Origin of the sequence: Paenibacillus sp. MBLB1832, from assembly GCF_032271945.1 — a bacterium.
GTDB classification, from domain to species: domain Bacteria; phylum Bacillota; class Bacilli; order Paenibacillales; family NBRC-103111; genus Paenibacillus_E; species Paenibacillus_E roseopurpureus.
In genome coordinates this window covers 5,344,756-5,460,098 of the sequence record NZ_CP130319.1, presented here as the reverse complement: position 1 = coordinate 5,460,098, position 115,343 = coordinate 5,344,756, and the positions used below count along the sequence as shown (strand labels likewise).

Annotated in this window: 97 protein-coding genes, 13 tRNA genes, 3 rRNA genes and 2 riboswitches (2 of these 115 only partly in view); of the genes, 88 read left to right on the top strand and 25 right to left on the bottom strand. The window is 48.8% G+C overall.

What is annotated here, in order from left to right; genetic code table 11:
* From sigW to MJB10_RS24630, 9 genes are all read left to right on the top strand, one after another.
* Positions 1–500: the 3' portion of an RNA polymerase sigma factor SigW gene (gene sigW / locus MJB10_RS24670; RefSeq protein WP_314799711.1), read on the top strand. 91 nt of this gene lie to the left of the window's left edge; only the last 500 of its 591 coding nucleotides appear in the window; its start codon lies off the left edge, out of view; the stop codon is at positions 498–500.
* Between the two features lie 76 nt (positions 501–576).
* A complete protein-coding gene (locus tag MJB10_RS24665) occupies positions 577–1,182 on the top strand; it encodes a zf-HC2 domain-containing protein (RefSeq protein WP_314799709.1) in 606 nt (201 codons plus the stop codon).
* 168 nt (positions 1,183–1,350) lie between these two features.
* Entirely contained in the window at positions 1,351–2,169 is an 819-nt protein-coding gene (gene cdaA / locus MJB10_RS24660; protein WP_314799707.1) for a diadenylate cyclase CdaA, read from the top strand.
* Positions 2,162–3,406, top strand: a complete 1,245-nt coding sequence (locus MJB10_RS24655) for a CdaR family protein (protein ID WP_314799705.1) — start codon at positions 2,162–2,164, stop codon at positions 3,404–3,406. The genes cdaA and MJB10_RS24655 overlap by 8 nt, the downstream gene beginning before the upstream one ends.
* 30 nt (positions 3,407–3,436) lie before the next feature.
* Complete coding sequence (glmM, locus tag MJB10_RS24650; RefSeq protein WP_314799704.1) at positions 3,437–4,777, top strand: phosphoglucosamine mutase; 1,341 nt, start codon at positions 3,437–3,439, stop codon at positions 4,775–4,777.
* A 452-nt stretch (positions 4,778–5,229) separates the two neighbouring features.
* Positions 5,230–7,059: a glutamine--fructose-6-phosphate transaminase (isomerizing) gene (gene glmS, locus MJB10_RS24645; RefSeq protein WP_314799702.1), complete on the top strand. Its 1,830-nt coding sequence runs from the start codon at positions 5,230–5,232 to the stop codon at positions 7,057–7,059.
* 440 nt (positions 7,060–7,499) lie between these two features.
* The gene (locus MJB10_RS24640) at positions 7,500–7,769 is read left to right on the top strand and encodes a hypothetical protein (RefSeq protein ID WP_314799700.1); all 270 of its coding nucleotides are present in this window, start codon (positions 7,500–7,502) and stop codon (positions 7,767–7,769) included.
* 14 nt (positions 7,770–7,783) lie between these two features.
* The gene (locus MJB10_RS24635; RefSeq protein ID WP_314799699.1) at positions 7,784–8,083 is read left to right on the top strand and encodes a hypothetical protein; all 300 of its coding nucleotides are present in this window, start codon (positions 7,784–7,786) and stop codon (positions 8,081–8,083) included.
* A gap of 561 nt (positions 8,084–8,644) precedes the next feature.
* Positions 8,645–9,169, top strand: coding sequence for a DoxX family protein (locus tag MJB10_RS24630; RefSeq protein ID WP_314799697.1), 525 nt, complete (start codon positions 8,645–8,647; stop codon positions 9,167–9,169).
* 101 nt (positions 9,170–9,270) lie between these two features.
* On the opposite strand, the gene MJB10_RS24625 is transcribed toward MJB10_RS24630, so the two are convergent.
* Positions 9,271–10,545 carry an L-cysteine desulfidase family protein gene (locus MJB10_RS24625; RefSeq protein WP_314799695.1) on the bottom strand — a complete coding sequence of 425 codons (1,275 nt, stop codon included), beginning with the start codon at positions 10,543–10,545 and terminating at the stop codon, positions 9,271–9,273.
* A 206-nt stretch (positions 10,546–10,751) separates the two neighbouring features.
* Between MJB10_RS24625 and mobA the strand changes: the two genes are divergently transcribed.
* The 9 genes from mobA (at position 10,752) to MJB10_RS24580 (ending at position 20,917) form a co-directional block, all read left to right on the top strand.
* Positions 10,752–11,381: a molybdenum cofactor guanylyltransferase gene (mobA, locus tag MJB10_RS24620; RefSeq protein WP_314799693.1), complete on the top strand. Its 630-nt coding sequence runs from the start codon at positions 10,752–10,754 to the stop codon at positions 11,379–11,381.
* A gap of 111 nt (positions 11,382–11,492) precedes the next feature.
* Entirely contained in the window at positions 11,493–11,648 is a 156-nt protein-coding gene (locus MJB10_RS24615; protein ID WP_314799691.1) for a cytochrome c oxidase subunit 2A, read from the top strand.
* A gap of 22 nt (positions 11,649–11,670) precedes the next feature.
* A complete protein-coding gene (locus MJB10_RS24610; protein ID WP_314799690.1) occupies positions 11,671–12,141 on the top strand; it encodes a cytochrome c oxidase subunit II in 471 nt (156 codons plus the stop codon).
* A gap of 20 nt (positions 12,142–12,161) precedes the next feature.
* The gene (locus tag MJB10_RS24605; RefSeq protein ID WP_314799688.1) at positions 12,162–13,826 is read left to right on the top strand and encodes a cbb3-type cytochrome c oxidase subunit I; all 1,665 of its coding nucleotides are present in this window, start codon (positions 12,162–12,164) and stop codon (positions 13,824–13,826) included.
* Between the two features lie 211 nt (positions 13,827–14,037).
* Positions 14,038–16,647, top strand: a complete 2,610-nt coding sequence (gene adhE, locus MJB10_RS24600; protein ID WP_314799685.1) for a bifunctional acetaldehyde-CoA/alcohol dehydrogenase — start codon at positions 14,038–14,040, stop codon at positions 16,645–16,647.
* 21 nt (positions 16,648–16,668) lie between these two features.
* Positions 16,669–18,924, top strand: coding sequence for a formate C-acetyltransferase (pflB, locus tag MJB10_RS24595; RefSeq protein WP_314799684.1), 2,256 nt, complete (start codon positions 16,669–16,671; stop codon positions 18,922–18,924).
* 22 nt (positions 18,925–18,946) lie between these two features.
* On the top strand, positions 18,947–19,744 hold the full coding sequence (gene pflA / locus MJB10_RS24590; protein WP_314799682.1) for a pyruvate formate-lyase-activating protein: 798 nt from the start codon (positions 18,947–18,949) through the stop codon (positions 19,742–19,744).
* Positions 19,734–20,276 (top strand): hemerythrin domain-containing protein, encoded by a 543-nt coding sequence (locus MJB10_RS24585; protein WP_314799680.1) that lies wholly within the window; start codon positions 19,734–19,736, stop codon positions 20,274–20,276. The genes pflA and MJB10_RS24585 overlap by 11 nt, the downstream gene beginning before the upstream one ends.
* A gap of 38 nt (positions 20,277–20,314) precedes the next feature.
* Entirely contained in the window at positions 20,315–20,917 is a 603-nt protein-coding gene (locus MJB10_RS24580; RefSeq protein ID WP_314799678.1) for a hemerythrin domain-containing protein, read from the top strand.
* Here the strand turns inward: MJB10_RS24580 and MJB10_RS24575 are convergent.
* A complete protein-coding gene (locus MJB10_RS24575) occupies positions 20,847–21,536 on the bottom strand; it encodes a Crp/Fnr family transcriptional regulator (RefSeq protein WP_314799677.1) in 690 nt (229 codons plus the stop codon). The genes MJB10_RS24580 and MJB10_RS24575 overlap by 71 nt on opposite strands.
* A gap of 270 nt (positions 21,537–21,806) precedes the next feature.
* Between MJB10_RS24575 and MJB10_RS24570 the strand changes: the two genes are divergently transcribed.
* The 3 genes from MJB10_RS24570 (at position 21,807) to MJB10_RS24560 (ending at position 24,117) form a co-directional block, all read left to right on the top strand.
* Positions 21,807–22,268 carry a GAF domain-containing protein gene (locus tag MJB10_RS24570; protein ID WP_314799676.1) on the top strand — a complete coding sequence of 154 codons (462 nt, stop codon included), beginning with the start codon at positions 21,807–21,809 and terminating at the stop codon, positions 22,266–22,268.
* 90 nt (positions 22,269–22,358) lie between these two features.
* Positions 22,359–23,012: a response regulator transcription factor gene (locus MJB10_RS24565; protein WP_314799675.1), complete on the top strand. Its 654-nt coding sequence runs from the start codon at positions 22,359–22,361 to the stop codon at positions 23,010–23,012.
* Positions 23,005–24,117: a PAS domain-containing sensor histidine kinase gene (locus MJB10_RS24560; protein ID WP_314799673.1), complete on the top strand. Its 1,113-nt coding sequence runs from the start codon at positions 23,005–23,007 to the stop codon at positions 24,115–24,117. Before MJB10_RS24565 ends, MJB10_RS24560 begins: the two co-directional genes overlap by 8 nt.
* A gap of 73 nt (positions 24,118–24,190) precedes the next feature.
* On the opposite strand, the gene MJB10_RS24555 is transcribed toward MJB10_RS24560, so the two are convergent.
* Positions 24,191–25,405, bottom strand: a complete 1,215-nt coding sequence (locus MJB10_RS24555) for an acetate/propionate family kinase (RefSeq protein ID WP_314799672.1) — start codon at positions 25,403–25,405, stop codon at positions 24,191–24,193.
* Positions 25,406–25,692: 287 nt separating this feature from the next.
* Between MJB10_RS24555 and MJB10_RS24550 the strand changes: the two genes are divergently transcribed.
* From MJB10_RS24550 to MJB10_RS24535, 4 genes are all read left to right on the top strand, one after another.
* The gene (locus MJB10_RS24550) at positions 25,693–26,529 is read left to right on the top strand and encodes a copper amine oxidase N-terminal domain-containing protein (RefSeq protein WP_314799669.1); all 837 of its coding nucleotides are present in this window, start codon (positions 25,693–25,695) and stop codon (positions 26,527–26,529) included.
* A gap of 227 nt (positions 26,530–26,756) precedes the next feature.
* The gene (locus MJB10_RS24545; protein WP_314799668.1) at positions 26,757–28,385 is read left to right on the top strand and encodes an MDR family MFS transporter; all 1,629 of its coding nucleotides are present in this window, start codon (positions 26,757–26,759) and stop codon (positions 28,383–28,385) included.
* A gap of 6 nt (positions 28,386–28,391) precedes the next feature.
* Positions 28,392–29,009, top strand: a complete 618-nt coding sequence (locus MJB10_RS24540; protein ID WP_314799667.1) for a PadR family transcriptional regulator — start codon at positions 28,392–28,394, stop codon at positions 29,007–29,009.
* 154 nt (positions 29,010–29,163) lie between these two features.
* Positions 29,164–30,465 (top strand): voltage-gated chloride channel family protein, encoded by a 1,302-nt coding sequence (locus MJB10_RS24535; RefSeq protein ID WP_397386647.1) that lies wholly within the window; start codon positions 29,164–29,166, stop codon positions 30,463–30,465.
* Between the two features lie 125 nt (positions 30,466–30,590).
* Here MJB10_RS24535 and MJB10_RS24530 read toward each other — a convergent pair whose 3' ends face one another.
* Entirely contained in the window at positions 30,591–31,283 is a 693-nt protein-coding gene (locus MJB10_RS24530) for an MBL fold metallo-hydrolase (RefSeq protein ID WP_314799663.1), read from the bottom strand.
* Positions 31,284–31,413: 130 nt separating this feature from the next.
* A complete protein-coding gene (locus MJB10_RS24525; RefSeq protein ID WP_314799661.1) occupies positions 31,414–32,118 on the bottom strand; it encodes a response regulator transcription factor in 705 nt (234 codons plus the stop codon).
* A 265-nt stretch (positions 32,119–32,383) separates the two neighbouring features.
* On the opposite strand from MJB10_RS24525, the gene MJB10_RS24520 reads away from it, so the two are divergent.
* Genes MJB10_RS24520 through MJB10_RS24510 form a run of 3 tightly spaced genes read left to right on the top strand, consistent with a single transcriptional unit; the run spans position 32,384 to position 36,946 of the window.
* Positions 32,384–33,655 carry an EAL domain-containing protein gene (locus tag MJB10_RS24520; protein WP_314799659.1) on the top strand — a complete coding sequence of 424 codons (1,272 nt, stop codon included), beginning with the start codon at positions 32,384–32,386 and terminating at the stop codon, positions 33,653–33,655.
* 40 nt (positions 33,656–33,695) lie between these two features.
* Positions 33,696–34,115 (top strand): LytS/YhcK type 5TM receptor domain-containing protein, encoded by a 420-nt coding sequence (locus MJB10_RS24515; protein ID WP_314799657.1) that lies wholly within the window; start codon positions 33,696–33,698, stop codon positions 34,113–34,115.
* Positions 34,088–36,946, top strand: a complete 2,859-nt coding sequence (locus MJB10_RS24510) for a hybrid sensor histidine kinase/response regulator (protein WP_314799656.1) — start codon at positions 34,088–34,090, stop codon at positions 36,944–36,946. Before MJB10_RS24515 ends, MJB10_RS24510 begins: the two co-directional genes overlap by 28 nt.
* A gap of 39 nt (positions 36,947–36,985) precedes the next feature.
* On the opposite strand, the gene MJB10_RS24505 is transcribed toward MJB10_RS24510, so the two are convergent.
* The 4 genes from MJB10_RS24505 to MJB10_RS24490 all read right to left on the bottom strand — a co-directional run bounded on the left by MJB10_RS24505 (position 36,986) and on the right by MJB10_RS24490 (position 39,921).
* Positions 36,986–37,318, bottom strand: a complete 333-nt coding sequence (locus MJB10_RS24505; RefSeq protein WP_314799654.1) for a DUF5658 family protein — start codon at positions 37,316–37,318, stop codon at positions 36,986–36,988.
* A gap of 321 nt (positions 37,319–37,639) precedes the next feature.
* Complete coding sequence (locus MJB10_RS24500; RefSeq protein WP_314799652.1) at positions 37,640–37,963, bottom strand: type II toxin-antitoxin system RelE/ParE family toxin; 324 nt, start codon at positions 37,961–37,963, stop codon at positions 37,640–37,642.
* Positions 37,947–38,219 carry a type II toxin-antitoxin system Phd/YefM family antitoxin gene (locus MJB10_RS24495; RefSeq protein WP_314799650.1) on the bottom strand — a complete coding sequence of 91 codons (273 nt, stop codon included), beginning with the start codon at positions 38,217–38,219 and terminating at the stop codon, positions 37,947–37,949. Before MJB10_RS24495 ends, MJB10_RS24500 begins: the two co-directional genes overlap by 17 nt.
* Before the next feature lie 145 nt (positions 38,220–38,364).
* Entirely contained in the window at positions 38,365–39,921 is a 1,557-nt protein-coding gene (locus tag MJB10_RS24490; RefSeq protein ID WP_314799648.1) for an ABC-F family ATP-binding cassette domain-containing protein, read from the bottom strand.
* Between the two features lie 234 nt (positions 39,922–40,155).
* Here MJB10_RS24490 and MJB10_RS24485 point away from each other — a divergent pair, with 234 nt between their 5' ends.
* From MJB10_RS24485 to MJB10_RS24445, 9 genes are all read left to right on the top strand, one after another.
* On the top strand, positions 40,156–41,670 hold the full coding sequence (locus MJB10_RS24485) for an MDR family MFS transporter (RefSeq protein WP_314799646.1): 1,515 nt from the start codon (positions 40,156–40,158) through the stop codon (positions 41,668–41,670).
* A gap of 165 nt (positions 41,671–41,835) precedes the next feature.
* A complete protein-coding gene (locus tag MJB10_RS24480; protein WP_314799644.1) occupies positions 41,836–42,795 on the top strand; it encodes a carbohydrate ABC transporter permease in 960 nt (319 codons plus the stop codon).
* On the top strand, positions 42,792–43,637 hold the full coding sequence (locus MJB10_RS24475; protein ID WP_314799643.1) for a carbohydrate ABC transporter permease: 846 nt from the start codon (positions 42,792–42,794) through the stop codon (positions 43,635–43,637). Before MJB10_RS24480 ends, MJB10_RS24475 begins: the two co-directional genes overlap by 4 nt.
* 76 nt (positions 43,638–43,713) lie before the next feature.
* Entirely contained in the window at positions 43,714–45,477 is a 1,764-nt protein-coding gene (locus MJB10_RS24470; RefSeq protein WP_314799641.1) for a sensor histidine kinase, read from the top strand.
* Complete coding sequence (locus MJB10_RS24465; protein ID WP_314799639.1) at positions 45,455–47,065, top strand: response regulator transcription factor; 1,611 nt, start codon at positions 45,455–45,457, stop codon at positions 47,063–47,065. Before MJB10_RS24470 ends, MJB10_RS24465 begins: the two co-directional genes overlap by 23 nt.
* Before the next feature lie 170 nt (positions 47,066–47,235).
* Positions 47,236–48,546 (top strand): ABC transporter substrate-binding protein, encoded by a 1,311-nt coding sequence (locus MJB10_RS24460; protein ID WP_314799638.1) that lies wholly within the window; start codon positions 47,236–47,238, stop codon positions 48,544–48,546.
* A 166-nt stretch (positions 48,547–48,712) separates the two neighbouring features.
* Positions 48,713–49,510 (top strand): VOC family protein, encoded by a 798-nt coding sequence (locus MJB10_RS24455; RefSeq protein ID WP_314799636.1) that lies wholly within the window; start codon positions 48,713–48,715, stop codon positions 49,508–49,510.
* Between the two features lie 15 nt (positions 49,511–49,525).
* Complete coding sequence (locus MJB10_RS24450; RefSeq protein ID WP_314799634.1) at positions 49,526–50,110, top strand: HAD family hydrolase; 585 nt, start codon at positions 49,526–49,528, stop codon at positions 50,108–50,110.
* Positions 50,111–50,135: 25 nt separating this feature from the next.
* A complete protein-coding gene (locus MJB10_RS24445; protein WP_314799632.1) occupies positions 50,136–50,438 on the top strand; it encodes a Dabb family protein in 303 nt (100 codons plus the stop codon).
* 94 nt (positions 50,439–50,532) lie between these two features.
* Here the strand turns inward: MJB10_RS24445 and MJB10_RS24440 are convergent, their stop codons facing one another.
* The 3 genes from MJB10_RS24440 to MJB10_RS24430 form a co-directional block, all read right to left on the bottom strand.
* Positions 50,533–52,137, bottom strand: coding sequence for a glycosyl hydrolase family 18 protein (locus tag MJB10_RS24440; protein WP_314799630.1), 1,605 nt, complete (start codon positions 52,135–52,137; stop codon positions 50,533–50,535).
* Positions 52,134–52,739 (bottom strand): hypothetical protein, encoded by a 606-nt coding sequence (locus MJB10_RS24435; RefSeq protein WP_314799628.1) that lies wholly within the window; start codon positions 52,737–52,739, stop codon positions 52,134–52,136. Before MJB10_RS24435 ends, MJB10_RS24440 begins: the two co-directional genes overlap by 4 nt.
* Before the next feature lie 191 nt (positions 52,740–52,930).
* Complete coding sequence (locus MJB10_RS24430) at positions 52,931–53,803, bottom strand: AraC family transcriptional regulator (protein ID WP_314799626.1); 873 nt, start codon at positions 53,801–53,803, stop codon at positions 52,931–52,933.
* A 122-nt stretch (positions 53,804–53,925) separates the two neighbouring features.
* On the opposite strand from MJB10_RS24430, the gene MJB10_RS24425 reads away from it, so the two are divergent.
* From MJB10_RS24425 to MJB10_RS24415, 3 genes are all read left to right on the top strand, one after another.
* On the top strand, positions 53,926–54,999 hold the full coding sequence (locus MJB10_RS24425; RefSeq protein ID WP_314799624.1) for a Gfo/Idh/MocA family protein: 1,074 nt from the start codon (positions 53,926–53,928) through the stop codon (positions 54,997–54,999).
* Positions 55,000–55,047: 48 nt separating this feature from the next.
* On the top strand, positions 55,048–55,887 hold the full coding sequence (locus MJB10_RS24420) for a sugar phosphate isomerase/epimerase family protein (protein WP_314799622.1): 840 nt from the start codon (positions 55,048–55,050) through the stop codon (positions 55,885–55,887).
* A 172-nt stretch (positions 55,888–56,059) separates the two neighbouring features.
* Positions 56,060–56,356 carry a hypothetical protein gene (locus MJB10_RS24415; protein ID WP_314799621.1) on the top strand — a complete coding sequence of 99 codons (297 nt, stop codon included), beginning with the start codon at positions 56,060–56,062 and terminating at the stop codon, positions 56,354–56,356.
* Positions 56,357–56,495: 139 nt separating this feature from the next.
* Here the strand turns inward: MJB10_RS24415 and MJB10_RS24410 are convergent, their stop codons facing one another.
* Positions 56,496–58,781: a helix-turn-helix domain-containing protein gene (locus tag MJB10_RS24410; RefSeq protein ID WP_314799619.1), complete on the bottom strand. Its 2,286-nt coding sequence runs from the start codon at positions 58,779–58,781 to the stop codon at positions 56,496–56,498.
* Positions 58,782–58,962: 181 nt separating this feature from the next.
* Between MJB10_RS24410 and MJB10_RS24405 the strand changes: the two genes are divergently transcribed.
* On the top strand, positions 58,963–60,483 hold the full coding sequence (locus MJB10_RS24405) for an extracellular solute-binding protein (protein WP_314799617.1): 1,521 nt from the start codon (positions 58,963–58,965) through the stop codon (positions 60,481–60,483).
* 591 nt (positions 60,484–61,074) lie between these two features.
* Here MJB10_RS24405 and MJB10_RS24400 read toward each other — a convergent pair.
* Positions 61,075–61,578: a TetR family transcriptional regulator C-terminal domain-containing protein gene (locus MJB10_RS24400; protein ID WP_314799615.1), complete on the bottom strand. Its 504-nt coding sequence runs from the start codon at positions 61,576–61,578 to the stop codon at positions 61,075–61,077.
* Positions 61,579–61,863: 285 nt separating this feature from the next.
* Here MJB10_RS24400 and MJB10_RS24395 point away from each other — a divergent pair, with 285 nt between their 5' ends.
* The 9 genes from MJB10_RS24395 (at position 61,864) to MJB10_RS24355 (ending at position 76,233) form a co-directional block, all read left to right on the top strand.
* A complete protein-coding gene (locus MJB10_RS24395; RefSeq protein WP_314799614.1) occupies positions 61,864–63,402 on the top strand; it encodes an extracellular solute-binding protein in 1,539 nt (512 codons plus the stop codon).
* Positions 63,403–63,522: 120 nt separating this feature from the next.
* Positions 63,523–64,473, top strand: coding sequence for an ABC transporter permease (locus tag MJB10_RS24390; protein ID WP_314799612.1), 951 nt, complete (start codon positions 63,523–63,525; stop codon positions 64,471–64,473).
* 39 nt (positions 64,474–64,512) lie between these two features.
* Complete coding sequence (locus MJB10_RS24385; protein WP_314799610.1) at positions 64,513–65,388, top strand: carbohydrate ABC transporter permease; 876 nt, start codon at positions 64,513–64,515, stop codon at positions 65,386–65,388.
* Between the two features lie 2 nt (positions 65,389–65,390).
* Positions 65,391–66,524 carry a hypothetical protein gene (locus MJB10_RS24380; protein ID WP_314799609.1) on the top strand — a complete coding sequence of 378 codons (1,134 nt, stop codon included), beginning with the start codon at positions 65,391–65,393 and terminating at the stop codon, positions 66,522–66,524.
* 33 nt (positions 66,525–66,557) lie between these two features.
* Positions 66,558–67,652 (top strand): glycoside hydrolase family 88/105 protein, encoded by a 1,095-nt coding sequence (locus MJB10_RS24375; RefSeq protein WP_314799608.1) that lies wholly within the window; start codon positions 66,558–66,560, stop codon positions 67,650–67,652.
* Between the two features lie 162 nt (positions 67,653–67,814).
* Entirely contained in the window at positions 67,815–72,995 is a 5,181-nt protein-coding gene (locus tag MJB10_RS24370; RefSeq protein ID WP_314799607.1) for an S-layer homology domain-containing protein, read from the top strand.
* Positions 72,996–73,079: 84 nt separating this feature from the next.
* Positions 73,080–74,393 (top strand): methyl-accepting chemotaxis protein, encoded by a 1,314-nt coding sequence (locus tag MJB10_RS24365; protein WP_314799606.1) that lies wholly within the window; start codon positions 73,080–73,082, stop codon positions 74,391–74,393.
* Between the two features lie 145 nt (positions 74,394–74,538).
* Positions 74,539–75,249, top strand: a complete 711-nt coding sequence (locus tag MJB10_RS24360; protein WP_314799604.1) for a metallophosphoesterase family protein — start codon at positions 74,539–74,541, stop codon at positions 75,247–75,249.
* 78 nt (positions 75,250–75,327) lie between these two features.
* The gene (locus MJB10_RS24355) at positions 75,328–76,233 is read left to right on the top strand and encodes an AraC family transcriptional regulator (protein WP_314799602.1); all 906 of its coding nucleotides are present in this window, start codon (positions 75,328–75,330) and stop codon (positions 76,231–76,233) included.
* Positions 76,234–76,425: 192 nt separating this feature from the next.
* On the opposite strand, the gene MJB10_RS24350 is transcribed toward MJB10_RS24355, so the two are convergent.
* From MJB10_RS24350 to MJB10_RS24330, 5 genes are all read right to left on the bottom strand, one after another.
* Positions 76,426–76,821, bottom strand: coding sequence for a DoxX family protein (locus MJB10_RS24350; RefSeq protein WP_314799600.1), 396 nt, complete (start codon positions 76,819–76,821; stop codon positions 76,426–76,428).
* 63 nt (positions 76,822–76,884) lie between these two features.
* The gene (locus MJB10_RS24345) at positions 76,885–77,652 is read right to left on the bottom strand and encodes a DODA-type extradiol aromatic ring-opening family dioxygenase (protein WP_314799599.1); all 768 of its coding nucleotides are present in this window, start codon (positions 77,650–77,652) and stop codon (positions 76,885–76,887) included.
* 208 nt (positions 77,653–77,860) lie between these two features.
* On the bottom strand, positions 77,861–78,235 hold the full coding sequence (locus tag MJB10_RS24340; protein ID WP_314799597.1) for an ArsR/SmtB family transcription factor: 375 nt from the start codon (positions 78,233–78,235) through the stop codon (positions 77,861–77,863).
* 1 nt (position 78,236) lies between these two features.
* Entirely contained in the window at positions 78,237–78,659 is a 423-nt protein-coding gene (locus tag MJB10_RS24335; RefSeq protein WP_314799594.1) for an SRPBCC family protein, read from the bottom strand.
* Positions 78,660–78,713: 54 nt separating this feature from the next.
* Positions 78,714–79,094 carry a hypothetical protein gene (locus tag MJB10_RS24330; protein ID WP_314799592.1) on the bottom strand — a complete coding sequence of 127 codons (381 nt, stop codon included), beginning with the start codon at positions 79,092–79,094 and terminating at the stop codon, positions 78,714–78,716.
* Positions 79,095–79,295: 201 nt separating this feature from the next.
* Here MJB10_RS24330 and MJB10_RS24325 point away from each other — a divergent pair, with 201 nt between their 5' ends.
* From MJB10_RS24325 to MJB10_RS24310, 4 genes are all read left to right on the top strand, one after another.
* Positions 79,296–80,804: a spore germination protein gene (locus tag MJB10_RS24325; protein WP_314799590.1), complete on the top strand. Its 1,509-nt coding sequence runs from the start codon at positions 79,296–79,298 to the stop codon at positions 80,802–80,804.
* Between the two features lie 13 nt (positions 80,805–80,817).
* The gene (locus MJB10_RS24320) at positions 80,818–81,897 is read left to right on the top strand and encodes a GerAB/ArcD/ProY family transporter (protein WP_314799588.1); all 1,080 of its coding nucleotides are present in this window, start codon (positions 80,818–80,820) and stop codon (positions 81,895–81,897) included.
* Positions 81,890–82,996, top strand: coding sequence for a Ger(x)C family spore germination protein (locus tag MJB10_RS24315; protein ID WP_314799585.1), 1,107 nt, complete (start codon positions 81,890–81,892; stop codon positions 82,994–82,996). Before MJB10_RS24320 ends, MJB10_RS24315 begins: the two co-directional genes overlap by 8 nt.
* A 93-nt stretch (positions 82,997–83,089) precedes the next feature.
* Positions 83,090–84,076, top strand: coding sequence for a Gfo/Idh/MocA family protein (locus MJB10_RS24310; RefSeq protein ID WP_314799582.1), 987 nt, complete (start codon positions 83,090–83,092; stop codon positions 84,074–84,076).
* Between the two features lie 342 nt (positions 84,077–84,418).
* Here MJB10_RS24310 and MJB10_RS24305 read toward each other — a convergent pair whose 3' ends face one another.
* Positions 84,419–85,807, bottom strand: a complete 1,389-nt coding sequence (locus tag MJB10_RS24305) for an APC family permease (RefSeq protein WP_314799580.1) — start codon at positions 85,805–85,807, stop codon at positions 84,419–84,421.
* Between the two features lie 88 nt (positions 85,808–85,895).
* Positions 85,896–86,000: riboswitch (guanidine-I (ykkC/yxkD leader) on the bottom strand.
* A gap of 190 nt (positions 86,001–86,190) precedes the next feature.
* A riboswitch (guanidine-I (ykkC/yxkD leader) is annotated at positions 86,191–86,289 on the top strand.
* A gap of 71 nt (positions 86,290–86,360) precedes the next feature.
* Between MJB10_RS24305 and MJB10_RS24300 the strand changes: the two genes are divergently transcribed.
* From MJB10_RS24300 to MJB10_RS24170, 27 genes are all read left to right on the top strand, one after another.
* Positions 86,361–87,080: an urea amidolyase associated protein UAAP1 gene (locus MJB10_RS24300; RefSeq protein WP_314799576.1), complete on the top strand. Its 720-nt coding sequence runs from the start codon at positions 86,361–86,363 to the stop codon at positions 87,078–87,080.
* A 31-nt stretch (positions 87,081–87,111) separates the two neighbouring features.
* Positions 87,112–87,762 (top strand): urea amidolyase associated protein UAAP2, encoded by a 651-nt coding sequence (locus MJB10_RS24295; RefSeq protein WP_314799573.1) that lies wholly within the window; start codon positions 87,112–87,114, stop codon positions 87,760–87,762.
* A gap of 42 nt (positions 87,763–87,804) precedes the next feature.
* Positions 87,805–91,428, top strand: coding sequence for an urea carboxylase (uca, locus tag MJB10_RS24290; RefSeq protein ID WP_314799571.1), 3,624 nt, complete (start codon positions 87,805–87,807; stop codon positions 91,426–91,428).
* An 18-nt stretch (positions 91,429–91,446) separates the two neighbouring features.
* Positions 91,447–93,237 carry an allophanate hydrolase gene (gene atzF, locus MJB10_RS24285; RefSeq protein WP_314799569.1) on the top strand — a complete coding sequence of 597 codons (1,791 nt, stop codon included), beginning with the start codon at positions 91,447–91,449 and terminating at the stop codon, positions 93,235–93,237.
* Positions 93,238–93,384: 147 nt separating this feature from the next.
* On the top strand, positions 93,385–93,693 hold the full coding sequence (locus tag MJB10_RS24280; protein WP_314799568.1) for a hypothetical protein: 309 nt from the start codon (positions 93,385–93,387) through the stop codon (positions 93,691–93,693).
* A gap of 325 nt (positions 93,694–94,018) precedes the next feature.
* Positions 94,019–95,560 (top strand): 16S ribosomal RNA (locus tag MJB10_RS24275).
* Between the two features lie 267 nt (positions 95,561–95,827).
* Positions 95,828–98,741, top strand: a 23S ribosomal RNA gene (locus MJB10_RS24270).
* Positions 98,742–98,847: 106 nt separating this feature from the next.
* Positions 98,848–98,964: ribosomal RNA gene (gene rrf / locus MJB10_RS24265) — 5S ribosomal RNA — on the top strand.
* Together the 16S, 23S and 5S rRNA genes with 13 tRNA genes alongside form the textbook arrangement of a ribosomal RNA operon.
* Positions 98,965–99,039: 75 nt before the next feature.
* Positions 99,040–99,112: transfer RNA gene (locus tag MJB10_RS24260), tRNA-Ala, on the top strand.
* A 7-nt stretch (positions 99,113–99,119) separates the two neighbouring features.
* Positions 99,120–99,195, top strand: a tRNA-Asn gene (locus MJB10_RS24255).
* A 6-nt stretch (positions 99,196–99,201) separates the two neighbouring features.
* Positions 99,202–99,276: transfer RNA gene (locus tag MJB10_RS24250), tRNA-Glu, on the top strand.
* A 78-nt stretch (positions 99,277–99,354) separates the two neighbouring features.
* Positions 99,355–99,430 (top strand) — tRNA-Val (locus MJB10_RS24245).
* Positions 99,431–99,506: 76 nt separating this feature from the next.
* Positions 99,507–99,579, top strand: a tRNA-Thr gene (locus tag MJB10_RS24240).
* A gap of 9 nt (positions 99,580–99,588) precedes the next feature.
* Positions 99,589–99,663: transfer RNA gene (locus MJB10_RS24235), tRNA-Gln, on the top strand.
* Positions 99,664–99,676: 13 nt separating this feature from the next.
* Positions 99,677–99,749 (top strand) — tRNA-Lys (locus MJB10_RS24230).
* 62 nt (positions 99,750–99,811) lie between these two features.
* Positions 99,812–99,891, top strand: a tRNA-Leu gene (locus MJB10_RS24225).
* Between the two features lie 38 nt (positions 99,892–99,929).
* Positions 99,930–100,004: transfer RNA gene (locus MJB10_RS24220), tRNA-Gly, on the top strand.
* 10 nt (positions 100,005–100,014) lie between these two features.
* Positions 100,015–100,085, top strand: a tRNA-Cys gene (locus MJB10_RS24215).
* An 11-nt stretch (positions 100,086–100,096) separates the two neighbouring features.
* Positions 100,097–100,182: transfer RNA gene (locus MJB10_RS24210), tRNA-Leu, on the top strand.
* 16 nt (positions 100,183–100,198) lie between these two features.
* Positions 100,199–100,275, top strand: a tRNA-Arg gene (locus MJB10_RS24205).
* A 3-nt stretch (positions 100,276–100,278) separates the two neighbouring features.
* A tRNA-Gly gene (locus MJB10_RS24200) sits at positions 100,279–100,349 on the top strand.
* A 297-nt stretch (positions 100,350–100,646) separates the two neighbouring features.
* Complete coding sequence (locus MJB10_RS24195) at positions 100,647–101,603, top strand: MBL fold metallo-hydrolase (protein WP_314799567.1); 957 nt, start codon at positions 100,647–100,649, stop codon at positions 101,601–101,603.
* 310 nt (positions 101,604–101,913) lie between these two features.
* A complete protein-coding gene (locus tag MJB10_RS24190) occupies positions 101,914–102,117 on the top strand; it encodes a hypothetical protein (RefSeq protein ID WP_314799564.1) in 204 nt (67 codons plus the stop codon).
* A 38-nt stretch (positions 102,118–102,155) separates the two neighbouring features.
* Positions 102,156–102,569 (top strand): hypothetical protein, encoded by a 414-nt coding sequence (locus tag MJB10_RS24185; protein ID WP_314799561.1) that lies wholly within the window; start codon positions 102,156–102,158, stop codon positions 102,567–102,569.
* Between the two features lie 190 nt (positions 102,570–102,759).
* Entirely contained in the window at positions 102,760–103,383 is a 624-nt protein-coding gene (locus MJB10_RS24180; protein ID WP_314799559.1) for a hypothetical protein, read from the top strand.
* Positions 103,384–103,589: 206 nt separating this feature from the next.
* Positions 103,590–104,369, top strand: coding sequence for a phytoene/squalene synthase family protein (locus MJB10_RS24175; RefSeq protein WP_314799557.1), 780 nt, complete (start codon positions 103,590–103,592; stop codon positions 104,367–104,369).
* 124 nt (positions 104,370–104,493) lie between these two features.
* On the top strand, positions 104,494–105,117 hold the full coding sequence (locus MJB10_RS24170) for a hypothetical protein (protein WP_314799552.1): 624 nt from the start codon (positions 104,494–104,496) through the stop codon (positions 105,115–105,117).
* Positions 105,118–105,174: 57 nt separating this feature from the next.
* On the opposite strand, the gene MJB10_RS24165 is transcribed toward MJB10_RS24170, so the two are convergent.
* Complete coding sequence (locus MJB10_RS24165) at positions 105,175–107,160, bottom strand: SH3 domain-containing protein (RefSeq protein ID WP_314799549.1); 1,986 nt, start codon at positions 107,158–107,160, stop codon at positions 105,175–105,177.
* A 121-nt stretch (positions 107,161–107,281) separates the two neighbouring features.
* Here MJB10_RS24165 and MJB10_RS24160 point away from each other — a divergent pair, with 121 nt between their 5' ends.
* The 3 genes from MJB10_RS24160 to MJB10_RS24150 all read left to right on the top strand — a co-directional run bounded on the left by MJB10_RS24160 (position 107,282) and on the right by MJB10_RS24150 (position 110,428).
* Positions 107,282–108,106, top strand: a complete 825-nt coding sequence (locus MJB10_RS24160) for a hypothetical protein (protein WP_314799545.1) — start codon at positions 107,282–107,284, stop codon at positions 108,104–108,106.
* A gap of 469 nt (positions 108,107–108,575) precedes the next feature.
* A complete protein-coding gene (locus MJB10_RS24155) occupies positions 108,576–109,247 on the top strand; it encodes a phosphatase PAP2 family protein (protein ID WP_314799543.1) in 672 nt (223 codons plus the stop codon).
* Complete coding sequence (locus MJB10_RS24150) at positions 109,247–110,428, top strand: MGDG synthase family glycosyltransferase (RefSeq protein ID WP_314799539.1); 1,182 nt, start codon at positions 109,247–109,249, stop codon at positions 110,426–110,428. The genes MJB10_RS24155 and MJB10_RS24150 overlap by 1 nt, the downstream gene beginning before the upstream one ends.
* A 74-nt stretch (positions 110,429–110,502) precedes the next feature.
* Here the strand turns inward: MJB10_RS24150 and MJB10_RS24145 are convergent, their stop codons facing one another.
* Positions 110,503–111,411: an ArsR/SmtB family transcription factor gene (locus MJB10_RS24145; protein WP_314799536.1), complete on the bottom strand. Its 909-nt coding sequence runs from the start codon at positions 111,409–111,411 to the stop codon at positions 110,503–110,505.
* Positions 111,412–111,719: 308 nt separating this feature from the next.
* On the opposite strand from MJB10_RS24145, the gene MJB10_RS24140 reads away from it, so the two are divergent.
* Both MJB10_RS24140 and MJB10_RS24135 read left to right on the top strand, forming a co-directional pair.
* Complete coding sequence (locus MJB10_RS24140; RefSeq protein WP_314799533.1) at positions 111,720–112,013, top strand: hypothetical protein; 294 nt, start codon at positions 111,720–111,722, stop codon at positions 112,011–112,013.
* A gap of 33 nt (positions 112,014–112,046) precedes the next feature.
* Complete coding sequence (locus MJB10_RS24135; RefSeq protein WP_314799532.1) at positions 112,047–112,286, top strand: hypothetical protein; 240 nt, start codon at positions 112,047–112,049, stop codon at positions 112,284–112,286.
* A gap of 141 nt (positions 112,287–112,427) precedes the next feature.
* Here the strand turns inward: MJB10_RS24135 and MJB10_RS24130 are convergent, their stop codons facing one another.
* Complete coding sequence (locus tag MJB10_RS24130) at positions 112,428–113,012, bottom strand: AAA family ATPase (protein ID WP_314799529.1); 585 nt, start codon at positions 113,010–113,012, stop codon at positions 112,428–112,430.
* A 76-nt stretch (positions 113,013–113,088) separates the two neighbouring features.
* Positions 113,089–113,964 (bottom strand): AraC family transcriptional regulator, encoded by an 876-nt coding sequence (locus tag MJB10_RS24125; RefSeq protein ID WP_314799527.1) that lies wholly within the window; start codon positions 113,962–113,964, stop codon positions 113,089–113,091.
* Positions 113,965–114,131: 167 nt separating this feature from the next.
* Between MJB10_RS24125 and MJB10_RS24120 the strand changes: the two genes are divergently transcribed.
* The gene (locus tag MJB10_RS24120; RefSeq protein WP_314799524.1) at positions 114,132–114,551 is read left to right on the top strand and encodes a GNAT family N-acetyltransferase; all 420 of its coding nucleotides are present in this window, start codon (positions 114,132–114,134) and stop codon (positions 114,549–114,551) included.
* Between the two features lie 18 nt (positions 114,552–114,569).
* Positions 114,570–115,055 (top strand): GNAT family N-acetyltransferase, encoded by a 486-nt coding sequence (locus MJB10_RS24115; protein WP_314799522.1) that lies wholly within the window; start codon positions 114,570–114,572, stop codon positions 115,053–115,055.
* Between the two features lie 20 nt (positions 115,056–115,075).
* Here the strand turns inward: MJB10_RS24115 and MJB10_RS24110 are convergent, their stop codons facing one another.
* Positions 115,076–115,343, bottom strand: the 3' portion of a protein-coding gene (locus MJB10_RS24110; RefSeq protein ID WP_314799519.1) for a GerAB/ArcD/ProY family transporter. It continues 824 nt past the right edge of the window; only the last 268 of its 1,092 coding nucleotides appear in the window; its start codon lies off the right edge, out of view — the gene reads right to left on this strand; the stop codon is at positions 115,076–115,078.

The window sequence follows — 115,343 nt, the reverse complement described above, 5'->3', positions numbered from 1 at the left end:
TCTTTCATTTGGCTTACCGTATGCTGAATAACAAGCAAGAAGCTGAAGATGCCGTGCAAGAAACGTTTCTGCGTGTGTATACAAATTTGCATCGGTATGATGAGAATCAGAAGTTTTCTACATGGATTTTTCGGATTGGGACAAACCTGTGTATTGATAAACTGCGTAGGCGTAGGCATACATACTCGCTTGATGCGGAGATGTCGGACGGAGAGGGCAATGATTACTATGCTATGCTGCCTAGTGATGAGGATACGCCAGAGAAGCAGTTAATTATATCGGAGACACAAGCACAGATTCATAGAGCCATCGAGACGCTGCCTGAAAAATATAAGTCTGTTGTTGTGCTGAGGTACATGCATGATATGTCCCTGCAAGAGATTAGTGAAGTGCTTGATATGCCAGTGACGACGATCAAAACACGCGTACATCGGGGCCGCGAGTACCTGCGTAAGAAGTTGGAGCAAGAGGAACAAGTTGTTAGCACAAATCCTGTTTAGAAGTGAAACATATTTGCATTTCAAACGTATGGTATATCACAAAACGCAAAAGCTAAAGAAAGGGGTGGCTGCAAACGTGAATTGTAAAGAAGCCCTCCCGCTCATACATGAATATCTCGACGGTGATTTGCCTAAATCCGAGACGCTGCATTTGAAGGAGCACCTGATCGCTTGCCAAGTTTGTAACACAAGATTCAAGCAATTGGAGAAAACAGATGCTATGGTTCGAATGCTGCCATCTATCCAAGTACCTGATACACTAACTGCACAGATCATGAGCGGACTACCACCGATGAAGAAGAAAAATAGTTGGACTGAGTGGGTCCGCAGACATCCAGCGGTTTCGGTTTCTATCGTGTTCGGAGCGGTCATGTTTGGAAGTTACGTGTCGATGTGGGATGATGAGAAAAGTCTCATGGTGCAGGGAAGCAATTTGCAAGATGTCGTTATTCAAGGGGATACGGTTATTGTTCCACAAGGTCATACAGTTAACGGCGATCTTGTCGTCAAGCGCGGCGAACTGAAGGTGGAAGGCGATGTGACGGGTAATGTGGTTGTGATTGACGGCACGGTCAACCTTGCCTCGACGGCGCATATCTCTGGCGAAGTCAAACAAGTCGATGAGGCATTGGGCTGGGTATGGTACAAATTAGGTGAGTTCGTGGGGAAAATGACACATTAAAACAGCGTCCCTTATAGTGAAGCTATAGGGGACTTTTTTTCTAAAAATTGATATAGGAAAAATGAACCATTTCTTCTGCAGGAAGTCTAGATAAATAGAAGTATACCTAGGATTATGTTATGATTCTAATATAGAGAGAACTTTGTCAGTCGCCTGGGGGAGAAAATAATGGATTTGATCACGAGCATCTCGGCAAGAGATATCGTCGATATATTGATCGTAAGCTATGTGATATACAAATTAATCCTGTTGGTGCGAGGGACAAGGGCTATTCAACTGATGAAGGGCATCCTCGTTGTCGTCATTACTTGGGTGATTAGTATTTGGTTCCAGCTAAGCACACTGCAGTGGATGATGAATCAAACGTTCACCTTCGGTGTCCTGGGGGTCATTATTATTTTCCAACCCGAGCTTCGACGCGCCTTGGAGCAACTAGGTCGGGGTAAGCTGTTCAGTTCGAGATCGTCTTCGGAAGAGGATCAAGATGTGACGAAACGGATCAGCGAAGTGATACGGGCCGCTAACTATTTGGCCAAACGTAAAATTGGGGCTTTGATTGTTTTTGAGAAGGAAACAGGTCTGACCGACTACGTTGAATCTGGAATTGCGATAGAAAGTAAGATCAGCGGCGAGCTGTTAATTAATATTTTTATTCCGAATACACCCCTGCATGATGGAGCGGTGATTATTCGGCAAGGGCAGCTGATGGCGGCTGGTTGTTATTTGCCCTTATCTGAAAATCCTTTCATTTCAAAAGAATTAGGAACACGGCACCGCGCGGCGATCGGGATGAGTGAGGTATCCGATGCGATGTGTGTTATTGTGTCTGAAGAAACGGGGCAAATCTCCTTAACGATGAATGGACATATTGTGCGTGATATTAAAGAAGAATCGTTGATTTCCAAGCTTTTTGAAGAGCTGAAACCGAAGACAAAAACCAATGAGAAGAACCCTTTCTTGAAATGGAGGGGACGTTCGAATGGATAAATGGTTGCGCAATACGAATGTCGTACGGATCGTGGCTCTTGTGATCGGGATTCTTTTGTGGGTCGTTGTACATATGGAAGAGACGAATATTTCGGGGAATTCACCGCTTCGGGAACGCGAAGAGACGATCAATAATGTATCGATTACGGCAAAATATGATGAAACCCACTACCATATCTCGTCGATGGCTCCATCGAATGTACAGGTCATTCTGAGAGGGAAAGAATCGGCAGTTAAGAAGGTCACCACGAGCAACGCGTATCAAATTCAACTGGATTTAACCGAGGTAGGGAAGGGCGATCATCAGCTTCCGCTGAGAGCTGTCGGCATTTCATCTGATGTGGAAGTCGAAATTGTACCTAGATCGGTACATGTAATTATCGAAGAGCTGCAGATGAAGGAAGTGCCTGTTGTCATTAACGTCAAGGGTACGCCAGCAGCAGGACTGAAAGCGGGACAACCTATCGTGAAGCCGAGCAAAGTGTACATTACGGCGCAGACGAGCAAGCTGGATCAGATCGAAAATGTCCGCGGCGAAGTGTCGGTGGATAAAGCACAATCGGCTGTGACGAAGCAGGTGAGATTGCAGGCTTTTGACAAGGAAGGGAAAGAGGTTGTACTGGGCATTAATCCTTCGGTTGTCGATGTCGAAGTACCGATTACGAGTCCGTTTCAAACCATTCCGTTACAGATCAAAATCAGCGGTGAACCGCCAAAAGGCTATGCGATTGCGATGGTGACCCAAACACCCGATAAGGTAACGGTTTACGGTGCCCAGGATGTCGTAGATCGCCTGGAGTTTTATCAAGGGCCACAGCTGAATGTGCAGGATTTGAAGGATACAAAAGATTTCGCACTGGACATTCCGCTCAGGAATAAAGTAACTCAACTGGATCCTGCGAAGGTCACTGTGCATGTGGAAATCGTACCTTCAACGACGAAAGCCGTAGAAAATGTGCCGATCACGATCATTGGTCCCAATGAAAATTACTCGACTAAAGTGATACAGCCTGACACGGCTAAGCTGAATATTACAGTTGAAGGGGCGCCTGCCATTATTGATCAATTGAAAGTTGGGGACATTCAAGCGATACTAGATGTAAGTAATTTGCCTCCAGGCAAGCATGAGCTTACCGTGACATTGAATTTGCCAACCTTCGTGAAATTGGGATTGCCGCAAGAAGTGAAGGCTATGGTTGAAATAAGTGAGAAAAAAGTGCCGACAACGAATCCATAATGGGATATAGAGAAAGAGGAGAATACTAAAATGGGGAAATATTTTGGTACGGATGGTGTGCGCGGTGTCGCCAATGGCGAGCTTACACCAGAATTAGCTTATAAGGTTGGCCGCTGCGGCGGGTATGTGTTGACGAGACAGGCGAAGCATCCGAAAGTCGTGATTGGGAGAGATACGCGAATTTCGGGGCCAATGCTGGAAGCATCCCTTGTAGCAGGACTGTTGTCGATTGGCGTTGAGGTTATCCGGATTGGCGTGGTAAGTACACCAGCTGTTGCTTATTTGACAAAAAAGCTAGGCGCAGACGCCGGCGTTATGATCTCGGCTTCGCACAATCCAGTTGAGGATAACGGGATTAAGTTTTTTGGTGGCGACGGCTTCAAGCTATTGGATGAGACGGAGCTTGAAATTGAACAGCTGCTGGACGCAGCTGTGGATGAACTGCCTCGACCAGTTGGCGGCGAGATCGGCACGGTTTCGGATCAGCCAGATGCGAAGCTCGCTTATCTGGCGTTCTTGAAGGAGACGGTAAGTGCGTCATTCGCTGGCGTGAAGGTTGTTTTGGACTGCGCTCATGGCTCCGCCTATGAGCTTGCTCCTACTATCTTCCGCGAGCTGGGAGCGGAAGTGATCACCATCGGCGCGGAGCCGAATGGGCGCAACATCAACGATGATTGCGGCTCCACCCACCCCGAGAAGCTTCGCGCTGAGGTGGTTAAGCATGGCGCAGCCATCGGGTTGGCCTTTGACGGCGACGCGGATCGTCTGATCGCGATTGATGAGAGGGGCGATGAAGTCGACGGCGACTTCATCTTGAGCATTCTTGGCGATGCGCTGAATCGCCAAGGGAAGCTGAACCACGGCACCATTGTGACGACGGTGATGGCGAATATCGGCTTTTTCAAGGGGATTGAAAAAGCGGGCTTGAAGGCTCTGCAAACGGCTGTAGGCGATCGTTATGTGATGGAAGAGATGCGTAAAGGCGGTTACAACCTCGGCGGTGAGCAATCGGGTCATGTGATTTTCCTCGACTACATCTCCACAGGTGATGGCATTCTGACTGCGCTGCAATTGGTAAATACGCTAGTTCAATCCGGGCGCAAGCTGAGTGATTTGAAAGGCATTATGCGTAAATTCCCGCAGCTATTAGTTAATATCCGTGTAGCGGATAAGAGCAAGCTGAAGGATAATGCGGTGATTGAAGAAGCGATCCGTAAGGTAGAAGATGAGCTCGGCGATAACGGCCGCGTGCTCGTTCGTCCATCAGGGACGGAATCGTTGATTCGTGTTATGGCCGAAGGTCCTGATAAAGAGCAAGTGGAAGCGTATGTTCACGATATTGCCAAGGTGATTCAAGAGCAATTAGTGTAAATGAATAGGCGGCTAGTCCCTCATTTTGCCTGATTGGGGTGAAATGGGGGATGAGGTGTGCCAAATAAATGTTGCGTGCTTGAATGAAAATGCATATGATGTAGTTACTCTAGAAGGAAAGGCAGGGTAGAGGTTATACGTAATCAATAGCGCCAGAACTCGCAGGCGGGACGGAAATGCAGCCGAAAGGCTGTTACTACGCTGTGAGTTGACGAGGTGAAGGTGTTCGAAACATTCGGCGGGGACCTTCCGGTACGAGGAGTGCCGTTAAGTTGGAGTGCAAAATCGTTCGGGCGACCGAGCAGACAAGAATCCAACGTCTATTATTTTGCTTTGTACATGATGAAACGCTCTTATAGATGATTTATTTAGTTATGTTTAATTGTGATTTGAGATCCTTGACAAACAGCCCTTTACGATGCGGCTTATAAAAATTTGGAGGTTATTTAACTATGTGCGGAATTGTTGGTTATATTGGAAAGCGTAATTCTCAGGAGATTTTGTTGGAAGGTCTCAAAAAGCTGGAGTATCGCGGCTATGACTCTGCAGGTGTAGCGGTGTATACGGCGGATGGGTTGCAAATTAAGAAGGCCAAAGGACGTATTGCGAACCTGGAGTCGAAGCTGGATGAGACGCCTCTGAACGGCAGTGTAGGTATTGGACATACGCGTTGGGCGACACATGGTAAGCCATCTGACGTGAATTCACACCCACATACGGATAATTCCTTGAAATTCTCGGTTGTTCACAACGGGATCATCGAGAATTACATTACGCTGAAAGAAGAATTGATCGCGAAAGGGCACGTGTTTGTATCGGAGACAGATACGGAAGTTATTTCGCATTTGATCGCGAGTGTGTATGAAGGTGACATCCTCAAAGCGGTTCAACAAGCCGTGAAGCACATGACGGGGGCGTTTGCGTTGGGTGTTTTGACGGAGTTTGAACCAGACCGCCTCGTGGCTGTACGTCAAGCTAGTCCGCTTATTATCGGGATTGGCGAAGGCGAGAATTTCATTGGTTCTGACATCCCGGCGATTCTGGAATATACACGTAACGTGTTCATTCTAAATGACGGCGAAATGGCGCTATTGACGCGGGATTCTGTCGAATTAATGACTTTAGAGGGGAATTTTATTTCCAGGGAAATGTTCCATGTCGATTGGGATATTGTGACGGCAGAAAAAGCCGGATTCGATCATTTTATGTTGAAAGAAATTTATGACCAGCCGAAAGCTTACCGCGACACGATGGGTAGTCGCATTCTGCCTGATGGCAGCGGCGTTACGTTGAATGAGCTGACGATTACAGCGGAAGCGATTCGCAACATTAGTCGTGTGCACATCGTCGCATGCGGAACAGCGTTCCATGCCGGTATGGTTGGGAAATATGTCATTGAAAAAATGGCGCGTATTCCGGTTGAAACGGATGTAGCGTCTGAATATCGTTATCGTTCCCCGATTATCACGAAGGATACGCTTGTCATTGTTGTGAGCCAGTCCGGTGAAACGGCGGATACGTTGGCGGCACTGCGTGAAGCGAAGCGTTGCGGAGCACACGTGTTGGCGATCACAAACGTGGTAGGAAGCTCGGTTGCGCGTGAAGCGAACGATATTATTACAACATGGGCAGGACCGGAAATTGCGGTAGCGTCGACGAAAGCGTACACGTCGCAATTGATCGCGTTCTACTTGCTTGGCTTGCACTTGGCGCAAACACTAGGTACGCAAACGCAAGAGGAGATTGCGGAAGTGATTGCTGCGATGCGAGCGTTGCCTGAGCAGGTTGAGCAGATTTTGGAGCAAGCAGAAGCGTTGAAAGTTGTCGCTGAAGAGATGGCGAAGCACGATAACTTGTTCTTCATCGGCCGCGGCTTGGATTATGCGGTAGCGTTGGAAGGCTCTCTCAAGTTGAAAGAGATCTCCTATATTCACTCCGAGGCATATGCCGCGGGTGAGTTGAAGCATGGTACACTGGCGTTGATCGAGGATGATATCCCGGTTATTGCGTTGGGGACACAGCATGAGCTGTTGGAGAAAACGGTGAGCAATATCAAAGAAGTGAAGGCGCGCGGTGCGAACGTTCTGGGTATTGCGGTGGCAGGTGAAACCGAGCTGCAGAAGTCGGTGGACAGCACGTTTATCATCCCGAAAACACTGGACGTCTTGACGCCTGCGTTGTCGGTCGTGCCGTTGCAGTTGTTGTCTTACTACGCATCGTTGGCACGTGGGAATGATGTCGATAAGCCAAGAAATTTGGCGAAAAGTGTGACTGTTGAGTAGATTTGAAGCAGTGAAATAAAGTAGTAGCAGCACTACCCCTCGATCAAATGAAATGCGTCCGCCAGGAATGGTTGGGCGCTTTTTCTTTTTGACGCGGTATGGGTGATGTAATATAACCGTCTTATATTGCTTGTTTGAATAGTATGAATTGTGATGGAAAAGGGATTTTTTTCTAAGATATTAAATAAATAAACAACTAAAATAATCGGCTTGAGTTGACTTTTGCTGTACTATGCATATCCATCGGAAGATCCACGGTTTAAAATTCCGAAAAAATTGATTCACTGGACTATAAATACTTCCATAAAGCAATTTGCCAGATATGGTATACAAGAAAGAGGATTTGATGAAGACGGAGAAAAACTTGAAGCAGCATCATTGGATTTTGGTGAAGGGTAGCAGAATCCCTACATACAAGTGAAGCTGCATTTGCAGTCATAATGGACATTATCGTAAATCAAGCCATTAATAATGATTCATCATTAAAATGTGTGTGGTTTGATGGCAGCTGGGATATCGATGGAAAAGAATGGGCAGAATTTATTGTACATCATCGCCTCGAAAAGGATAGTTTATATTGTACAAATTCTTACTGTAATGGGCATCCCGATATAATGATAGGACCAGTTGCTGATGGAAATGCGATTTCACTTAATGCCGAGAAAGTCCGCGATGGTAAGATTTCAATCAAAGAGTTCTACGATAATTAAAGGTGGGGGTTTTTATGTCAAAGCACACTGATGAAGAAATTATAGGTATGCTTAGATTAACGGAGAAAAGCCTCGCTAAGTATCTTTCGAGAAAGTACGAAACAATAGCTGATCCCTCGGACACGGCAAGAGATTTAGTAGCATCATTTAAAAATATTTTTATCGATATTCTTGATAAACCTCATGGCGGCACATTCGCACCAGAGGAGCTGGCTCAAATTATTCTATCTCACAATAAGCATACGGGAAATGCAATTGGTCTTCCGATCGCACCTAACCAAACAAATGACCGAACCACGTTATTACAAATGTAAACTGAACGCTTCTCTACAAGGGAGCTTTGTCAAGCTGTTTGATAGCACGAAACAAAAGCCGCTTGTGGAGATGGTCAGCCAGATCAATGAGAATTACGTTAAGATTATGGACTAGTATGGAACCAACTTTATGTAAAAACAAGACAAGTCCCGACATATCACAATAGATATGTCGGGACTTGTCTTGTTTTACAAAGGGAGGATTATTATTGCGAAGGTATACGCCACTGCGAATCCTCACTAACGGGCTCCTGCCCAACGCGAGGATGTAAGGTCGTCCAGCTAGCCGCCGATACCGCTTGCAGCGATTAACCGATGATCACTAAGAAATAAAAATCAAGCGAGTTCGCGCTAGCCGTCGGGTACAGTGATATTCATACGTTCGGGAAAATGTTCAAAAAGAAAACCGGCACGAGCTTGAGTCATTTTTGCGCTACGCTATTTACGGAGGATTTTGGGCCAGAGGAAGGATAATCTGGGCGTTCATCTGTGATTTTTTTCACATCGAAATCTTTTCCTTGGCGTTACAATGAAACCATAAAGGAAAAGGAGATGGTTCACATGATGAACTGGTTAAGAGGCAATAATTACGCGGCTGTGGTGTTGACGATGATCCGATTGTATGTGGGATGGGAATGGCTGATCGCAGGCTGGCACAAAATTACAGGAGCAAAAGCGTTCGACGCTGCAGGCTTCTTGAAAGGTGCCATTGCGAAGCCGGTTCTTGAACCAGGGACAACAGACCTTGTGTATGGCAACTATGTCGCCTTCCTAAAAAATTTCGCGCTGCCGCATGTTGGGATTTTTAATGTAATTGTACCATGGGGTGAGCTCTTAGTGGGAATAGGCCTTCTAGTCGGAGCACTAACGACTACGGCAATCTTCTTCGGCCTTCTGATGAACTTTATGTATATGTTCGCTGGAACGGTAAGCACGAATCCTTGGCTCATGCTTTTTGGCGCTATCCTGATGGCAGCTGGAGCGAATGCGGGGAAATTCGGTGTTGACCATATCATCCTGCCTTACCTGCACAAAGGGTTCGATAAGCTCGTGGACCGGCTGCATCTAAAACCTAAGTTGAAATAAGTGAGGCTGCTAAATCCTATGAAAAATGCTGAATAACACCTGATCTTTCTGCTCATGTTTGAGGAGAAAGACAGGTGTTTTTTGTGTAAAAGGGGGTCCTGCTACTTATCTTTACTGAGCATCATTTCAAGGATGAGCTTGTCAATTTCAGACGTTGCTTCATTTCCGATCCGACAGAAGTTGTCGATCGTCTTCTCCGCATTATTCTCGATAAACCCATTCGTTGAAGAAATTGTCATTCCTTTGGATGCGAGAAGCGCGGATTGTACGGCTGCACTAGTGCAGGTCGCGACCTTCATGGCACACCCGCCTTTGGCTCCATCGCACATCATCCCAGTTACATTGCCGAGCATGTTTTGGATCGCTGCCTTAATCTCCGATTTCCCGCCGCCAAGCAAATACGTAATGCCACAGCTTGCACCTGTACCCGCAACAGTAACCCCGCAAAGGGCGGACAATCTGCCAAATTTAGATTTAATATAAATGGTCACTAAGTGGCTCAGCGCAACAGCACGTAGAAGTTGCTCCTCCGAGCTACCAAGCTTCTCAGCAGCCGCGATGACAGGGTTAGTCGCTGCAATCCCTTGGTTACCGCTGCCGGAATTGGCCATGACAGGCATACTGGATCCCGCCATACGAGCATCTGACCCAGCTGCTGCCAGAGCCATGGCATGAGAGATTAAATCGTCAGACAAAATCCCCTTTTGGACATTCTCTTTAATCGTTTTTCCTACTTCAAGACCGTATGCTTGTGATAAACCTTCTAGGCCTGCTTGACGGTTCAATGCGATGCTTTGTTTCACTAATTGGAGCTCAGTCAGATCAACGCTATTCACAAAGTCCACGATGCCGTCTAAGGTCAACTCGTCACGTTCTTCTTTGGAGCTCTTCAAGCTCGCGTTTGCGCAACCACCCGATTCAACAATGTTTCCATCAACCTCGACACTTGTAATATTCGTATGATTGTCCGTAATAACAACCCGCGCATATCCGTGGTCTGATTCGAGCAGTACCTCGATATATAGCTTCTTAGGGGTATCTGCTAGATGGACAACGGACATGCCTCGCTCAACCAGATTCTGCGCAGCCGTTATATCTTCAGCTTGAATATCGGCAAGCACTTCTAATTGTTTGTCCGCGTTACCAGCGATGGCGCCCAGCGCCGCAACGAAATCAATCCCTGTCCGTTTCGTACCCGGAATCCCTACGGCAAGTGCATTTTTGATAATACCTGCGCTTGCGTAAACGGTTATTTTCTCCACAGATCCTTTCACATAGATTCTGGCCTTCGCCGCAGCAAGGGCAATGGCAACGGGCTCTGTGCAGCCAAGCGCGACGACGAGTTCATGGTTAAGTATGTTAATGAATGTTTGCATGCTGTAAGATGTACCTCCCATAGCTTAGTTCAACTCCTACTATAACGTAAATGTATGTGGAGCGTATGTTGAAAATATATGGAAATATTTTAATATTCCCCATTAATGAATGTGTTTTGCTATGCCATGTTACTATGCCAACTTTCGGGAGTGTGACATTCTTCACTTACACGGCCTGTGAATGTGTCTAAAGTGAAGGTATACGAATGAGAAAAGGAGACGTGATGACGATGCTTTCGGGCGTTATTTTGGCAGGTGGAACGAATCGTAGAATGCATGGAGAACGGATGGCACTCCTTCCTTTTGGCGGAAAACCAATGATTGCAAGACAATTGGATCGGATGCAGGGGATCTGTGAGGAACTGATTGTTGTGACCCCTGATCCCAAGCCCTATTTACATATCGTTCATCGTTCGGTGCGCATTATTACGGACTTCTATGAAGGACACGGGCCGCTTGGGGGCATGCACGCCGCATTGTCATTGGCGAAGCACAGTTCGGTGTGGATAGTCGGATGCGATATGCCGTTCATTTCGAGTAAAGCAGCAGAATTGCTCTTGGAAAGGAAGAGGGACGGCTTGGAAGCCGTCGTACCTATGATTGCCGGGGAGATCTATCCGTTGCACGGCATTTATGATCGGGTGTGCGCACCCCATATTGTTCCACTTCTTCATCAGGGGGAAACGCAGCTCTCGTCTTTGCTAAAGCACGTCTTCTGGAGCGAATTGGGTGATCAGTTTTTGTACGAGAACGGTGTCGACCTTAATTTTGTATCTCGTATAAAGACGGTAGAGGATTATGAGGCGATGAAGCGGTTCGAAGCTTTACAATCGTAACAATTTGTTCAGTTTTCAAAAGGGATGAAGTGAGGTAAATCACAGATGGGCAAATCCGTTTCTTGTACAATGAGACACAGAATCGTTAACTCATCCTAGGAGGTGGCTGATATGGATGGTCGAAGCAAGCATTCCCGAGATTCTGAATTTGAAAATAATGAACAGGAGCCCTTATTGAACGGAACGTTCGCAGCGGTGCTGTTGTTAGGACTCTTCTTAGTCGTCAGCTGGGTAGCGGTATTTCTGTTATTTATGTCCAGACAGTAATGTCTTGGGGAGGTGGGGTTACATGCAGATTCATAAGCTTGAAAAAATTTGGTTAGCGATTGGGATTACGATGCTTTTTGTATTTTTGGGCGTACTGGGGGTATCCGCGTTTGCGATGGGGGTGAAGCCGCCTAGCGAACATCATCACCGCATCGACCCGTCAAAGGTGCAGGAAACAGCGCCGTTCAACAATCCCGGACTTCGTCCAATAGGCAACCTGGAATATGAGGCGGTCATGACGGCATTTACGTTCGGTTATGCGCCAGACAAAATGGAGATTCCAGTGGGGTCAACGGTTCATTTTACGGTGACGAGCCAAGATGTGGTGCACGGTTTCGCGATCCCAGGGACGAACGTGAACATGATGATTGTGCCTGGAGAAATAAGCCATGTAAGCCATACATTTACGAAGCCTGGGGAGTACCTGATTCTATGCAACGAATATTGCGGCGGGGCGCATGAGTTTATGAAAACGACGATAATCGTGAAATAAGAGAAAAGGGGGGAACTCCCGTGACGACCAAACAAAATATTACGCTTATCCAACGCTTCGATTCCAAGGATGGCAAGCTTGTCGTTGCCCACATTCTGGTGGCGTTCATCGCCTTGCTCATCGGCGGCATAGCGGGGCTTCTGCAAACGATGGTGAAAAGCGGTACGATCAAGCTGCCTTACAGTATCGGCTACTATGAGCTGTTGACCGCACATGGGGTGTTGATGGCAATCGTATTTACAACCTATTTTATCATCGGCTTCCTCTACTCGGGTGTGTCCTATACTTTAGGGGGTAAGCTGCTGCCGGTTGTCCATCGGATGGGCTGGACCGGATTCGGGCTGATGACAGCTGGGACGGTGCTGGGCGTTGCGATGGTTTTGACCGGAAAGGCAAGTGTCCTGTATACGTTCTATGCGCCTTTGAAAGCATCGCCTTACTTTTACATTGGATTAGCCTTGTTGGTGGTAGGGAGCTGGATCAGCGGGTGGGGTTTATTTTATCAGTATAAATATTGGAAAAAGACGAATCCCGGCAAGTTATCGCCTCTGTTCGCGTACATGGCGGTCGTGACCTTCCTCATGTGGCAAATTGCCACGATCGGTGTTGCGGCTGAAGTACTGATTCAGCTTATTCCGTGGTCGTTCGGTTGGGTTGAAACCATTAATGTAATGCTGAGCCGTACCCTGTTCTGGTATTTCGGTCACCCGCTTGTGTATTTCTGGCTGATGCCAGCGTATATATGCTGGTATGTCATCATACCGAAGATTATTGGCGGCAAAATCTACAGTGATGCGTTGGCCAGACTATCATTCATTCTCTTGCTGCTGTTCTCAATTCCGGTAGGCTTTCATCATCAATTAATGGAGCCGGGGATCAGTTCTTTTTGGAAATATGTGCAGGTCGTGTTAACGTTTATGGTCGTGATTCCTTCTTTAATGACCGCATTTTCACTGTTTGCTACGTTTGAAATCAACGGCCGGGCCAAGGGGGCGAAGGGACTTTTCGGTTGGGTAAAAGTACTGCCTTGGAAGGATGTCAGATTCTTCGCGCCATTCATGGGCATGCTGATCTTCATCCCGGCAGGAGCGGGGGGCCTAATTAATGCCAGTAACCAGATGAATGCCGTCGTACACAATACGCTATGGGTAACAGGTCACTTTCATCTAACGGTAGCCACAAGTGTTGCGCTAACATTCTTCGGTATTACGTACTGGCTGCTTCCTGTTGTAACAGGCCGGATCTTGACCCTGCGGATGAATAAATGGGGGATCATTCAGACCATCGTATGGTGTGTGGGCATGTTCTTTATGTCCGGCGCAATGCATCTGGTTGGCTTGTTCGGAGCACCTCGGAGAACGGCATTTACCACCTACGAAAACCAGGCAGATGCGGCCAACTGGATGCCCTACTATGTATTCATGGCAATTGGCGGAATGGTCTTATTTATCGGCGTCCTGATGATGGTCGTTAACGTGGTTGCGATGCTTCGCGCTCCGAAAGGCGTAGAGGCGTATCCGCTTGGTGAAGCGATGGAATCGGCGGAAGCGACTCCGGTGTATCTGGATCGTTGGCGCATCTGGATAGCACTTTCGGTATTGCTCATCTTGTTTGCGTATACGATTCCGCTTATAGATATGATATCGAGCTCTGTTCCGGGATCGAAAGGATTTATTACGTGGTAAGTGTAGGTTTGGATAAAAGCGGCGGCAGTGAGGGGAATTCCAAGCTGTCGCCTGCTTTATACTTTATATTGTGAAAAAATTCACAATACCTTCGCGAATGCCCAGTTCGGATTGTGACTTTTATCATAGTTGGCGATTTCAATTCCACTTATGCTAAAGGTACATCAAAACACGGCAGCAAAGTTTGAAACATATAAGGAGTGGATGGTCAATGGCAATGAAAGAAGCGAAGGTAACCGAACAGATGTCGGTGCAAGAAGAAGTGAATCAACTGGTGGCTCGAGCGAAACAAGCGCAGCAGCAATTTCTGAAACTGGATCAAACGCAAGTGGATCACATTGTGCAGCAAATGGCACTCGCTGGGGTTGACCAGCATATGGCTCTTGCCAAGCTGGCTGTTGAAGAAACGGGACGCGGAGTCTACGAAGACAAGATAACGAAGAATCTCTTCGCTACGGAGTACATTTACCACAGTATCAAAAACAATAAGACAGTAGGCGTTATTGAAGAGAACGCGTATGAAAACTATCGGATGGTTGCTGAACCGGTTGGGATTATCGCAGGGGTAACGCCAGTCACGAACCCGACATCAACAACCATGTTCAAGTCGTTAATCGCGACGAAAACTCGAAATCCGATCATCTTCGCTTTCCATCCGTCTGCGCAACAATCCAGTGCAGCGGCGGCAGCAACACTGCTTGATGCAGCTGTGAAAGCGGGAGCGCCTGAGCATTGCATCCAGTGGGTCGTACACCCATCTGTCGAGGCGACTCAGCTCCTGATGAACCACCCGGATGTCGCTCTGGTGCTAGCTACTGGAGGATCCTCCATGGTGAAGGCGGCCTACAGTACCGGCAAACCAGCGCTGGGTGTAGGGCCAGGCAATGTGCCGTGCTTCATTGAGAAATCGGCCAATTTGCCGCAGGCTGTGAATGATTTAATTCTTTCCAAAACGTTCGACAATGGCATGATTTGCGCCTCGGAGCAGGCTGTTATTATCGAAGAAGCCGTATTCGCGGATACACGCAAGCTGATGACGGAGCAAGGCTGCTATTTCTTGAACAAAGAAGAAACGGAAGCAGTCTCCAAGCTCGTGATCAACGCCGAGAAATGTGCGGTCAACGCTGTGATTGTCGGCCAATCCGCTATGATAATCGCTCAAATGGCGGGCATCAAGGTCCCTGCGGCGACCAAAATATTAGTGGCTGAATTGACGGGTGTTGGCGAGGATTTCCCTCTATCCGCTGAGAAGTTAAGCCCTGTTCTAGCCTGCTACAAAGTGAAGAATGCGGAGCAAGGCATTGACCGCGCCGTGGAGATTGTCAAGTTCGGCGGGATGGGACATTCCTCCGTCATTCATTCCGAGAATGAAGAGGTCATTCGGGCTTTCGCCAATAAGCTGCAAACAGGGCGCATTATTGTGAATTCGCCTTCCACACACGGGGCAATCGGCGATATTTATAACACGAACCTGCCATCGCTGACCCTTGGCTGCGGTTCTTATGGACATAACTCCACGACGTCTAACGTCAGTGCAGTGAATTTGATTAACGTGAAGCGGGTTGCGTACAGGGCCGTCAATATGCAGTGGTTTAAAATACCGCCAAAAATTTACTTCGAAAAGGGCGCAACGCAGTATTTGGAAAAAATGCCGGACATCACTCGCATCATGATTGTAACGGACCCGATGATGGTGAAACTCGGCTACGTCGAGCGGGTGGAGTATTACCTTCGTAAACGTCAGACACCTGTGTACATCGAGGTTTTCTCGGATGTGGAGCCCGATCCATCGGTAGAAACGGTTGAACGGGGTCGGGCGCAAATGGCCAGCTTCAACCCGGATTGCATTATTGCACTGGGTGGCGGGTCGCCGATGGATGCAGCCAAAGCGATGTGGCTGTTCTATGAATATCCGGATACCAGCTTCGATGCGCTCAAGCAGAAATTCATGGATATCCGCAAACGGGTTTACAAATATCCGCGGCTGGGGCGGAAGGCCAAGTTCGTGGCGATCCCAACGACTTCAGGAACCGGCTCAGAAGTGACTTCGTTCGCAGTCATCACGGATAAGGCCAAAGGGAATACGAAGTATCCACTTGCCGATTATGAACTTACGCCTGACGTCGCGATTATCGATCCGGACTATGTGTACAGCTTGCCGAAAACCGCGGTAGCCGACACAGGGATGGACGTCCTTACCCATGCAATTGAAGCGTACGTCTCGGTCATGGCGAACGATTACACCGATGGATTAGCCATGAAGGCGATTCAACTGGTGTTCCAGAACCTGGAGAAATCCTTTGCGACAGGCGACTCGATCGCCCGCGAGAAGATGCATAACGCATCGACAATTGCGGGTATGGCGTTTGCGAATGCTTTCCTTGGCATCAATCATAGCTTGGCGCATAAATGGGGCGGTGAGTATCATACGGCGCATGGACGTACGAATGCGATCCTGATGCCGCATGTTATTCGCTACAATGCGCAGAAGCCGACGAAATTTACGTCGTTCCCGAAATACGATCACTTTATCGCCGATCAGCGCTATGCGGAGATTGCCCGCATGCTAGGGCTGCCTGCGAAGACGACAGAAGAAGGCGTGAAAAGCCTGATCGAAGCGATTCGCAAGTTAAATCAGACGCTCGGTATTCCCGAGAAGTTTCAGGATCTGGGTTTCCAGGCTGAGCAGTTTGAATCGCGTGTAGATTACCTCGCGGATCGAGCTTTCGAGGATCAGTGTACAACCGCGAACCCGCGGATGCCATTAGTCACAGAATTGGCGGACGTCTATCGGAACGCTTTTTACGGGAAATTCGAGTAAGTTCATTCAGGAGGTGCCATCATGGCTATACAAGAATCTGATGTGCGAATGGGAAGCTGGAGAGGCTTTGTAGGCAGCAAATGGACCAAGAGCATTGATGTTAACGATTTTATCGATTCCAACATCACGGTGTATATGAGTGATCACGCCTTCCTGGCCGGACCGACGGAGGCAACGACAGAGCTGTGGCGCATGATCAGCATTCTGACGGCGAAGGAGCGGGAGAATGGCGGTGTGCTGGACGTCGATGTCGACACGATCTCCACGATTACTTCCCACGCTCCAGGGTATATTGCCAAAGAGAAGGAGAAGATCGTAGGCCTGCAAACGGATGCCCCGTTAAAGCGCTCGGTTCAGCCCTTCGGGGGAATTCGTATGGTGATCGATGCTTGCGAGGCGTATGGCTTCAAGCTTCCGCAAGAAATTGTAGACGTATTTACCGATATCCGCAAAACGCATAACCAAGGTGTATTCGATGCCTATACAACGGAGATGAAGACAGCGCGTAAAGCAGCTATCATCACAGGGCTGCCGGACGCATACGGACGCGGGCGCATCATCGGCGACTATCGACGTGTCGCCCTCTATGGGGTCAATCACCTGATCGAGGCGAAGAAGAAGGATCTCCTTCAGCTGGAGGTCGATTCGATTACCGAAGATGTCATTCGGCTGCGTGAAGAAATTTCGGAACAGATGCGCAGCTTGAATGAGCTAAAGAAGATGGCGAAGTCGTACGGCTTTGATATTTCGGGACCGGCTAGGAATGCCGCTGAAGCCGTGCAATGGTTATATTTTGCCTATCTGGCGGCGATTAAAGAACAAAACGGTGCAGCGATGAGTTTAGGACGCGTATCCAGCTTCCTCGATATTTACATCGAGCGGGATTTGCAGGAGTGCACGCTTACGGAAGAAGCGGCGCAGGAGTTGATTGACCATTTTGTCATGAAGCTTCGTATTGTTAAATTCTTGCGCACGCCTGACTATAATGAGCTTTTCAGTGGAGACCCGACCTGGGTGACGGAGTCTATTGGGGGCATGGGGCTGGACGGCCGGGCGCGTGTAACGAAGAATTCGTTCCGCTTCCTGCACACCTTGTATAATCTGGGACCTGCGCCAGAGCCGAATCTGACGGTGCTATGGTCGACGGCGCTGCCGGAAGGATTCAAAACGTACTGCGCCAAGGTGTCGGTAGAGACCAGTTCAATTCAGTATGAAAATGATGACCTAATGCGCCCGTACTACGGAGATGACTACGGCATCGCCTGCTGTGTATCCGCTATGCGGATCGGCAAGCAGATGCAATTCTTCGGTGCACGTGCCAATTTGGCTAAAGCGCTGCTCTATGCAATCAATGGCGGGGTCGATGAGAAGCTCGGCATCCAGGTTGGACCTGAACTTGCGCCCATTACGTCCGATGTGCTGCATTATGAAGAAGTAGCTGATAAGTTTGACACGATTATGGAATGGCTGGCGAAGCTATATGTCAACACTTTGAACGTTATTCACTACATGCATGATAAGTACTGTTATGAACGTCTGGAAATGGCGCTTCATGACCGTGACATTGTTCGTACGATGGCGACGGGCATTGCAGGGCTTTCAGTGGTCGCTGACTCGCTAAGTGCGATCAAGTATGCGAAGGTCCGTCCGATCCGTAATGAACAAGGCATCGCCGTCGATTTCCAAATCGAAGGTGACTATCCACAGTACGGCAACAATGATGAGCGTGTTGACGCGATCGCCGTGCAATTGGCCGAAACGTTCATGAATAAGATTCGCAAGCATCAGACGTATCGCGGGTCCGTGCCAACGATGTCGGTTTTAACGATTACTTCGAACGTGGTGTATGGCAAAAAGACAGGCAGCACGCCGGATGGCCGCAAAGCGGGCGAACCTTTTGCGCCTGGCGCAAATCCGATGCATGGACGCGATCGGAAAGGGGCACTGGCCTCACTCGCGACGGTCGCGAAGATTCCTTATGAGCATTGCCAGGATGGTATCTCCAATACGTTCTCGATTGTGCCTAAAGCACTGGGCCGCGAGGAAGAAGACCGACTCACGAATCTAGCAGCTCTGCTAGATGGCTATATGGCCAATCATGGTCATCATCTGAATGTGAATGTGTTCGACCGAGCGCAGCTGCTGGATGCCATGGAGCATCCGGAACAGTACCCGCAGCTTACGATTCGGGTATCGGGTTATGCCGTGAACTTTATCAAATTGACGCGAGAACAGCAGTTGGATGTGATCCATCGTACGTTCCACGGCACGATGTAAGAAAGAGAGAGGGTGCAGACCGATGAAAGGACGCATACATTCCTTCGATACGTTTGGGACCGTTGACGGTCCGGGCATCCGCTTCGTCCTTTTCATGCAGGGCTGCGCGCTGAAGTGCCATTACTGTCATAACCCGGATTCATGGGAAATGAATGCCGGCAGGCAGATGGACGTCGAGGAGATTCTCAACGAGATCGAACCGTTCCTGGCGTACTATCAACGTTCAGGCGGCGGCATTACGGTGACGGGAGGGGAACCCACGCTTCAGGCTCCCTTCGTGGCACGCCTGTTTGCTGCTTGCAAACAGCGCTGGGGACTCCATACCGTGCTGGATACGAACGGTTTTTGCGAACCTGGACATGCGGAGGAACTATTGAACGTAACCGATCTGGTGCTGCTGGATTTGAAACAGATCCATCCCGAGAAGCACATCGCGCTTACGGCGCAGCCTAATGACCGTATCAAGCAATTTGCTTCGTATTTGGATGAAAGGAAGATGCCTGTCTGGATTCGCCATGTGCTGGTACCAGGTTGGACGGATGCTTATCAAGATTTATTGGCGCTAGGGGAATTCATCGGGTCACTCAGCCATGTGCAGAAAGTGGAACTGCTCCCCTATCACCGGATGGGCGTTTACAAATGGGGGCAGATGGGGAAGGAATATCCGCTCGGTCAGTGCTCAGAACCCTCAGACCGAGAAGTGGCCAGAGCAAGCATGTGGATTGATCAGGGGATTGAGGCAGGGAAGAACACGATAGGCTTGGAGCAAAATCAGAGTTTGGAAAGGGATACTTGGGAGGGAATCGGACATGGAAGTTAATGTCTTAAACAGTTGTTCAGGACTTGCGTCATCCAACCCGGCTGTGCTTTCTTATGCAACGGAACGTCTGAAGGAAGAGCATCAGCATTTACGAAGTCAACTCAAGCTGCTTGAAGTGAATGCGAAGGAAGTTATCTTGATCGAAGATACAGAGAAAGGTCTGCACCTCCTTCAGCATCTCAGAAGCCAGACGGCACAATTGATGAATATGCTGGAGCGGCATGCCAAATGGGAGGATGAGGAATTATTCCCTTTCCTAATGGGCTACTTCCATCGCGAGTCTGTTCCTACGATTATGCCTTCCTTCTGGGTGCTGGAGAAGGATCATCAGTTGGGCGTTTCGTTTATCCAATCGTTCAATGAGACAGTGATTAACTTGACGCCGTTAGTCGTCAAAAAACAGCTAGTAGAAGCAGCCTCGCATTTGGTGCAGGCCTGTTTAATTCTGAATGACCATTTTACGATGGAAGAGCAACTGATTTTACCATTAACGGAGAAAGTGCTGATGGATTTAGAATCATTTTTCTCATAGGAAGATGAACGATAGTAAGGATGAGGAGGCATGAACACATGAGTACGGATTTGGGGTATTCGATTGACGAGGCAACGGCATCGCAGGTGGGGCGGTTACTGAAGCGCTTGAAGGACGAACATGGCACGTTAAAAAGCGAACTTGATCATATTCAAGAGCAAACAGGTCATATGGCGGACTTGCCAGGAACGGAAGCGTCGAAGAAGCTGCTGCAAGACATCCGTCAAGAGATGGAAGGCTTGCTGGAGAAGCTGGAAGCTTACGAACAGTGGGAAGAGGACGAAGTGTTTCCCATCCTCTACAAGTATACCGCTCAAGGGCCGGATCCTGCCTTTCTAACTTCAGCTTGGGTGTTGGAAGAGGATCATAAGCAAGTGGAACGTTTTGTTCGTTCTTTTATTGCCTATGCGAATGAGTGTGATCAGGGTGCAAATTCAAAAGTAAACGTAAATATTCAGTTGAAGAAAGCGATCTCTCTACTTCGGATGGCTTGCGCTGTGATGGCCGAGCAGCTTCTCACGGAAGAAGAAATGGTGTTCCCACTCGCAGATGAGATTTTAGGCAACTATCCTACATTCGGCATATTTCAACGGGGCAATTCTCACAATGACAAATATCGCGCAGATAGGCAGCATCTTTAATGACAATTTGGCCATTATGAAATTCGACCGCATCTTCTTTCCGCATATCGCTTAACATCCGATTGACGTTCTCGCGGGTCGAGCCGATCATATCGGCCATTTCCGAATTGTTGATTTTATAATCGATCAGCACATGCCCTCCCTTAGGAACGCCGTAGGAGTTGCTTAATCTGATCAATAAGGAACATAACGCGCCCGGTTTACCGTACATCATTAAATCGCGGAACTTCGTTTCGGTCATCCGATGAACGAGACCCATCCATCTCATGAATTCGATCGCGAGATCGCCGTGCTGCCATAGTAGAACTTCAAGATCTTTCCGCAAAATCACGCCTACTTCGCAATCTGCAGTGACTTCTGCGCTAAAGCTTTGTACCGAGTCTTGGAATGGATCGATTTGGCCGAACAAATCTCCTGCTTGATGGAGATACAAAATGAAACTTTTGCCCGTGTCCGACATTTTGGTGATGCGGACCCTGCCTTTAACGATATAGTATAATCGGTCCGCCGTGTCGCCCTCCCAAAATAGATGCTCACCTTTCTTTGCTTGTTTGTTATACATGATGCTCTTTAATTTATCAAAGTTCGTGTCTGAGAAAAAAGTCATCATTCCTTTCATGCGAACCAACTCCTCGTCATTTCTTGTTACTTACATCATATTGGTTTTGGATAATCCTGGTTATCGGGAGTTCCTCTGATCTTTTGCGGCAATTTTCCCTATATAGGTGTGAGGAAAATCACAGTTAAAACCCTTACGTTCCTGAGACGTCTGGTAATGAAAACCCTGATGAAGAAATCAGGGTTTTCCCTGACTTACAGGTCATAAAGAATCGTCTACAATGGGAAGTGAGGTAGTTCGTTATGCACAAAAGACTGGAAGTGGCCCAGTATGGCAAACAGTAGAATGCAGTTTATGGAAGACTTAGAAGAAATACGGAATCTTACATCAAGCGATTTTGCCGCATTAGCTTTATGCTTAGATAAAGCTAAATCTTACAGGTGGAAGTGCGCAGCAGGCAACAGTAACGATCGTTACCAGCACATGGTGATCAGGACGGGACAGGGATTGGCTGGAACTGCGCTGCGCCTGGGCAGATGGGTGAAGCTCGATGATAGTCATCCGCAATTCGGGCGAGAAAGACGCGATTGCCCCGTCATGTTGGCTGAACAATTGCAAGCTGCGGCTGTTTTTCCAATCAGGTTGGATACTGGTTGCCCTATGAGAGGGTTGCTTTTTATCGGAAAGCGGAAGGGAACCAGATATGAAGAAGATGAGATACGCACAGCCCAGGAAAATCTTCACAAGCTTGTATCCGACATGAAGGAATATCAAGAAGAAATGAGGATATGACATTGAATTCCGTTAACGGAATTCATTTTTTTTGCTATGATATTAGGTATGAATCCAGCGGCATAAGCCGTGTTGTAATGGGGGAAGGAAATGCCGAAAATTCTGGTAGTAGACGATCATGCTGTCGTAAGATCGGGTCTTATGATGCTGCTGAACGGCAAGCATAATATTGAAGTCGTTGGGGAAGCGGCTGATGGCGAAGAGGGCATCCAAGCTGCGCAACTGCTTAAGCCGGATGTTGTATTGATGGATCTGAACATGCCCCCTGGTATGGATGGCCTGACGGCTACAGAGAAATTACGGCAACTCATGCCCGATGTGGCCATTCTCATTCTTACGATGCATGATGATGACGAGTATTTATTTCGAGCCATACATGTGGGCGCCTCTGGCTATATTTTGAAAAGTGCACCGCATGACGAATTGCTGACCGCCATTCGCTCTGTTGCCGCTGGAAATGCGTATCTCTACCCTACAGCTACCAAGCGGCTGATGAATGAATATATGGATCGCATTAAGCACGGGGACAATGTCGATACGTATGGATCGCTTTCGGAGCGCGAGAAGGAAGCCTTAGCGCTCATTGCCAAAGGCTTTTCCAATAAAGAAATTGCCGAACAGCTGATTATCAGCGTCAAAACGGTGGAGTCCCACAAAAGTAACATTATGGAGAAATTAGGGTTGAGAACAAGGCCTGAACTGGTAAAGTACGCGGCCAAGAAGGGGTTGCTGAACTTTGAATAAGGATCAGGAGCACCATTATCCCGAAGTCATTGGTGAGAATGTGAACCAACTGTTAGCGCAGCTGGACGCATACATTTCGAAGCCTGAACTGCTGCAAGACCTGAAGCAATCCCTCAAACAGCTATCCGATGTGAAGTTTGCGTTAGATGAGTCTTCGATCGTGGCCGTCACGGACGCCAAAGGTAAAATTCAATACGTGAACGATAAATTTTGCGAAATTTCCAAGTATCCTCGTAAAGAGCTTCTAGGGAATGACCATCGCATCATTAATTCTGGTCATCATGATAAAGCATTTATGTCGGGCTTATGGAGCCGTATTTCATCTGGCAAGGTATGGCGTGGAGAGATCAAGAATAAGGCCAAAGATGGATCCTTCTATTGGGTGGATACAACGATTGTCCCTTTTATCGATGCGGACGGGAGCCCCTATCAATATTTAGCAATTCGGAATGAAGTGACGGAGTTGAAGCGGGTCGAAGAAGAACTGCAGATGATGATGTCACAAGTGTTGCAAATTCAGGAGGAGGAACGAAGAAAGTTCTCCCGCGAGCTGCATGATGGCATAGGGCAAAGCCTGTTCTCTTTATTGATTCAAATGGATAGATTGATCGGAGAGGAGCCTGAATCGGAAATTGCCCTTCTCCGGCAGCATGTGACCAGCATTATTGAAGAAGTACGGAGTCTGGCGTGGCAGATACGCCCTTCCGTATTGGATGATCTCGGCGTTATTCCTGCCATTCGAACATATATCGATAATTACACGAGTCATTTCGGGATCGGTGTTAAACTGGAAAGCAGCCTGCGCAAGCGGTTAGGCGCACTGGAAGAGACGATCATCTACCGCGTTATCCAGGAAGCGCTGACGAATATTGCGAAGTATGCAGATGTGTCCGAAGCTGCCGTGGCTGTTAGCGACAAGGAATCGTACATCGAGGTACGTATTGAGGATAAGGGGAAGGGCTTTGAGACGACTAGCCGATCTAAAGGTGTTGGCCTTTTCAGCATGGAGGAAAGGGCAAAAAGCATCGGCGGTAAGCTGGACATTTCCTCCGAGATAGGGAGGGGAACGATCGTTATTTTGACGATACCGAGTTATAAAAGGTAAAACAAGTGGAAAGGCTCATCGTCTCTAATTGGAGATGAGGGGTCTCTTTTTTTGGAGGCGTGCTGCAGCACATTCAGGTTATGCCTCCATCCCCCATTAGCACTGAAAATGTCTTCTGCGCGATGAGCAGCTCTTCGTTCGTCGGGATTACCAGAATGCTGACGGAGGAGGATGCCGTGGAAATGAGTCGTTCCCCTTGCGTGCGTTCCATGTTCTTTTCTACATCCAGTTTAAGGCCGAGATAGGTGAGCTGCTCACAAATTTTTTGCCTCAGATAGGCCGAGTTCTCTCCAACCCCTCCTGTGAAAACGACCGCGTCGATTCCGTTCATCGCCGCGCAGTATGCGCCGATATACTTCCGTATCCGATATTCATACATCTCAAGGGCCAAAACGGCTCGTGGCTCTCCTTCCAAAGCGGCCTGCTGAATCTCCCGTACATCGCTGCTCATTCCTGAAATGCCCAGCAGCCCGCTGTGTTTATTCAGCATCGAGTTGATTTCGTTCATCGTCAGGTCCTCTTTAGACAATAGATAAGGAATGATAGCGGCGTCAATGTCGCCGGAACGTGTCCCCATCATGAGCCCTTCTAGCGGGGTCATCCCCATGCTGGTATCGATCGATTGGCCGCCTTCAACGGCGGAGCAACTGGCACCATTGCCTAAGTGGCAGGTAATGATTTTCAAGTGCTCAATCGGTTTGCCGATGAATTGGGCGGCGCGCTTGCTGACATATTCATGCGAAGTGCCATGGAACCCATAGCGGCGTATGCCATATTTTTTATAGAGAGAGTAAGGGATCGGGTACAAATAGGCTTTCTGTGGAATCGACTGATGAAAGGCCGTATCGCATACGGCAATTTGAGGCACCTCCGGCAGATGTTCAAGAACAGCTTGAATGCCGACCATATGAGCGGGATTATGCAGCGGGGCCAAGTCGTAGAGTTGACGAATTTTGTGCTGCACATCGGGATTGATCAAGGTTGCAGAACGAAACCATTCTCCGCCATGCACAATGCGATGGCCCACCGCTTTAATCTCATTCATATCTTGAAGCACACCTACTTCCGTATGGGTTAGAAACTTTAGCATGGATCGAACAGCCTCCGAATGGTGTAAAATCTCCCTCGTCCATTTCACTTCATCCCGCCCGTCCCGTTTCAAGGTGATGATCCCTGTTTCCGAACCGATTCGTTCGATACAGCCTTTAAGGAGCAAACCTTCGGTAGTCATGTCAAAGAGTTGGAATTTTAAGGAAGAGCTTCCCGAATTCATCACTAGAATTTTCATAAGCGTTCGCCTCCTTTTTTCTTAATAGAACATTCGGCCTGTATTTGAGATCGCCTAATTATTTGAACACACCCTCCATCGAAGCCATTACGGCATCCAGTCCGACTCCTCTCTCAATCTCTCCTTTATTGAAACATGCGGGGGGATGATCGACTGTGATTATCCTCACAATGCGCAATTATTTTGAGAAAATATACCAAAAAATTGTCGTCAACCCCCACAAAAATTGTAGAATGGACGAAGATACTTTTAGTATTAATTCCATTAATCATTTAGGGGGAAATCAATTGAAAAGAAGTTGGATGGTTATCGCATCAGTTGTATTGGCAACGAATTTAATAGCAGGTGCGGCATTGGCCAAGTCGGAAAATGGGAATGCTGGCGAGGGCAAGCCGAGCAGTGTGAAAATCAACGTGGATAGCACGGTGAACGCGAATTCCGAAGAGACGGTTACAGGCAATACCTATGGCAAAGGCCATAATGGATATAAGGGGCTGCTCAACGCGATCAATAATGTAAAGGACAAGCCTGCAGGAGCTGTTATTGCCGAACTGCTTTTGACCAAATACGAGACACAACTTACTGCTGAGATGAAAGCTGAGCTTGAGGCGATTACAGCGCAGGATGAAGCTTTGACAGCGGCTGCGGATCTGTTAGAAAAAAGCGGAAGTGTAACGGACGCGGTTTACGTTCAACAAGAAGCGGTTTTGGCTAACGTTACGAATCTGACTTCTTACAAGAAACTCGGCAAATTGTATGAGAAGCTGGGTAAAAAAGGCGTAAAATTGTATGTAAACGGTGAAGAGCCTACGTTCGAGGTCAACCCGTTTATCCGTGAAGGCAACACGTTAGTTCCATTCCGTGCGATCGCCGAGGCGTTGAAAGCGACGGTCTCCTGGAATGCAGAAGAGCGCTCTGTTACCGTTACACGCGATGGGATCACAGTGAAACTCTTTATTGATAGCAAGACTGCAACAGTTAATGGGAATGAATTGACGCTTGAGGTTCCAGCTGCGATTGAAAACGGCAGCACGGTTGTGCCGGTTCGTTTTGTAAGCGAAGCCTTGAAAGCCGTTGTGAAATGGGAGTCAGAAACGCAATCCGTTGTTATTTACGAAGAATAATTGGAGATATCGTTCAAGGAGCCATCCACTAGTGGGTGGCTCTTTCTCATGTGGGGGCACCCCAGGCAGATTCACGTTGCGGCAAACCCAAACCTGTAAGGCATTCGGATAACTCTCATCGCACAGGAGATACTAAATTTTACAAAATCGCATCTTGCCAATAACTCAAATTTGAGTATAATTACAAATGAGTAATCAAATTTGAGTATACGTATGAGATGAAAGGAATGAACCCTATGGACGCTAATCGCAGTAATGTAAAGCTCGTCATAGCAGGTCTGATGCTAGGATTATTTATCGCCGCACTAGATCAAACGATCGTATCGACCGCGATGGGTACAATTATTAAACAACTTGGAGGACTCGACAAATTCATATGGGTCTACTCCGCTTATATGATCGCGATGGTTGTATCTACGCCGATTTTCGGTAAACTGTCAGATATGTTTGGCCGCAAATCTTTCTTTATGATCGGGCTCATCCTGTTCATGTTAGGATCCATTCTATGTGGAACAGCTCAAAACATGGAGCAGCTCATCATTTACCGCGCGATCCAAGGGATTGGCGGCGGCGCCTTGATGCCGATCGTCTTTACGATCATTTTCGACTTGTTCCCGGCTGAGAAACGCGGCAAAATGATGGGACTTTTCGGTGCAGTATTCGGGATTTCGAGCGTATTTGGCCCTATTCTGGGCGGTTTGATTACGGATAATATCAGCTGGCGCTGGATTTTCTATATTAACGTGCCGTTAGGCATTCTTTCCCTGCTGTTTATTGCCAATGCGTATCATGAGAACAAAAACTCCCGCAAACAATCTATCGACTGGATCGGTGCGATTACGCTCACGGCCTCTGTGCTCTTCTTGATGTTCGGTCTTGAACTGGGCGGAACAGACGGATGGGCGTGGGATTCCGCGAAAACTATTTCGCTCTTCGTCGCATGTGTTGTATTCTTTGCCGCTTTCTTGTTTGCAGAACGTTTTGCGAAAGATCCGATAATTAAGCTGAGTCTGTTTAAAAATAAAATCTTTACGAGCAGCATGGTGATCTCCATGCTATACGGCGGCATTATGATCGCGTCAGCCTCGTATATCCCGCTTTTCATTCAAGGTGTGTTCCACAAAACCGCTACGCAAACGAGCACGGTCATGATTCCAATGATGCTCGGTGTTGTAGCTAGCTCCCAAATCGGTGGACGTGTCGTCACCAAATTCCGCTATCGCGATGTGATGTTGGTGTCCGCGCTGACGCTGATTATCGGTCTATCGCTCCTCGGGTTCGTGATGGATACGACATCGAGCCGTCTAATCATTTCACTTTATATGATCATCGTGGGACTTGGTATCGGTGTGTCGTTCTCCTTGTTGAATATCTCAACCTTGAATGCCGTGCCGCCGCAATATAAAGGGACGTCATCTTCGTTGATCACCTTCTTCCGTACAATCGGTTCTGCGCTAGGGATCACGGTATTTGGCGCCATTCAGAAATCGGTGTTCCAATCCGATGTGAAGCAGCTGCCGAATATTAACCCGCATTTGGCTGAGCAAATTAAAGGCGGTCAAGCGCTTCTCGATCCAAGCGTGCAGAAGCAAATGGGCCTTGGCGCTGATGTCATCCAAGTGATGCTGCAGCAATTTGCTAACTCGGTCATTGCCATTTTCCAATGGTCGCTCATTCTCCCTCTGATTGCGCTGATCTTCGTATTCCTCATGGGCCGCGCACGTCTGGAATTGAACAAATCAGGTCAAACAGGCGGACCAGGTGCACATGGTGGTCAAGGAGGTTCGGGTGGTCCTGGTAAACCAGGTGCGCCAGGTGGCAGCGGAAAACCAGAGCCTTCGTATAACGGAGGATAATCGGTTATGTCGATGAGGCTTTTAATCTTGGGCTTGCTGATGGAGCGGGAGCGGCATCCCTATGAAATTCGACAAACGATCAAGCAACGCAATTGGAACGAGTGCTTTAAGCTGAGGGACGGGTCGCTCTACTATGCGGTCGATCAGCTGCGAGAAGATGGGCAAATTGAAGCGGCGGAAGTTGTGGCGATTCCAGGCGATAATCGGCCGGATAAGACCATTTACCGAATTACACCAAGCGGTCGTGCAGCCTTCACCAAGCTGCTCGAAGATCAGTTCAAGCTAACGTCCTATCCGCAGCATCCGCTCTTTCTCGCCATGCCGTTCATCCGCCACGGCGATCCGGGCAAGATCGAGGCGCTGATTGTGCAGCAGTTGGAAGCGTGCGAAACCCGTATTGCTCGCATGAAAGCGGTGTTGGAACTGAAGGCGGAGTTTCTCCCGCGCGGCAGCTCCTTGATGATTCAAGGCTTCATCCTCTTCGGTGAAACGGAGAAGGTGTGGCTGACAACCTTGCTGGAGGAAGCACGATCGGGGAAGCTGTTTGAAGCGTATCAATTGACGCCAGAACTACTCGAACGCTATGAGGCTCATATGAAAGAGTTCGACAATCAGCATAAATAGCAGAAAGGAGGAGCCGATGCGGCTTCTCCTTATTTTCGTAGCGGCTCTATTTGCGTCTAGAGGGATGATGAAATCTTAGGTATAATGGTACAAGTTGATCGCATCGGACCATTATCGTACGAAGCCTTCTAAGACAGGAGGGAGTACCTTGAGCATTTGGCTAAAAAGATGTACAGAGTTGGCTGGAAAATACTTGCACGTTGCACTTATCGGATATGTAGTTAAATGGCTCCTCTATGGCAGTCTCGTTGGTATATTGACAGGGTCAGCCTCGGCCTTATTTCTGGCAAGCTTAGATCTCGTGACGAACCAACGAATCAACCATCCCTGGTTGTTGTTCCTTCTACCTGTGGGCGGTGCGTTCATGAGCTATCTCTACGTCAAAATCGGCAAAAATGCCGGCAAAGGCACCAATCTGATCCTCGATCAGGTGCATGAAGGCAATGAAACGATCCCGCTGCGCATGGCGCCGCTGGTGCTCGCAGGCACCCTGCTGACACACCTGTTCGGCGGCTCTGCGGGTCGTGAAGGAACGGCCGTCCAGATGGGCGGCAGCTTGGCCGAAGGGATCGGACGCATCTTCAGAGTCGATGCGTCCGATCGCGCCATCCTGCTGATGTGCGGCATCAGCAGCGGGTTCGGCTCGGTGTTCGGCACGCCGCTGGCGGGAACTGTATTCGGCCTGGAGGTACTTGCCATCGGGATGGTGCGCTATCAAGCGCTGATCCCGTGTTTTATCGCTAGCGTCGTCGGCAATATGGTGACGACGGCGTGGGGGATTCATCACATCCACTATGTGATGGGGCCGGTCCCAGCCTTGAGCGCAGGTGTTGCGCTCAAGGTAGCGGGAGCTGCGATCCTTTTCGGACTCGCAAGCATCTTGTTCAGTGAATTAACGCACGGGATGAAGCGAGTCTATACGAAGCTGTTCCACAATCCTGTGCTTAGAGCTTTCGCGGGCGGGCTAGTCATCATCGCGCTCGTTTATATGTTCAACACAAGGGCATACCTGGGCCTTGGGATTCCACTGCTGCAGCAAGCGTTCGTGGAGCCTGTTGCCGACTTCGCCTTCTTGTGGAAAACCGTCTTTACCGCGCTAACGCTAGGTGCGGGCTATCTTGGCGGGGAAGTGACGCCCCTGTTCGTTGTCGGCGCCACCTTAGGAAACTCGCTTGGCGATCTTTTGGGGCTGTCCGCGCCATTCTTGGCGGGGCTGGGGTTGATCGCCGTATTCAGCGGTGCGACGAATACACCGCTTGCCTGCTTCATCATGGGCATCGAGCTGTTCGGCTCTGAGGGAAGCCTTTATATGTTTATGGCGTGCATCCTGGCCTATCTGTTCTCAGGCCACTCCAGCATTTACACGTCACAGCGCATCGGCTTGTCGAAATCGAGGCGTCACCCGTTGCCTGAGCAGGTTACGATTAGTTCGATCAAGGTGAAGAAGAGGGAGTAAGTCCCACACTTACGCTTCCCCGCTTATCAATAGTGATGTAAAACATCATGCCAGAAGCCATCTTTGGCTATGGAGTCTCTGAAATGATGAAAAATCACCTTTCAGCATGAAATGTTCGCTCCAAACTATGACCACTTCGCACGAAACTTCTGCGAAGCGTTCGCCAAGATCGGCTTCCCGTGGCCGAAGCACGCAACATTGAAATCCTCTCGCCCCAAGGCAATCAAATCCTGCTTCGCTTGTGCGAAATTTTCGTAGCCGATGCTGAAGCCCAGCCCCATTATATTAGCGGCTGCGTCCGCGGCGAACATCACGCCACCCTGTGTAGGCAGGTAGAAGGCGAGCTGCCCTGAGCTGTGCGCGGGCGCAGGAATCGTGCGTAAACCACCAGCGAAAGCAAGGGTGTCATTCGGTTTCAGATAGCCATCCACAGGGAAGGCTTCGATCGGTGTTTCTTTAATGAATAGGCGGAACAACAGCTTATTCATGACGCCAGGGGTCGGCTGCAGCGGTCGCTGCGGCACCCCCTTTTCCACGATGGGCGCATCTTGCTCGCTGATGTAAATACTCACGTGAGGAACAGCGTGCTTCAATGCAGCTGCGCCGCCAGCATGATCGGGATGTCCGTGCGTAAGGAGAATCGTTTTCAAATCGTAGGGCTTGTAACCGATAGCCTGAATACCTTCGAGAATCCGAGGGGCGCTGCCAGGATTGCCCGTGTCGATCAGCACGAGGCCGTCAACCGTCTTCACGACAAACACGTTGACGGTTCCTATCGGAAGCATATGTACCCCATCATGCAATTGTTGAATGCTCATAATCATTTCCTCCCCATATGTTTCGTGTAACTAATGACTGATCCCCTGTAATACGTGGTTAATTAAGAATTTAAAGAAAAGCCCGATCCTCAGCAGGATCGGGTTGTATGTTTATGTAACATGTATGTCACTAGATCACGAATTTATAACCTACTCCCCATACCGTTTTAATAAACTTAGGCTCCTTGGGGTTCACCTCGATCTTTCGGCGAAGGTTTGTAATATGTACGTCAATGGCACGTTCGTTGATATAGGAATCAAATCCGCGTAAGGCGTTGATCAAGTCTTCACGACGATAGACGCGCTCAGGATGCTCCACTAGCAGCCGAATGAGCTCGAACTCGGAGAAGGTCATCTCAATGGATTCGCCCCGTACGTGCAGTGTTCGTTTCTCTAAATTAATCTGAAGTTCCATGGCGGGGACAGTGACTTTCTCTCGTGCTGGGGCAGGCGGAGCCGCGATGGGTTGTTCCCTTTTAAATCGTCGCAAGAGGACTTGTATCCGAGCTTTCATTTCATGCATGCTAAACGGTTTGCATAGATAGTCGTCTGCACCCACGGTGAAGGCTTCGATTTTCTCACTTACTTTGGAGTTTGAAGAGATAATAATAATCGGGACGTTTGTTTTACTTCGCAGGGAATTACATAATTCCGTTCCTTCGAAGTCGGGGAGAATAAGATCAAGCAGAATCAGATCTGGTTGGAAATCATGCAAGGATGCTAGGCCTTCTTTACCGTTAAGGCACCTGTGAATGATGAAGCCTTCCTCTTTCAGATACATGCAGATCATCTCACCAATAATGTCATCGTCCTCAATTAATAAAACTCTGTCCATTAGAAGTTCCCCCTAACGCATAGTTTTCTAATTTTGAAATGGGTAAAAATGTGGTGAGTGACGTCGCTAATATTTTACTAATACTTGTATTATACGCTGTCGAATTTTAAGAGTAAAGCGGTTTCATATGTTTACTCAATTAAAATATTAGCGAAATATTAGCGAAAAAATAGCTTTAAATCTATCAGATGCAAGGAAGTAACCTAATAAGTGGAAAGTATAATGAACTTACTAAGTGAGAATGCCTTGTAGAGGTGGCGGAGGAATGGGTCAAACGGACAGGTACGGAGTACTATTAGTGAGCGATTCGAAGCGTTCGCGAGAGGTCATGAAGACTATTTTGCATACCGATTCACAGCTAGAACTGACAGGAATAGCTGAGGATGGTAATTCAGCATTGATTTGTATGTTAAGGGAGAAGCCCGATCTAGTTCTGATCGACATGTCCCTGCCAGAATTGATAGGACTAACGGCTCTGCAGCTCATTATGGAGCATAGCCCAACACCTGTTCTTGTGCTGAGCACACATACTTCGGACACGTCGATTGCTACGATTCAAGCGATGAGATTGGGAGCGGCGGATTATTTCCACAAGGACATGCTCGTCTCAGGTCCGAAGAACGATGAGATGGCGGCTTATTTCTTGCATCGCTGTAAGTTGGCTATATATAACGGAATCAAAGGCGTTTACCCTGCGATGGGTCTTAAAAATCAACAATTAGATGCGAATGGAAGTGGCTCTCAATTATTCAATGAATCCTTGCTCCGGAGACGAATGGACGTTGAGTTTCATTTACGCAAGGCTTTGAGCCAGAACGAATTCAAGTTGGTGTATCAGCCCGTTGTTGATATTTCGACGAGCCATGTCGTAGGACTTGAATGTCTGCTGCGTTGGAACAATCCTCATCTAGGCCAAGTGCCGCCGTCTGAATTCATTGCGATCGCCGAAGAAAGTGGTCTCATCCATCCCATTGGGGAGTGGGTGCTGCGCGAGGCGTGTACGCAGAATAAGAAGTGGCAGGAAGCGGGCCTTCCGCCGATGTTCGTCGCTGTGAATTTATCCAGGAAACAGTTTAATAATTACCTGCTTGGCCGAACGGTCGCCACGATTCTGATAGAAACAGGTTTAGCGCCTAAGTATCTGGAGCTCGAAATTACGGAGAGCTTGAGTGTGGATGCTAGATTAGCGACAAGTTCATTGGAAGAACTTAAGAAGCTCGGCGTGCGCATTGCTATGGATGATTTCGGGACGGGGTACAGCTCTTTAGGTTACTTGCGAGATTTCCCCATTGATAAAATGAAAATCGATAAATCCTTCATCAAAGGCATCCGTCATCGGGACGTGAATGCGGTCATTGTGAATGCGATGATTACGATGGCGAAGCAGCTCAATCTACTTCTTGTAGCGGAAGGCGTAGAGACGGAAGAAGAATTGCAAATTTTGCGTGAGTATGGATGCCGCTTCGTGCAAGGGTATTATTATAGCAAGCCTGTCGAATCGAAAGTGATTGAAGAGATGTTAGTTCATCTGATTTAATAGAGATGGATGTTAGAACATAGTCAGGAACAGATTGGTGATGACACTGATGAGAGAATTAATGATTAATTTTGCAGTGATAACGGTCTTCGTCGTATTCATTGAACAAATCTACCACCTCATGAAGTGGGATCAAAGACCGCCATGGATGTATAAGGTGTTCGCGGGACTTGTAAACGGCTTTCTTTGTATTGCCTTGCTCAACTTTAGTGTCCATATTGATACGAATGTCACGTTTAATTTTCGTGGGGTCGGTCTGATGCTTTCCGCGTATTCGGGAGGCTTTGTTTCCGTTATGATTTCGTTTATCCTTTCATGTATTGGCAGGAACATCGTTGAAGGAGGGATGCCCTTCCCACAGGTTATCATCGGTTTTTTGGCGCTCACTGGAGCAAGCATTATTTTCACGAAGGCGAAGACTTTTTGGGGAAAATGGTTATACGGGGTATCCTTCTTTTAATTTTTTATTTCACAGTCATTTATATGGTGTACGGGACTTCGATTAAGGTATTAGGACAATACATTGCGTATCAAATGGGATGCACGATGTTAATCGCGTTCTTGTTGCGCTATCTCATCCGAAATCGAGAATATGTGCAGCGCATTCGGAAGGTAGAAAGCGAACTGGTGGATATGCTGCGCTTCCAGCCAGGCTACACGTTTAAGGTGCATAAATATCGCGGTGAGTTCGTTTATTTATTTGTTGAGGGACAGCTGTTGGATGTACTCGGGTTACGTCCATTTGAATTTTCGGGAAGAACGATCGATGAAGCGAATCAGCTGAATAGCCAAGCCAGAGAACAGGTGAAGATGCACTATGAGAGGGCGTGGCAGGGAGAGCGTGTGACGTATGAGTTCGATCTCAATGGCTACACGGTGGTGGTTAGCTTGCAGCCGATTTATCGGAATGGGGCTGTCCACGAGTTAATTGGCTCGGCCTGCGATGTGACGGAGCACCGGGCCGCTTTGATGAAAGCGAAGACGCGGGATGAGCAGTATCGGACATTGATTGAGAATTCCGAGGATTTTATTTTTCGCTTCCATTTAGACGGCACAATCGCTTCCTCCAACAGTAAAATGTATCTCACCTTCAATTTGATTTCTGATCAAGTGAAGGGCAAGCATTTGGCAGATGTGGTTCAGATGGATGATTTCGATAATTGGGAACATGGCTTCGAACAGACGATCATTACGGGGAAAACGCATCAGTTCGGCATTCATCTCCTTCATCCAGACGGCTCGAAGCATGCGTATAATGTCACACTGTCACCGCTCTTTACGGATGAAGAATCGGAGATCAGCGGTGTTATGGGAACGGTACACGATATTACTGACCTGAAGAAACGCGAAGAAGCGGATCAATCGAATCGTGCGAAAAGTGAATTCCTAGCGAGAATGAGTCATGAAATTCGAACGCCGCTCAATGGCATTATCGGGTTATCGCTGCTCATGCAGCGTACAGAGCTTTCAACGATACAGCAGGATTATCTGAGCAAAATTGACGCCTCCTCCAACGTGCTGCTCGCTACGATCAACGATATTCTGGACTATTCGAAGCTAGAAGCAGGCAAAATGATCATCGAGAAGGTAATCTTCTCGCTGGAAGACTCCCTACAGAAGGTTGCCGATTTGACCAGTGTTTCCTTAGGGCCGAATCCAATCGAAGTCATGCTCGATACGTCGGATGATCTGCCAGAGCTCGTCAGCGGGGATCCGTTTCGAATCGAACAGGTATTAATTAACTTAACGAATAATGCGATTAAGTTTACGAAGCGAGGACATTTGAGGATTAAGGTTGCCTTGGAAGAAACGAGCGATGAAGGCGATATTATTCTATTCGCCATTGAGGATACGGGGATAGGCATTTCTAAAGAGCAGGTAGCGAAGCTATTCGTGCCTTTCTCTCAAGCCGATACGTCTACGAGCCGCCGATATGGGGGAACGGGCTTAGGTCTCGTTATTTGCCAGCATCTCGTTCAGTCAATGGGCGGCGTGCTGCAGGTAGATACACGACCAGGCGAGGGAAGCTGCTTCTATTTCCGCCTCCTGCTGGAGAAGGCTAACAAGGCCGAGGCCGCACTTGCGGAAAGGAGAGCGACGGAGATATCCTTCGCGGGACAGCGTATCCGGCTCGCTGAGGATTATGCGCTTGTCGCGGAGCATTTAAGCGAATTGCTCGGCAGTCTGCAAATGGAGGTCGAGACAGTTTCGACGGCCGCAGCACTGATCGATTCCCTTGAGCAGGATGCATGGAACGGGGAAGCGGTCCCGTATGTGATTCTGGATATGCAAATGGAAGCCTTCAAGGAGCAAGTCGGCCTAGAGCGTGTCATGGCGCCGATTGATCGTTCCCGGACGAAGGTCATCGCCTATACGACACTCGATGGCAGGGAACAGATTTCCGAGCTGCCATCGATCCTGCAGGCGGATGCCGTGCTCGTGAAGCCTGTGAGCAGAGGGATGCTGAAGATGACCTTGGACGGGCTGATTCAGCAAGAGACGCGAACGGTGAAGACCGATTCGCATCTTGCATCGCACACGGCTGAGAAGCAGCTCGTCGCATCCAAGGGAAGTATCCTGGTAGCGGAGGACAATGACATTAATCAGCTTGTCATCACTGAGTTGCTAGGGCAATTAGGCTATCACGTGGTCATTGCGAACAATGGTCGTGAAGCATTAGAGCTAGCGGACCAGGAGGCGTGGAAGCTGATTCTCATGGACATTCATATGCCTGAGATCGATGGTTATGAGGCTACGCAGAAGCTTCGTCAGCGCAAAAGCATGAATCAAGTGCCGATCATTGCACTGACAGCGAATGTTCTCATGCAAGATCGTATGCAAATGCTCAAGTTGGGCATCAACGATTTGCTGATCAAGCCCGTGACAGAGTGGCAGCTCGCCGCCATGCTGGCGAAATGGCAGGATATGAGCTGGCTTACAGCGATTCCAGGCATCGGCACCGAGCAATTGATGAAAAATATCGATCACAAGCTGCACATTTTTCAATATATCATCGAGAAATTCAGACTGGACTATCAACACTTCTATGATCAGGTAATGCCATTTGTACTCAGCGGGGAAAAGGTCGTCGTCAGCCGCAAAATCCACACGTTGAAAGGGATCGCAGCCAATTTCTACGGGGATGCTTTGGTCGCAGCGGTACTTGCGATGGAGAAAGAGCTGGAGACGGGCATGGACGTGACGAGTTGTTCGGCACACTTACAGCGTGTTCAGGATAACATCGATGTCATCCTGGGGACGAGCGAGGCTTTGTTAGTAAATGAGGCGTAATAAGTAGGGGGTGTCCTGGGCGGACACCCGCTTTTCATTTTAGGGGGAACCTGCCAATGTAAGCCCGTAGGTTAACCAGACAACGTGATACGCATTGATAGTTGCATATACGATGACAGTCAAGGTTAGACAGGGCTTCACCCATGTTTTTTGGCGGATATACGGATGCATCATCATTAATACAACCGGGAAAATGAGCTTCACGATATAATAGGTAATAAGATGCCATTCATAAAAACGGCGGATGATCGGATTCGCCTCTTGGATATAGTGGAGCCTCAACCCGATATCGGTGCATACAGCGTCGAGGAGACAGAGAATGAACAGCAAGATCAGCGTTTTGCTTCTGAATAACAATCGAAAGACAGGCATAAATACCCTCGCTCTCCGTCATTGAATTCTCTCTTCTGATACATAATGTATCATTTAGAAGGGGAGTTTGTCCAGTTGCCGTCATGTAGTTAAATTCAGGAGGAAACTTCCCCTAAATACGGTCTAATAGGTATAAATCGAAGCTTATCTGGAATTGCAAGCAGCGATGTAGGTCATCGTTTGCCCTCCTCATGTACCTACTATACCGACTAATGTTTGCGTCAACCATCGATTTTTCACGAAGTAAGGTGACATTTTTGTCATGTTGGGGATGGTGAGGATGGAAAATAAAAAAAGCTGCTCAGATTCGAGCGGCTGAATTCAAAATGAACCAAATAATTCGCGAAGATAATCCCTGCGCCCATGTAAAATACGATGGACTATTACAGTGTCTTGGATGACACGATAGAATACCAGATAGGGATTCACAACAATAAATCGGTAGCCTCGTTGTACAAGTGAATACGCATCTTCGGATATCACTGAACCCATTTCTGGGAAGGTTGCCAATCTCGAGATCTGAAGATCTAACTTTTCCAACAATTTTTCTGCAGCGGAAATATCATCCTTGGATATATACGAGAAGATTTCATCCATATCATCAACTGCTGCTGGAGAATATTTGACACTATTCTTTGGCTGCATCAATTTTTCTCCGTATTCTTGCCATTACTTGGTCATGGTCAAGAAGCTGCTCGCCTTCAGCTATCTGCTTTTCTGCAACCAATAGTTTAGATTGGAGCTTAATGCGAGCTTCCATTCTTCGAAAGGCTTCATGACTCATAACGACTAAATCGGCTTCACCGTTACGCGTTAAAACCACGGGCTCATCAATCTCATGGCAATACTTCGAGAATCCGTTATAATCTTGTCTGATTGTGGTGGAGGGCTTAATATTCATTTTCACGTCCCTTTCAAATAACATTATTCTGACTATATTATATCATTAAACTAGTACTTCGTGTATCTTCCGCATTACCTTCATCCCCAACCCAAAAACAAAGCCCACCCCATCGCCAAAAGCGATAGGGCAGGCTCACTTACACTTATAACACTTTCGTCGTCCAAGACTCACAGTTCCAAGTATCCGTCACGACATCGCGATAAAATTCAGGTTCGTGAGAAATGAGCAGGATGCTGCCTTTGTACGCTTTCAGCGCACGCTTCAACTCATCCTTCGCATCCACGTCCAAATGGTTGGTCGGCTCATCGAGCACGAGTAGGTTCGTGTCGCGGTTGATCAGTTTGCACAGGCGAACCTTCGCTTTTTCTCCACCGCTGAGCACGACGATTTTGCTCTCGATGTGCTTCGTCGTCAGTCCGCAACGAGCGAGCGCTGCGCGCACTTCGAATTGGTTCAAGGACGGGAACTCGTTCCACACTTCATCGATACACGTGTTGTTGTTGGCTTCTTTGACTTCCTGCTGGAAGTAGCCGATTTGCAGGTTTTCACCCTTCTGCACGTTACCAGAAATCGCGGGGATTTCGCCTAAGATACTACGAAGCAGCGTCGTTTTCCCGATTCCGTTGGCACCGACGAGGGCGATTTTCTGACCGCGTTCCATACGCAGGTTCAGCGGACGAGATAATGGCGTATCGTAACCGATGACCAGATCCGTTGCCTCAAAGATAAGCTTCCCAGACGTACGTCCTTCCTTGAAGTTGAACTGCGGCTTCGGTTTCTCCTTCGCCAATTCGATGACATCCATCTTGTCGAGCTTCTTCTGTCTGGACATCGCCATGTTCCGCGTGGCCACGCTCGCTTTATTACGAGCAACGAAGTCCTTCAAATCAGCAATCTCTTGCTGTTGACGCTTGTAAGCGGACTCGAGCTGGGATTTTCTCATTTCGTGAACTTCTAGGAAATGGTCGTAGTCGCCGACGTAGCGGTTCAACGCTTGATTTTCCATGTGGTAAATCAAGTTAATGACGCTGTTCAAGAATGGAATATCATGCGAAATGAGGATGAAGGCATTCTCATAATCGTTCAGGTAACGCTTCAACCATTCGATGTGCTGCTCGTCCAAGTAGTTCGTCGGCTCATCGAGGAGCAGAATGTCTGGCTTTTCGAGCAGGAGCTTTGCTAACAGAACCTTGGTCCGCTGCCCGCCGCTGAGGTCATGCACGTCTTTATCCAAGCCGACATCGGTCAGACCCAAGCCGCGAGCCGTTTCTTCGATTTTGGCATCGATCATATAGAAATCTTGATTCGTTAACGTATCTTGAATCGTTCCGACATCCTCAAGCAATCGCTCGAGCTCTTCAGGCGACACATCGCCCATGCGGCCGTACATATCGTTCATTTCTTGTTCCATGTCGAACAAATATTGGAAAGCGCCTTTCAGCACGTCGCGCATCGTCATGCCTTTGCTCAGCACCGCGTGTTGATCCAGGTAGCCAACGCGCATGCGCTTGGACCATTCGACTTTCCCGTCATCTGGTTGCAGCTTCCCGGTGATGATGTTCATGAAGGTTGACTTCCCTTCACCGTTTGCACCGATAAGTCCGATGTGCTCGCCTTTAAGCAGGCGGAACGATACATCGTTGAAGATAGCGCGGTCTCCAAAACCGTGACTCAGTCGTTCTACATTTAATATACTCATGAATGACACCTTTTCTATTGTACTTTTTTTGCTTCTTACATTTTATTATAAACGATAGGAAGCAAACAACTCCCCCAGGTGAATAAAAAATGGCAAACTACATCCGCAGACCGAGATGAGGTTAAAGCTCACGCCTGATGAGTGCAGGCCGGGAACGCTTTATGATAAAAGAGTCAAAACACACGTGAAGATCAGGCAGGCATTGCCTATTTGATGAAGGAGGTACCTAAGATTATGCAAGGAAGTAACAAGAAATTAGTAATGATCGGTCTCATGCTAGGGCTCATTTTCTCAGAGCTGGACCAAACGGTGGTGTCAACAGCGTTACCTACGATTATCCGTGATTTGCACGGGTTATCATTGTACGGCTGGGTGGCGGGCATTTATATGCTGTCGATTACGATGTTTATGCCGATTTTTGGGAAGCTGGCGGACATTTACGGACGTAAACGCATCTACATGAGCTGCGTCGGTCTATTCTTGGCGGGTTCGATTATTTGCGGACTGGCGGATTCCATGACCGTGCTGCTCATAGGCCGTGGCGTGCAAGGCATTGGTGCAGGCGGGCTGATGCCGCTAGCCATGATTATTATCGGGGATACGTTCGAGCTGGAACAGCGTGCGAAGCTGCAGAGCTTCATCGGACCGTTACTCATCCTGCCGCAGCTGCTTGGACCGACGGTCGGTGGTTATTTCGTTAGCCATGTGAATTGGCATTGGATTTTTCTGATTAACATACCGATTGGCGTTTTATCCGCGGTGATTATGTGGAAAGGGCTGCATGATTCGGGTCAAAAGGAAAAGAAATCCATCGACTGGGCAGGTGCATGTACCTTAGTGCTGTCGATGTTCTCGCTCTTGCTGGCGCCAGTGCTCATTGATGTCAAAGGATATACTTGGACCTCGACGCCGATCCTGGGCTTGTTGGGGATGTTCGCGGCGCTTACCGCACTGTTCATTCGGATTGAAATGAGGGCAGCGGAGCCCATTATTCCGTTGTCACTATTCAAGAATCGTTCCGTTGTTGTGCTGTCCTGTATCGTATTCCTGACAATGCTTGGGGTGATGGGTGGGATATCTGGATTTCCTTTCTTCGCTCAAAATGTCATGGGCATGACGCCGACAGCCTCCGGCTACTTGTCGCTAGCCTTCATGGCGGGTGCCATTCCAGCTAGTATTCTCTGCGGGAATTTGATTACCAAAGTGGCGTACAAACACTTGTTCATCCCTTCGTTCCTTTTCCCGATCGCCAGTTACATCATGCTGTCGCGGATTCATGTCGATACAACGGTGATGTATATTATCGTCGGGTTTTTCATCCTGGGACTTGGCATCGGTGTCCTGTTCGGTTCCGATAACCTGATCGTACAGGAGTCGGTTGCGAAGGAACACACGGGTGTCGGTGTGGCAACCGTGCAGTTGTTCCAGGCGATCGGTACGACGCTTGGATTCAGTATTTTCGGCAGCCTGCTGTCGCGGAATATAACGACAGGCTTATCCAGCCTATCGGATCAATTCCCAGCGGGCACGTCGGAGACGATCCTCAATGGCGGCATCCCGCAAGGACTTTCGCCAGATCTGCTGCTGCGGATCAAAACCGTCTTTGCTGAAAGCTTTCAGCATATGTTCGTGATCGGCATCGGGTTTGCCGTTGTGGCGCTCATCGCGTGCTTCTTCATGAAGCACGAGGTGCTGTCGAGCCACGAGGGAGAGGCTGCGGTGTCGGCTTCGACGGGTGCAAGCGCATAATGGGCTGGGAAAGAGAGGAGCTGCGGAGGCAGCTCCTCTTTCCATTTCCGTTAGACCCTTGTGTTCGATTGGGATGAAGTTGTGTTCAATCCTCTCATTTTCGCGGCGGTGAGGCTCTTTTATACTGAGAGTAACGAAATTACTTTTAGAAAGGGTGAGCCCGATATGCGTACACATCCTAGTACATCTTCCAAAAAGCAGGCTCAGCAGTGGGTCTCCGCTTTCAACTTGAAGGGCCGCTGGGAATCGCCTTTAGCAGGTTATTTGTTTATCTCTCCCTGGCTGCTTGGCTTCTTGCTCTTAACCTTATGGCCGATGATCCGTTCGGTTTACTATTCCTTTACCAAATTTACGTTGTTGGATGCACCTGATTGGGTAGGCATGCGAAACTATGAACGCATCTTTACGGATGATGAAACGTTCCGACAGTCTCTCTATGTCACGCTGATGTTCGTTGTCATCTCCGTGCCGCTGAAGCTATTGAGCGCCCTATTGGTCGCTATGCTGCTGAACAAAAACATCAAGGGTATCTCCATCTACCGTACATTCATTTATTTGCCATCTCTGATCGGAAGCAGTATTGCCGTCGCTGTTCTATGGAAAAACATCTTCGGAATCGACGGTTTTATTAATAAGTTTTTGAGCGTTTTTGGCGTGGATGGGATCAGTTGGATCAGTAGCCCTGGCACGGCGCTCGGTACGTTAATTATTTTGGTAGCGTGGCAGTTCGGTTCTTCGATGGTCATTTTCCTTGCAGGGCTGAAGCAAATTCCAGCAGAGCTATATGAGGCGTCCTCGGTTGATGGCGCGTCGAAGCTTAGACAATTTTTCAACATTACGTTACCCATGCTTTCTCCCGTGCTGCTGTTCAATCTAGTGCTGCAGACGATCGGCTCGTTCCAAATGTTCACCCAGGCTTTCGTTATTACTAAAGGCGGCCCGATCAACTCCACGTATATGTACGCACTGTATTTGTACGAGAGAGCTTTCGCCCGCTATGACATGGGCTATGCCTCTGCCTTAGCATGGATTCTACTCGTTATTATTGGCATCGCGACTGCCCTGATCTTCGCATCGTCCCGTTACTGGGTATTCTATGAGACAGAAGGAGGCCGTAAGAAATGACAATCATGCAACGCCGGACCCTCGGCTCTCATATCTTCTTGGTGGTATTCAGTATCCTGATGGTCTATCCGATCCTGTGGTGGGTTGGGGCTGCATTCAAATCTAATGATGAGATGAGCTCGCCTAATCTCTTCCCTAAGGACTGGCTGTGGAGCAACTTCACCGATGGTTGGGTCGCGCTTCCGAAATATACATTCACGCACTTTTATATCAATACCTTCGAGCTTATATTGGGCGTGTTGATTACATCGGTGCTTTCCTGCAGTCTCGTCGCTTTCGGCTTTGCCCGTCTTGATTTTCCACTTAAAAATGTCTGGTTTTCCATCCTAATGGTCACATTGATGCTACCTAGTCAGGTAACGATGGTTCCGCAGTACATCATGTTCAATACATTTGGTTGGGTGAATACGTACTTGCCCTTCTATGTTCCGCATGCATTAGCGGGCGGCATTGGCGGACCGTTCTTTATTTTCCTGCTTATTCAGTTCATTCGCGGACTTCCGAAGGATCTGGACGAGTCGGCCAAAATTGACGGTTGCAGTTGGTTTGGCATATACTGGCGCATCATCCTGCCACTAACGAAGCCTGCACTTGTAACAGTAGCTATCTACTGCTTCCTGTGGAATTGGGACGATTTCTTCGGTCACTTGCTGTATATCAACTCGGTGGATAAATACACGGTAGGACTTGCGCTCAAATTGTTTGTGGACAGTCAGTCTGCTCTGCCTTGGGGGCAATTGCTCGCGATGTCACTCCTATCGATCATTCCTTCGCTCATTATCTTCTTTATGGCTCAGCGCCATTTTGTTGATGGCATTGCTTCTGGTGCAGTGAAGGGGTAAAATTTCTAAGATGAGAAGCTGCGACATTGTGCAGCTTTTTTGCTTTTGGGGATGACTGTCGGAGGAGAGTGTCGGGATGAATTTATTCAAACGAGTACGAATTGATCGGTTGTTTTTCAGCAGTTTTGCTTCTTTCATTTCGATCTTATTGCTTATTTTTACATGGATCAGCTACAGTGTGACCTCTCGTGAGCTCGCAGATACGTCGTCGTACTACCAGCAGGATATGCTCAATGAGCTGAATAAACAGATAGATATCCAGCTCAAATCAATCGAGCAAATGTCGCTTGCTGCATCCCGAAACATTAATACGATTGGCTATGATCCATTTGAGAAGGATTACTTTGAGCTGTTCCATCGAAAGGACGATATGTTGCGGATGCTGGCAAGCATCACCTACAGCACGACGATGGTACAGTCGATCTACTTATACATGGATAATCCGTCACAGACGGACCCCCAAGCGCCTGTGCAAATTCTGGATATGGCGCATGTTCGAGATGAGGCATGGTATCCAGAGATTCAGAAATCAGACTTTTCCTGGATTGAGGAGCGTACGCTCCCAACGAACAATGGACCGCAACAGTTTATTAGTTTCGCTCGTAAGCTATATAACAATTCGGATAGATACTATGGGTTGCTGATGCTCAATGTGAAGGCGTCTGCGATTGAAAGTCTTGTTCGCGGAGAGACCGAGGGGAAGGAGAAGAATCGATTGCTGCTGGATGCTAGCGGTAGAACGATCGCTGCGATTGGTGAGCCGACTTTAAGTGATAGTGAGCTTCAGTTAATCAGCAGCAAGGACATCTCATCGAATTATATTCACCTGCCAGGCAATCGAGGTGAGGGATCTCTTCTCGTCTGGAGCAAAGTGCGATCGGAATGGACGCTGATTGAAATCACGCCATGGAAAAACATTGTACAACCGAGTATCCACTTGGCTTATATGTTAGTTTCCGTTGGCCTATCGGCGATATTCATCACCGCCTTCTTCACGCTGTTTCTGTCCAAGCAATTCACGAAGCCGATTCGTCTATTGCTTTCGCGAATGGGACGCGTGCCAGCCACAGGGGCTGCAATGGATTTACCTACGGATTATCAAAATGAGTTCGGGAGTTTATTCAACGGTTACCGCCGACAGATGGAGCGAATTGACGAACTTCTGCAATCGCTGCAATCCCAGCATAAGCGTCAGCGGGAAGCGGAGATATTGGCGTTGCAAGCAATGATTAATCCCCATTTTTTATACAATACATTGGATCAGTTGAATTGGATTGCTATCGATTCCGGGCAAGAAAAAATCAGTGCAATCGTCTCGTTAATGGGTAAAATGTTCCGAATCGGCCTATCCAACGGAGAGACGGTCATTCCGATTCGGGATGAGCTAACGCATGTGGATTGCTACCTGCAAATTCAAAAAATCCGATGGGGGGAACGTCTCGCCTACACCATTGATGCAGAGGAGGAGCTGAAGGAACTCTTCATTCCCCGTTTAACGATACAACCTTTTGTAGAGAATGCATTCATTCATGGTTTTCATGGCAGACGGGCGGGAGACATTCACATCACCTTAAGACGCAAGGACAATGATATAGAAATTATGATTACCGATAATGGCGTAGGGATGAAGCCAGGTTGGGATCTGTCGAAGCCGCGCAAAACTGGTGGCTACGGTGTTAAGAATGTCATGGAGCGAATCGCAGCTTATTTCGGTCAGCCTTACGGCGTCACGATGCGTGACCGACTGGGGGGCGGAACGGAAGTCGCCCTGCGGCTGCCCATTTTGCACAATAAAACAGAGGTGGAGGAGACATTTCATGTGGAGAGTACTGATTATTGATGATGATTTTCAAGTGCTGGAGGGGATGAAGAAATCCATCCCTTGGGAAAGGTTGGAGGCCGAATGGGTAGGAGAAGCGATGGATGGGCAGGAGGGACTCCAGAAAGTCAAGGAAACGAGCCCGGACATTGTCATTACCGATATTTATATGCCCGTGATGAACGGACTTGAGATGATTGAGCAATTGAAGCAGGACGGATTTTCGGGGGAAATCATCATTCTCAGCGGTTATTCGGACTTTCAATACGCTCGACAGGCGCTGAGGCTGCAGGTCAGTGATTACTTATCCAAACCTGTGACGATGGATGAGTTGGGTGGTGTGTTGGAACGAGTGATCCATGAGCTGGAGATGAAAGAAGCGGAAAGATTGGAGCAGGCGGAGACACGGCGCAGGCTGATGATGTACGAGCCCTTCGTGCAGAAGGAATGGCTGAAGACGGTCGTCACGGGTACGCAGGAGCGGGCCATAACGGAGGAAAGCATGACGCCTATGAAACAGGGGGCGTGGCTGAGTCAGAAGCATTTGATCATGGGCATCGAGCTGATGGGAACAAACCGTGTGATGAATGTAAGTTTAACGGATTGGAGCTTATACAGGTTCGCTGTGGCTAACATCATCCGTGAAGTGCTGGAGCAAGATTGGCCGCGATCGGAGTTCATCGAGTTGCACAGCCATCATGCTGCCATCGTGTTTCACATCCCGTTAGCGCAATCGGACGCTGATGCATGTGCGCGAATAAGGGAAATTGGCAAGCACATCACGGCATGTACCTTCACCTATTTGAAGCTGAGCATCCGTACTGGAATGGGAAGCGTTCAGACGGACTGGAAACAGCTTTCTGACTCCACGGAGGAGGCTTTCTTGGATCTGCTACAGCAAACACTGACCGAAGATCAGGGGACTCGCCTGACCAAACCAGACGTGGTAGAACCCGATTTCACGATTCGGCCCATCAAGTTTTATCAAGAGCTGGCTGAGGCGATTGTATATGCCAAAGAGGAGGAGACTTTGGCCATTGTTGACGCCTATTTGGAGCAGCTCCGCCAAATGCCTTCTGTCACGCCGGCTTATCTACAATACTTATGCTCGGAGCTGTGGACGATACTGGCCTACTCGTTATACAGCACGGGTGTCGTGCTCGACGATCTGTTCCCTGGAATGCGGGCAGGTCAGGAGATTGCCAAGATTCAATCGATCGGGGAGCTCCGCGAATGGCTCAAGAATAAAATCGTTGGCATCTCCTCACAACGCGGTTGGAGCGAACAATCCAAGCATAAGGAAGCCATTGATTTCATGATTCAGTACGCGCACGAGCATTATGCGGAGGATATTGTTTTGGAAGATTTGTCGAAGCAATTGTATCTATCCCGTAATTATTTGAATCGCATGTTCAAAAAAGCGATGGGGGAAACCTTCACGAACTATATGATCCGCGTGCGGTTGGAGAAAGCCAAAGTCCTGCTGGCGGAAGGCAAGTATATGATTTATGAGATCGCGGAAAAGATCGGCTACAAAAATGTAGCTTATTTCAGTGCCATTTTCAAAAAACAGTATGGTATGAATCCTAGCGAGCTCGGCAAGAAATAGTTTGTGCTCGATTGTGGTAGAAATGTGTTCATTACTCTTATTTTGAATGTCTCCTTCGATACCTATAATGAAGCTAGAAGCGTTGCTGATGAATGTAGCTATAGGGTACCTTCGTTATTCATCGGAGCAGCTTTAACACATGGACCTGAATATGGGAAGGGGTTAGCGGAATGTTGAACAAGCAGATAAAAAGATGGGGTGTACTTACAATTACAGCGCTTACGGCTGTAAGTCTTGCCGCTTGTGGCTCGAATGCCAAAACGGAGGAAACCGTCAAACCGAGCAGCAGTTCGGCACCAGCTAGCGATAAGCCAGTGAAGCTGCGCATTGTATGGTGGGGCTCACAAGCTCGACACGATGCTACCTTGAAAGCGCTGGATGCTTATACGAAAAAACATCCGAACGTTACCTTCGAACCAGAGTTTTCCGGTTTTGATGGCTATGCGGATAAGCTAGCTACTCAAGCAGCAGCGAAGAATGCGCCTGACATTATCCAGATGGACCCAGCTTGGTTAGCTGAATATAGCGGTAGAAACCAGCTTGTGGACTTGTCCAAAGGTATCAATACGGCGGATATCGATAAGTCTCTGGTCGATTCTGGTAAATATAAAGATAAGTTGTATGCAATTCCACTCGGAAATAACGCGACAGGCATGGTATTCAACAAGAATGCGGTCGATAAGCTCGGCATCACACCTCCGGCTAACGGCTGGACATGGGATCAGTATTTCCAATTCGGCCGAGACGCGAAAGCGAAGCTGGAGAAAGACAAGTACGCATTAATGGATGCCACGAGTGATTACACCGTGTATGCTTCTTATCAAAGCAGCCAAGGCAAGGGATATCCGGTTACAGTCGAAGGCAAATTCAATTTAGATAAAGATACGTACCTCACGTTCGTGAAGAAATATGCGGATCTGCGAAAAGAAGGCGTGGTTCCCCCGCCAGATATTGCAACAACAGATAAAGAATCCGATGCGAAGCTGGATCTGATGAACAACGACACCGTGTTGATGAAGCGCAGCTTTGCTGCCCTCTTCCCAGGCTATGAAGGTGTGAAGCCAGGAGCCTACAAATTGGTTACACAGCCTAAAGGTGCTCAAGCCAGCGGCTTCCTGAAGCCGTCCATGTTCTGGTCCATCAGTGCGGACTCCAAGAACATCGAGGCGTCCAAAGCGTTCATCGACTGGTTTGTAAATGATACGGAAGCAGCGGATATTCTAACGACAACACGAGGTGTACCCGTATCCAAAAAGGTTCTAGATTACTTGACGCCGAAGTTGACGCCTGCAGATAAGCAGCAAATTGAGCTGATTAAGAATGTAGCTCCGGATGCGCAACCATTTAATCCAGGCGCCAAAGGATGGAGTAACTATACGGCTAAGGATTTCAAAGACATTGGTGAAAAAGTCATGTTTGGCAAAATCACACCAGAAGCGGCGTATGATGAATTGGTGAAAAAAGCAAAGGACTATCAATAAACTAAAACAATTGGAAAACCCAGACTGTCGATAAGATATCGGCGGTTTGGGTTTTTCTCGTGAAACAGCCTTTCAGCTGACGCTTACAATGAAATTAGCTATTTCTTGCCCCAACAAGTAATTGGCATGGTAAAATAAACCATACAAATGAAGCGAGGGAGCGCCTATGATCACACATTTTGCTCATCTACAGCTACAAACGGTTTCCATTCAAGGTATTAAACATTTTTATCATGAACTGCTGCGCTTCCCCATTAGCTATGAGTCGGAACAAGAGATACATGTCCAGTCCACTGCGCATTGCACCATCTCTTTTATCGAGACCGCTGAGCCAATCGCTCCCGCGCATTTCGCTTTCGAAGTGCCTTACTCGGTCTTTGATGAGGTTGTAAATTGGGTGGAGCAGAAGCCTATTTTGCTTCTTCACTGGGATGATGGCAGGGTGATCGATCAGTTCAAAACGGGGAAAAATGTGTACTTCCGCGACGTTGACGGAAACTTACTGGAGATCATCGCGCATCCCTATATCCCAAAAGACATTCTCACTGCGAGTGGTCCGCTGCATATCCTTTATTTGCGAGAAGTCGGCTTCCCAGTTGAAAGCGTGATCAATTTCAGAGAAAATCTTGTTGAACTTCTAGACTTCAAACTCGACAAGGTGTCCGATCTCTTCACGTTTGCCATAGGTGGAACTGCTCATGCAGTTATCCCTTCTACGCGTAGGAAATGGATTCCGATTGCGATGGTTGCCTTACCGCCAGCGATGCACGTTACATTCGGCTCGTCTGATGTGACATTCATAGATGAAGTGGAGAGGCGCTTGCAACAGAAAGGGATCTCATACCAGCGTAAAGCGAAGGGGGATCTTCATTTTAAAATAGATGGATATCACTTAAGTGTATGTCTCACAACTTTTCCGAAAGAGGCGCTAGGCCGATTAGGATTGCCTTTTTCGATCGTGTAAAGGTGGCTGACCGCAATGGCAATGAAAGCTGTGCTATTTGATTTAGATGGAACTTTGCTGGACCGAGATACCTCGCTCGCAGCATTCGTGCGCGATCAATATGACCGATATGCCCAATTTCATCAGGTGGATAAGGGGACTTTTGTACAGCGATTTATCGATCTGGATGAGCATGGTTATGTGTGGAAAGATAAGGTGTACCAGCAACTACTGATGGAGTATGCGATCGAGGGCATTGGTTGGAACGAGCTGCTTGATGATTATCTGGTAGGTTTTCAAAAGCATTGCGTCGGCTATCCCCATCTCGTGAGCATGTTGACTGAGGTTAAGAAACATGGACTGAAGACCGCACTTATATCAAATGGATATGGACAATTTCAATATGATAATGCGATCTTTCTGAGAGGAGCTTCACGGTTAGATGTAGGAGCGAATGAGGCTATATTTGTAGGGGATCATCCTGAAAATGATATTAGAGCCAGTCAAGCAGTCGGTATGAAAGCGGTATGGAAGCGGAATAAGCTACACGAGAGCCTTGACTACGCGGATATCATAATTGACCAATTAGACGAGCTACTTCCATACGTCAAAAGTTTATGACGTTTATACCTGAGGAGGGTTACATATGATCGAACATCTCGTTATCTTCAAATTCAATAGCGCCATCACGCCCGCTAAGCAAAACAACCTGCTCGAGCAACTGCTCGCATTTCGCGGTAGAATTCCTGGCATTGTTGATCTCAGTGCGGGGATTAATGTGACGGAGGAAACGGAGAACGTACACGGATATACGTTGGGATTGCGGGTTACGTTCGAGGATCAGGCCGCTTTGCGAGCCTACGGACCTCATCCTGTGCATCAGGCTTTCGTGCAATCGTTAGACGGCATGTTGGACAATGTGGTGGTTGTTGATTATCCCAAGGTATAGTCGGCGTGTGTGACGGAGGTGCGCTCATCAGTGCATCCCCGTACATGCTTCATTTAAGATTAGTGGAATTTGCTCTAGTTCATGGGGAAAGTCCTCATGGAGCAGCAACTTTTTCATCAATTCGCGGCGCAAGTCTCGCCATCATAGCAGCCATTTGAGCGCGCGTTGAGGTCTTCGTCGGTCCAAACGTTGTAGGTGTGAGACCATCGATTAAACCGTTAGCATACAGCGAAATGATCGCACTGTACGACCAGCTTGCTTTGGGAACGTCGGTAAATGGTGAGTTCGTACTTGAATCTGAAATCTGAAGCGCACGTTTAAGCAGGGCGCTTAGCTGTTCACGCGTCAATGGATCGTTAGGTTTGAAATGAGAGGCATCCAAGCCGTCAACGATCCCATTGCTATACGCGTTGCGAATATCAGCTTCAGCCCAGTGGCCTTTCGTGTCAATGAAAGGATTTGTTGATCCTTTCGGAGTAAGCTCCAAGGCACGAACCAATATCGTAGCAGCTTGAGCGCGTGATAGGTTTTGTTCGGGTGAAAAGGTGGTCGAATTGCCAGTCATCCAATTTTTGCTGGAAACAAACATGATAGGGTCTAAAGCCCAATATGTACGTGAAACGTCGGCAAAATAGGTGCCATTTTGCCACCTTGCGAAGTAATCCCATGTAGCAGGCGTTTCCTGATACAAGCTCCAAGAGCCATTGCCTGCGACGCCATATTGGTTGGAGACAAGAATTTTTTGTTTAATGGAAGTTTCATTCTCATACCACAGCATATAGTTTCCTGCAGTTAACTCGGTGCTCGCTACAAAAGTGCTCTGTCCAGCAGGAATCGTGATATTGCAGTATGGCGACTGTTTGACCTTATCGTAAGATTCGGAAGCGCCGAATTTCTGTAAGATGCCAGCGACTTTATTATTTGAAACGCCAAGCCCCTGTACGTTGTCCCCGTTTAAAGTTGGGCCATCCAATTTCCATATTCGTCCGTAAAACGGAACTCCCATGACGATTTTACTTTTTGGAACACCTTGATTTATGGTATATGTTAGTGACTTCTCGAAGAAATCGATGGAAGCTACAGGACCTGAGGGACCCCCGTCGTATGATTCGTCATAAGACATGACCATCAAATAATTCGAAGTTTTTGCAAGTTCGTTATAATCATAGAAGCCTTGCCAGCCTGTCGTCCAACCCTGCGGGTTCGCGGCGACGGCAACGGAAACTTCTTTGCCTGCTGGTATTTTGGCTCGTATTTTCTGAACGAAGGTCGTAAATTTAGCGCGATAAGCGTCTCCGACACCTTCAATATCGACGTTGATTCCGTCAAATCCATACTTACTCACAGCAGCCGCGATGTCTGTTGTGATTTTTTCAGCATTTTGATCCACGGCGGCAATTCCATTCGGTTTGTCCCAGTGATTAGAGAGGAAGGGAACAACTTTAATACCTCTTCTATGCATTTCAGAAATAAAAGAAGTATCGAGCTTCCATGTAATTTCAAGTTCTCCGTTAGCCACAATGTCCAGATAGTTAGGCGATACCGCTGTCAGTGTATTTTTCGTTAAGTCGATTTGATTGAGATACGAGCTTGGCGATCCGAAATATAAATAGGAGATATTGATTTTTTTAGTTTCTGAACTGCTGACGGTTTCTACTATAAATAGCAGTAAGAGTGAAATCAGGATAAGGCGTCTCATTGGCTGGCCTCCCCTTGATAACGGAATTCGTAAACGTCGTTTATGAAATTGGCATCGTACGTTGCGCCTTGGATCGAGAATGGATCGTGATTATTGATGTCAGTTAAGTCCGCATCGGGGCGAACGCCGATCTCACGCAATACAATAGAAGTTGCAGATGGATCATCCAGCTTGGATAGCGTAGCAATGAGATGTGTCCAGCAGTCAATCATCATAAATCGTTCTTTTTTCGACGAGGGCGTACCTGTGATGGTGACGGAATCGATTTCATCCGCGGCGTTAACCGTGGCCGTCAGATGTACAAAAGGGGCAAGCTGCACGTTGAATGAAGGCACACTTTTAGGTATTTTTTTTACGACGACTGGGTCAATGGATTGCCCATACCCGACAGTATCATTCAAACCATTCCACACCTTGTGAAATCGATCTGATTTGAGACGCTTCGGCTTTGAAGCTTGGAGCATCTGCATATGTCGTTCATGAATCTGCATCCGTTCTACAGCCTGCGACTGGATGCCGTGCTCAGCATTGGGTTCCTGACTACAGCCAGTGACAATGAATAAACTGCACGTAAAACTTACCCAAACACTGCGGAAATTCATTGCGTACCACCTTCTACCGAAAATAAATGACAATACACTTCTTTCATTTTGTGTTGATTAGTAACATTTATGAAGGTAAATGTATCCATTTTTTAGGAGAAGCGAGGTATAAACAAAAACAGCCCTTCCTGAATTGGAAGAGCTGTTCATGATGTGCCACGAATGGCAATCAACTAGGTCGTCGATGTGGATCATTTCACTTTGCGATAATCCTTCGGCACGATACCCTTACTCTCTCGGAAAATTCGCGAGAACGTCTTGTACGAACCAAACCCAGACTCCAGTGCGATCTCCATGACACTCATGTCGGTGGATACGAGCAAGGAGCAGGCGTGGCGCAACCGCAGATCGTGCAAGAAATGCACGAAGGTTTGCCCTGTCGTCATCTTAATGACCTCGCTGATGCGGGATACGCTCATCGAGAAGCGCGAAGCTAGATCGGATAGCGCTAGGTCCTCCTGGTAATTTCGGTGGATATAATGAATGATCGGCCACACCGAGTGGCTGGCTTTCGATGAAGTTTTGGCCGCATCCAGCGTGGCCGCATCTTGAGCGCCGTGTTGGAATCGCCGCCGATCAAATCGGATCAGAATCTCCTTCAATTTGGCCTTCAGCAGGGTCTGTCTGTGACGCTCATCCCCCTGATACTCGCCATACATATCTTCAATAAGAGCAATCATCTGCTGATGATCCGTCCCATCGAATTGCACATAGGGAGGCCATTCATTCGTGTCGTTAAATAAATCGGACAACCCCTGATCATTCCCAGGCTCCATGAGCAAATCCATACTGAACATGCCGTTATAAAGCACGAGTTTTTGACCTGGATCCGTAAAAATTTCATGCACTTGATACGGCAGCACGAAGGTGAAAGTCCCTGGCGCCATGACATGTTTAATATCATTAATTGTCTCAGTGCCATGCCCCTCCACGACATAAGAGAACTCCAAAAAATCGTGACGGTGTGCTCGATAGCCGTTCGCGAGTGTGTTTCGACTAAGGTGAAAAGGGAAGGGGGAGTGCATATTGGGATACGTTTTCAAATAAGCTGGAAAATACGTCATGCGCGTTCAGGTCTCCTTCGAAGAAATGGGACGTTTTCCGAATATACGGTACGACTTCTAGGTGATCTTATTTTATCATAAATACAAGGTCAACAATGCCTACTTATGAGGAGGAACGTATTGTGGGAAGCGTTAACAAAATTAGAATTGGCATTATTGGAGCAGGAAATATTGGCGGTGTCCATATTCGGGAGTTTTCGAAGCTGGGCAGTCAATGTGAGATTACAGCGATTACAGATGCGTTTCTGCCACTAGCTGAAGCGAAGGCACAGGAGCATGGCATTGCTCACGTGTTAGCCACCCCAGAGGAGCTCATTCATCATACGAATGTGGATGCTGTCATTATTGGTGTTCCGAATCAATATCATGCTGCGCTTGCCGTACAGGCGATTGATGCGGGCAAACATGTGCTAATCGAGAAACCGATGGGCATCAATGCCGCAGCGGCAAAACTAATTTATGAAGCGAGCCAGAAGTCGAACGCGATCGTCATGATCGGGCATCAAATGCGCTGGGAATCCGTGCCGATGCAGATTAAGGAGCAGATCGATGCAGGTGAACTGGGCAAAATCTATACGGCCAAAACAGGCTGGTTCCGCCGCAAAGGTATCCCAGGCTGGGGAACATGGTTTACCAAAATGGACGAGTCCGGCGGCGGCCCGCTGATTGACATCGGTGTGCATATGCTGGATCTGGCCCTGTACCTGATGGGAAATCCGAAACCAGTTTCGGTCGTTGGCGCAACGTACGCGGAGTTCGGACCACGTCGCAAAGGGATCGGCACCTGGGGGAAACCGAATTGGGATGGTTACTACGATGTAGAAGATTTGGCTACCGCGCTGATTCGGATGGAAGATGGCAGCACGTTAACGCTTGAAGTGAGCTGGGCTGTGCATATGGATACGGATAATACGCCGTTCGTGCACCTCATGGGCTCGGATGGCGGGGCTAGCTATAAGGGAGCCAAGGGTAAATTATTAACAGAGAAGTTCAATCGTGCAATCGAGACGGAGCTGACCAAACCGGACAACGACGAGGGCGAACGCCAGCGGCTCAGCGCACATTTCTTGGCGTGCATCCGTGAAGGCAAACAGCCGATCACATCGGCGCTGTCTGGCTATACGAACAATTTGATCTTGGACGCGATCTATGAGTCCTCACGGACAGGCAGTGAAGTGAAGCTGAACTGGGATTAGAAGGCTGGGCATGTAACCAATCGCAGGTACCAAGTGGAGGGATATTCGATGCTAAGAGGATTAACAAGAGCAGGTTTAGGTCAGATCGAGAGCGACGTGCAATTCATAGAGTTAGCGGCAAAATATGGCTTCCAAGCGGTTGATCTCGACGCTTTGAGCCTTGTGGAAGCGCACACCCTTGATGGTGCGCGAGTATTATTAGAGCGTAATGGACTCGTCATCGGGTCCATTGGATTGCCCGTGGAATGGCGGACCACGGAGGAAGCGTTTCGCGCGGGCCTGCCGAAGCTGGCGCAGGCCGCAGAAGCGGCTGCAGCGCTCGGTTGCACGAGCTGCTGCACGTATGTGCTGCCCTCGACGGACCTCGGGGCAGCGCACTTCATGGCGCTCGCGACGCGCAGATTGCGCACGTGCGCCCAAATCCTAGGCGCCTACGGCATCCGCCTAGGATTGGAGTTCGTCGGTCCGCATCATTTGCGGACCCGGTGGAAGCATCCGTTCATCTGGACACTGGATGAAACGCTGGATTGGATCGATGCCATCGGCGAGCCGGGCGTGGGCTTGCTATTCGACGCGTACCATTGGTACACGACGGGCGGGACGATCGCGGATATCGAGAAGCTTCGCCCCGATCAAATCGTGCACGTGCACATCAATGACGCACCGGACGTGCCGGTCGCAGATGTGCTCGACAACGGACGCCTGTACCCAGGGGAAGGCGTCATTGATCTGGCAGGCTTCCTGCAAAGCCTGCAGCGGATTGGCTACGCCGGCGTCGTGGCGCAGGAAATTTTGACCGCAACGCCGCCGACGGATTCACCGGAGAGCTTGGCGGAGCGCTCCAAAGCGGGCTTCGATAAGGTCTACGCCGCGGCGGGTATGAAGTAGTTGAGAGATGGAGAGCGGATCCTTGGGGGTCCGCTCTTTATTTAGAATAAGCAGGGGTGGCCCCCATATCTCTCAACGTCGACAAAAATTCCTAGGATTCGACCCCATCGTGTGACAAACTTTTTATGAAATCTCAGTTACGATTTTAAAAAAGCGAAAAGGAGATAAGATCATGCAAATTAAGAATAAACAGGACCTCAGCTTGATTTTGGACAACTTTTCTAACTTCGCAGAGTGGGACGCAGCAGGAAAGAAGTATTATTTGGTCTTTGCCGACAAGAAACGTGGGGGTCAATGGACCTTGATGCAGTATGAAGACGATCGTTTGAGCATACATGGGTTGGGGACGGAGTACGAGGATGCCGAAGAGTTGTTCTTCGAAGACCGTAACCAAGTGCTATCATTCCTGTGGGACAACCGTGCCGCTCTGAAAGCGGCGGTTCAAACGAGCCAAGTCGTATCCGCATAACGGCACGACGCACAACCGCTGGATGGACAAGCCTCGCGGCCGTCCCGACAACAACAGCCTGCAAAACCACCAACCATTCGTTGGTGGCTTCGCAGGCTGTTTGCTTTGCCTTGATGCCTTTTCCAGCTGGCCCCTACACCTAAGCCATACCCTCCTTCTGCTTATCCCGGTACTGGCCAGGCGTGAGCCCTTCCTGCTTGCGGAAGGAGCGGATGAAGTTCTGCGAGTTGTTATACCGCAGCTTCGAGGAGATGTCCTTGATCGGCATGTCCGTCTCGGAAAGCCATTTCTTCGCCATGTTGAAGCGGTAGTTGGACAGGTAGTCGCTGAAGGAGCAGTTCGTCTCCTTGCGGAAAATGCTGCTCAAGTAATTCGCATTGTAATGCAGACGCGACGCACATTCCTCGAGCGTGAGGTCAGTGTCGTAGTAATGCTGCACGAGATCAATAATTTTCTCAGAAATGTTGTGATACTGCGCATCCTGTCTGTCGCGGTAAATGCGAATGAGCGGATGTACAACCTCCGTCCAGAACCAGTCCTCGATTTCGACGGTGCTATGCAGGTCGAGCAGCTCTTCGAACAGCGAGCCTTGATTCGGATGAATCTGGCTCAACGCAATGCCCGACTCCTGCATCATCATGAGCAGGTTGTTCAGCAGACGCGCCAGCGGAATCTGATATTCCTGCGGGGAGAGCTGCGCCGCGAATACAGCCTGAAGCAGCTGCTTCAGCCCCTCGCGGGATTTATCTTTTTCAGCAAGTTTAATGCTGTCAATTAATTCGTTCTCGATCGGCTTCGGATAGTTGAGATTCAAATAATGCTTGCCTGAGTTGATATTCTCATACTGGATAATGATGCCTTCGCCGAGCTTGATTCGATGTTTCAGGGCCTCGAGGCCTTCCTTGTACGCCAGCGCCATTTGGGAGAACGTATGGAACGGCAGGGAGATCCCGATCGAAATGTGCAGCTTCAAGAAGTTGTATATATGTTGCTGTACCTGCTCCGTCAAGCCGTAGACCATGGTGCGGAAGTCGCTATCCACCGAGTCAGGACTGCCGATCATAGTGACGACGGTTTGATCAATCAGAATCGGCGCAAGGCGCTGCTCCGAGGGGATCAGCTCCTCCAGCATGTTGTGCACGGCGAAGAGCAGCAGTTCCATATCTTTTTTCTCATACCGCGTCTGGTCGATGGCATCAATTTGGATCGTAATGACCGACATCGTTTTCCACGCGGCTATATGCTCGGAGTACCCGAACTGGGCCAATTTCTCCAACAGATCGCCAGATTTGATATGTCCTTGGAATGCTTTGATCAAGAAGAAGGTGCGGACTTGTCCGATGTGCTGGTGCACTTCTTTTTCAAGCTGCGACTTCGACTGGAACAAGGTGTGAACGTGCTCGCTGATCATCTGGAATTCATTGGCCTTCCGCTGCTGATTCACGGTGACGAGGCCGCCAATCTGGTTCAGCAGGAGCTGGATTGGTGAGTACATTTTGCGTGAGCCTACCCAAGCCAAGAACATCGACAGCAGGAGCATAAAGACGCAGATGTAGATCGTATACGTTCCGATTTTGCTGGATTCCTTCGTCAAACTATCGATGGAAGTGAGGGACAAGTACGTCCAGTTATTCAAGTTTGAGCGCAGAAATGATACTGAGTAGGGCTTATCGTGAATGTTCGCGCGGAACTGCCCGCTTGGGGCATCAAGCGCTTTAAGCTCGGTCAAGCCAGCTGCTGTGATCGTTTTCCCTATCAATCCCGGATCGCGGTTCATCAGAATCCGCTGCTCTTCATCGATAATGACAATATCATCCGGGTGCGCGGAGTCACTTTGAATCATATCCTGCAGGGAACAAGCGGGAATATTGGCTAAGGCCATGCCGAATTGATCGAGACCGGTGGTTGGCAGCTTTTTGATAAGCGAAATACTGTACTCACACGGCACACTTCTCGCATTCTCTTCGGTGTAGAACCACTTAGAAGGGCTTAGAGTCCACTTGCTGTTCTCTTGTGTGTTCATCATGAGAGTTAGTTTATCAGCAAAAGGATAGCTGTCAAAACGATATAAGCCGGAATTTTTGATCATCCAATTCTGCTTCGCGTTAATCAAGAGCACATCTTCCAACCGTGTGTCAAAAGATTGCATGTAGCGAATCTCGCTGCGGAGATCGTCATACATCATGAAATCGGTTACAGTGAGCGGCATATCCATGGCTTTCTTGAGTACGGTCGAGTTAATGACTTGATTGAGTGTATGGTTGACAGTCGTTAATTTCTGCTCTACATTGGAATTGATTTGCGTGATTAACTGCATTTTTCCTTCGTTGACATTTTTTTGGATCTCACTGGAAGACGTGACGAAGGCAAAAGCGCCGATGAAAATCACCGGCAATGTGCTCAGCAGGAAGCTGAAAATTGTCATTTTGCTAAGAAAACTTAAAGAGCGCATCGCATCCAACACCTTATCTATTCGAAGATTCATTTGTCAGACTATCTATGTATTGTAGACAGAAGCGCGAGCTAGATCAATAATCATCTGCAAAATGGATAATCATTATCTCAGATTGGCGGTCAAAAGCCCGCTGTATCAAGGGGGAATTCGTATGAGAAATAAGTTGCATGGCCGGGAACTCCGGTGGTTGGGACGATGTTTAATTGGGTTAACGATTCTAGCGGTGTTGAGTGCTTGTCAAAACAGCGGCTCATCTCTAACGAACAGCAATCAAGATACGAAGCCTATCATTTCTATTATGGCACCGCTTCATTTTCCGCATCCGCCAATTGATGAGTTGGTTAAAGAGATCGAGAAGCGCACCCAAACGAAGCTAGATGTGAACTGGGTGCCAGATGGCATTTATACGGATAAAATGAACACAGCCCTCACAACGAATTCGCTCAAAAAGGCGACCTACGTGAAATATACGGATTATATGTTGATGAAAAATTCAATCCGCTCTGGCGCGTTCTGGGATATTGGACCGTACTTGTCGGCGTATCCGAATTTGAAGCAGTTGAATAAGGAAATTCTTGGACAGACGGCTGTGGATGGCAAAATCTACGGTTTATACACCGAGCGACCGTCCTCTCGGCAGGGGATTATTATTCGGGAGGATTGGCTGAAGAAACTGAAGCTGAGCAAACCGACGAATTTGGATCAGCTGCATGATGTGCTCAAAGCGTTCACCTATGGCGACCCCGACGGGGATGGAAAGGATGACACGGTGGGCTTGACGGACCGCAATGATCTGGTGTTCGGTGCCTTCAAAACGATCAGCTCCTATTTCGGAGCACCGAATAATTGGGACGCAACTAATGGGAAGTTCGTACCGGAGTTCGAAGCGCAAGCCTATATGGATGCGATGAATTTCATGAAGAAGCTGTATGAGGAGAAGTTGATTAATTCAGATTTTGCTGTAACCAGTAAAGAAGTGCAACGGGATAAGCTGATCCATGGGAATGCTGGGGTGTATATCGGGAGTATGCAAGATGTGCAGCGGCTGTCGGATGAGGCGCAAATGGTGAATCCGGAGGCTCGTTTTACACTGGTGAATCATATTGAGGGTCCGAAAGGGTTCCAGATCTGGTCGATTCCGAATTACAGTGCCTTATATTTGTTCTCCAAAAAAGCGATTCGTACGGAGGTGGAGCTGAAGCAGATGCTGCAATTTTTTGATCGGTCGATGGATAAGGATGTCGCGAATCTCATGAAATATGGGCTGGAAGGGCGTCATTACACGGCGAAAAATGGGCAGGTCCAGCTCTCCGAAGAAACGTCGAAAATTCGTGTGAATGAAGTGAATGCGCTCTACGCGCTGATGATTGCGGATTTGAAGAATCCGAATGTCATGCCGATCGCGCAAAGTGAATCGCTGTCCGAGCTGGCGGATACGCTGAGCTTGGATAACGAGAAGTACGCCGTGAAGGACCCGTCGCTCGGCATCGAATCGAAGACCTATGACGAGCGTGGCGTCGAATTGTACAAAATCATCTCCGATGCCACCTACAACTACATGCTGGGCAAGCTGGATAAGGCTGGTTTCCAGCAGGAGGTTGAGCGTTGGCGGCGCAGTGGCGGCAATCAGATGATTAGCGAGTATAACGAGGCGTATGCGAAGCGGAAGTAAGTTGGACGTGAAGTAGGTGCTCAAACGCCACTTTAGCGGTGGTTAACCACCCTTAATTCGAGAAGCCCCGCCACTATGCCCACAAAAGAAACTTTAGGAGTGGTCAACCACCGCTAATTCGCGAAGATCTGGCTAGTTTTTGGATTTAAGAGTGGTTGACCACCCTTAAATGCTCAAACACCCCGCCACTCGGCGCTCAAACGCCACTTTAGCAGTGGTTAACCACCGCTAATTCGCGAAGATCTGGCTAGTTTTTGGATTTAGAGGTGGTTGACCACCCTTAAATGCTCGAACACCCCGCCACTCGGCGCTCAAACGCCACTTTAGCAGTGGTCAACCACCGCTATTTCGCGAAGATCTGGCTAGTTTTTGGATTTAGAGGTGGTTGACCACCCTTAAATGCGCGCCTCCCCGCCACTCGGCGCTCAAACGCCAGTTTAGCAGTGGTCAACCACCGCTATTTCGCGAAGATCTGGCTAGTTTTTGGATTTAAAGGTGGTTGACCACCCTTAAATGCGCCTCCCCGTCACTCGGCGCTCAAAGAAAAAGAGGCGGTTGACCATTCGGTCCACCGTCTCTTTTTTTTGCATTCTAACAGCAGTACTGCCGCAAATGGGCAGCTAAGCTGGCCATATTCATCGTCATATGGCGATTGCTACCCTCGAGATTGCAGAGCAGGATGCCACCTTCTAGCAAAGACAAGGTGAAGGTTGCTAAGGCATCGGAGTCGATCCCAGCCTTGAACTCCCCTTGTCTAATGCCTTCCTCAATAATACGCTTCATCATCTCAAGCGTATTATGAAGGCTTTGTTGCGCGCTCTGGCGCAAGGCGGGGTGCGTGTCATCGCTTTCCACAGCCGTATTCTGCAGGGGGCACCCGCCGATGAAAGGCGGGTTGTTCACCACATCGGCGTAGACGTGGAAGAAGGCGAGCAACTGGCCCGCGGCCGTCGCCTCTTGCTCGATCGCAGCGGCGAATTTCTTGCCAACGGAGTCGGCCGCGTATTGGTAAGCTTCCAATGCAATTTCGTTCAGAAGCGCCAGTATAAACGTACCGAACGCGAGCATAACGATTATCGTTTGGAAAGTTTCCATGGCATCAACCTCCTTTCCAGAGGGAGCCGCACACAAGTTGAGTTTGTACCAGTTAAATATATTATAAAGAGTCTGCCATTTGGTAGACTCTTTCTTTTTTTCCTTTTTATGTGTGTGAGTGAAAGCGACAAAAAATCCCGTAATCATCTCCCCATCCGATAATCATCTTCTCACATCCCGCGCCACATCAGGGCTACATGAGTAAATGATTATTTCGGTACCGATCTCCCTGCCTGTAATGTGTGAGTTGTAGCACAACACATTATCGCGGAGGTCTAAACCGAAATGAAGAAAAAATTAGTTACGATTCCACTTAGCGTTATGCTTGTTTCCAGCTTCGCGTTAGCAGCTTGCGGAGATAAAGGAACGCCTGCTTCCACGACCGCAGCAACGGCAGCGGCAACAACGGCAGCAACGCCGAAAGCAACCGACAATACACCGACAGCGATTACGATCATGGCGCCGCTCAATACGGCACAAACACCGCCAGATACGATTATTAAAGAACTTGAAAAACTAACGAACACGAAATTGACGTACCAGTTCTTCCCAGCAGACACGTATGAAGAGAAGCTGAATACGACGTTCGCGACAGGGGCACTGCCGCAAGCTACGTATTTGAAAAACCAAGCGACCTTCATTCAAATGAAATCCGCAATCCGCGACGGCCAATTCTGGGAGATCGGTCCCCTTCTGAAAGACTTCCCGAACCTCAGCAAGCTGAAATCCACAACGAATGATAATACGAAAGTCGATGGCAAATTGTACTCTCTTTACCGCGGTGTAGACATCGCTCGTCAAGGTCTTATCTATCGGAAAGATTGGGCAGATAAACTCGGCTTGAAACCACCTGCAAATCTAGATGAATTGTTCGCGATGGCGAAAGCATTCACAGAAAATGACCCTGATGGCAATGGTAAAAAAGATACAATCGGTCTTACTGACCGTAACGATCTTATTTATGGAGCATTCAAAACCATTGCGGCTTGGGAAGGAACACCGAATAACTGGGGCGTTAAGGATGGCAAGCTAGCGCCAGAATTCATGTTCCCGCAATATGTAGCGACGATGGATTATTTTAAAAAAATGCGTGACGGCGGCTACATCAACAAGGATTTCGCAGCAACAAGCAAAACCGATCAACAAAAGTTGTTCACTGCGGGTACAGCTGGAATGTACATCGGAGCGATGACGGATGTGACGACACTCAATAAGGATTTGATCAAAAACGTACCCAATGCGGTAGTTGACGTACACAGCATGGTTGCTGGTCCTGACGGCAAATTCGCAGCTTGGGCACTTCCAGGGTTCGCGAATGTGGTCCTGTTCCCTAAATCCTCTATCAAAACAGAAGCTGATCTGCGTAAAGTGTTAGCATTCTTCGACAAAATGATGACACCAGAAGTAGCAAACATGGCAAACTGGGGTATCAAAGATGTCAATTACAGCCTAACGGATAACAAAGCGAAGAAGCTGGATGATGAGAAATGGACGCGTGAGGTAAAACCATTCACAGATTTAGCAATCGGAGATGAAGATACATCGGGCAGATACTTAGGTATTCCTACGATCCCTGCACAAGGAAAAGCAGACGAGTTAAAAATTGCGAACCTGAAGTTCGCTGTTCAAGACCCGACAGCTGCGTTAGATTCCAAAACAAACCTTGAAAAAGGTGTGCAAGCGCAAGCCGTTATCACGGATGCAACGAACAAATACATTTACGGAACAATTGATAAAGCAGGCTTTGATAAAGCGATTGAAGATTGGAAAGCGCGTGGCGGCAGCAAAATCATGGAAGAGTACAACGCGCAATACAAAAAATAAGCCAGTAACAACACGTTATCCAAACGGAGTTGAAGGTGAGGAGGCTGCTCGAACCGCGGCAGTCTTCTCATTCTAAACGCAAGAAGGTTATCTTGGATCGCCCGGAAAGGAAGAAGTCCTATGCAAGAAGTGAATGTAGCCCAAAGTGTGGTTGCTAGAAAACAAAGCAGTGAACTGAGTAGACGTCTTTGGAAAAATAAATGGATTTATGTCATGCTGCTGCCAGGGATTTTATATTTTATCGTGTTTAAGTATATCCCTATGTATGGACTAATCATTTCCTTCCAGAACTACAAGCCTTTCAAGGGCGTTACCGGAAGTGAATGGGTTGGCTTGGAGCATTTTAAAAGGTTGTTTACGGAACCCGATTTTCTCAATATTTTAAGCAATACGTTAATCTTGTTCGTCATGAATCTCTTGTTTTATTTTCCGATTCCGATTATTTTGGCGCTCATGCTGAATGAGGTCAGAGGGGATCTGTTTAAGAAAGTGTTTCAAACGATCGTTTACCTGCCCCACTTTATGTCATGGGTTATTATCGTGTCCATCAGCTTCGTGATGCTGACTATGGACGGCGGGATTATTAATGAGATCATTTCATATTTCGGCTTTGAAAAGGTTAACTTCTTACTGGCACCAGAGTGGTTCAGACCGATTTATATTTTGCAGGTGATTTGGCGCGAAGCAGGTTGGGGAACGATTATTTATTTGGCGGCGATTGCTTCCATCGATCCTGGCTTGTATGAAGCTGCTCGTATGGATGGTGCAGGAAGACTTAGACAGGTGTGGCACATTACGCTGCCCGCGATACGAAGTGTCATTATTGTTTTGTTAATTTTGAAAATTGGTGCGGTTCTCGAGCTCGGTTTCGAACATGTGTACTTGCTTCTTAACTCCATGAACCGAGAAGTTGCTGAGATCATTGATACTTATGTATATACAGCAGGTCTGAAACAAGGGCAATTCAGTTACAGCGCAGCGATTGGTTTATTCAAATCGTTCATCGGCCTTGTATTGGTGATGATTGTGAATCGTATTGCGAAAAAGATGGGCGAAGAGGGCGTTTACTAAGTTCGGTAAGCGCCTAGCAGCAGCTAGGAGGTAGTAGTCGTGGTCGAAGATAAAACATTAGCCGGCAGAATGTTCGGTATGATCAACTATTTGTTATTAACCATCATCGGATTGATTACAATCATCCCGTTCATCCACGTGGTGGCGGGTTCGTTCACGACGAGCGCGGAAATGGCGTCTAAGAAATTCGTCCTCATTCCGACAGTTTGGAGTATCGAGGCATACCGATTTATTTTTTCGACAAATACGATATTTAAAGCAATGGCGGTCTCCATTGGGACGACTGTGATTGGCACGGTGATCAGTATGTTCATCACAGCGCTGATGGCTTACGGGTTGGCGCGCAGAGATGTGGATGGACGTAAAGTGATTATGTTCCTCGTTGTGTTCACGATGTTGTTTCATGGCGGCTTGATTCCGACGTTTCTCGTTGTGAAGGAGCTTGGCATGATCGACACCTATGCGGCGTTGATTCTGCCAACGGCAGTTAGTGCGTTTAATTTAATTATTTTGAAAAATTTCTTCCAAAACATCCCTGAGGGGCTGGAGGAGTCGGCGAAAATCGACGGCTGCAGCGACTTTGGCATTCTATTCCGTATCGTCCTGCCGTTATCGATGCCTGCGATCGCGACGATCTCGTTGTTCTACGCGGTAACCTATTGGAACACTTACCTGAGTGCGATTCTTTATATTAATGAAGCCGCCAAATGGCCAATTCAAGTATTGCTTCGCCAAATTGTCGTCCTAGCCAGCGGATTGGACGTGAGTTCGAGCTTGGACAACACGACACCGCCACCGGCGCAGTCGATCAAAATGGCTGTTATCGTCGTAGCGACTGTTCCGATTCTGATTGTGTATCCGTTCTTGCAAAAGCATTTTGCTAAGGGTGCGATGATTGGATCGATTAAGGGGTAATGATGAGAAATAGACATGGGTGCGATTTAAGCGGGGAAATCAGTAATCTTTTAACCGAGATGGATAGTTTGTTTGATGGGGTTGGAGGATGGCTCGGCGGACAATTGGATGCGAATAGCGGCGGGTTTTATTACGCTGCAAGCTCCAGGCGGATGCCAGGCGGTGTTCCAGACATTGAATCGACAGCGCAAGCATTGAATATTCTTGAACGCTGTGGTTGGCTGGATGCCATGTCAGCGGAGATGAAGCTAGCATGTATTCGCTTCTTTCAGGGTAACCAAGAGGCAGCTTCAGGCTACTTCTATGACCAGAACCCGCTGATGCGTGAGGATGAGGTCATGGTGGCACGCGCGATCAGCTATAGCTTGAATGCCTTGCGAAAGCTTGGCGGAAAGCCGCTTTATGCGCTTCCTTATGAGGCGCAGCAAGCACCTGCGTATATGGCTTCGCCAGAAGACTATCTCGATTGGTTAGAGTCGGTTGAGCTGACGAACAGCTGGCGAGGCTGCGATCGTCTCTCAACTTCAAGCGTCTACGTAAGACAAGTGGAGCCAGAGAGCCGCAGAGCGGCATTTGCACAAACAGCGTTCAATTTCTTTGCCAATAGGCAGGATACACTTACCGGCTTATGGGGAGAGGGCTCCTACTATGTGCGAATCTCAGGTACGTTCAAGTTGCACATTTTTTACGATCATTTCGATGTGCCATTGCCGAGAGAGGAACAGATTTACCAAAGTATCCTCTATGCTTTGCGGCACGAGGAAGCGGTCGATATGTGCTATATACGCAATCCGATCCACTTATTGTCGTATATGAAGTTATCTATCTCAGCAGAAGAATTGCGAGAGATCATGGCCATAACGCTTGCGAATATGAAACGCCTTCTTCGTGTGGATGGCGGGTTTTCCCGTGAGCTTGCGCATTCACCAACAGCGCCGAATGTGGCGCAGGTTAAGCCAGGCGAGTTTTACCCCGGTATGCCAAAGGCTGTTCACATTGGGGGAGGGGAAGTGGAAGGCGATATGAATGCTGGCACACAAGCTTTGTTGATTCGCTCTGTGTGCTACCAACTAGCTGGTTTGCAGGCACCGCTGCTTACGAAACGGCCCGTATTCACCATGATTGATGGAAAATAAATCGCAGTTTCATAAAGGAAGGGGAAACTTACAATGACATCAACTCAAACGAAAACACCACTAGCGTGGGCACAAGCTTCTTGCGATTCAATCATAGCCACATATACACCGATGGAGCTTCCGCCAGCAGGGCGTTGGCATTACCATCAGGGGGTATTCCTTTGCGGCATGGAAATGCTATGGGCAGCAGGCGGCGATGACCGCTATGACGCTTACATCAAAGCGTACGTCGACGGTCTCGTCGACGAGTATGGCAACCTTATGTTTGCGCGCGACGAGCTCGACGCGATGCAAGCAGGACTGCTCTTGTTCCGTTTGGAACAGCGTACCGGCGAGCGCAAATACCGCGTAGCCGCAGAAAAGCTGCGCCATCTGCTGAACACCTTGAACCTCACCTCCGAAGGCGGGTTCTGGCACAAAGATAAATACGCCAACCAAATGTGGTTGGACGGCTTATACATGGGCGGCGTATTCGCGCTGAAATACGCGAATGCCTTCGGCGAAACCGGCTTGCGCCAAACTGTGCTGCACCAAGAGCAGCTCATGCGCAAGTACATGAAAGACGAGCGCACGGGGCTGCTGTACCATGCGTGGGACGAAAGCCGCTGTATGCCGTGGGCGAACCCTGAAACCGGCTGCTCGCCGGAATTCTGGGGACGTTCGCTGGGCTGGTACGGCCTTGCCGTATCGCAATTCCTCGACGAATTGCCGGCGGAAGAGCCAGGGCGCGAAGCGCTGGTGAGCTCGCTGTGCGACTTCGTACATACGATCATCCACTATCAGGACGCGGACAGCGGACTGTGGTACCAGGTGGTCGACAAGGGCGATCAGCCAGACAACTGGCTGGAAAGCTCATGCACAAGCCTGTTCGTGTACACGATTGCCAAAGCCGTCAATCTCGGCGTCGTTGGTCCTGAATGTGCAGCCGCAGCTGTGAAAGGCTACGAAGGGCTGCTGCGCACGTTGAAATTCGACGAGCAAGGTAAGTTGATTTTGCCGCTCATCTGTATTGGAACGTCCGCAGGGGATTATGAGAACTATATTACGCGCCCAACGAGTGAGAATGATTTGCATGGTGTGGGAGCATTCGTCATGGCGTGCGTTGAAGTGGCGTCGTTAGTGAAGTAAGTGAAGACATAACGATGTTCGGTGCTGTCGGGGACGGCGCGTGTGCTGGAATAATGGAGAAAAGGGCGCTAGATGGCGTCCTTCTATCCGAGTTGGCGCGCTGAGCGCCTCGCTTTATATTAAATGTAAACGCATACAATTCTTGTTAAGGGGATATGTGGTTTGGAAAAAATAAAACGTTTCATTACCCTAATCATGGCAATTTGTTTAGTGGCGGCGATGCTGCCGACGGCTGCACGGGCTGCAAACCCAACGTGGGTCTCCATACCGGATACAAGTCCATGGAAGGGGAGTGTTTTTGGCGATGTCGGCGGTGCAGGCAATCTTACAACGACCAACTTTGGAATTACAGAGAACGCTAACGGAAGTGTGGATCTTCGGGTAGAAAAGGATAAAGGGAAAATCTCCACTGGATCCAGTGCCATAGAAGGGATGGCCTACTATTTTAGAGACATTCAGCCTGGGGATAATTTCGAGTTTTCGGCCAAAGCCAAAGTAAATGCATGGGCTGTAAGTACGACAAGCAGTTTAACTCAAATTTCATTCGGTATTATGCTGCGGCAAAATATCCTGGATAATGCCTACCAAAGTGGGTTTACAGGCGATTATGTGGCCGTAGGTGCGCTGGATCAGAAGATGGAGGCCTTCTATAAACAAGGGACCTTCAACGCAACCACCAATCCCGTTAAGAAAATCACAACCTTTACAGCGCCCCTGCCTGCAAAGGATAACGAGTATCAGTTGAGCATTAAGAAATCAGGTAGTGTGTATAAGGTGCAAATCGGCAACGAAACGGCGATCATCGACAATTTCACTGGCTCCCTCGCCTACGCGGGGCTCTACGCCGCTAGAAATACAGTCGTAACGTTCTCCGACATCTCCTTCCATAAAGATGAAAGAGTACCTAGCCAGTTAAGACTAGACACCTCCTCCGTGAAAAACGACTATTTCGTCAGTGAGAGCATGGATCTAACAGGTTTAAAAGTTACGGCGGTGTACCAGGATGGTCATGAGGATGAGCTTACTCCCAATGACTATATTGTTTCTGGATTTGATAACAAAACAGCAGTAGATCGTACGTTAACGGTTAATTTTAACGGGAAAACGGCTTCGTTTCCTATTCATTTCAAGCCTTTAGTTGTAACGGGGATGGGCATTACCTATTTACCTGCCAAAATGGACTATTATCTTGGGGAGTATTTTGATCCGCAAGGGCTGACCGTGCGCGGCCAATACAATGGTATTGGTGATTGGTCGACGCTGGAGAGCAGTCAGTATATGACTTCTATCCCCTCAGGTGATGCAACGGTAACCAATGCTGCCTATAAGCTGATCACACCAGGAACGAAAACGGTAACGGTCTGGTCTACGGTTACTGCCACAACGTACACAACCTTCGACATTAATGTTAAAAATGCGCAAATGACCGACTTAATTATTAAGGCAAATCCCGCGAAGACGTCTTATTTTATAGGGGACACATTTGATCAAGCAGGAATTGCGGTGTATGCGCATTTTAGTGATAACTCGGAAGTGAAACTGCTGCGCAACGAATTTAACATCAATGTGACTCCCGCTGATATGAGCACGACAGGTACTAAGACACTTACGGTATCCACCTATAAAGGTGCGGCAACGAAATCTTTCACCATAACTGTTAATCAGCCTGTTGTGACCGGAGTCGAAGTCACGGACTATCCGAGAACAACGTATGTGAAAGGGCAAGACTTGGATATGACAGGCTTGAGCGTGTCGAAGGTCTATGATAATGGCAAAAGAGAGCTGCTAGCGTCCCGTCAATATGAAGTCATTGCCACAGCATACGATAAAACGCAGGCGGGTGTGTATGCCCTTCAGATCAAGCCATTAGACACGTCCATCCCGCCAACTGTTCTTCTCGTTACGGTAACGGAGCCTAGAAATGTGGTGTGGAAATCGATTCGATTCGGTCAGTCCACATCGGCTGCATCGAATAAAATCAATGTCAGTGAAGATGGCAGCGTTGTTCAGCTTACTGCTTTAGAAGGCGGAGGCAAGGTGACGGGTGATCAGGACGGCCTCATGTTCTATTATACGGAACTGGATCCGACGATGGATAATTTCGAATTATCCGCTCATATCAAAGTTACTGCTTACGCAAAGGATCCTCATGACGGTCAGGAGTCCTTCGGGATTATGGCTAGAGACTCGATTGGTACTGCTGGTGATTCCAGTGTGTCGGGCTCCAATTTTGCAGCCATTGGCGGCTATAGCGGTGCGACAACGAAGCAGAACGGAACCCAATTGTTCATGAGAACAGGGGTTACATCGCCAAGTGGGGCGGGCAGCTTGGGTGTTCAAAGCAAGATGCTGGAGCCCGTTAAACCAACAGAAAGCACGACCTACCCAACTGTCGATTATAAACTTACGCTGAGCAAAACAAATAATGGCTTCTCTGGTCGTTTAGATCGTGGAGCGAGTGGGGTGGCGGCGAGCTTCTATGCTCCTGACATCCTAAAGGTTCAAGATCAAGATAACATGTACGTGGGCTTCTATGTAGCTCGTCTAGCAACGATTGAAGTCAGTGATATCAACATGAAGTTGAGTGCAGCGCAAACAGATAAACCGATGACAGTACCTGATCCGACACCGTTGACGCCAGATGTAAGCTTAACTGGACTTACACAGACTTCAGATTCTGCTTACTCGTTGGGGCTAAAATCGAATGTGAACGGTACGGTTACGATTAAGCAAGGAAACAGTTATTTATTGCAAAATGCAGCAGTGGTGAAAGGTGTCCCGCTCACCTTGAACACGACGGTAACAGCGAATACGTATACCAATTTTAGCGCAGCTTTCGTGCCAGACGATACGCAATATCTCACGTCCTATAATCAAATTGTTTTAAATCACAACGTTGATATGAAAATCTACGTGGATGGCGGGGACATCTATGTGTCTCCGAGAGCGAAGAAGAATGATGGCGGTGATGGGACGATCGACCATCCGTTAGATCTGGATACGGCTGTGGCTTATGTCAGACCAGGCCAAAAAGTCATTCTACTCGATGGTCGATACATACGTGAGGCCAAAATTAACATACCAAAAGGCCACGACGGTACGGCGTCCGCCAGAAAGTACCTGGTCGCAGCACCGGGTGCGAAGCCCATTATCGATTTTGACAAGAAATCGGAAGGTGTTGTATTAAGCGGCAGCTACTGGCATTTGAAAGGCATCGACTTTACTCGGACAGCTGGAAACACGAAAGGCTTTACGATTGGTGGCAGCAACAATATCGTAGAGGGCAGCCGATTCTATGCAAATGGCGACACCGGGCTGCAAATCAGCCGTACGGATGAAACAGCAAGCCGAGAGCTGTGGCCTTCGAACAATCTCATTCTCAATTGTGAATCCTATGATAATGCAGATCCTGCGAACAATAACGCGGATGGCTTTGCAGCAAAGCTGACCTCAGGTACAGGGAATATCTTCCGAGGCGATATTGCGCATAACAATATCGATGACGGCTGGGATCTTTATACGAAGGTAGGCACAGGCGCGATCGGGCCTGTCATTATCGAAGACAGTATTGCGTATAACAATGGTACATTGACTTCAGGAGCTGTAGGTGCCGGGGATAAAAATGGTTTTAAACTTGGCGGTGAAGGTATTCACGTGCCTCATATTATCCGAAACAGCATCGCTTTCGGCAATGGTGCGTATGGCTTCGCCAGCAATAGTAATCCAGGCGTTCGAGCGGAGAGCACGAATATTGCGTATAACAATGCGAAAGGGAATCTGAATTTCACCTCGTATACGGGAGTTTCATTGAATTTTCGCATCGACGGATTCATCTCGTATCAAACGAGCGTCACAGCCAAAGATAACTATCCAGCGGAATTGAACTCGACATCGAATTATTTTTGGGACGGTTCCAAATCTATCAATATATTAGGTATGCGGCTGACTGATGGGAACTTTGGAAGCCTAGTGCCTGTGTTACCTTTTCAGCGTGATGCAGCAGGAGATATCGTGAAAGGGAATTTCCTTTCCTTTATTGCTCCAGTTGTGCCGAGTAACCCTGTTGTCATTCTGCCCTCTGATCCAGTGAAATTGATCCAACATGGTGTGGAAATCATAAGTAATCCGACGAATGAGACCGTCGACGGGAAGCTGTTTTCTACCGTGACGATTTCAGAAGAGGATTTAGAAAAGGCGTTGAGCTTGCTCAGATCTCAAAGCGCCGATAAGCAGACCATTGTTATTGACGTGAAAAGCACGGAGACGGCAGCTCAGTTCGTACTTCCTGCGGGTGCACTGCAAACAGACACAGCTAATCAATCCAATGCTGCGCTGTCCATGAGAGCGAACGGTGTGGCCTATAACCTGCCGATTTCGGTGTTGAACTTGCCTGATTTGGCCCAATCCTTGGCGACAGATGTGTCCGATATGACGCTACGGATTATCATCGAACAAGGCTCCGTCGAGAGTGAGACGGCTATACGCGCGAATCTCGGAGAAAGAGGCATGACATTGCTAGGCCACACCCTAGAATTTACAGTCGTTGCTGAAGGAAATGGCAAGCAAATTGCGGTGAATGATTTTGGAAGTACGTATGTAACTCGCAGCGTTACAGTGGATGGTTTGCTGGATGCCGCTCAGTTTACTGCTGTGTGGATTCATCCAGATACGGGCGAAATTATCTTTGTGCCAGCGACTTTCAGTACCAATCAGGGGCAGACGACAGTAACGATGATGCGCCCAGGGAACAGTCTGTATGCGGTAGTCCAATCTGCTAGGACTTTCGCTGATGTGAAGACACACTGGTCCAAGTCAGATGTGGAATTGCTTGCTTCCAAAGGGGTTATTCAAGGAACCTCAGCGGATGCTTTCTCACCAGACGCATCGATCACGCGCGCGGAATTCGCGGCGCTGCTGATCAGAGCGCTGGGATTGAATGTAGATGGTGCTTCTGCCACAGCCAAGTTTACCGACGTAGCTGCAGGCAGCTGGTACGCGGGAAGTGTGGGTGCGGCTGCGAAAGCTGGCCTTATTAACGGCTATGAGGATGCCACATTTAGGCCGAATGCGCAGATTACACGTGAACAGATGGCTGTGATGATGATGAGAGCGATGACGTTTGCAGGCACATCCGTGGAAAGTGATCTGAAAGGCTTAGTTTCATTTGCAGATGCAGATCAAGTGAGCACATGGTCACGAGAAGCGGTATCCCAAGCGATTCACGCTGGCATTGTGAAGGGTGTAACCGACACGACCTTCCATCCTGCGGCAGATGCCACAAGAGCGGAAGCGGCGGTCATGCTGAAACGCTTCCTGCAAGCAGTCCATTTTATCAATGAATAGATAATCTTTGTTCGTGAAAGGACGCCGTTAGGGGCGTCCTTTTTGCTGTGATTTATATCATAGTCAGCTCCAGATGCGTTGTTTATGATGAATACAAAATACAACAAGAGAAGCGAAGGTGAAGTCATGAAATTCGGACTCGTTAAGAAAATCGTCATAGGCATGACCGCAGTTTCCATCGTCACGTATGGATGCAGTGCTTTATTTATTTTTTATTTAAAAGATTTCATAGCCCCAGGAATGTCTGAGTGGACATTTCTTTCCATAGTTCTGTTGCTCGGCATCGTATGGACAGGCGTACTAGGTTGGTTAGGGGCGGCATGGCTGATTAAGCCCCTGCGCCGATTAACCGAAGCTGCGAACGAAGCCGCTACTGGCAATTTGAAAATTCAAATACCGACGTATTCGTCTGATGATGAAATCCAGCAACTCAGCTTATCGTTTGAGCGAATGATTATAGGCTTACGGCAAATCATCAAGGACATTTCGGAAAATGTTACGTTTACCTACAACCATGCCAGTTCGCTCAGTGAAGGGATGGACCAAGCGGCACGGCAAATTGAGCGGATTTCGGGTGCCACGGAAACCATATCCCGAGGGACTGCGGAACAAGAAGATTTGCACGTCGATATTTTATCAGCGGCGACGAGAATGAAATCTTCCGCAGCTGAGATCAGCGTGAAATCGGGAGAGTCGCGCATGGTTTCCATGGAGATGCTCAAAACAATTTCGGAAAGCGGGAACATCGTCCGATCTCTGGTGGATGGGATGTTGAGCTTGGCTGCGTCCAACCGGGAGTCGATGGCCATCGTGGATGACCTGCATGAGGATGCCAAGCAGATCCGGAGTATCTCCCAAGTCGTTGGGGGGATCGCCGATCAGACTAATCTGCTCGCCTTAAATGCCTCGATCGAAGCGGCTAGGGCGGGCGAGTCGGGATTGGGTTTTGCGATCGTAGCAGATGAGATCCGCAAGCTGGCTGATGCGAGTACCAAGGCAGTTAAACACATCGATCAACTGATTACGAGGATGGAATCGGGTGTTGCGGCAGTCGTCGACAAGACTAAGGTGCAAGAACAGCTTGCCAGCCGTGAATCCGTGAAAGGTGATGCCGCTAAGGCTGCCTTGGACCGCATCAATCATGCGTTTGAACAAACGGCGCATGCCGTGGAACAGATCGCCCTCAGCCTTAATGAACAGATGAAACAAGAAGAGAATGTACACAAGAAAACCCGAGAAGTGGGGGACATCGCAGGTCACATTTCCGAAGACATCCGACAAGTATCTGCTTCTGTTCAAGAACAGATGTCTGTGATGCAAGAACTGGCATCGTCCTCTGAGCTGCTGACGCGCCAAGCCGATGATCTTCACGCGAGGATCAAGGTGTTCCAGGTTTGAATTCAATCAAAGTCGTTGTATGGTTGCTTTGAGCAGCAGTGCAACGGCTTTTTTTAATTCTGGAGTCAACACTCCGCCTAATTATGATAAAATAAGCTTCATGTACACGGGAGATGGACAAGACCACATACGGGGGAAGCTTTTTATGAAACGAATACTCGTCATTAGTGATATACATGGTTGTGTGACTGAATTGAAGGAATTACTGCATAAAGCGAAGTTTCAGGCGGATGAGGATCAGCTTATTTTGCTGGGCGATTACGTGGATCGTGGGCCGAATAGCCTTGAAACTGTTGAGCACGTCATGTTTCTGGTGCGTGAGCAGGGGGCGATTGCGCTCCGTGGGAACCATGATCAGCGTTTTATCGAAGTGATGAACGGGACCGATGATCTAACCGAAATGAAATTTTTCGAGCATGGTGGCATCCAAACGTTTCAGAGCTTTAGCGGCTCCAAGACCCTTGATTTGAAAACGTCCAAAGAGCGCATCCGCGCGAATTGCAGTGAGCATTTGGCGTTTTTGCGAGAGCTGCCGCTGTATTATGAGAATGAGACGCATATTTTCGTGCATGCAGGTTTGAATCCAGCTTATAAAGACTGGAAAACGCAGCCAGAGCGAGACTTTATCTGGATTCGGGCGCCATTTGTCCAGCATCGAACGGTCGTGAAGAAGCCAGTGGTGTTTGGGCATACGACGACACATGATATTCATGGAAAGCCAGATGTCTGGTTCGACACGGATAAAATCGGGATTGATGGGGGATGCGCTTACGGGATGCAGCTGAATCTTTTGGAGATTAAAGGGAAGCATCAATATAAGACGTACTCGGTTCCTTCGAAAGGGAGCTGGAAGTAGGCTCAGATAGCAAGAAAAATCAAGAAGGCTAAGCTCGCATCGCGTACACTGAGGTTACCAAGCTGGAGGGGGCATACGATGGAGACCGATTATGAGACGCGGATTCAGCTGACGCTGGATCATATAGAGGAGCATCTGTCGGAACCGCTGTCTGTTGCGTGTTTGGCTGACGTCGCCTGTTTCTCGGACTTCCATTTTCATCGGGTCTTTCAAACCATGGTGGGAGACAATGTGATGGACTATGTCCGCAAAAGAAGACTGGCTCGAGCCGCTTATGACATTGCACACACGGATCAGAAGCTGATCGACATCGCCCTCGACAATGGGTTCCAGTCTCCAGAGAACTTCACTCGGGCGTTCAAAAAGGTATTCGAACGTACGCCGCTTGCCTATCGCAAGGAAGGCATCCGAACGCCGCTTTATCCCAAAGTGAATGTGCTGGATCGGAAATTTAACCCTTATCTAGGAGGTATACGGATGGAGTATGTGATACAAACGAAGCCAGCGTTTAAATTGATTGGGTATGAACTGCGTACATCTTGTGTGGATGGGCAGAATCATCGGGATATTCCTGCTTTTTGGCAGACGTATCTGAAGGAAGGCAAAGGGGCGCTCATCCCTAATCGTGTTCACGCGGACTCGCAGGTTGAGCTTGGGATTTGTGCGGATTTTGATCTGGAAAGCGGTGGGTTGAGCTACATCATCGGCATGGAAGCAACGGACTTCGAGAACGTGCCAGAGGATCTCGTGTGCCGCGAGTTTCCGGAGGCTCGCTATGCCGTGTTTACGACACCACTCGTGCCGATTGATCAGTTCGTTGCTTCGATTCAGAGTACGTGGCAGACGATTTTCACGGAATGGTTCCCGCATTCGGGGTACGAGCACGCGGGCAGCGCGGAGTTCGAGCTCTACGATGAGCGCTGCAATCCGCAGCGGCATGATCGTGTGCAGATGGATATTTACATCCCGATTCGGGAGAAATAGGCTGTTGTAACATAGCGGAATCATTTGTCATACAAATGACATCTGAAATTCATCTCGCTTTAAGGTTCGAATCCTATAATAAAAGTCGACCCCCTTTTAAATATATATACTTAAGACCCGCAGCCCGTTGCTGTGGGTCTCTTTTTTTGTTTGGGCCTGGCCGAGGCCGCTCCCATAGCGAATTAATCGATTTTATCGATTAATTCGGCACTTATTGCTGCGGCCGCGGGTGATTATAGCCTGTTGTACTCTCACAACTACGAAGATCGCCATCCCGAGGAAAATAAGCGGCAACACGGACGTTCGCATCCCCTCGTGAGAGCGGATATGTGTGAGCATGGCACAGGCCATGATAACAGCGATGACGCCCCCCGAGATCAGGGCTAACCTAGGGCGCCATAGTCCGACGATGAGCCCGAGGCCAGCTGCCAATTCGACAGCCCCCACGAGGTACATGAAGCTGACGCTATACCCGTACGTGGAGGTGAATATCTCGACTTGCAGATCATGCGTAAATAGCTTCAGAATCCCGAACATCACGTACGCCGCGGCTAACAAGGTTTGAATGATGCGAGTCGTCCATATCATGGCCAGAGCACCTCTGTCTGTAGAAAGTGGTTGTAGTAGCTTGTGCAAGCTGGCCAAGTTTTATTAAAAGGAAACAGCCAAATAGCTGAGCGAACCGACTTCGTAGCTGCGATGAATAACCTCAGCAGGACGCTGCGGATCGCCGCTGCCCATCGTAATGTAAAGCGGAATGAAATGCTCGGGACGCGGCACCGCCATTTTTGCATTTGGGGCTTCAGTGGCGTAGTTGAACAGAGCCTCAAGGTTTTGGTCTTGCGTGTTCTTCACAAGCCAATCGTCAAAAGCAACCGCCCAAGCATCCGGCTCGGTCGCATGCCAGTTCAGCGCGCGCAGGTTGTGCACCGTAGCACCGCTGCCGACGATCAGGATGTCCTCTTGATCGAGTCCGCGCAGCGCTTCGCCGATGCGATACTGCTCCGCAGGCGGCAGGTAAGGATTCACAGACACCTGAATGACGGGGCATTCAGGTGTCGGGAACATACGAGACAGCGGCACCCAGGAGCCGTGGTCTAACCCGCGCTCGCTATCCAGCGCGACAGGGATCCCCTGCGCTTGAAATCGCTCCGCAAGCGACTGAGCCAGTGCAATGTCCCCTTTAGCAGGATATTTTATTTGAAACAACTCATCCGGAAAACCACGGAAATCATAAATTGTCTCATAGACGTCGTTCGTCGCCGAGATCGTGAGTACTTCTGTCTCCCAGTGTGCAGTGAAGATCACAATCGCTTTCGGTTTAAGCTTTTGCCCATACGCAAGCAAAAACTCCGTACAAGGTGTATCCTGTATCGCCATCATCGGTGAGCCGTGCCCTACAAAAATCGGTGATATCATAACGGTCATCTCCTTTTAGTCCTTAAATTGCTTTCGATTTACTTTCGTATATTAAGTTACTTTATGTAATTAATCTTACTCCTAGCGCACGTTGCTGTCAAGTTAAAAGTAAGTTAATTACTTTTAGTAAGTCATATATTTGCAGTTGTAATTATAATCTCCAACTCAAACGCAACAAGCCCCCCAATCAGGGAGGCTTATACGCTTTCTATGAGTTTGGATTCACAACATCGAGACGAGGATACACAAGTCCCTCAGCGTTATCTTCTTGTTCAACAAACCGTTTGAGCACATTGAGCTTGTTTTCCCAATAGCGCTCGTAATACGACAGCCAACGTTTGAGTTCCATCAGTGGCTCTGGCTCCAATCGGTAGCGGGTCTCGCGGCCAACCTTGCGTTCTGTCACGAGGCCAGCTTCGGCCAGAATGCGCAGGTGCTTGGATACAGCTGTGCGGCTCATCGGGAAATTGCTTGAGATGACCGTAACAGGAAGCTCCTGATCACCGAGAAGCTGAAGTACTTGGCGCCGCGTAGGATCGGCAATGGCCTGGAAGACGTCATGCTTCTGCGACGGGATAGCCATGTTAAGCCTCGACGTAAGCGGTAAGTCTTTGGACAATGCCCGCCCAGCCTTGTGCCATAGTTTCACGAACGGTATCATGCGGTTGACCGAATTCAGTAACCTTGTTGATATCCCAGCCACCGTGGATGAGGGTGAACTCTGTTTTGCCATCCAGATCAGTTAGCTCAAAAGAAAGAAACCAATCTTTACCCCACGAGAAGCTCAAGCGCTTAGGTGGATCCAACTCCGTTACTTTACAAGGAGATTTCCCGAATGGTCCAGCCTCCAGATGAAATTCATAGCCGATTTCCGGCATGAAATTGTTCGGCATGAACCATACAGCGATGCCTTCGGACGTCGCGACGGCGTTCCAAACCTTTTGAATAGGTGCGTTAAAAATGAGGGTTTGTTTAATATCGGATAACGATTGCGTTTGATTTTCCATAAGTAAAACCTCCTGATTTCATTTTATTTATTCAGTTGCAGCTACTCTACTTGTTTATCCCTTGCTCTTCACCTTTGACTTATGGCGAAAGCGCAGGGCTGACCATTTATCATCCACAGCGACATTGCTCACAGCGCGATAATCCGTCAAATCGCCGACCAGTGTGAACAGACTGTCGCGGTTAATATCGGTTTTGATCTTCGAACTTTGTTTCGGATACGTAATCCAGAAAATGGCGTCGTCTTCCAAGAACGCGATCGCCTTACCAACCCAAGCTTCCACCTCTGCGGCGTTATTAACGAATAGCTGAACGAATTCATAGCTTCCGCTAGGTGCTGCGCTGTCCTCGATACCTAATGTATACCCGGCTGGTGCTTGCATGACGAGCGCTCGTCCTTGTTTATAGCGCAGCTTTTTTAGTAAATCATCCTGCATACCTGATCTCCCTTTCCTGTAGCGACCTACGTAGTTTTCCCGCAAAATTCGTTTTCCAACGATTCGATTATTGTGAAACCTTTGGGTTACATGTTCCATTATATGAAACCAAAAGGTTTCATGTCAAGTTTGGGTTACTTGGAATATTTTAAGAGCATCTGCTCAGAATAAAGGAAAGCTCTATGGGAGAGGGGATTATATATGGCGATATGGGATCGATTACTATTCTCCTTTTCGCGGAGAGCAGAGAAGGGGCTGAGACAGTTTGAACTGCCAAGCTCACTTGAAACAGCCAAGTCGGACGAGCCTGTATCCCTTGCCCATATCATGGAGCAATTCGAGGATTGCATTGATGTATTTCAACGTTCGATCCCTAGCGCTGGCATCGATATTGTGTATATACCTCATCTCATTGACCCCATGCGGTTTACAAAGGAAATCGTTGATCCATTATCCAAAGCTCAAGATGCCCAGGATGTGCGGGATGTTTTAGCACAATCGAATTTCTGGCATGCGTCAGATTCCAAGAAAGTCGTAAAAGGCATCTTGTCTGGGAAAGCTGCTATTTTTCATGAGGGAAACGTTTATCTCGTAATTGTTTATGGTCCGAAATCAAGGGGAGTGGAACAGTCCGAGACGGAATCGGTCATTACGGGACCGCATGATTCCTTCACAGAGTCTGCGAATACGAATCTCTCCTTGGTGCGAAGACGGGTAAAAAGCTCTCATTTGAAAGTGGTGAAGCTGGAAGTTGGCGAAATCACCAAAACGATCGTCTATGTGCTGTACATCAAAGATATTGTAAATATGGAGCTCGTGGATGAGTTTGTGCGCCGAATCACGAATATCGAGATCGATGCCGTCTATGATGGCAATATGTTTACGCAATATATCGATGATTTTCCGAATTCCTTATTTCCGCAATTTTTAATCACCGAACGGCCTGATACCGCTGTTTCCAAATTAGTTTCAGGCCGCATCCTGGCTATCGTTGACGGAAGTCCGACCGTAGTGAGTGGGCCTACGGGATTTTTCGACTTCTTCTCCTCGGCGGATGACTATTATCAGCGCTGGTCGATTGGGACCGCAACGAGAGTGCTGCGATTTATCGCCTTCGTGATCACGATATCGTTCACAGCTATCTATGTGGCCGTAACAACGTATCATTATGAAATGATACCAGAGGCGCTGATTTTGACGCTAAGAGAATCGCGAAGCAAAGTGCCCTTTCCTCCCGTCATTGAGGCTATGTTGATGGAAGTCACGATTGAGCTTTTACGCGAGGCGGGAGCGCGATTGCCGACCAAGATCGGTCAAACCATCGGTATCGTCGGCGGTATCGTTATCGGCCAAGCGGCTGTGCAAGCCGGTCTGACGAGTAATATTTTGATTATCGCTGTTGCCTCCTCTGCTATCTCGTCCTTCGTTATTCCTAGCTACGTGATGAGTGCGTCCATTCGTCTAATACGCTTCGGATTAATTGTATTAGCAGGCATTTGGGGGAATTTCGGACTTATGCTGGGGATTGGCTTTATTGTGGTCCATTTATGCGGGTTAACCAGCTTGGGAACGTCCTATCTTTCACCTTTTGCCCCTACGAAATGGAGTGATTGGAAGGATGTGTTCATTCGCGGTCCGTTCTCCATCCTCACTTCGCGGCCGAATCAAGTGAGAACGAACAATGAAGAGAAGGCAAAAATGAGAAAATAAGGATGATTCATGCGTGAAAGAGAAGCTGGGTGGTTTCCATGTCTTCATTTTGATACATATGACCCAAGTCGGTGTGGGAATCTTTGCGCTTCCACGAGTAGCTGCTGAATATTTTGGCTATAACGGTTGGCTGATGTTAGTCGTTATCGCGGCGATTGTTGCCTTCAATCTGTATCTCATATGGCTTGTATGGAAGATGGGGAAGGGCGAAAGTATTTTCGTGATTTTCGAAAACTGTCTACCGAAGTGGATGGTGTATCCGTTCTATATGATTATAGCGTTGGCGTGGTCCTTATCGGGCAGCTTGGTAGCCAAAGAGTATGTGCTCATTTTCCAAGTGACCGCTTTCCCAACGGCGAACCCAATGATTTTTATGTTTGTTTTAAGCTTGCTTGCGTATCTATTAATAATTAAAGGGATCTACGCGATTGTAAAGGCAAGCACGGTATTTATCTTCTTAGTGTTGTGGATGGCGCCTTTGGGGGCGACATTTATTAATGATTTGAAATTATCTCGTTACACGCATTATTTCTTACAGGAGGGGAAGGAGCATGGGATGGGCTTATTTAACCTTTATAGTTCCTTCTTGGGATATGAGCTCCTCTTACTCTTATTTCCCTATATACAAGCCAAAACCCGGTTATTTACAAGTGCGCATCTCGCGAATATCTTCAGTTTTCTGATGTACTTGAGTGTTACACTCATCTGCTTTGGGTTCTATAGCTTGCAGCAACTGAAATTAATTATGTTTCCATGCATCGATTTGCTTGCCTATATCCGATTTCCATTTATTGAGAGGGCGGAGAATGGGTTATTTAGCTTTCTTGTCTTTCGTGTTCTCATTACGATCGTGATGTATCATTGGGCGGCAAGTTTGACGGTACAGCGGATTTTTAAAAATAAGAAGTTCGCGCAAGTTACGCTTTATACCATGGCTGTTACCTTTGTAGTCTCGTTCATGCCAGGGGTGTTGGATGAAGTCGGAAAATGGTTGTCCATCGTGACGTATTTTGATTTTGCATTTGCGTTCGGACTGCCGATCTTCTTAATTGGCATTCTTTCCTTGCAAAGGTGGCGACAACAGCATGTTTAAGACACAGTATCGATGTCTGCTCATTGGTTTGCTGGCGGTGCTGACAGGGTGCGGCAGCGACCAACGCATTCTAGAGAAGATTGGACTCACGCATACGACTTGCTTTGATTTAATGCCAGAGGGGAAACTGAGAGTAACCAATAGCATACCTCTCTCAACGGGTGAAGGGAGACGACCCAGAGAAGTGCTGACGACCATTTCGGATAGCAGTAAGGGTGCGAAGGTGGATCTCTCCAGACAGACTCAGTTGACACTAGTCAGCGGGCAGATGCGCAATATCTTGTTCGGGTGGACGTTGGCTGAACGAGGTTTCTGGGACGATATCGACACATTAGTGAGAGATCCGTCCGTCTCGCCGCGGGTTAAAGTGACTGTAGTGAACGGAGAAGCCCACTCTTTAATTATCCGAAACTACAGCAATTATTTGCGGACCGCCAAGTACATTGACCATCTGTTAGAATCCGAGATCAAGATCCAAACTATTCCGAAGGTAACGCTATATGATTTTACAAGAGATTATTATGATGATGGGATTGATCCCGTTGCTCCAATTATCAACGAATTGACCGATCATGTTAAGGTAGATGGTATCGCCTTATTTCAGGATGATCGCCTTCGGATGAAGGTGGATGTGAATGAGTCGGTTTATTTTGCTATGATGCGCGATGATTTCAAAATGGCTTCGTTGCCTATTGTGCTTAGTGGAGAGAAAGAAAAGAAAGAACTTGTTCTGTTTGATTCCTTGATCAATAAGCGGCGTATCCGTGTTGCTCGTGCAGGCTCGCATTCCTTTCGGGTGGACATTCAATTGAAAGTAAGCGGCGTCATTCTGGAGTATATGGGAGACTTGAAGATCAGTAAGGAAGAGGATAAACATAAGTTGGAAGAAAAGATTGCGGCTAAAATCACACAGCATGCAGAAGCGATCCTGAAGAGAATGCAGCAGAAAAATGTGGATAGTCTCGGGCTTGGCAATGTCGTGAAATCGAGTGTTCCCTATAAGGAATGGAAAAATATGAACTGGCGTGAGGTGTATCCTGACATCGAGATTCATTGTGCAACCCAAGTAAAGATCAAGCATTATGGGAAACAGAAATGAGTTGTCTAGGATGGAAGCACTCGTTGTAATTCGTCTTTGATTTTGATAGGGTAAAGGGATGGACATCGTTAAGAAGAAGGAGACATGGGGAAAATGAACCGTTTAGCTATCATTGGTACGAACTGGATCACAGAGGAATTCATTCATGCTGCGCTAGAAACGGGAGAGTTCGAAGTCACCGCAGTCTACTCTCGTACCGAGGAGAAAGCCGCTGAATTCGCGGCTAAATTCGACATTTCGCATCGTTATGCGGATTTGAATGCTTTTGCACAAAGCGATGCGTTCGACGCTGTTTATATTGCAAGTCCGAACTCCCTGCATGCGCAGTATGCCGTTCTCTGTATGGAGCACGGGAAGCACGTCATTTGCGAAAAGCCTGCGGCGTCCAACAGCTCAGAGCTGGCGGCGATGATCGCCGCGGCACGCAATAACAAAGTCGTGTTCATGGAAGCGTTGAAATCAACGCTCATGCCAAATTTTAAAGCCGTACAAGCGAATATACATAAACTGGGTCCCATTCGCCGTTACTTCGCGAGCTACTGTCAGTACTCGTCTAGATATGACGCGTACAAGCAAGGGACCGTGCTGAATGCGTTCAATCCTGCTTTCTCGAACGGCTCAATGATGGATCTAGGCGTGTACTGCATCTACCCGCTGGCCGTGTTGTTCGGTGCGCCAAACCGCGTTCAAGCGAGCGCCGTTATGTTGGAATCTGGTGTCGATGGCGAAGGCAGCCTCTTGCTCAGCTATGACGGCATGGATGCGGTCATCCAGCATTCCAAAATCGCCAGCTCCTACCTGCCCGCTGAAATTCAAGGCGAGCTTGCGACTATGGTCATTGATACGATCAATCAGCCGAGCCGCGTGCAAATTCGTTACCGCGACGGCTCCGTCGAGGACCTGACGCAGGAGCAAAGCGCAAGAACCATGCGCTACGAGGCGGAAGAATTCAGCCGTTTGATCCGCGAAGGCGTGCTCGAGTCGGCGACGAACTCGCATGCGACGTCCAGCATCGCCATGGCTATCATGGATGAGGCGCGTCGGCAGATCGGGCTGGTGTTCCCAGCGGATCGGGTGTAGGGCGCTGATAGCGAAGGAGCTGTCTCCTGTGGTAGATGTATCTACCGGGGGACAGCTCCTTTTTTGCGCCCTAAGGCTCCCTAACCGCTTATCCAGTCCAATTGCTCAGAAACAGCCGAATTAAGGCACTTTCAGAGGATTGGAGTGGATTTGTCCAAACAAATTCAACATTTAGCTAGTTAAAAGGCCATTCCAGTGGATTTATCCAATGAGTTCCCCTGCTAATCTCCAGCCACCAGCCACTAGTCCACCGACCGCCAGCCACCTGTCCACCAACTGTTCCTTAACTTGATCTTCCATGGCCCCTGCAACATATGCGCCACCAGTCGACCAGCCGCCCCCCTACTTGATCGTCCCCACCGTTCCAGTAGTCCCAGCAGTCCCCGCCGCCCGCGCGCCGCCAGCCGTACGCACAGGTACAACAGCTGTGCCCTGCAACCGAGCGGATCGTTTTCCCATCAGAAGATGGTACACGATCCCGATGACGAGCCAGGTCATGCCCATCCAGAGGGCATCCTGATCCAGCAGCGACAGCAGGTAGCCGATGAAGCCAGCTCCCAGCAAAGGCAATGCCAGATAAAGAACCGTTTGCTTCGCAGAGCGTCTGCGTTCTTTCGCATACTTTTGCGCGATGACAGAAACATTGACGAAGAAGAAGGCGGTCAGCGCGCCAAAATTTACGAACTTCACAGCGTTGTCGAGTGAGATCGCGAGTGCGAGTAGGGACACTACACTAACAATCACAATGTTGATAACAGGCGTCCCCAGCTTCGGATGAAGATAAGCGAAGGCGCGCTTCGGAAGTACTTCATCCCGACCCAATACAAAAAGCAGGCGAGACACGCTCGTTACGGAAGATAAACCCTGGGTGAAAATAGCTAATACCAAAACCGTAAGGAATACGGAGCTCAAAGCCGCTCCCCCAACCATTTTGACAATCTCGAAGCCTGCGGAGTCAACGTTGACGAATGTTAGATGCGGATAAACGAGCTGTGTCAGGAAAGATGGCACCAAGTAAAGAACGCTAGCCGCAATGATGATAATCATGATGGCGCGCGGGATCGTTTTCTCCGAGTTAACCGTTTCTTCAGCCATCGTAGTGACCGTATCGAAGCCCAAGAACGAGAAGCAAATAATCGAAGCGCCAGCTAGAATCGTGGTAAATGGCACATCCGTTTGTAAGAAAGGCTGAAGCGGATGAATCTCCTGGGCGCCGGCTAAGTTGCGAAAGAGGAAGAAGCAGAAGGTGGCGATGAAAATAATTTGAATCCAAACGAACAACTTACTTATATTTGCGGAAAATTTTATGCCGATGATGTTAATGATACCGAGGACGATATTAAGTCCGATGATCCACACATAAGCTGGAATGGAAGGGAATTGTGCATGCAAGTAAATGCCGAAGGTGAGGCAAGCGATGATGGGAGAGAAGAAGTAGTCCAGAAGCAGCGCCCAACCGACGAGGAAGCCGAGGTAAGGGTGAAGGCTTTTTTTGGTGTACGTATACGCGGAGCCGGATGTCGGAAACACCTTGGACATGACACCATAGCTATAGGCCGTGAAAAAAATAGCGACGAATGCGAGCAGATACGCTTGTGTGAGCATTCCATGAGAGTTCTCATACGCGATGCCATAAATAGAGAAGTAAATCATCGGGGTCATCCAGGCGAGTCCCATATAGACGACTTGGTAGAGACTTAACGATCTACGTAGTGTGACTTGATTGGACATAGAATAACACTCCTCATTCTTAATTACTTAGAACACCTCAAAGGGCGATGTATACAAAAAAGCCAGAGTGATATCTATAAAGCAAGATATCTCCCGGGCTTTTATCCCTCCGTGAACACAGTCTTTAGCTGTGCGTTTCCTCTTGGACCAGACCAGGTGAACATGCCCCTGCGGAACCCTAGAAAACTAATATGTGATGTTTCGTTACTTAATCAATGAAATAAAAGTAAATATACAACTGTGTGTTAGATATTATTCGTTCGTGTAAGTTAATATAACACACAAACCAATTCATGAGAAGTATTTTATACCATTCACCCAAAATCATCAAAAGTCATTGACACCATCCATTCTCGATGTTATGTTTAATAACACAAACGAATACGATTGTTTACTAGGGTTCCGCTGGTATCAACCAGGCTGGTCCGAGAGTAAACCACTCTCGCAAGAGAGTGCCACGGAAGGATAAAAACCTGGGAGATATCACCAAGACCGCTGCGTCTTGTGATGTCTCCCTTTTTGTTTAGATAAAACCGCGAAGGAGATGGCTAGCATGGCTAACATTTGGAGCAAGGACATTGGGCCAGGGGGCAAATGGTCAGGGACCATTGGCAAAGGGAAGTTGATTCGATTGACAGCGCTGGAAGCGGGGGCGAATGTTTCGTTCCAGCTGTACCACGCGAAGGATCTGACGGAGCGCTACAATATGCCGGATACGCTGAAAGCACAGTATACCGCTCACTTGACACGAGGCAACGTGTTGATGAGTGATAACGGTCGAGCAATGGTGAGCATCGTAGAAGATAGCCTAGGCTGGCATGATCCATTGAGCGGCTACACAAGCCGCGCAAAAACCGATGCCAAATACGGAGTGACGAACTATCAAGAGCTGCGCAATGAGTGGCTGCGGAGCGGGCAAGAAAATTTCGCCGTGGAGCTGGTTCGCAATGGCCTAAGTATGCGGGATATGATGCCGGTCGTGAACTTCTTTTCCAAAATCGTTGTAGAAAACAATGGGGATATGAAGTTCGTTCAAGGACACTGCCCAGCAGGTGCGACGGTCACACTAAGAACTGAACTTGATCTATTAGTAGTTCTATCTAATACGCCGAACCCTCTAGATCCCAGCGAGAGCTACCCGTCGGTGCCTGTCAGGATCGAGGTGCTCCCAGCACCGCCCCTCCATGAAGACGATTATTGCTTGAATTATCGCTCGGAGAATCGTAGAGCTTTTGAAAATACATGGGAATATCACACCTTATTAAACGCTTAATCACATTAACCATAAAGAGGAGGCATGTCGTATGGCGGTATTTAATCGAGTTGAAAGCCCTCGTCTTGTCGAAGAGGCTATATATAGTGAAGTGGTTCAAGCAGGGGATGGCTGGATGAGGGAGCTGAAGCCAGGGCAAGTGCTCAGAATCGTGGATTTGGAAGGCAATCAAGCGGCGGATACTTTATTTTTCGATGCGGAAAATCCAGAAGATCACTACAGCGCTGTGGCGACAATCACAGGTCAGAGCAACATTTACCTAAGCACAGGATCCGTGCTGCGTGCAGAGTCCGGGAAGGCGCTGCTCACCATTGTCGCTGACACCTGCGGTCGTCATGATACCGTTGGCGGTTCATGCTCAGCACAGAGCAACACCGTGCGATACGCACACGAGAAGTTGTCGATGCACAACTGTCGCGATACGTTCATGCTGCAGCTTGCCGGGCAAGACGGTGTTTATACGAAGCGGGATTTGGCGCCTAACATTAATTTCTTCATGAATGTGCCAGTTACACCTGAAGGCGGGCTAAAGTTCGATGATGGTGTTTCTGCGCCAGGCTGTTATGTCGAAATGCAGTCTCACGGCAGGACGATGGTACTCATCAGCAACTGTCCGCAGCTTAACAATCCATGTAATGCGTACAATCCGACACCGATTCAGGTGCTCATTTGGGATAACTAATAGATAAATAAAAGAGGGATAACGTGAAGGAGTGTGGTTACGATGTTTACCAAAGTGCTAATTGCGAATCGCGGAGCGATTGCTGTACGAATCGAGCGTACCTTACGTAAACTGGGGGTTCAATCCGTTGCTGTGTATACGGCGGCAGATCAAGATAGCTTGCATGTAGATGGAGCGGATGAGGCAGTTCTGATCGGGGAGGGGCCTGCCAAATCAAGTTATTTGAATACGGAGCTGATCCTCCAAACTGCACTCGCAACAGGCGCGCAAGCGATTCATCCAGGCTATGGCTTCTTGAGTGAAAATGCGGAGTTTGCCCGCGCTTGCCGCGAGCATGGGATTGTCTTCATCGGGCCGACGCCAGAGCAGATGGAAATGTTTGGACTAAAGCATTCCGCACGTGAAATTGCGCAGCGCGCGGGAGTGCCGATGCTGCCAGGTACACCGCTCATCACCGAGCTGGACGAAGCTTTATTAGAAGCTGCACGCATTGGTTACCCTGTTATTCTAAAAAGCACAGCAGGCGGCGGCGGTATTGGCATGCGCGTATGTGGGGATGAAGCGACGCTGAGATCCGCTTACGACGGCGTGCGTCATTTGGCCGAAACCAACTTCAAGAACGGGGGCATGTTCCTCGAGAAATATATTGCCCGTGCTCGTCACGTGGAGGTTCAAATTTTCGGTAACGCCTTAGGTGAAGTCGTGGCTCTCGGTGAGCGCGATTGCTCGATCCAACGACGCAACCAGAAGGTTATTGAAGAAAGTCCAGCTCCGAACCTGTCCGATGAAGTGCGTGAGCGTATGTTTGCTTCGGCGAAACGTTTGGCGGCTGAAGTTGGTTATCGCAGTGCAGGGACAGTTGAGTTTTTATACGATCCAGAAACATGTGAGTTTTACTTCTTGGAAGTTAACACACGCCTTCAAGTTGAGCATGGCGTTACAGAAGAAGTGTTGGGAATTGATCTCGTGGAGTGGATGGTGCGTGAAGCAGCGCTGGAGTTGAATGATCTGCAATCGCTCATTCGCAAGCCGCAAGGTCACAGCATTCAAGCGAGAATTTATGCTGAGGATTGCCTCCAGCAGTTCCGTCCGAGTGCAGGGCAATTGGATCGCGCTGTTTTCTCAAGCGAGGCGCGTAACGAGACGTGGGTCCGTGACGGCCTGACCGTGACAACCCTGTATGATCCGATGCTGGCTAAAATTATTGTGCACGGCAAGGATCGCCTGGATGCGATCCATAAACTTGTAGGGGCGCTGGCTCAAACGCGATTGTACGGATTAACGACGAACCTGCAGTACGTGCGGGCACTTCTGCAAGAAGAAGCTTGCCTTAGCGGGAATGTGTATACGCAGTTATTGAATACATTTGAACCTGAAGAGCGTGCGCTTGAGGTTGTTGATGGCGGTATTCAAACGACCGTCCAAGACTTCCCTGGCCGTATTCGCCATTGGGATGTAGGCGTACCGCCTTGCGGGCCGATGGATCCGTTGTCCTTCCGAATCGGGAACAAGCTCCTTGGCAATGCGGATGACGCGCCAGGCCTGGAAATGACGCTGCGTGGCGGCTCCTATAAATTCCGCAGTGCGATGTGGTTCTGTGTAACGGGTGCTGATATGCAAGCGGAGCTTGATGGAGAGGCAGTCGCTACGTACCGACCGATCAAGGCAGCCAAAGGGCAAGTGCTAAGCTTCGGCGAAGCTAAAGAAGGCATGCGCGCCTATTTGCTAATCGGCGGCGGGCTTGATATGCCGAAGATTCTGGGGAGTTCGGCTACCTTCACGTTAGGCGGCTTCGGTGGTCATGGCGGTCGTGCGCTGCGCACGGGCGACGTGCTTGGGGTAAACGAAAATGAACAAGTTAGCGTTCAACCGATAGATCTCGCCGCATCATATCGCCCTGCGATGACGCGCGAGTGGACGATTGGTGTTGTGCCTGGACCGCATTGTACAGGTGAGTTTTTGCGTACGGAGTACCTGGATCAGCTGACAGAGACGCGTTGGGAAGTACATTTTAACTCCTCCAGGACGGGGGTTCGCTTGAAAGGGCCTGCTCCGCTGTGGACCCGTGAAGACGGTGGTGAAGCAGGACTTCATCCGTCCAATATTCACGATAATGCCTACGCAATTGGCACGCTGGATTTAACGGGGGATATGCCGATCCTGCTTGGGCCGGATGGACCGAGTCTTGGAGGGTTCGTGTGCCCCGTGACGACGGCCTCCGCCGAGTTCTGGAAGCTGGGTCAGCTGCACCCTGGCGATAGCGTTCGTTTCCATCTGCTTACGCTGCAGGAAGCAGAAGCGCTGCGCGATTTGCAGGAGAGCAATCTGCGTGCGATTGGTGAGGGCGATTTTGACCAAGTAAAGCTGGTGTCGCTGCCTTCGGTTAATGAGGAAATTACACCAGAATATCCGCGTCTCTACCATGAAATGGCGAATCGCCGCTTTCCGATCACGATCCGCTGCTGCGGAGACCAAAATCTGCTTGTCGAATACGGCGAGCTTGAGTTGGACCTCTTGCTTCGTTTTCAAGTGCAGGCTTTGATGCAGGCCATTTCAGAAAGCGGCGCTATTCCTGTCCTAGATCTAACGCCAGGAATTCGTTCCCTGCAAATTCATATCGATCCTGCGCAAATTACAGTCATGGAAGCTTGCCGCAAAGTTGTGGAGATCGATGCTGCTCTCCCTCCTTTGGAACAATTCCGTGTACCGTCGCGTATCGTGCGCTTGCCATTGTCATGGGATGACCCAGCTACGCAATTGGCGATTGAGCGCTATCAACAAGGGGTTCGTCCAGATGCGCCTTGGTGCCCTAGTAACCTCGAGTTCATTCAACGCATTAACGGTCTGGACAGCATCGATGATGTGAAAAAAATCGTTTATGACGCTAACTATCTCGTACTTGGCTTAGGGGATGTGTACCTTGGAGCCCCAGTGGCAACGCCAACCGACCCTCGTCATCGTCTAGTAACAACGAAATATAACCCAGCCCGTACATGGACACCGGAAAATGCCGTCGGCATCGGCGGAGCCTACATGTGTGTCTATGGTATGGAAGGTCCTGGGGGTTATCAATTCGTGGGTCGGACGATCCAAATGTGGAATCGCCTGCGCTCAACAGAAAGCTTCCAAGCGGGTAAGCCGTGGTTGCTGCGGTTTTTTGACCAAATTCAATTCTATGAAGTGAGTGCAGAGGAGCTCTTGCAGCTTCGCGAGGATTTCCCGCGCGGCCGTTATGAGGCGGACATTCAAGAAACCACGTTCGATCTTGGGGAGTATCTGCAATTTTTGCAATCTATAGAAGAAAGCGCGGATACATTCCGTACTCAGCAACGTGTTGCGTTCAACGAGGAGCGCGAGAGTTGGAAGGCCAAAGGCCTTGCGGAGTATGTCTCCGAGGGGGAGACAGTTGATGCTGCCCCAGAGGATGAGTTGCCTGAAGGCACAATTGCTGTTCGAGGCATCATGCCTGGCAGTGTGTGGAAAGTTCTAGTTTCGCCTGGTGAAAAAGTGAAAAAGGGTGACCAACTGGCCATTCTCGAAAGTATGAAAATGGAGTTCCCGCAGCATGCCCCTTGTGATGGCTACGTGTCCATGGTCGGCGTGAAGCCGGGCGATCAAGTTCATGCGGGTCAGCTTATTTTGGGGATTTCACAACAATCGGCATAGGGAAAGGTGTGAGAGATCATGGGAGATCACTTAGACAAAGAATTAACGATTTCGTATCTGCGTGAGGGCTACATGGCGGGAACCTTTTCTCCGCAAGAGGTGATCTCGGTCATCGTGGATCGCGCTGCCGTGGATGCAGATATGAATATTTGGATTTCACAGCCAACGATGGAGATTATTCAGCCCTATGTGGATCGGTTATCCACGCTTTCTATGGCGGATGCGCCGCTTTGGGGAATTCCTTTTGCGATCAAAGATAACATTGACCTTGCAGGCGTTCCGACAACAGCAGGCTGTGCGGAATTTGCTTATACACCGAGTGAACATGCGGGTGTGGTGGAGCGTTTAATTGCGGCAGGCGCCATTCCTGTTGGCAAAACGAATCTAGATCAGTTCGCGACTGGTCTAGTCGGTGCTAGGAGTCCTTATGGCGAGGCGCACAATGCGCTTCGTCCCGAACTGATCAGCGGCGGCTCGAGCTCTGGCTCAGCCGTCAGCGTGGCTCGTGGCCAAGTGGTTTTCTCCCTTGGCACGGACACAGCTGGCTCCGGCCGTGTGCCAGCCGCGTTGAACCGCTTAGTCGGCTACAAGCCAAGCCTCGGCGCTTGGCCGACCAAAGGTGTCGTGCCCGCTTGTGCGAGCCTCGACTGTGTCACAGTCTTTGCGCATACCCTTGCGGATGCGCTTATCGTTGACAGCGTGGCGCGCGGTGTGCACGCTGATGATCCATGGTCGCGCAGCGTGGTTCGGGAACCGTCCGCGCTTCCTGCTCGATTCTGCCTGCCGCAAGGCGAGCTAGGCTTCTACGGACCATACGCCGCGGAGTATCGCGCGGCGTGGGAAACAGCGATTAATCTTATTCGCGAAGTTAGTCGCCTCGAGGGAATTCCAATCGTCGAAGTGGACGTAACGCTGTTCGCGCAAGCGGCTGCAATATTATATGAAGGGCCATGGGTGGCAGAGCGATGGGCTGATTTGGGACCTTTTATTGAAGCAAACCCTGGCGTGACATTCCCTGTGACGGAGAAGGTGCTGCGCTCTGGTTCAGCGGCAGAGTACGATGCGGCTTCGGTGTTTATTGCGATCCACCGTTTGCAACAGCTGAAGCTTGAAGCACGGAAGTTGCTGCAAGACGCTGTGCTCGTGATGCCGACTTGCGGCGGCACGTGGACGCGCGAGCAAGTGCTCGCCGATCCAATCAGTACGAATCGGGACATGGGCCGCTACACCAATCATTGCAATCTGCTGGATCTATGCGCGGTGGCAGTGCCTGCGGGCAATGCGGCGCCAGAGACGCCGTTCGGAATCACACTCTTCGCGTTGGCGGAAGAGGAAGGATTGATCTGCGGCTCTGCGGAGCTGCTGTTGGGCGGCGGTGAGAAGGCAGCAGCTGAGGTTGCTGCAATTGCGGACGGCGCCGTGGCTGCGCAGACGACGCTGGTGGCGGTTTGCGGGCTACACATGCGTGGCTACCCGCTTGAGCAACAAATGCTAGGCTGTGGCGCCCGTTTCATCCGTGAGGATGAAACGGCTGCGAAGTACAGCCTCGTGAAACTGCCAACCACGCCTGCGAAGCCAGGCTTGGTCAAACAGCAGCAGGGTGGCGCCGCCATCCAGCTGGAGGTTTGGGAGATGCCGCTGGCGGCCTTCGGCGGCTTCGCTGCTGCGATCCCGGCTCCGCTCGGGATCGGCAAGGTTGAGCTCCGGGACGGCACGGAGGTCCCGGGCTTTATTTGTGAGGCTTACGCGGCTGCGGGCGCGGAAGACGTGACGCCGCAGCGGAGTTGGCGCAGCGTGGCTCCTTTATAAAAGCTAGGCGCGGCACTGCACTTCCTTGGGGAGGGTAGTGCCGTTTTCGTATGCCTATGTTGCTTGAGTTTGACGTCAGAGAATCAAGTTGGTATAACGAATAAGATAACTCATTTATTAAGTAGAATAAGTTTTGGAGGATACACCATGAGCCAACGCTATCGAATTACAAGAACCATGCAGGGTGACGATGCAGCCTTATTAGCGATTACCTTGGAAGAGTGTAAGCAGTACTTTGCCGAAAAACCAGATTTCACGTATACCTCGGTATTCACGGTGAAAGGAACGACGAGCATGTCCATTGATGGTGATTTTTTCATGTGGAGCTTGGGTGATGTCCAGATTCCTTTTAGGCACTATCAAGGGGATATTTATGTATCAGGCACCAATGAAGCGGTCATTCCTAAATTAATGGAAGTCGCCAGCGAGCTTAGAGCAGATATAGTTGAGGGTTAAAATGTAATAAAATCCCATATTGAAAAAGGTTGTAATCGGATCAACCACGTGGTATATTACAAATCCGCCATTCATTACAAGGAATCTCTTGTAAAGTGCGAAGAGTATATCGGCTTCGAGAATGGTTGAAAAAGAAATTCAAAAAAACACTTGCATTTCAAAAATCTACATGGTATATTATCTCTCGCTGCTTCGGTAACACGGCAGTGAACGAAAGAAATTGATCTTTGAAAACTGAACAACGAGTGAGTAAGCACAGTCACGCAAGTGACTTTAAATGAGATTAATAATCTCGCTAGCATCAAAATGAGCAAGTCATCTTTCTTTTATGGAGAGTTTGATCCTGGCTCAGGACGAACGCTGGCGGCGTGCCTAATACATGCAAGTCGAGCGGATCACACCTTCGGGTGTGGTTAGCGGCGGACGGGTGAGTAACACGTAGGCAACCTGCCTTCAAGATCGGGATAACTATCGGAAACGATAGCTAAGACCGGATAGCTGGTTTTCTCGCATGAGAGAATCATGAAACACGGAGCAATCTGTGGCTTGAAGATGGGCCTGCGGCGCATTAGCTAGTTGGTGAGGTAACGGCTCACCAAGGCGACGATGCGTAGCCGACCTGAGAGGGTGAACGGCCACACTGGGACTGAGACACGGCCCAGACTCCTACGGGAGGCAGCAGTAGGGAATCTTCCGCAATGGACGCAAGTCTGACGGAGCAACGCCGCGTGAGTGATGAAGGTTTTCGGATCGTAAAGCTCTGTTGCCCTAGACGAACAGCAGGGAGAGTAACTGCTCTCTGTGTGACGGTATAGGAGAAGAAAGCCCCGGCTAACTACGTGCCAGCAGCCGCGGTAATACGTAGGGGGCAAGCGTTGTCCGGAATTATTGGGCGTAAAGCGCGCGCAGGCGGTCATTTAAGTCTGGTGTTTAATCCCGGGGCTCAACCCCGGTTCGCATTGGAAACTGGATGACTTGAGTGTAGGAGAGGAAAGTGGAATTCCACGTGTAGCGGTGAAATGCGTAGAGATGTGGAGGAACACCAGTGGCGAAGGCGACTTTCTGGCCTATAACTGACGCTGAGGCGCGAAAGCGTGGGGAGCAAACAGGATTAGATACCCTGGTAGTCCACGCCGTAAACGATGCATACTAGGTGTCGGGGATTCGATTTCTCGGTGCCGAAGTTAACACAGTAAGTATGCCGCCTGGGGAGTACGCTCGCAAGAGTGAAACTCAAAGGAATTGACGGGGACCCGCACAAGCAGTGGAGTATGTGGTTTAATTCGAAGCAACGCGAAGAACCTTACCAGGTCTTGACATCCCTCTGACCGTCCTAGAGATAGGGCTTCCCTTCGGGGCAGAGGAGACAGGTGGTGCATGGTTGTCGTCAGCTCGTGTCGTGAGATGTTGGGTTAAGTCCCGCAACGAGCGCAACCCTTGATCTTAGTTGCCAGCACTTTGGGTGGGCACTCTAGGATGACTGCCGGTGACAAACCGGAGGAAGGTGGGGATGACGTCAAATCATCATGCCCCTTATGACCTGGGCTACACACGTACTACAATGGTCGGTACAACGGGAAGCGAAGCCGCGAGGTGGAGCCAATCCTTATAAGCCGATCTCAGTTCGGATTGCAGGCTGCAACTCGCCTGCATGAAGTCGGAATTGCTAGTAATCGCGGATCAGCATGCCGCGGTGAATACGTTCCCGGGTCTTGTACACACCGCCCGTCACACCACGAGAGTTTACAACACCCGAAGTCGGTGGGGTAACCCGCAAGGGAGCCAGCCGCCGAAGGTGGGGTAGATGATTGGGGTGAAGTCGTAACAAGGTAGCCGTATCGGAAGGTGCGGCTGGATCACCTCCTTTCTATGGAGACTCGGATCTGATAGACCCAGTCAAGTATCTTCGGATACAAATCGCTTACTCACTCGTGTTCAGTTTTGAAGGATGAATTAACCCTTCAAACCCGTTGATAACCGACATCGCTTCGCGCATGTAACGGTTACAACATTGTTGACGAATCTACGATTCGCAACTTGTTCCTTGAAAACTAGATAACGAAACGAAATGTAAAGTAAGAACTTAGGTTGTGTTAACCTTAGGGTTACACAAAATCTTTAAATGTAATTTCTAGGTTAAGCTAGAAAGAGCACACGGAGGATGCCTAGGCACTAGGAGCCGAAGAAGGACGTGGCGAACGACGAAATGCCTCGGGGAGCCGTAAGCAGGCTTTGATCCGGGGATGTCCGAATGGGGGAACCCAGCTGTGGTAATGCGCAGTTACTCAGTAGTGAATACATAGCTACTGTAGAGGCAGACCCAGGGAACTGAAACATCTAAGTACCTGGAGGAAAAGAAAACAAAAGTGATTCCGTCAGTAGCGGCGAGCGAAAGCGGAATAGCCCAAACCAAGGAGCTTGCTCCTTGGGGTTGTAGGACCTCATTGTGGCAAAAGTTCGGTAGGCGAAGTGATCTGGAAAGGTCCGGCATAGAAGGTAAAAGCCCTGTAGCCAAAATCGAACGTATGCCTAGAGGTATCCTGAGTACGGCGGGTCACGTGAAACCCCGTCGGAATCCGGCAGGACCATCTGCCAAGGCTAAATACTCCCTAGTGACCGATAGTGAAGCAGTACCGTGAGGGAAAGGTGAAAAGCACCGCGGAAGCGGAGTGAAAAAGAACCTGAAACCGTGTGCTTACAAGAAGTCAGAGCCCTCTATACGGGTGATGGCGTGCCTTTTGTAGAATGAACCGGCGAGTTACGTTCCCGTGCGAGGTTAAGTTGAAAAGACGGAGCCGCAGCGAAAGCGAGTCTGAATAGGGCGCTTTAGTACGTGGACGTAGACCCGAAACCGTGTGATCTACCCCTGTCCAGGGTGAAGGTGAGGTAACACTCACTGGAGGCCCGAACCCACGAATGTTGAAAAATTCGGGGATGAGGTGGGGGTAGCGGAGAAATTCCAATCGAACTCGGAGATAGCTGGTTCTCCCCGAAATAGCTTTAGGGCTAGCCTCGGATGTTGAGTTGTGGAGGTAAAGCACTGATTGGGTGCGGGGCCCGCCAAGGGTTACCAAGTCCAGTCAAACTCTGAATGCCACAAACTTAAATCCGGGAGTCAGACAGTGAGTGCTAAGATCCATTGTCAAAAGGGAAACAGCCCAGACCATCAGCTAAGGTCCCCAAGTGTGTGTTAAGTGGGAAAGGATGTGGAGTTGCACAGACAACCAGGATGTTGGCTTAGAAGCAGCCACCATTGAAAGAGTGCGTAATAGCTCACTGGTCGAGTGACTCTGCGCCGAAAATGTAACGGGGCTAAACACGCCACCGAAGCTATGGCTTGCACGTATGTGCATGGGTAGGGGAGCGTTGTGTATACATTGAATTCTGACCGTAAGGACAGGTGGAGCGTACACAAGTGAGAATGCCGGTATAAGTAACGAAAAGATCAGTGAGAATCTGATCCGCCGAAAACCTAAGGGTTCCTGAGGAAGGCTCGTCCGCTCAGGGTAAGTCGGGACCTAAGGCGAGGCCGAAAGGCGTAGTCGATGGACAACAGGTGGAAATTCCTGTACCACCGTAGCCGTTATGAGCAATGGAGTGACGCAGAAGGAAAGTGACGCGAGCTGATGGATGCTCGTCCAAGCAGTGAGGCTGATGTGTAGGCAAATCCGCACATCGTAAGGCTGGGCTGTGATGGGGAGGGAAACTTAAGTACCGAAGGTCATGATTTCACACTGCCAAGAAAAGCTTCTAGCCAGGCGAAGGTGCCCGTACCGCAAACCGACACAGGTGGGTGAGAAGAGAATTCTAAGGCGCGCGGAAGAACTCTCGTTAAGGAACTCGGCAAAATGACCCCGTAACTTCGGGAGAAGGGGTGCCTCGGTAGGGTGAATAGCCCGAGGGGGCCGCAGTGAAAAGGCCCAAGCGACTGTTTAGCAAAAACACAGGTCTGTGCGAAGCCGCAAGGCGAAGTATACGGGCTGACGCCTGCCCGGTGCTGGAAGGTTAAGAGGAGTGGTTAGGGGCAACCCGAAGCTATGAATTGAAGCCCCAGTAAACGGCGGCCGTAACTATAACGGTCCTAAGGTAGCGAAATTCCTTGTCAGGTAAATTCTGACCCGCACGAATGGCGTAACGACTTGGGCGCTGTCTCAACGAGAGATCCGGTGAAATTTTAATACCTGTGAAGATGCAGGTTACCCGCGACAAGACGGAAAGACCCCATGGAGCTTTACTGCAGCTTGATATTGGACTTTGGTACGATCTGTACAGGATAGGTGGGAGCCTTTGAAGCCTGAGCGCCAGCTTGGGTGGAGGCGCCGTTGGGATACCACCCTGATCGTATCGGAGTTCTAACCTGGTACCGTGAACCGGTATGGGGACAGTGTCAGGTGGGCAGTTTGACTGGGGCGGTCGCCTCCTAAAATGTAACGGAGGCGTTTAAAGGTTCCCTCAGAATGGTTGGAAATCATTCGCAGAGTGCAAAGGCATAAGGGAGCTTGACTGCGAGACCTACAAGTCGAGCAGGGACGAAAGTCGGACTTAGTGATCCGGTGGTACCGAATGGAAGGGCCATCGCTCAACGGATAAAAGCTACCCTGGGGATAACAGGCTTATCTCCCCCAAGAGTCCACATCGACGGGGAGGTTTGGCACCTCGATGTCGGCTCATCGCATCCTGGGGCTGAAGTAGGTCCCAAGGGTTGGGCTGTTCGCCCATTAAAGCGGTACGCGAGCTGGGTTCAGAACGTCGTGAGACAGTTCGGTCCCTATCTGTCGCGGGCGTAGGAAATTTGAGAGGAGCTGTCCTTAGTACGAGAGGACCGGGATGGACGTACCGCTGGTGTACCAGTTGTCTCGCCAGAGGCATCGCTGGGTAGCTATGTACGGAGGGGATAAGCGCTGAAAGCATCTAAGCGCGAAGCCCCCCTCAAGATGAGATTTCCCAGTATGTAAGACCCCTTGTAGACGACGAGGTTGATAGGTTCGAGGTGGAAGTGCGGTAACGTATGCAGCTGACGAATACTAATCGGTCGAGGGCTTAACCTAATATAGGGATCTTTTAGCGGAGCTAAAAGTCTCTCAGCTTTCCTAAGTAGCATACTTTACTTCAGTTTCGTATCTAGTTTTCAAGGCGCAAATCACGCTTTGACTGTTTGGTGATGATGGCGGAAGGGATCCACGCGTTCCCATCTCGAACACGACCGTTAAGCCTTCCAGCGTCGATGGTACTTGAACCGCAGGGTTCTGGGAGAGTAGAACGTTGCCAAACAGTTAACCTAATATAGGGATCTTTTAGCTGAGCTAAAAGTCTCTCTGCATTGGGTGTTTTTTTATTAGATTTCTTGGGGCCATAGCTCAGCTGGGAGAGCGCCTGCCTTGCAAGCAGGAGGTCAGCGGTTCGATCCCGCTTGGCTCCATCATTATTCCCTGATAGCTCAGTTGGTAGAGCACTCGACTGTTAATCGAGTTGTCACAGGTTCGAGTCCTGTTCGGGGAGCCATTGTAAGGCCCGTTGGTCAAGTGGTTAAGACACCTCCCTTTCACGGAGGTAACAGGGGTTCGAGTCCCCTACGGGTCACCATAAATCCCCACAAAGTGACGTATTGCTGTCGAAGCGTATTCCGATTACTTTGCGTGGGCCCCAAACATATCTTCCTATGGAGGCTTAGCTCAGCTGGGAGAGCATCTGCCTTACAAGCAGAGGGTCGGCGGTTCGATCCCGTCAGCCTCCACCATAACTTCACCCCAAAAAGTGAAGCGAATTCTAGAATGGAGTTTCCGATTACTTTTCGGGGGCCCCAGAAACAATTTGCCGTTGTAGCTCAACTGGTAGAGCAACTGACTTGTAATCAGTAGGTTGGGGGTTCAAGTCCTCTCGACGGCATGCTTTTATTGGGGATTAGCCAAGCGGTAAGGCAACGGACTTTGACTCCGTCATGCCAAGGTTCAAATCCTTGATCCCCAGCCATTTTTCTTACTATGAGTCATTAGCTCAGTTGGTAGAGCACCTGACTTTTAATCAGGGTGTCGTAGGTTCGAATCCTACATGACTCACTTTTTCATTCATAGGGATCTTTAGGCGTAGGCTAAAGTCTCTCAGATTTAATTTACAGCATGCGCGTATGGCGGAATTGGCAGACGCACTAGACTTAGGATCTAGCGGGTGACCGTGGGGGTTCAAGTCCCTCTACGCGCATTAAATCCTCATCTATATTCATATACATGAGGTACCCTGCGGAAGTGGCTCAGCGGTAGAGCATCGCCTTGCCAAGGCGAGGGTCGCGGGTTCGATCCCCGTCTTCCGCTCCATTACACTTTCGGCGCTATAGCCAAGTGGTAAGGCAGAGCTCTGCAAAAGCTTTACCCCCAGTTCGAATCTGGGTAGCGCCTTTCTACAATAAGCCGGAGTGGCGGAATCGGCAGACGCACAGGACTTAAAATCCTGCGGTAGGTGACTACCGTACCAGTTCAAGTCTGGTCTTCGGCATGTACTAACTTCATATGCGCCCTTAGCTCAGCTGGATAGAGTATTTGACTACGAATCAAAAGGTCGGGAGTTCGAATCTCTCAGGGCGCGCCATTTGCGGGCGTAGTTTAATGGTAGAACTTCAGCCTTCCAAGCTGATCGCGTGGGTTCGATTCCCATCGCCCGCTTACCAAGAATGGACCACCATCGGGTGGTCTTTTTTCATGTATGGGAATTGAACCATCTGGGTTCGACCGTCCGTGACTACTTCTATGAATCAACACGAACAGGACGAGCGTCCAAATATTCCGCTAACCGCTTCCGTAGGAAGCAACTTCAATCCGAATTTGGAGTATTCCCATCGCCCGCTTTAAGAATGGACCACCTTCGGGTGGTCTTTTCTGCATTTTAGGACATTTCTTGTTTCCTTAGGACAACCGCCTTATAGTACATATAGAGGCTTGTACATGATTGGAGATAAAAATATGACGCGAAAGCGATATAGCAATATAGATCCCACAGCCACAACGAAAACATGGAAGGAAGTACGCCGCTGGCAGAAGGAGCGTAAAGGTAAGACCAAAGATTTGAGCTACCAGATCGGCCAGTCGGATTATAAGAAACCAGAGTTGCTACGGACGAACCGTGAAAAGGTGACGATTACGTGGATTGGTCATTCGACTTTTGTTCTGCAGATGGGTGGATTGACGATTGTGACGGATCCTGTCTGGGCGACGCGAATGGGCTTCTCCCCAAGACTGGAGGCCCCTGGGCTAGCAATCGAGGAGATACCTTCTGTAGATGTGATTTTGCTGTCCCATGCGCATTATGATCACATGCATATCGGGTCGTTGAAAAAGCTGAAAGGATCGCCAATCGTGCTTGTGCCAGAGGGACTTGGGGATAAAGTGAGAAGGCTCCGCATCGGAACGGTCTTTGAATTGCCTTGGTGGGGGAGCCAGGTCGTTGGCTCGGTGGAGTTCCATTTTGTGCCGGCGCAGCACTGGACAAGGCGTACGCTAACCGATACGAACACCTCGCTGTGGGGTGGTTGGGTAATCCGCCAGACGGCTAAGCAGGGGCTGGATGGTGAATCCAATCAACAGACGATTTATTTCGCGGGCGATAGCGGGTACTTCGAGGGTTTCCGGGAGATTGGCGCGAGATTCCCAGGAATACGCTACGCGTTAATGCCAATCGGCGCTTACGAACCCGAGTGGTTTATGGGCATGCAGCATGTGACGCCAGAGGAGGCTGTACAGGCTTTTCTGGACGTCGGAGCACGTACTTTTATCCCTATGCATTATGGAGCATTTAGGCTCGCCGATGATACGCCGAAGGAGGCGCTGGATCGACTGCTCAAGGATTGGGAGCGGCGAGGATTGGATCAGAACCATTTGCGATTGTTCAAACACGGAGAAACCTTGGTGGCAGAGAGGTAGTCGTATGTTGCATGTTGTGCAACATTTTAGACCGTTTTCAGCTCGAATGGGGGTTGAAGTTGCACCAGCTACAGCAATATCGTGCAATTTTGCCGCAAATCGGCTGACAGCTGAGATATTGTTGTACTTTTTGCAACATGGGCTGGGATAAGTGAGAGTTAGGTGTCTTAATGTTGTATGCTATTCAGGGAAAATAGCGGGATTGCTGATCAAATAAAGGTTCGAGTACTAACTTTTCCTAGTACCGCGCGTCTAATCAAATAACGATATAACATCGTCCTAACAACAGCATGAGAGGGTAGCAAACTATATGAATGAAACGATTAGTCTAAGTCTCGGAGGCTCTTACATTGTGGCTCCAGACAACCCAAGAAAGACGAAAAACCGCGGAAGGAAATGCATGATTCTTGCTTTTGAGATGACGGAAGATGATGTCGACATCCGGGTGATCTATCTCGATACCCAGCGAGAGGTATTGCTGAAGTTCAGTGATTTGAAGCCGATCACGGAGTGAAATCTGGGTGTTTTCTTTTGCCAAGAGAGGGGCATACCATGGGAATTCGAGGGGTTCTTGGAGCGTTGGCCGCGTTAATCCTTATTGTTTGCGTAGGGTGCGGCAAGGAGAATACGCCAGTAAAGCCGAAGCTGACGACGAAGCAACTGGAGGCGTTTTATCCAGGGGATATTTCAAAGGTCGATCATATTGAGATCAGAAGCGGTTCAACAGGGGAGCTGCGCGTGTATACGGATCAAAAGGTAGTCCAGGACTGGATCGAGAAGGTACGCCATATTCCGATGATCCCTGATCCCAATCAAGAGGGGAAAGTGGGCTATTTATTCGCCGTCGGACTGTTTGAAGGCAAAGAGAAGAAACTTGGCTTTAGCTCAACGGATATTGCAGATCATTATTATTTGCATTCTAAGGAGTTGGCGAAGCAAATTAGTGACCTTTTCACAAGTAAGTAGGAGAAAGAGATAGTTGGCAAGGAGGAGGGCTACGTAGAGGTAGCCTTTTTTCGGCTTTAAAGCAACTTTTGGTCAGTTCTCTGCGTATGAACAACATGGAAATTAATGGGAGGTGCAGCAACTGAGCAAGCAATTGAATAAAAAGATATCCCGCGCAATCATCTTGTGTTTATGTGCTGTTTTTATGTGGATGCTCGTAAAACAAATCCTATTTGAGCGTGAACGGGAGGTTCGCGTAGATCTCACATCATTGAATGCGCATGACTTCACAAGTCAATGGCAAGAGTTGAATACAAAGCTGGAACTAGATCCAGGGGCGAAGCTAATTAATTTTGATTTATTTTATGATCGAAAAGGAGAAGTCCAGAAGCTTTCTTACGAGTTAGTCGAGCGGAATAAGGATGGTTTCTTGTACGATTATATAGACTATGATCTTCAGAAGAGTAAAGTAAAAGTGAACCGTCATCAGCTTGACGCTCCATGGATGCGGTATGATGAAACTATTGCGGCTAGGTATTTTTTTGAACGATTGAATGAGACGGAGTTGACGCTGCTACATCCTAATAATGACGATCCAATACGACATTTGCAATTAAACGAGGACGGGACACGTGTGGTTTACGCGATGAAAGATATAAAGAAATACCGGATAGATCGAAATCAACTCCATGAAATCTTGGACAGTCAGCTTCCCATTGAAGGTTATTGGTTATTGGTATGTGGGATGTCGGAGAAAGCTGGGCCAGATTTCGTATCCTCGTGTGAGGATCGAATTGATTATTTCTTGGATGCACGTATGGGAGAGGGCACGTAATTTCATTAATAAAATGGATATAATATCCAGTATCTACTAAAAAAATGACACTTTTGTGTAATGGAGCTCAGAATGGTAAACAATCGGCTGCTGGGCTTGGATTAACGCGAATAAAATATGGTATCATGAGATATTAGCATACAAGCTACTAGGCAAGTACATAGTTGGAGGTAATCACCATTAAGACGGATACCCTGCATGATGCGATGACGATGTTGAAACAGACCAGCCGAACTTTTTATATACCAATTAGTAATTTGGATACAGGTTTGAAAGAAGCAGTAGCCTCGGCTTATTTGTGCATGAGAGCTATCGATGAAATAGAGGATCATGAAGATCTCGCGGATACTATAAAAATAAAGCTGCTAGCCGGCGTGCACGGTGCTTTCCAGGCTCCGGATATTACTCAAGCGATTAGGCAGTTACTCATGCCGTATCAAGCGGTTTTGCCTGATGTGTCGATGCGGTTGGACGAGTGGCTCGTGATTTGTCCGCCGACGGCAATGCCGATTGTAAAGCAATATATTGCCAAAATGTCGCTGGAAATGTCCGAATGGGTCCAGAACGGATGGAAGATCCATACGGAAGAGGATTTGGACCGTTATACGTATAGTGTGGCGGGTATGGTTGGCGAAATGCTCTCTGAGCTGTGGATGTGGAATGACGGCACGGTGACGGATCGCGAGAAGGCGATTGCTTTCGGAAGAGGCTTGCAGGCGGTTAATATTCTTCGAAATAAAGAGGAAGACGCGCAGCGTGGGGTTAGCTTTTATCCAGACGGTTGGGGATTCAAGGAAATGCAGCAGTACACACGCCGCAATTTGCAGCTAGCTGATGAGTACATCGCTGATTTGAAAAAAGGGCCAGCCTTGAAATTCTGCAAGGTGCCGTTGGCGTTAGCGCATGCCACTGTGAATCTATTAGGGGCTGGTGGCAACAAATTGACGCGTGATATGGTGTTGAAGATTGTGAGTAAGGTGACGTAAAGCGTTAATCAGTGAAATGTGGCGAGGTCCCGCAGGTATGCGGGGCTTCTTTCGTTTGTTGAAACAATATCTGGAAATTCACGTCTAAGAAGTAAGAATGGATGGAATAGAAGGATGTGTTGATATGAAAAAGTGGACGCTAGCACTTGTTCTTATGCTCTTGTTTGGCTTCTTCGGCACAGTTATGCCACTAAAAACATATGCCTGTAGCTGCGCACTGCAACCAGATCCCATGAAAGCATTGGAGCAATCGAAGGTGGTATTCTCAGGCAAAGTACTGGAGATCCAGGATAAGACCTTAAACATCGAGGGGATTATGGATCGCAAGCGAGCTGTTCTCTTCGATGTGGAGCAAACGTGGAAAGGGATTTCACAGTCTCAAGCGATCGTGCTCACTAATTTAGGGGGAGGCTCATGCGGGTATGATTTTCAAGTAGGAGAGACCTATCTCGTCTATGCGTTTTCCTACACACATCAACCAACTATGTTGGAGACAGGCATCTGCTCATTAACCAAGGAGCTATCTGCTGCGGATCCCGATATAGCAAAAATCGGGGCAGGGACCTCACCGACAGAGAAGATCAGTTTGCAAGGTACGATGGATCGAATGACGTTCACGAATAAATGGGCGTTCGTGGAGGCGGTGTATCATCGCATGTCCAGATATCATGTCACCGAAGTGATGGGGGCGATATTGCTTGTTGGTATAGGGGTTCTTGTGGTTAGAAAAAGAAGGAAGGAGCGCTAAGAGCGCTCCATATAAAAAGGAAGAAGCCTTGCAAGAGGCTTCTTCTTTGCTAATTCTTTACTCCACCACCACGTGCCAAGGCTGCTTCCACACAATTCGTTCGCCTACGCGGTAGACGATGCTCAGATCGTGTGGACCAGGCGCAAGCGTAAGGGAGGCGCTCATGTGATATAAGGTGGCGACGGTGTCAGCTGTAACGGTAATGCCAGAGGGTGCAATTTCGATTGTGGATGCCGCTGGATTCGCACTGTGACTGGTGCCTTCTTCAATGGTCAATTGAGGTAGCAGCGTGTCTTTGAGATTTTTCTGTGTCCAAGGAAGCTGATAATCGTACAGGAACGCGCTTAATTGTGCGCGGTCTCCTGTCAGATGGGAAGGCAACTCGCCGAGATCGAACGTATACGCCCTGTCATACAGGGTGTGATTGTCGGACCACGGGATTGGCGATGCCCCTAGCAATAACCGCATGTCAACTTGCTCCAAGTACCAAGCGTCCTGTTGACGATGAGGAGAGTTGCTAAGAGTGACCGATTTCTGTAATACGTCTTTCCAATAGATGTCGGCGATCGGTTTCCCTTCATGCAAAACGAAAGCATAATCGTCCCTCTGATAGCGGACGCTGCTCGCCTCCCCGTTGGCGGCTGTCTCTGCATAGCCGAGTTGCTCGGTAACTGTCTTCAGTTTGAGAACGTCAACGCCATTTTTCACGTAGCCAGCATTGATCTCGTCGTTCATACGCAGGATGCCCTGCTGATCAGGAGAGAGGGTAAGGTATTGCGGATACTTGGCATCGATTTGTAAAGCTGTTCCTGTGTCCAGATCCCATAATCGATCGTTACTCCAGATGAAGAAAGGGACCCATCCTTCGCGCTCATCATGGCTAACCTTTAACCAAATGGATCCGTCAGGTCTAGTCCATGCGGCGGTAGCCTCCACATCCTGATTGCGTAAAAGCAAGACGGATGACGCGTAGTTCACACCCGGATAGCGCATTAATTCGCGATCGCCATGGATGGACATTTTCCAATGAACCTTCACAGCATCGGACGGCTCTCCGTAGAGAAGGTTGATCCAACCAGTTCCTTTGGATGTCTTCACATGATACCAAGTGCTGAAATGCCACATATCGTAAGGGCCTCTGCCTTGCCAAAGGGGCTGGGTTATTTTTTCGAAAACAGTGACTTTCTCCCCAGAGATTACGGCTATTTCTTTATCAGATGGCTCTGAAAATAACGGTATCTCCGTTGTGAGTTGAAGTGTCTCATCTGCAGGCAGGATTTCGACGCCAGCATCCCGCGTCCAGTAAGGTCCCTTATCGGTATCGATGAGGAAAAAACGGTCATAGAGTGTCGTATACGTTTGGCTGATATGCGTGCTGCGTCGTTCGATCGATGTATACTGGTCGTAGTTAGCGTGAATGAGATCATTCAATTCTTTGGCCCCTGAAGCATAGGGATAAAAGACGGTTTTGTCGGCAGACTGAACGCTGCCAATGTCTTTCACAGGAATGTGCGCCCATAAATCGCCCATCCAGGTCGTATGGATTTGAATCCATGCGGGACTAGAGGGATCATTGGTATAGAACCATTGTTTCTCAGCGCTGACCACGTCCACTTCCTGAGGGGAAAGCGAGGCAACGGAGCCGCTTTTTTCATTCGTTCGCTTGTAAAGCGGTGTTTCTTCCTTCAACATCAGCCGCTTAGGCGGTGCGATGTCGATGTTCCATGGCTTGGGATGAATCCACCGAGGTCCGAACATGGTTTCGATTTTCCAGGCGGCTTCGCCGATGGACCAAGCGCCATAGGTTGCCAGCACCTTCACCGTTTGGGGGGCAAACCATCCCTCAGGCTCGTCAAGTGGTGTATTTTCTGCAGGATAGTATGCTGTATCAGACAGTAGTTCGATGGAGCCGGGAATACGAATTCCGTCGGGAACATAGGGGCCTTGCGCCATGAATTCGGCGGAAGAGCCATCAGGCTTGGCTAACAAGCCCACTGTTGTTGCAACGATTACTGCCGCGATCAAACGCGTTCGCCATGTCATGCGATCACCTATCCAATTCCTGTATTTGGTAAACATTTCTAAGCATTAGACGTGCTAGGCGTCGAAAAGTTTCATTGAGTATTACATCTAATTGGAAGTTAGTGGTAAAATAAAATATTAAATGAACACATTGAGAGGAGCAAGTGCTGTGAAGGTGCTATATGTAACGGTGGCTGTGAGCCTGATGATCGGATTGTCAGGGTGTCGGCCGGCAGAGCCTACACTTGTTGTGGAGGAGAATAAGGTGGAAAAGGCGACGGTGACACCCGTGGCAGTGAAGACCAGCAAAGGGAGCGTGGCACCGTCTCCTGCTGTAAGCCCTAAGCCGATACTTAGCGGCGCTAAGGAGTTGGGTGACCTTGTTCCTGCGGGGTGGCAGCCTCTAGTTCGGAACGATCGTCCAGAGAAGGCAGAAGGGGATTTGAACAAAGATGGAATACCAGATGTCGCTATGGTTATTGAACAAAAGGGATCCAAGCAAGGCGAAGCGCCGCAGCGGGCTTTGTTGATTGCTTTTGGGAATGGGGAGGGTACGTATACACCATCTATTATAGCGAAACAAGCGATTTTGAGAGCGGATGAAGGTGGGATCTGGGGCGACCCGTTAACGGAAATTGGGATAGATCGAGGCTCGGTCGTGGTGAGTTTCTATGGCGGGAGCAATGAAAGATGGTATGCCAATTATCGGTTTCGTTTTCAAAATGATGATTGGTATCTGATCGGCGCCACGTTGGGCTCCTTCTTCACAGGAACGATGACCGAGGAAACGGGGAACGAAGAAGACTATAACCTGCTGACAGGCGATTATGTCAAACGCATCGTGGATGATCCCAATGCAGACAAGCCGACGACTCATACGGTGAAAGGGAACATGGGGAAAAGGGAGCTTTTGAAGCTAGGCGATTTTGTGGCAACGGAGTCGAAATATCAATTTTTATCGCCGTGAAAAATAGATGGATTTCTTGTATCTGCATGAAATCCATCTATTACTTTTATTCATAAAGGAATCATCCTCAATTAAAGACATAAAATCCATTTAGTTTTCATAGCTATCTGCCTCCCACCTTCTCCCTCTTTTTGCCCCCTCATTTTCGCGGTTCACACCATGCTTATTCCACTTATCCCCAGACTTACCCACACTATCAACATGTCCACAGATCGCGCTGTGCATAAGAATATAAATCCTTTATACACATATCCACATATTGATTTATCCACAGATTTTTATGGAAGATCAGATCGATCATCAATAGCGAAAATAAGCCTGTATATGCCCACTTGCAGTTGGACAACTCCGACTTAAGTCTAGGATTTATCACGACCTTTGGCTAACGAAAATCACTACCTTGGTGCATTTAGCCGCAGATGAATCTCGCTTATGATTAAGGTAACGTAAGGGAGAGCGAGGATGTGGCATGAGGCAGAAAGCGTGGATGTCGTATTTATTAGCATGCAGCGGCTTACTTTTGATCCCCTTGGTAGGGCTCATTTATATACATCTCAATCAAGATACAGGGAAAGCGTACAGCTTGATGACGAATTTGGATCGGCAGATCCCTTTTATTCAAGGCTTCGTGGTGCCGTATTTATTCTGGTATGCATTTCTAGCAGGGGGCTTCTTGTATCTCGTGTATCGCGACAGGGCGAATTACGTGAGAACACTGATTGAATTTATCCTAGGTTTACTCTTGTGTTATGGCGTCTATGCTATATATCAGACAACGGTTCCGCGACCGGCTTTAGTAGGCAGTGATTGGCTCACTCAGACTATGCAGTGGGTGTATAACTCGGATGAACCGTTTAATTGTTTTCCAAGTACACATGTGCTGACCGCCTATTTGATGATGAGAGCCTATCTTCGATCGAAGAGGATTGCTAGGGGATACCAGTTTGTGACGGCAGCGATCGCGATGTTGATTATTGTGTCGACGTTATTCGTGAAGCAACATGTGATTCTGGATCTGGTAGGTGCAGTGCTAGTGGCAGAAAGTGTCGTCTATCTCATAGAGAGAAGTAGAAGAGCGTGGTTGACTGGATGGAAGGCTGAGGGTGTGCCGTCAGATAAGCTCGAAAGGGGAATGAAGTAATGAGAAGAAGAGGTAAGCTCCTAATACTAACGGGCAGTCTGGGAGATGGACACAATAAAGCCGCACAAGCCATTTTGGAAGCCGCACGTACGTATAAGCCAGAAATGGATGTGAAAGTGGTCGATTATTTGGCGTGGACGCATCCGTATCTGCATGAGGTGGGGAAATTTTGTTATATGCAGTGGGTGAAGAGCTTACCCTCCTTATATGGCTACCTCTATCGTAAGACGAGACATGAGACGACCCTTTCCCATATGTTCAAAAGAATGAAATCCTTCAGCACCGATCGGATGCTCGACTTGCTAGCTGAAGAAGCGCCCACGGAAGTCGTGTGCACGTTCCCAGGAGCAGCCGCGGCGATGTCTTATCTCAAATGCAACGGCTTGACCACCGTTCCGACGGTGACGGTTATAACGGATTACACCGATCATAGCTACTGGATTCATCCGGGGACCGATCGGTATTTGGTGGGGGCAGAGCATGTGAAACAGGCTCTCCTGCTGTATGCGATTCCGGAGCAGCGAATCATCGTCACGGGCATTCCGATCCGCGAAGCGTTCACGCAGAGCTATGATCGGGACGTGCTGCGAGATCAGCATGGACTAATGCGGGATATGCCAACCGTGCTCGTCATGGGCGGCGGCCATGGCTTGATCGGCAAATCGTTCAAGTCCGCGCTCCAATCGGATGAATTGACGTCGCCGGTGCAATTTGTTTTCGTGTGTGGACGCAACGAGAAGCTCAAGCAGCAGTTGCAGGAGGAGCTGGGCGGATCGAACACGCGTCATCGCGTTGTGGTGACGGGCTTCGTCGATCACGTTCACGAACTGATGGCGCTCTCCGATCTCATCGTCACGAAGCCTGGCGGGCTGACAGTTTCGGAGGCACTTGCGCTTGAGCTGCCGATGATGCTTTACAAGCCGATTCCTGGCCAAGAGCAGGCAAATGCCGCTTACTTAGTAGGGATTGGCGCAGCGGTTGAAGTGAAGAACGCCGCGGAGCTTACGAGCCGATTGCTTGAGGTCATCGCCAATAAATCCGTCCTCCAACAATTGAAACGGAATGCGCAAGAACGGCATCGGCAACCTGACGTACTACGCATGTTGGATGCCATTCTCGCAACGGAGCATCATTATTTGCCGGTCCAGGATGGTTTGCAATTTTCATATGCAAATGTGTAGTAAGGAAAAAGGGCAATTCCTCAGCCAGAGTGGTTGAGGGATTGCCCTTTTTTGGTTAGAAGCGAGCCGCGTAGTTATTTATCCTCGTGCATTGTCACAACGATATCCTGTGCATAGTTGCCGAAAGACTTGCCGAACAGGGTTACGCCGCCGCAATTCGCTGCGGTTTCTAAGGAAGCAATGCGGAAGTGAATATCTTGCGAGAAGGCAATTTGCAGATCATGGATCGTGGTTGCTGAGATTTGTGTTCCATCCAGGAAAGAGCCCTGCGGACTGACGGTGATGATTTTCAGCAGGCCATGCTGCGTGTTCCCATTCCCCCACCAATCCGGGGATAATACGCCGCGCTGCTTGCCAAAGTCACCGGGACATGTCCATTGTCCGATCGGTTTGCCGTTGATGGAGAATGAAATATCCGAAGGCCAATTCTCGTTGAACCCCGGAGCTTCGGAGCAAATTTCGAACGAAATTTCCAAGGTGCGGAGCTTTTGGTTGCTGTGCAAGAAGTTCGGTATCCGGTACTCAACGTAGCCGCTGCCGAACCAAAGAATGCCTGCTTGTACGTGCTGCGGATCGGCAAAATACCGCGGATCATCCAGCACCCCAATCAGCTGTGTCGGCGACGCCAATCCACAGGTGGGGTTCACTTCGTACGCGGAGTACTGGCCAATCGGAATGGCAATGGTCGTTGTCGGATGCTCGTACGGCTTTTTGGATCGAAATTGCAGCGTAGCTTGGTCGAGCTGCAAGTAGCAGATCTTCTGCGTACCGCGTACGCCTGTGACGCTCTCCGAGCGTACAATCCCAGCTTGCTCCAGCTTCTGGATATGCTTCGTCACAATCGCTGACGAAATCTCCAGCTGCTGAGACAGCTGCTTAATATTTAACGGCGCTTCGCCGAGCAGTTCAATCATCTTCACCCGCGTCTCCGAGGAGAAGCATTCTAGGAAGGGCATGTTCTTGGTGGAAACCTCAATCTGCATAGGGGAACCTCGATTTTTTTTCGTTATTTCCCTATATTGTATAACCTGTAGGTTATTTAAACAACTTTTTTGTTGAGGTGGGGCCCCCCAGTACCTAGTGAGCTAATTGATACAAATATGTAGAGTGACGGCTGAGTAATGGTGCAATTGTAGTATTCGGAGTGGGGAAAAGTAGATAAAGCTAGTTGGAAACATTTTAGAAGTAGCTGATTTGGAATGTGGAAGATGGTGGAGTGGGAGTAATCTCCGCCTCTTTGTGGCAAAATGTTGCATGGAGTGCAACATGCTGCTGCCAAAGGTGGAAGTCCTTGCCTTCCCGCCGCTCGGCTCACCAACCCCTCACAACAACCGCTGCCAAGAGCCTCACTCAGTTCGAAGTGGCGAGCGTAGGCGCCGTTGGTTGCTTTTTTGTGCAGGGCGCCATTCGCAACCAAGCTAAGAAGCCATTTCCGTGCGGTGCGAAAGTTAACTTCGCAGCCGCGAATGATGTCTACAGGACGGATCGGTCTGCCGAGGTTGATCGCGAGGCGGAGGACTTCTTTTTCTTCCAGCGACAAGTTGGAATTGGAAGGTTGACGCATGAGATGAGGACCGATCGCTAGCTGCAGCAGCATGCGGCACACTTCGGGACGGCTTTGAATATCGTCGAAGGAGAAGTGGAGCATCCGCCACCCCATCCCCGTGAGAAAGGTATCACGGTTCAGAGCGTAGATGAACTTCTCTCGATCCATCTCTTTGATGTGACTTTGGAATCCGTCACACTCGATTCCAAATCGTCCGTATGGCGTCAGGTAGGCGAAGTCAAGAAACTGAGATTTGCGATTCCAGTCGTAGATCTCATACTCGGGATGCAGGTTGTCCAAACTCCCGAATAAAGGCCACCATACCTGTTGTAGAAACAACTTCTCCGCAAAGTTATGCTCCCACAGCAAACGTCCTTTGCGTTCTCCCGCTCGACGAGCGAGATGATCTTCCATAAAAGCCTCATGAGCAAGTTCAAATAAGATGTGCGTGTATCACAGCCCAATCATTCGTTCCAACTCCGCCCACCGCTCATCCGTCAAGGGCTCCGAATTATCCCAGTACAGCAGAGCGCAAGCAGGCATCCGCCAGGTTACCTCTCTGCGCTGCAGGGAAGGGCGGAACTGATCCCAATTGTCCAGCTTCCACACATCCAAAGCCGATCCCCTCAAGCGAATCCGCTCCTGATACGCAGCCTCACTGGGCAAATACACATAAATCACCCGCACACATACGTCATCTACAGTTGCACCAATCCGAGCCAGCTCAGCCTCCAGCCACAGCGGATCCCCCTGCTCCTTGGTAAAAGGTCCGATCACGATAGCATCCTGATTCACAGCGAGCTGCTCTAAGGCAGCATCCATCGTGATACGATAGCCCAAATCACGGCAATGTGCCTTATAAAAAGGGGAATCTCGATCGCTCGGATCTTGCCCCGCTAATGTCATAATCGCTTCTGCGGCAGGGCGCAGCAGCGTATCCATGTCCAAGAAGGCTCCGCCGTGCTGGCGGACCCAGGTTTTAGCCAGCGTTGTTTTGCCTGCACCCGCAGGGCCAATGAAAAACAATAATTTTCGCATCGTGAGCCTCCGATCATCAAGTCCCAAAGGGACTATTCCAATCGATTGTACCACAAAAGCCACTTAACGATTCCGCTTACGCCCTCTTCCTCACAGGAATCCAAATCTCACTCCGAAACGTAGGCGAGGTAGTTTCCTTGTCCGCGTTCCAGAGCATTTCGGGGCCTTCTGTTTGTTCGTAGCTGGAAGAGGAGAACCATTCGGAGTAGATACGACCCCAGATGTTTTGCAAGGTCTCTGGGAAGGGGCCGATGGACTCAAACACGGCCCATGTAGACGCGGACACAGCGAGCTGTGTCAGGTTGTCCGGACACGGATGCGTGGTGGCGACGCCGATATAGTGGTCGAGTTCGCCTTTTTCCTCCATGCGGCCTTCGGAGAAGTTGGTGGATGCGCTCAAAAGGCCAAGCGGTTCGACATTGGAAAGTTGTTTAAGGGCAGTAATAGTTTCCATCGTTAAGCTTTGCCACATGGCAGCAATATCAGGGTTTACGCCGTTAAAGACGATCGGTACCCTTTTGGAGATACCGACAAGGTGGAACCCTTCTTTTTCCTCTATGCGATAGTTCATTTCATTGCCTCCTTGAATGGTAATTTGAAAGGTCATACGCGGATAGGCTTTCAGCGATTTCCCGTTGTTTCTCGCTTCCGACGGTGTGATGCCGTGCATTTGGTGAAACGCTCTTGTAAACGAATCGGGTGAGTTATATCCATATTTGAACGCGATATCGATGACTTTGACATGATCATCCCTCAGCTCAAAAGCGGAAAGCGTTAAACGTCTGCGGCGAATATATTCCGATAGCGGAATGCCAGCGAGGAAGGAGAACATTCTTTTAAAATGAAACTCCGAACATAAAGCCAATCGCGCGACTTCTTTAAAGTCAATCGTGTCGGTTAGATGGTTTTCGATATACGAGAGGGCGCTGTTCATACTTTTGAGCAAATCCATAGTATCTGACCTCCTATAGGTTTAGCATAGCAAGAATGGCGGGAGGCCATCCGACTTTTCGTGCACACTTTTGCAGGACTTTTTCAATAAAAAGAAGAGGGGATCACTATAACGCTATGGAATGTAGAAGAACAAATATTAGCTTAAAGGAAGGAGTGCGAAACAATATGGAGATAGCTTGGCAGCAGTTTATCATCAGCGATCAGAAAGAGCGACTAGATTTGGAAACGATCAAAGGCTTCTTAGCACGAAGTTATTGGGCGAATAAGCGGCCCGAGGAAAGAACGCTGCGCTCCATTGACAACTCGATCTGCTATGGGGTGTACGACGGGCTACAGCAAGTTGGCTATGCTAGGATTGTAACGGATCATGCGACGATGTACTACCTATGCGATGTATTTATTGATGAGGCATACAGAGGCATGGGAATCGGCAAAAAACTGATCGAAACGATTACAACCTCGCTAGAGTTCAAGGATCTAATGGGGATATTGGGTACGAAGGATGCGCATGAGCTGTATACACAGTATGATTTTGAGCCGGATACAGAGAGATTTATGCGGAGGCGTCCTGATTATTTACGATAAGAAAGGAGCTGGACACCGATGACCCTCATCATCAAAGAGGCTACGGTCCATGAATCAGATCTTATTTATCAGATCATGCTGGCATCTTTTCAAGAATACAGTGGCAAGTTAACCCCGCCATCTGGTGCATTGCATGAAACAGTCGAACACACCATGCGCACGTTTGAAGTTGGCGGGGGAGCTGTTCTTGCATGGGAAGAGGGCAACGCTGTTGGATCGGCCAGGTATAAGCTTGTGGATGATTACATGTACATAGGCAGGGTGTCGGTACTCCCCGAATATCGGGGACGAGGCATCTGCAAGGCACTACTAAGAAGGGTTGAAAGCATTGCGCAACAGCAGGGAATCGCTGAGTCGAGAGTCGAAGTACGGCTATCGATTCCCGAGAACATAGCCATGTATCAAAAGTTCAAATATGAGGTTGTCGAGCAGAAGTTTTATCCAGAGGGAACCGATAGTTGGTATGTGATGCGAAAAATATTGTCGGACGCGATGGCCGAGTAAACGTGGACGGTTCCATATACTTAGCGAGATGGTCGCCGAAAGAAGGAGACGATCAACAGGGACATAGGGAGGAAAAATCCCATCGTGAGCGCTAGCGGCGTCCAGGTATTCGCAGCAAAATCTCGGAAATAAATGATGTTGGGATAGACGACGTAAGCCAATGCGAACATGACAAGTGCACTAGGTACAATGAACGGACGATACGTTCGCAATCGAAGGAGTTGTGCCAGTCCGACAACCGAGCTATAGAAGCAGATGATTAGCTTGAAATAGATGGTGACAAACCAA

Excerpts from the sequence above, each read along its gene's own strand:
- MJB10_RS24365 (WP_314799606.1), top strand. The coding sequence starts at position 73,080 with ATGATGAATACAAAATACAACAAGAGAAGCGAAGGTGAAGTCATGAAA.
- MJB10_RS24430 (WP_314799626.1), bottom strand. The coding sequence starts at position 53,803 with ATGACGTATTTTCCAGCTTATTTGAAAACGTATCCCAATATGCACTCC.
- MJB10_RS24565 (WP_314799675.1), top strand. The coding sequence starts at position 22,359 with ATGCCGAAAATTCTGGTAGTAGACGATCATGCTGTCGTAAGATCGGGT.
- MJB10_RS24380 (WP_314799609.1), top strand. The coding sequence starts at position 65,391 with ATGAGAAATAGACATGGGTGCGATTTAAGCGGGGAAATCAGTAATCTT.
- MJB10_RS24510 (WP_314799656.1), top strand. The coding sequence starts at position 34,088 with ATGGTTATACGGGGTATCCTTCTTTTAATTTTTTATTTCACAGTCATT.
- MJB10_RS24120 (WP_314799524.1), top strand. The coding sequence starts at position 114,132 with ATGGAGATAGCTTGGCAGCAGTTTATCATCAGCGATCAGAAAGAGCGA.
- MJB10_RS24195 (WP_314799567.1), top strand. The coding sequence starts at position 100,647 with ATGACGCGAAAGCGATATAGCAATATAGATCCCACAGCCACAACGAAA.
- MJB10_RS24500 (WP_314799652.1), bottom strand. The coding sequence starts at position 37,963 with ATGCAGCCAAAGAATAGTGTCAAATATTCTCCAGCAGCAGTTGATGAT.
- MJB10_RS24300 (WP_314799576.1), top strand. The coding sequence starts at position 86,361 with ATGGCTAACATTTGGAGCAAGGACATTGGGCCAGGGGGCAAATGGTCA.
- MJB10_RS24125 (WP_314799527.1), bottom strand. The coding sequence starts at position 113,964 with ATGGATTTGCTCAAAAGTATGAACAGCGCCCTCTCGTATATCGAAAAC.
- MJB10_RS24455 (WP_314799636.1), top strand. The coding sequence starts at position 48,713 with ATGATCACACATTTTGCTCATCTACAGCTACAAACGGTTTCCATTCAA.
- MJB10_RS24295 (WP_314799573.1), top strand. The coding sequence starts at position 87,112 with ATGGCGGTATTTAATCGAGTTGAAAGCCCTCGTCTTGTCGAAGAGGCT.
- MJB10_RS24440 (WP_314799630.1), bottom strand. The coding sequence starts at position 52,137 with ATGAGACGCCTTATCCTGATTTCACTCTTACTGCTATTTATAGTAGAA.
- MJB10_RS24280 (WP_314799568.1), top strand. The coding sequence starts at position 93,385 with ATGAGCCAACGCTATCGAATTACAAGAACCATGCAGGGTGACGATGCA.
- MJB10_RS24655 (WP_314799705.1), top strand. The coding sequence starts at position 2,162 with ATGGATAAATGGTTGCGCAATACGAATGTCGTACGGATCGTGGCTCTT.
- MJB10_RS24190 (WP_314799564.1), top strand. The coding sequence starts at position 101,914 with ATGAATGAAACGATTAGTCTAAGTCTCGGAGGCTCTTACATTGTGGCT.
- adhE (WP_314799685.1), top strand. The coding sequence starts at position 14,038 with ATGGCAATGAAAGAAGCGAAGGTAACCGAACAGATGTCGGTGCAAGAA.
- MJB10_RS24175 (WP_314799557.1), top strand. The coding sequence starts at position 103,590 with ATGACGATGTTGAAACAGACCAGCCGAACTTTTTATATACCAATTAGT.
- glmS (WP_314799702.1), top strand. The coding sequence starts at position 5,230 with ATGTGCGGAATTGTTGGTTATATTGGAAAGCGTAATTCTCAGGAGATT.
- pflA (WP_314799682.1), top strand. The coding sequence starts at position 18,947 with ATGAAAGGACGCATACATTCCTTCGATACGTTTGGGACCGTTGACGGT.
- MJB10_RS24540 (WP_314799667.1), top strand. The coding sequence starts at position 28,392 with ATGTCGATGAGGCTTTTAATCTTGGGCTTGCTGATGGAGCGGGAGCGG.
- MJB10_RS24160 (WP_314799545.1), top strand. The coding sequence starts at position 107,282 with ATGAACACATTGAGAGGAGCAAGTGCTGTGAAGGTGCTATATGTAACG.
- MJB10_RS24630 (WP_314799697.1), top strand. The coding sequence starts at position 8,645 with ATGATGAACTGGTTAAGAGGCAATAATTACGCGGCTGTGGTGTTGACG.
- MJB10_RS24345 (WP_314799599.1), bottom strand. The coding sequence starts at position 77,652 with ATGATATCACCGATTTTTGTAGGGCACGGCTCACCGATGATGGCGATA.
- MJB10_RS24405 (WP_314799617.1), top strand. The coding sequence starts at position 58,963 with ATGAGAAATAAGTTGCATGGCCGGGAACTCCGGTGGTTGGGACGATGT.
- MJB10_RS24130 (WP_314799529.1), bottom strand. The coding sequence starts at position 113,012 with ATGCGAAAATTATTGTTTTTCATTGGCCCTGCGGGTGCAGGCAAAACA.
- MJB10_RS24435 (WP_314799628.1), bottom strand. The coding sequence starts at position 52,739 with ATGAATTTCCGCAGTGTTTGGGTAAGTTTTACGTGCAGTTTATTCATT.
- MJB10_RS24400 (WP_314799615.1), bottom strand. The coding sequence starts at position 61,578 with ATGGAAACTTTCCAAACGATAATCGTTATGCTCGCGTTCGGTACGTTT.
- MJB10_RS24555 (WP_314799672.1), bottom strand. The coding sequence starts at position 25,405 with ATGAAAATTCTAGTGATGAATTCGGGAAGCTCTTCCTTAAAATTCCAA.
- glmM (WP_314799704.1), top strand. The coding sequence starts at position 3,437 with ATGGGGAAATATTTTGGTACGGATGGTGTGCGCGGTGTCGCCAATGGC.
- MJB10_RS24640 (WP_314799700.1), top strand. The coding sequence starts at position 7,500 with ATGGACATTATCGTAAATCAAGCCATTAATAATGATTCATCATTAAAA.
- MJB10_RS24490 (WP_314799648.1), bottom strand. The coding sequence starts at position 39,921 with ATGAGTATATTAAATGTAGAACGACTGAGTCACGGTTTTGGAGACCGC.
- cdaA (WP_314799707.1), top strand. The coding sequence starts at position 1,351 with ATGGATTTGATCACGAGCATCTCGGCAAGAGATATCGTCGATATATTG.
- pflB (WP_314799684.1), top strand. The coding sequence starts at position 16,669 with ATGGCTATACAAGAATCTGATGTGCGAATGGGAAGCTGGAGAGGCTTT.
- MJB10_RS24475 (WP_314799643.1), top strand. The coding sequence starts at position 42,792 with ATGACAATCATGCAACGCCGGACCCTCGGCTCTCATATCTTCTTGGTG.
- MJB10_RS24360 (WP_314799604.1), top strand. The coding sequence starts at position 74,539 with ATGAAACGAATACTCGTCATTAGTGATATACATGGTTGTGTGACTGAA.
- MJB10_RS24530 (WP_314799663.1), bottom strand. The coding sequence starts at position 31,283 with ATGAGCATTCAACAATTGCATGATGGGGTACATATGCTTCCGATAGGA.
- MJB10_RS24355 (WP_314799602.1), top strand. The coding sequence starts at position 75,328 with ATGGAGACCGATTATGAGACGCGGATTCAGCTGACGCTGGATCATATA.
- MJB10_RS24545 (WP_314799668.1), top strand. The coding sequence starts at position 26,757 with ATGAACCCTATGGACGCTAATCGCAGTAATGTAAAGCTCGTCATAGCA.
- MJB10_RS24520 (WP_314799659.1), top strand. The coding sequence starts at position 32,384 with ATGGGTCAAACGGACAGGTACGGAGTACTATTAGTGAGCGATTCGAAG.
- MJB10_RS24515 (WP_314799657.1), top strand. The coding sequence starts at position 33,696 with ATGACACTGATGAGAGAATTAATGATTAATTTTGCAGTGATAACGGTC.
- MJB10_RS24185 (WP_314799561.1), top strand. The coding sequence starts at position 102,156 with ATGGGAATTCGAGGGGTTCTTGGAGCGTTGGCCGCGTTAATCCTTATT.
- MJB10_RS24610 (WP_314799690.1), top strand. The coding sequence starts at position 11,671 with ATGCAGATTCATAAGCTTGAAAAAATTTGGTTAGCGATTGGGATTACG.
- MJB10_RS24415 (WP_314799621.1), top strand. The coding sequence starts at position 56,060 with ATGCAAATTAAGAATAAACAGGACCTCAGCTTGATTTTGGACAACTTT.
- MJB10_RS24615 (WP_314799691.1), top strand. The coding sequence starts at position 11,493 with ATGGATGGTCGAAGCAAGCATTCCCGAGATTCTGAATTTGAAAATAAT.
- MJB10_RS24525 (WP_314799661.1), bottom strand. The coding sequence starts at position 32,118 with ATGGACAGAGTTTTATTAATTGAGGACGATGACATTATTGGTGAGATG.
- MJB10_RS24585 (WP_314799680.1), top strand. The coding sequence starts at position 19,734 with ATGGAAGTTAATGTCTTAAACAGTTGTTCAGGACTTGCGTCATCCAAC.
- MJB10_RS24570 (WP_314799676.1), top strand. The coding sequence starts at position 21,807 with ATGGCAAACAGTAGAATGCAGTTTATGGAAGACTTAGAAGAAATACGG.
- MJB10_RS24330 (WP_314799592.1), bottom strand. The coding sequence starts at position 79,094 with ATGCAGGATGATTTACTAAAAAAGCTGCGCTATAAACAAGGACGAGCG.
- MJB10_RS24145 (WP_314799536.1), bottom strand. The coding sequence starts at position 111,411 with ATGCAGATTGAGGTTTCCACCAAGAACATGCCCTTCCTAGAATGCTTC.
- MJB10_RS24180 (WP_314799559.1), top strand. The coding sequence starts at position 102,760 with ATGCTCGTAAAACAAATCCTATTTGAGCGTGAACGGGAGGTTCGCGTA.
- MJB10_RS24580 (WP_314799678.1), top strand. The coding sequence starts at position 20,315 with ATGAGTACGGATTTGGGGTATTCGATTGACGAGGCAACGGCATCGCAG.
- MJB10_RS24410 (WP_314799619.1), bottom strand. The coding sequence starts at position 58,781 with ATGACAATTTTCAGCTTCCTGCTGAGCACATTGCCGGTGATTTTCATC.
- MJB10_RS24505 (WP_314799654.1), bottom strand. The coding sequence starts at position 37,318 with ATGCCTGTCTTTCGATTGTTATTCAGAAGCAAAACGCTGATCTTGCTG.
- MJB10_RS24480 (WP_314799644.1), top strand. The coding sequence starts at position 41,836 with ATGCGTACACATCCTAGTACATCTTCCAAAAAGCAGGCTCAGCAGTGG.
- MJB10_RS24420 (WP_314799622.1), top strand. The coding sequence starts at position 55,048 with ATGCTAAGAGGATTAACAAGAGCAGGTTTAGGTCAGATCGAGAGCGAC.
- MJB10_RS24155 (WP_314799543.1), top strand. The coding sequence starts at position 108,576 with ATGAGGCAGAAAGCGTGGATGTCGTATTTATTAGCATGCAGCGGCTTA.
- MJB10_RS24350 (WP_314799600.1), bottom strand. The coding sequence starts at position 76,821 with ATGATATGGACGACTCGCATCATTCAAACCTTGTTAGCCGCGGCGTAC.
- MJB10_RS24465 (WP_314799639.1), top strand. The coding sequence starts at position 45,455 with ATGTGGAGAGTACTGATTATTGATGATGATTTTCAAGTGCTGGAGGGG.
- MJB10_RS24625 (WP_314799695.1), bottom strand. The coding sequence starts at position 10,545 with ATGCAAACATTCATTAACATACTTAACCATGAACTCGTCGTCGCGCTT.
- MJB10_RS24635 (WP_314799699.1), top strand. The coding sequence starts at position 7,784 with ATGTCAAAGCACACTGATGAAGAAATTATAGGTATGCTTAGATTAACG.
- MJB10_RS24375 (WP_314799608.1), top strand. The coding sequence starts at position 66,558 with ATGACATCAACTCAAACGAAAACACCACTAGCGTGGGCACAAGCTTCT.
- MJB10_RS24485 (WP_314799646.1), top strand. The coding sequence starts at position 40,156 with ATGCAAGGAAGTAACAAGAAATTAGTAATGATCGGTCTCATGCTAGGG.
- MJB10_RS24395 (WP_314799614.1), top strand. The coding sequence starts at position 61,864 with ATGAAGAAAAAATTAGTTACGATTCCACTTAGCGTTATGCTTGTTTCC.
- MJB10_RS24445 (WP_314799632.1), top strand. The coding sequence starts at position 50,136 with ATGATCGAACATCTCGTTATCTTCAAATTCAATAGCGCCATCACGCCC.
- MJB10_RS24390 (WP_314799612.1), top strand. The coding sequence starts at position 63,523 with ATGCAAGAAGTGAATGTAGCCCAAAGTGTGGTTGCTAGAAAACAAAGC.
- MJB10_RS24325 (WP_314799590.1), top strand. The coding sequence starts at position 79,296 with ATGGCGATATGGGATCGATTACTATTCTCCTTTTCGCGGAGAGCAGAG.
- MJB10_RS24165 (WP_314799549.1), bottom strand. The coding sequence starts at position 107,160 with ATGACATGGCGAACGCGTTTGATCGCGGCAGTAATCGTTGCAACAACA.
- MJB10_RS24575 (WP_314799677.1), bottom strand. The coding sequence starts at position 21,536 with ATGAAAGGAATGATGACTTTTTTCTCAGACACGAACTTTGATAAATTA.
- MJB10_RS24305 (WP_314799580.1), bottom strand. The coding sequence starts at position 85,807 with ATGTCCAATCAAGTCACACTACGTAGATCGTTAAGTCTCTACCAAGTC.
- atzF (WP_314799569.1), top strand. The coding sequence starts at position 91,447 with ATGGGAGATCACTTAGACAAAGAATTAACGATTTCGTATCTGCGTGAG.
- MJB10_RS24460 (WP_314799638.1), top strand. The coding sequence starts at position 47,236 with ATGTTGAACAAGCAGATAAAAAGATGGGGTGTACTTACAATTACAGCG.
- MJB10_RS24115 (WP_314799522.1), top strand. The coding sequence starts at position 114,570 with ATGACCCTCATCATCAAAGAGGCTACGGTCCATGAATCAGATCTTATT.
- MJB10_RS24170 (WP_314799552.1), top strand. The coding sequence starts at position 104,494 with ATGAAAAAGTGGACGCTAGCACTTGTTCTTATGCTCTTGTTTGGCTTC.
- mobA (WP_314799693.1), top strand. The coding sequence starts at position 10,752 with ATGAGAAAAGGAGACGTGATGACGATGCTTTCGGGCGTTATTTTGGCA.
- MJB10_RS24310 (WP_314799582.1), top strand. The coding sequence starts at position 83,090 with ATGAACCGTTTAGCTATCATTGGTACGAACTGGATCACAGAGGAATTC.
- MJB10_RS24470 (WP_314799641.1), top strand. The coding sequence starts at position 43,714 with ATGAATTTATTCAAACGAGTACGAATTGATCGGTTGTTTTTCAGCAGT.
- MJB10_RS24495 (WP_314799650.1), bottom strand. The coding sequence starts at position 38,219 with ATGAATATTAAGCCCTCCACCACAATCAGACAAGATTATAACGGATTC.
- MJB10_RS24150 (WP_314799539.1), top strand. The coding sequence starts at position 109,247 with ATGAGAAGAAGAGGTAAGCTCCTAATACTAACGGGCAGTCTGGGAGAT.
- uca (WP_314799571.1), top strand. The coding sequence starts at position 87,805 with ATGTTTACCAAAGTGCTAATTGCGAATCGCGGAGCGATTGCTGTACGA.
- MJB10_RS24335 (WP_314799594.1), bottom strand. The coding sequence starts at position 78,659 with ATGGAAAATCAAACGCAATCGTTATCCGATATTAAACAAACCCTCATT.
- MJB10_RS24340 (WP_314799597.1), bottom strand. The coding sequence starts at position 78,235 with ATGGCTATCCCGTCGCAGAAGCATGACGTCTTCCAGGCCATTGCCGAT.
- MJB10_RS24450 (WP_314799634.1), top strand. The coding sequence starts at position 49,526 with ATGGCAATGAAAGCTGTGCTATTTGATTTAGATGGAACTTTGCTGGAC.
- MJB10_RS24315 (WP_314799585.1), top strand. The coding sequence starts at position 81,890 with ATGTTTAAGACACAGTATCGATGTCTGCTCATTGGTTTGCTGGCGGTG.